Below are 111,957 nucleotides of genomic sequence, written 5' to 3' on the forward strand. Positions count from 1 at the left end.
GGCCGCGTCGCTGCTGCACCGGGCGCTGGGCGTGGCGCCGTCGCTGCTGGATCAGCCGGAGCTGGTGGTGGCCGAGGGCGCGCTCTACGCCACCGAGCCGCCCCCGGCACCGGTGCCGGCGCCGACCGTGGTGTTCCCGGCGGCTCGCACCGCCTCGGCACCGGCGAGCGGCCGGGGCCGGCGGATGCCGCTGATCGTCGCGAGCGTCGCCGTGGTGCTGGCGATCGCGGCCGCGGCCGCCAGCCCGATGCTGCTGCGCCCGGACACGCCGGTCGCCGATCCGACGGGCACGCCCACCGGGCGGCCCGCCACCGAGGGCGCGGAGACCGCCGCGCCGGGCGGCGCGCGCCCGACGGGGCGACCGGCCGATCCCTCGACCGGCGGGTCGTCCTGCCTGGTCGGCACCTGGACGAAGATCGAGCACCGGGAGGAGACCCTCTTCGGCGAGGACGAGGACGAGGTGGAGGCGATCGGGAAGGGCGGCGGCACCCTCGTGCTCCGGCCGGACGGCACCTATACACACAGCTTCCAGGGCAGCAAGCCGCTGGTCGTCGAGTACGGCGGTGACACCTGGGAGTACGTGTACGGCGGCGAGGTCACCGGGCGTTACGAGGCGCTGGACACCGGCGTCATGGCGATGACCGACGAGAAGGCGACGGGTGAGGTGATCACCCGGCGTGACGGCGCCACGGTGGAGACCGAGCCGATGCCGACCAGTGAGCGCGAGTACGACTACTACTGCGACGGGCCGGACGAACTGCAGCTCTACGGAGGCGAGATCACGTACCACCTCCGCCGCGCGTGAACCCGTACCCGGGCTCAGTCCTCGCCCAGCCACAGCCGGTCGCAGAGCGCCGACAGCCCGAGGGTGAGGTGGCGGCGGTAGGTGCTGAACGGCAGGCCCAACCGCCGTGCCGCCGCCTCCTGCGTCGGCGCCCCGCTCAGGAACGTGGTGGTCAGCACGCGGTGCTGCTTCACGGTCCGGGTCTGCCGGCCCAGCGCCTCCACCGCGGACGCCAGCGTGCGGCGCAGCGCCTCGACCGGGTCGGCCGCGTCCCGGACCAGGCCGGTGCGCAGCAGCGGGCTCTCCGTCAGCCGCTCCGGGCGGCGCCAGGCGCGCAGCGCGGACCGTACCTCCGCGTCGAACTCGGCCCTGGTGAGCACGGTCAGCCCGGGGTCCGGGCGGGGCGGCAGTTCCGCCACCGGGCGCACCGAGTTGCCGGCCAGCCACTGCGCCGGCGGTGCCGCGCGCCAGTCGTGCGCGAACAGGTGCCGCTCCCGGCCGCCGGTGGTCGCGGTCAGCCCGGTGCCCGGCATGTCGAAGTAGCGCAGCGCGCCGATCCACCGCGACGGCGCGTCCGTGGCCAGGAACGTCCATCCAGGACGGTCCCGGCGCACGATCCGGCCGAGCACCCGGTAGACCGCGAGGTCCTGCACGGCCGCGGCCCGGCGGCGCTCCATCGGGCCGGCCAGGCGCTCGCCGGCCGGGCGTTCCGCGGCCGGCGCGCCCGCGGACGGACGGGCCACGAAGCGCAGCACGTCCAGCTCCTCGCCGGCGGCCAGCGGCGCGGCCGTGTGCGTGTACGCCCAGGCGGCGGCCAGCACCGGGTCCCGCTCGCACTCGGCCGCGTCCTCCGCGCCGAGCCGCAGCAGCGCGGAGAAGCCGATCAGCTCGCCACGCGCGGCCCGCGGCTCCAGCGGGTGGAGCGGGCCGACGCGTGCGGTGTCCAGCAGCGGGATCGGCTCCTCGCGGCGGTACGCCCGGAACGCGGACGGCTGCCGCGCGAACCAGAACTCGACCAGCTCGGGCTCGTCGCTGAGCGCCAGCAGCGCGGGCAGTTCGGACGGGTCGACCGCGTCCTCGTACACGCCGCTGGTGGTCGGCATCGCGGCCGCGTCGTCCGGCGCGCCGCTCGGCATGCCGAGGATCGCGTCGTAGAACGCGGTGGCGCCGAACCGGCGGTGCAGGTAGCCGAGCATCACCATGGCCGGCATGATCGCGTCGCCGGCCGCGACCCGGGCGCGCTCGTACAGGTAGTCGCGGATGCGGTCGTGCAGTGCGCGGTGGCCGTCCGGGTCGCGGTGGGCGAAGTGCGCGTCCACCGAGTGCCGGATCGCGCCGTTCGGCACCAGGCCGAACGGGGAGGCGTGCATGAACGACTGGGTACGCAGCCACTCGAACATGGCGGAGGCCTCGTCGCCGACCACGGCGCGCAGCAGGTCCTCGGTGATCACCACCGAGTGCGCGGCGGCCCGCAGCGCGAGCCGGTGCGTGGCGGACGGCAGCGGGCCGGCCAGCGACTCGACCACGCGGTCCAGCAGTTCCGGCGTCGGTGACCAGCCCGCGCCGTCGCGGATCGTGGCCTGCGCGGTGCGGGCCGCGAGCGCGAGCGCGGACGGGTTGCCGCCGGAGAACGCGACCATCGCCTGGCGCAGGTGCGGCGCGACGCCGAAGCGGTGCAGCAGCGAGCCGGAGTCCGGCCGGCTCAGCGGGCCGAGCGGCAGCGGGCGGATCGCCTGGGACCAGCCGGGATCGGCGCTCCACCGGGTGATCGGCGACCGGCGCGCGGCCAGCACCACGCGCGCGTCCATCGGCAGCCGCGGCAGCAGCCGGTCGCACAGCCACGCCTCCAGCGCGGGGATGCGGTCCGCGTCGTCGATCAGCACCACGGGCGCGCCGGGCCCGGCCGCGTCCGCGCGCTCCTCGTCGCCGTCCCGGCCGTCCACCCGCAGCACGGTGCGGCCGGCCGTGCGTGCCTCGTCGGCGAACCGGGCCAGCAGCGCGGTCTTGCCGATGCCGGCCGGGCCCTCGACCACCAGCAGCGCGTGCGGACTGTCCGGCCGCAACAGCTCGTGGAACGCCGCCATCTCCGGCTGCCGGCCCAGGAACGTCTGCCGTTGGGACGCGCGCAGGCGGTCCGCGACGGATCGGATCGGCAGGGAGCTCAGCGATCTCACGGCACTCACGCGACACACCGTAGAGTGACGGGCCACGCGGTTCAATCTCCCGAAAGTCATACGGGGCGTGACAGAAACGCATACTTCGGCTACCCGTAGTCATAATCCCCGGTAGTGGCCGTCACGATATGTGCACCCGCCGGTCCGCGCGTCGGTCCAGAAGGGACGAAGACAACATCATGACAGGCCGTTTCGTGCACCTGGTCCGGCACGGCGAGGCGGCCGGCGGCGCGTTGACCGAGACCGGCCGCCGCCAGGCCGCGGCCGTCGGTGCCCGGATGGCCTCGCTGCCCATCGCGGCGCTGCACCACGGCCCGCTGCCGCGCGCGGCCGAGACGGCCCGGATCGTGGCGTCGCACCTGCCGGGCGTACCGGTGCGGGAGTCGGAGGTCTGTGGCGACTACATCCCGCCGGTCGGCGACCCGGCCGCGCTGCCGCGCGTCTTCCGGGACTTCCTGGCCGAGGTGACCGAGGAGGAGTACGCGCACGGCGCGGCGCTGGCCCGGGCGGCGCTGGCCACGTTCGCGCGGCCGTCGGAGACGGAGACGCACGACCTGATCGTCACGCACGCGTTCACGGTCGGCTGGTTCCTCCGGGACGCGCTGGGCGCGCCGGAGCCGCGCTGGCTCGGTCAGAACGCGTCCAACTGCGCGCTGACCACGATCCTCTACCGGCCCGGCCGGCCGCCCGCGCTGGTCGCGTTCAACGAGGCCAGCCATCTTGTGATCTAGCGCTCACCCGGATCGGCATCTTGACAAACGCGCGCAACGTCAGGTGTCGCCGGGGTGCCGTATCCTTCCGAGCCATGCAAGAGACAGCCCGCTTAGCTGGGTTCTTCGCAGCGCACGGCATCTGGAGCGTGTCCGCCGGCGACAAGCTCGTCCCGCTGATGGGTTACGAGCACGCCGACGGCGACCGCGCCATGGCCCGCTTCGCCGACGACGACCCGGGCATCTCGGCCCTGACCGGCCAGGAGGCGCTCGAGTCCAACGAGTTCGCGGCCACGCGTGCCGCGCTCGTCGTCGAGGGGTTCATCCACCTGGCCGCCACGCCGCGCATCGACGCGCTGATCGTGCGCGCCGTCTCCTACTTCCCGGAGCGGAGCGCCATGGCCGTGGCCGTCCCGTACCGTCCGAACACCGACAGTGACGGATTCGCCGTGCATCGCCCGAGATTCCTCGGCTTCGACAACGTCGAGCGTGAGGAGTTCCTCAAGATCGCGGATGCCTTCCACGAGGGCGTCAGCTCCCACGAGGAGGCCGCCGAGGTCTGGCACACGGCCCTCGACGAGTCGATCTGACAGGCAGATCATCCGGGGGTACGGCCGGGAGCATCGCGGCTCCGGGCCGTACCCCCGAACGGGTTCGATCGTGACTTACTTGGCGTCGAGCAGGTCGACGATCGCCGCGGAGGCGCGGAAGTACTTGTTCCGGCCGAGCTCGCCGATCGTGCGGATGCCCAGGGCGTCGCGCAGGAACTTCGCGCCGTTCTCGCTGATGCCGGCGAGGGCCGCGACCGGAGCGGCCGCGATCTCCTCCAGGCTCTTGTCCTGGTACTCCTTGTCGACGATCTTGCTCAGATCACCGGTGACAGCCATGGATCCTCCAGGTTCGCAGGCGTTCCACTATGGAAAACCGCGCGAAGGCTAGCAGACCGATCTTGACGGGTGGCGGGGACGATCGCGCCCCCGCCACCCGTGCTCCCTACCGGCGCATCAGCGCGAACATCGCCCAGCCGAGGTACGGCCGCTGCCAGCGCACGTGCTGCGATTGCGACCGGGTCAGCTCGGCCCGGATCTCCGGCGCCAGCTCGTCGTCCGGGTTCGCGTCCAGCCACCGCCGCATGCTGAGCCAGCTGGCCGCCACGTAGCGGTCCCAGCCGCGCTCGTCCGCCGCGACCAGCTCGACCACGTCGTACCCCAGCTCGTGGAACCGCTCCACGGCCCCCGGCAGCGACAGACAGTCGACGCCCCGCAGATCGCCGAAGATCGCCTCGACCGCCTCGCGCGGCGGATCCACCCGCCAGAAGACGTCGCCGACCAGCAGCATCCCGCCCGGCCGCACGCTGCGCTCCATCAGCCGCACCGTGCCCGGCGTGTCCCCGGCGATCCAGGTCGCGCCGACGCACGCCACCAGGTCCACCGGCTCGTCCGCGACGTACCGCCCGGCGTCGCCGTGCACGAACCCGACCCGGTCCGCGACACCCAGGTCGGCCGCCCGCGCGCGGGCGTCGGCCAGGAACGCGGTGCTGAGGTCCACGCCGGTGCCGGTCACGCCGTGGTCCCGCGCCCAGGTGCACAGCAGCTCACCCTTGCCGCAGGCCAGATCCAGGACCGTGCTGCCCGCCGGCAGCCGCAGCGCGTCCCCCAGCGTCGCCAACTGCGCCGGCTCGACCGGATTCAGAACCCGGTGACTACTCTCTCGAATGACGAAGTGCCTCGGTATATCCACAGTCGTGTGTCCTCACGTCTCGATTCCTGACAACCCTGTCGACTCCGGAACCGACGACGGTCATAGGTCACCACACTCCCACTTCGGCGTTCCGCGCAGGCTAACGACGTCCGCCCGTACCCGCGAGCGAGTTTTTATGGACCGCCGGCCTCCCATTCGCCGGGCGACACCCGGCCCCGGCGCGCGACCGCCGGACGAATCTCCGCACCGTAGCGTCGTGGACCACCGGGCCGGGCCAGGCCCGGAACGGTGGACCGCGCCGGCCGGGCTACTGTGGCCCGGATTCCGGGGGCATGGACGTGTCGTGGGACCGCGTATCGTGCCGGAGCCGTCGAGAGGGGACAGGGTCATGAGGCGTCCATTGCGGGGCATCGTGTCGGCCGCGGTGCTGTGTGCGGTCGCCGCGTGCACGTCGCCGTCGCCGGCACCGAGGGAGGCCCCGGCCGGGCCGGCCCCGGCCGAGTCGGCGGGCGGGACCGTGACCGGTGCGCCCGGTGACGCCTGCACCGGCGAGGACATCACGGCGGAGGCGACCGTGCAGAAGGCGGGGGTCGCGCTGCTCACGATCACGAACACCTCCGCGGCGCCGTGCCGGCTCACCGGCTGGCCCAAGCTCGGCCTGCTGGCGGCGGACGGCAGCGCGCTGACCGTGCCCGTGCGGGAGGTGCCGCAGCCCGGCCCGGCCACGCCGGCCGACGTCGCCCCGGGTCAGAGCGCGTACGCCGGCTTCAGGTGGACGAGCTGCGACAAGAGCGCCACGGACTGCGCGGTCGCGACCACGCTCACCGTCGCGCCGGAGGGCGGCGGTGCGCCGGTCACGGCCACGTTCACCGGGGTGGCGGGCGGCACGCAGACCGTCGACGAGCTGCCGTTGTCCGCGCTCACGGTCGGCACGCTCCAGCCCTCCCCGCAGGGGGTCGTCGCCTGGTGACCGCGCCGGAGCGGTGAGCGCCGCGTTCCCGGGCGCACCGGTCCACGGGCCGATGATCGCCTGAACGGGCCGGGCCGGTGGATGGTATCGATCTGCGTCGGTCGATATCCTGCCGGCATGGAGCAGGTGTCCCCGGAGCGGATCGTAGCGAACGTGCTGCACCTGATGACGCCGGAGCGGTGCGTGAGGCTGCTGGGCCGGCTGCGCGACGTCGTGCGGCCGGGCGGGCGGCTGCTGCTGGTCGACTGGTGGCGGGACCCGGTCTCGCCGCATCGGGACAGCGTCAATGGCGCCTCCGAGTTCCTGATGTTCAGCGGCGGCGACACGTACGAGGTGAGCGAGGTGGCCGAGTGGCTGACCGACACCGGCTGGCGGCTGCTGGAGGTGCGGGAGGTGCTGCCGCCGACCGGCCTGGTGATCGCGGAACCGGTCAGGTGACGGTGAGGCCGTGGGCGCGGAAGGCGTCGCGGGCCGCCTCGACCGCGTCGGGGGACGGCGGCAGGGTGTCGCGCAGCGGGAAATCCAGGCCGATCGCCTCGTACTTGTGCTGGCCGAGGCGGTGGAAGGGGAGCACCTCGACGCGTTCGACGGAGGGTAGCCCGGCGACGTAGCCGGCGATGCCGCGCACGTTGTCGATGTCGTCGGTGAGGCCGGGGACCAGCACGAAACGTACCCACACGGGTTTGCCGAGCGTGGCGAGCCGGCGGCCGAAGCGGAGCGTCGGCGCGATCTCGCCGGTGCCGGTGACCCGGCGGTAGGTGGCCGGGTCCCAGGACTTGATGTCCAGCAGCACCAGGTCGACCGCGTCCAGCAGGGTGTCCGGGGCGCGGTCGCCGAGGAAGCCGGAGGTGTCCAGCGCGGTGTGCAGGCCGCGGGCCTTGCAGGCGCGCAGGAACGCCTCCGCGAAGCGGGGCTGGTGCAGCGGCTCGCCGCCGCTGAGGGTGACGCCGCCACCGCTGATCTTGATGAACCGCTCGTAGCGGCTCACCTCGGCCATCAGCTCGTCGACGGTCATCGGCGTGCCGCTGCGCCGGTACCAGGTGTCGGGGGAGTGGCAGTAGCGGCAGCGGAGCGGGCATCCGGCCAGGAACGCCACGAAGCGGGTGCCCGGGCCGTCCACGCCGATCGACGTGTCGAACGAGTGGACGGCCCCCTGGAGCGTCACAGCGACTCGTGGAACGTGCGCGAGATGACGTCGCGCTGCTGCTCTCGCGTCAGCCGCACGAAGTTCACCGCGTACCCGGACACCCGCACGGTGAGCTGCGGGTACTTCTCCGGGTGCGCCATCGCGTCCTCCAGCGTGGCGCGGTCGAGCACGTTGACGTTCATGTGGAAGCCGCCGAGTTCGGTGTACCCGTCCAGCACGCCGGCCAGGTCGGTGATCCGGTCCTCGCGCGTGTGCCCGAGGCCGTCCGGCGTGACCGTGCAGGTCAGCGAGATGCCGTCGCGGGCCGAGGCGTAGGGCAGCTTCGCCACCGAGAGCGCGGCGGCCACCAGGCCGTGCCGGTCCCGGCCGTTCATCGGGTTGGCGCCCGGCGCGAACGGCTCACCGGCGCGGCGGCCGTCCGGCGTGTTGCCGGTGTGCTTGCCGTAGACCACGTTCGACGTGATGGTCAGCACGCTCATGGTCGGCTCCGCGCCCCGGTACGCCGGCTGCCGCCGGATCCGGGCCATGAACTCCTCCACCAGCCACGTCGCCATCGCGTCGACCCGGTCGTCGTTGTTGCCGAAGCTCGGATACTCACCGTCGATCTCGTAGTCGACGGCCAGGCCGGTCTCGTCGCGGATCACCCGGACCGTGGCGTACCGGATGGCGGAGAGGCTGTCCACGGCCACGCTCAGGCCGGCGATGCCGGTCGCCAGGAAGCGGTGCACGGGATAGTCGTGCAGCGCCATCTCCAGCCGCTCGTACGCGTACCGGTCGTGCATGGCGTGGATGACGTTGAGGGCGTCCACATAGGTCTCGGCCAGCCAATCCAGCGTCCGCTCGTACGCGGAGACCACCTCGCCGAACTCGAGCACGTCGCCGGTCAGCGGCGGGGACGCCGGCGCGACCTGGTCGCCGGTGATCTCGTCCCGGCCGCCGTTGATCGCGTAGAGCAGCGCCTTCGCCACGTTCGCCCGGGCGCCGAAGAACTGCATCTGCTTGCCGACCCGCATGCCGGAGACGCAGCAGGCGATCGCGGTGTCCTCGCCGTATTCGCGGCGCAGCGCGTCGTCGTTCTCGTACTGGATCGCGCTGGTGTCCAGCGACACCTGCGCGCAGAACCGCTTGAAGCCCTCGGGCAGCGCGCGGGACCAGAGCACGGTCAGGTTCGGCTCCGGCGCCGGGCCCAGGTTGTAGAGCGTCTGGAGGTAGCGGAAGCTGGTCCGGGTCACCAGCGGGCGCCCGTCCCCGCCGAGGCCGCCGAGGCTCTCCGTCACCCAGGTCGGGTCGCCGGAGAACAGCGCGTCATACTCCGGCGTGCGCAGGAACCGGATGATCCGCAGCTTGATCACGAAGTCGTCGACCAGTTCCTGCGCGTCCATCTCGGTGAGCGTGCCCTCGGTCAGGTCGCGCTGGAGGTAGACGTCGACGAACGTGGCGGTGCGGCCCAGCGACATCGCGGCGCCGTTCTGCTCCTTGGTCGCGGCCAGGTACGCGAAGTACAGCCACTGGATCGCCTCGCGGCCGTTCGTGGCCGGCCCCGAGACGTCGTAGCCGTACGAGGCGGCCATCTCCTTCAGCTCGCGCAGCGCGCGGATCTGCTCGGCCAGTTCCTCGCGGTCCCTGATCACGTGCTCGGTGGACCGGGCGTGGTCCAGCGAGCGCTTGACCCGCTGCCGGTCGTCGATCAGCCGGTCCACGCCGTAGAGCGCCACCCGCCGATAGTCGCCGATGATCCGGCCGCGGCCGTAGGCGTCCGGCAGGCCGGTGATGATGTGCGACCGCCGGGCCCTCAGGACCGCCTCCGGGTACGCGTCGAACACCGCGTCGTTGTGCGTCTTGCGGTACCTGCCGAACGTCTCCCGGACGGCCGGGTCCAGCACGTACCCGTAGGCCTGGAGCCCGTTCTCCACCATCCGCAGGCCGCCGTTCGGCATGATCGCCCGGCGCAGCGGCGCGTCCGTCTGCAACCCGACGATCAGCTCGGCGTCCCGGTCGATGTAGCCGGGCCGGTGACTCGTGATGGTGGACGGCGTGCTCGCGTCCACGTCGTAGATGCCGCGCTCGCGCTCCACCGGGAACATCGCCCGCAGCCGCGACCAGACGCCGATCGTGCGGACCGTCGGGCCGGCGAGGAAGTGGTGGTCACCCTCGTACGGCGTGTAGTTGTCCCGGATGAACGCGGCCACGTCGATCGCCCGGCGCCAGTCGCCGCCGGTGAAACCTCGCCAGGGCTCCGCCGCCCGCGGCCGTACCGCCACCTGTGCCGTCATCTCGCCGGCCTCCCTTCACCGTCACGACCAGCGTCGTCCCGGCGGCGCGCGGCGGACAGGGCCGGAGGTCCCGGGCGGTACGGCCGCTGTGCCTCAGGCGTCCCGGATCTTCTCCAGCACCGCGTCGAGCGTCAGGTCCGCGGCGCTGGACAGCAGCAGGTCCGCGGCGGTGAACCGGGCCGGGTCGGCGTGCGGGTTCGGCACGGCCACGCAGCGCAGCCCCGCGGCCCGGGCCGCCGCCACGCCGTGCGCGGTGTCCTCGAACGCCAGCGCCTCGCCCGGCGCTACGCGCAGCCGGTCCAGCGCCAGCCGGTAGACCGCGGGGTCGGGCTTGTGCGCGGCCACCTCGTCGCCGGTCGCCAGCACCTCGAAGCGGTCGCGCAGGCCGGCGCGACCGAGCAGCGCGCCCACGTGCGACACCGGCGAGCTGCTCGCCACCGCGAGCCGTAACCCCAGCTCACCTGCCCGGTCCAGCCAGCTCACCACGCCCGCGGCCGGGGCGAGCGCGTCGTTGAGCCGGCGCCGGTACTCCTGCCGCAGCCGGTGGCTGAGCGCGCGGTCGTAGCCGGCGCCGACCGCGGTGGCCAGCGTGGCGTAGCGCTCCTCGTTCGCGTCGCCGCCGTGGTCGGCGAAGAACCCGGCCGGGTCCAGCTCCAGGCCGTGCCGCCGCCACTCCCACCGCCAGCTCTCCAGCAGCGTGGTCTCGGTGTCCATCAGCAGGCCGTCGAAGTCGAGGATCAGCGCCCGGATCGTCACCGTCACAGTATCCCAGTTGCATGATCATGCGTCCGTCTGCATATAATTTCGACGTGTCCAAGGTGCTTACGTCATTGCCCGCCGGCGAACGCGTCGGTATCGCCTTCTCCGGTGGTCTCGACACCTCCGTAGCGGTCGCGTGGATGCGCGAGAGGGGTGCGGTGCCCTGCACGTACACCGCCGACATCGGTCAGTACGACGAGCCCGACATCGCGTCCGTGCCCGGCCGTGCCGGGCAGTACGGTGCGGAGATCGCCCGGCTGGTCGACTGCCGCGCCGCGCTGGTCGAGGAGGGCCTGGCCGCGCTCGCGTGCGGCGCGTTCCACATCCGCACCGGCGGCCGGGCGTACTTCAACACCACGCCGCTGGGCCGCGCCGTGACCGGCACCATGCTGGTCCGCGCCATGCTCGACGACGGCGTGCAGATCTGGGGCGACGGGTCGACGTTCAAGGGCAACGACATCGAGCGCTTCTACCGGTACGGGTTGCTGGCCAACCCGTCGCTGCGGATCTACAAGCCGTGGCTGGACGCGGCGTTCGTCGACGAGCTCGGCGGCCGGCACGAGATGTCCGAGTGGCTCCAGGCGCGCGACCTGCCGTACCGGCACAGCACCGAGAAGGCGTACTCCACCGACGCGAACATCTGGGGCGCCACGCACGAGGCCAAGTCGCTGGAGCACCTGGACGTCGGCCTGGAACTGGTCGAGCCGATCATGGGCGTCAAGTTCTGGGACCCGTCCGTGGAGATCCTGCCGGAGGACGTGACGGTCCGCTTCGAGCAGGGCCGGCCGGTCGCGATCAACGGCAAGACCTTCGCGAACGATGTGGACCTGGTGCTGGAGGCGAACGCGATCGGCGGTCGCCACGGGCTCGGCATGAGCGACCAGATCGAGAACCGGATCATCGAGGCGAAGAGCCGCGGCATCTACGAGGCGCCCGGCATGGCGCTGCTGCACATCGTCTACGAGCGGCTGGTCAACGCGATCCACAACGAGGACACGCTGGCCACGTACCACATCGAGGGCCGCAAGCTGGGCCGGCTGCTCTACGAGGGCCGCTGGCTGGACCCGCAGGCGCTGATGAGCCGCGAGTCGCTGCAGCGCTGGGTCGGCGCCGCGGTCACCGGCGAGGTCACGCTGCGGCTGCGGCGCGGCGAGGACTACTCGATCATCGACACGTCCGGTCCGGCGTTCAGCTACCACCCGGACAAGCTCTCCATGGAGCGCACCGAGAACGCCGCGTTCGGCCCGCTGGACCGCATCGGTCAGCTCACCATGCGCAACCTCGACATCGCGGACTCGCGCGCCCGGCTCGAGCAGTACGCGCGGATCGGCATCGTCGGCGGCACCCAGGCGATCGCGGCCCAGCCGTCCACCACCACGCTGATCGGCGCCATGCCGGCCGGCGGCGCCGAGGCGATCGCGGCCAGCCCGGTCCCGCCCGCCGAGGACCAGTTCCTCGACGCCGCGGCCATGGAGTCCGGCACCGACTGACGACCCCTCGGTGGACCGCGCCCCGGCGCGGTCCGCCGGCGGCGTCGCTACGGCTTGCGGAGCACCCCGCACCACTGGTCGACCTCGACCGGCAGGCCGCCGTCGGCCAGCGGCTCCGGCCGCCAGCGCGAGCACGACACCCAGCCCGGCTCGATCACCTCCAGGCCCGGGAAGAACGCCGCGATCCGTTCCGGCGTACGCAGTTTCAGCTTCGGCTGCGCGTCGATGTTCCAGACCCGTACCGCCTCCGCGGTCGTCGCGCCGTTGACCGCGGTGGTGGTGTTCGCGACCGCCACGTAGCTGCCGGACGGCACCGCCTCCAGCAGCCGGTCGATGATCCGCTGCAACTCGTCGTCGTCGCCGATGAAGTGCATGATGCCGAGCAGCATGATCGCCACCGGCCGGGCGAAGTCGAGCGTCTCCGCCGCCCGGCGCAGGATCGCGTCCGGATCGCGCAGGTCCGCGTGCAGGTAGGCGGTGGACCCCGCCGGCGAACTGGTCAGCAGGGCGCGCGCGTGCGCCAGCACCAGCGGGTCGTTGTCGACGTAGACGATCCGGCTCTCCGGGGCGAGCTGCTGGGCGACCTCGTGCGTGTTGTCCTGGGTCGGCAGCCCGGTGCCGATGTCCAGGAACTGGCGGATGCCCGCCTCGGCGGTCAGGTAGCGCACCGCCCTGCCGAGGAACTCCCGGTCCGCCCGCGCCAGCTCGATCACCACCGGGAAGATCTCCCGCACCCGATCGCCGACCTGCCGGTCCGCCGCGAAGTTGTCCTTGCCGCCGAGCCAGTAGTTCCAGATGCGCGCCGTGTGCGGCACGTCGGCGCGGACGTCGTCACCGTCCACGACGGGTTCGTCAGTCATGATCAACCTTCCCCGGCCTCGCTCGCAAAGCGACCACAGTGGAGCATCGATGCGGGCGATGGTATCGACAGTCGCCGAGAAGCGCGATCACCAGAGGACTCGTGGGCCGCAGCGACCCCGGCGGGGGCGGGGGCCGCTGCGGCCGGCGAGGAAGGGCGCCATCCGGGGGAGGATCGCGTGTCCTACTTGTACCCCGGCGTCCGCTTGGGAAACCACCCGCGCCGATCTCGAAGACGTGTGCGTCACCCGTCCTGGTGTTCGGCGCGAGCGATCTCGCCGAACGCCAGCGACAGGTACTCCGCGAACGGCCGCGCACCGAGCAGGCTGGCGATCAGCAGCGCGCCGTGCCGGGCCTGGGCCAGCGCCTTCGGCGGCGCGTCGTCGCCCTCCGGGTCGTAGACGCCCAGCGCGCCGGCCAGCAGCACCAGCACCACCTGCGGGTCCACGTCCGCCTGCCAGGTCATCGCCTCGCGCACGCAGCGCGCCAGCACCGCGCGCACGTCGTCGCTGTCCACGCCGTCCGCGTGCGACTCCTCCACCAGCATGCGCACCACCGCGCCGAGCACCCGGCCGACCCGCTCCTGGTCCAGCGCCGCCAGCGCCTCGGCCGCGGGGTCGAACGCCGCCGCATCCCGCGCCCGGGCCGCACCGACCGCGTCCGAGGCGGCGACGGCGATGGCACGGGCGGCGGGAGGCAGACTCATGCGCCGAGCGTAGTCGCTACGGTGTGTCTGGTGGATCTCGCCTCGGCTCGACGAGATCCACCAGACACGCCTAGACCAGGACCGTGGCGTCGCGCAGGTACAGCGGTGACCACTCCGGCGCGCCGTCCCGGCCGTGCCGCGGATCCACGCCGATGAACGGCATCCGCTTGATCACCGTGGTGGTGTGCCGTGCGGCCCAGTCCACCGTCGTACGGTGCCGCAGTCGGTCCCCGCAGCGCCACCGCCGGGTGCCGAAGTCCACGATCGAGTCGTGCCCGTGCACCTGCCCGAACGGCGGGAACACGGTCTCGGTCAGCCACCCGTGGTACAGGTCCGTCCCCGCCTCCGCCCACAGCGGCCCGCCGAGGTCGGCCAGCAGTGCCTCCGGCCGCGTGTTCAGCAGCTCGGCCGTGGTGCCCGCGGTCACCGGCTCACCCAGCTCCCGCCACGCCCGCACGGTCAGCCCCGCGTGCGTGACCAGCAACTCCTCGCCCTGCGCGGTTCGTACCGCCGCCGCCACCCGCATCCGGTCCCGCAGCCACCAGTCCCGCAGCCGCGCCGCGTCCGCCTCGTCCAGCGGCTCAGGCCAGAACGGCTCGCCGATCCCGGCGTACGGCGCCTCATGATTGCCGATCAATTGGATCCACCGGCCCGGCGCCTCGCGCAGCCGCTCCGCCACCAGCTTCAGCACGCCCGGACTGTCCGGCCCCCGATCCACCAGGTCCCCGGCCTGGATCACGGTGATCTCCGGATCCTCGGCCAGCGCGGGCAGCACGGCGGCCAGCCGATCCGCGCACCCGCCCACATCCCCGACGATCACCACGGTAGCCATCCGGTCCCTTTCGGTAGCGTCCGCCAAACGTACCCACGTCGTCCTTCGCCGGCGTGCCGGGCGGCGCTACCGGGGGACAGGTGGCAGCCCGCGCGGTCCTCCGCGGGGAGGACGATGGGCCGCGCGGCGCGGCGCGAAGAGCCGGAAGGGCTTGATCTTCCCGCTCCCGGCGTGGTGCGGCCCGCATGCTCCCGCGGGCCAACCTCCGGCTCCCCTCCGACTCCGCTGGCGCTCCGCTCCGGTCCGCCGTTCGAAAGCCGGTCCCGCCGCCGCTCCCGGAGAACCACGCGATCATCGGCGCGGCCGAGACCGCCGCCGCGCCGCCGCCGGCGCTCGCCGCGATCCGCCGGGAGCGGCGCCTGTCGCGATCGGCTAGGGAGCGCGGGTGTCGCGAGTCGCCGGGTCGTGCGAGACCTGGATATGCCGGAAGGCGCCAGACGCGCATATGGGGGTGCGGCGCCCCACCGCACCCCCATATCCCCCGTCCCCCCCCGGGAGTCACAACGGTCATCCTGCCGTGCGGATCGACGGTCGAGAATCCGGCTTCACCCGGGATTTCGGGTCTGCCGAGTGCGGGGAAAACCCCTAAGCCGTAGTACCAGGAGGCCCCCGATCCCGGGCACGAGCGAGGAGAGACGCGCGGCGCGGGTGAGGCCGGGGAGCCGGAACGCCGCGATGATCACGAAGAGGTAGGCGCAGCCGTGGATCGGGCCCATCAGCGAGGCGACGCCGTCGATGTGCACGGTGGCGAGGTTGGCGAGCAGCACGAGCAGTGACAGGGCCTCGACCGCGGCGGCGACGCGCAACAGGGTACGGATGTCGAAGCCCACGATCACGCGCCCGTGGTGGAGCCGGGGCGGACGATCATCAGTACGGTGACGATCGCCCACAGCAGGTTGAACAGGCCGGTGACCATCCCCAGCCGGGAGATGGCACGGCCGGTGGGCGCGGCCGGTCCGGGTGGCGTGTCCAGGCCGGCGGCGAGTGCGGCCTGACGGGGTAGCACGGCGAGGATCAGCAGGAGCGCGGCGATCGCGGTGAGGGCCATCGAGGTCAGTAGCCAGGCGTCGGTGAGTACGCCGAGGCTGCTGGCGGTGGCCAGGCCGAAGACCGGGACGGCGACGCCGACGACCGCGTAGACGCGGCAGATGCGGTGCAGCAGGCGGGCCCAGGACGCGGCCTGCGGGTCGGGCGGGTCGGCGAGCGCGCGCCGCAGCACGGCCGGGAACATGCTGGCCGCCACCGTGATCGGCCCGATGGCGATGATCGCGGCCAGCACGTGTACGGCGAGGAGGAACTTCGTCACCGCGCCGACGGTAGGCCAGCGGGAGGCGCACGGGGAGTGGCGAAAATGCCGTATACCAACGGATTCGAGCCAACAAGGAACAGCAGGTCAGTGGAGGAGAGCCGCACCCGCGCATGGTTGAATTCTCGCCATGCATACCGTGGCCGTGCTGGCCCTGGACGGCGTCGTGCCGTTCGATCTCGCGACGCCGCTGGAGGTGTTCGGGCGCACCCGCCTGCCGGACGGGCGCACGCCGTACCGCGTGCTGGTCTGTGCTGTGGGCGGCGAGGTCGAGACCGGCGCCTTCACGCTGCGGGCGCCGCACGGGCCGGCCGAGCTGGCCGCGGCGGACACGATCATCGTGCCGGGCGTCGCGGATGTGGACGCGCCGGTGCCGGAGGAGGCGCTGGCGGCGCTGCGGGCGGCGGCGGCGCGCGGCACCCGGATCGCGTCGATCTGCTCGGGCGCGCTGGTGCTGGCCCGGACCGGACTGCTGGACGGGCTGCGCGCCACCACCCACTGGCTGGCCGCCCCGGTGCTGGCCGCGCGGCATCCGGCGATCGAGGTCGACCCGGACGTGCTCTACGTGGACGAGGGGCAGTTCCTGACCTCCGCTGGTGCGGCCGCGGGGCTGGACCTGTGCCTGCACCTGATCCGCCGCGATCACGGCTCCGCGGTGGCGGCGGACGCGGCGCGGCTGTCCGTGATGCCGCTGGAGCGGGAGGGCGGCCAAGCGCAGTTCATCGTGGGACCGCTGCCGGCCACGCCGCGCGGCTCCGAACTGGAGCCGCTGCTGCGCTGGCTGGAGGAGCACGCGCACCGTGAGCTGACGCTGGACGACATGGCGCGCCGGGCCGGGATGAGCACGCGCACGCTGAACCGGCACTTCCGCGAGCAGTTGGGCAGCACGCCGTTGCAGTGGCTGTTGCGGGCCCGGATTCGGCGCGCGCAGCATCTGCTGGAGACCACCGGGCACCCGGTGGACCGGATCGCGGGGCAGGTCGGCTTCGGCTCGCCGACCGCGTTCCGCGAGCGGTTCCGGCGGACCGTGGGCACCAGCCCGGCCGCGTACCGCTCGGCGTTCCGGGACCATACCCGCTAGAGGCCGGGTTGGCGCGATTGTTGCGAATCCCGGCTCACCGGCGGTGATCGCCGCCCAGAATGCTGCTGTTCGCAGCCGTTCTCTGGGGGGTACCGGTGAAGGTCCGCTCGTTCGCCACCGCCGTCGTCACGGCCGTCCTGGTCGCCGTCGCGGCGCCGCCACCGGCGGCCGCGGCCGTCTCCGGGCCCTGCCGCGCGGGTACGCCGCCGGCCGCTGAGCCGACCGACGAGTTCTACGCGGACCGGGGCGAGCTGGGCCCGGAGCAACTGCCGTCGGAGGAGCCGGCCGGGTCGCTGATGACCGGGTACCGGCGGTTCGGCGGAATGAGCAAGGAGACGTTCACCGACCGGTACCGCGCCGCCGGCGGCTGGGTCCATCCGCCGGAGGACGGCTTCCTGATCCTGCGCGGCGTCGCGGTCCGCTACCAGCAGACGCTGGTCGAGGGCATGCGGGTGGACCGGTTCGGCTACCCGAGCGGGCGCTACCTGGCGCCGGTCGACACGCTCTATCTGCAACGCGCGCTGCCGCCGGAGCGGCTGAACACGCCGGTGGGCGCGCCGCAGGGCAACTACCACGTCTACTGCGTGCTGCGCGCGTTCACCGTGGAGGCCGGCCCGATCGCGCCCTGGTTCGGCCAGCCCGGCCTGGGCCTGCAGTACCGGCTGGACGACCGGTTCCTGCCCGCGGCCGGCGACCGCGTCTCGGTGGGCTGGCTGGTCGATCACGGCTACCTGGTCGAGGAGGATCCGGCTCGCTGACTTTTTCGGTCGATGAAATAAACAAGGCCGATTGCGGACCGTGGCGTTCACCGCGCGTAGCGTCACGAGACATGCGGGTCATCGGGGTCGGATTCGGACGGACCGGCACGGCGTCGCTGAGGGTCGCGCTGGAGCGCCTCGGCTATGGACCGTGCTACCACATGTTCTCCGTGCTGGCGGAGCCCGCGCGCGCCCGGGGCTGGCTGGCCGCGGCCAAGGCCGTGGAAGCCGCGGACGGCGCCGTCGACCCGCCGTGGGAGGAGATCTTCGACGGGTACGACAGCACGCTCGACTGGCCCGGCGTGGCGTTCTGGCGGGAGTTGGTCGAGGCGTACCCGGACGCGCGCGTGATCCTGACCGTGCGCGACCCGTACCGCTGGCACCAGAGCATGGACGAGACCATCCTCCGCGCGCTGCGCAACAGCCGCAGTCCGGTGCTCGGCCGGCTGATGCAGTTCGGCGCGCGGCTGCGGCCGGACCTGGGGGCGTTCTGGGAGATGATCGACCGGGTCGTGGTGCGGCGGTCGTTCGGCGGCGACGTCGGCGGTGGCCCGGAGCGATTCGTGCGGATGTTCGACGAGCACTCCGCCGAGGTGATCGCGGCGGTCCCGGCCGAGCGGCTGCTGGTCTTCGAGGTCGCGGACGGCTGGAAACCGCTCTGCGACTTCCTCGGCACGACCGCGCCGGACGAGCCGTTCCCGCACGTGAACGAGCGCGCGGAGTTCGCCCGGATCGCCGGCACGCAGCAGCGCAAGGTGGTGGTGCCGGCGCTCGCGGGCGTGGTCACCGCGCTGGCCGCGGCGGTGATCGCGACCCGGGCGCTGCGGCGCCGGCACTGACCCGTCAGTCGCGCGGCAGGCCGGCGCGGCGGCGGGAGACCTCCGCGACCGCGCCCCAGTCCAGGTCCGCGTCGCCGTGCGCGATCGCGTCCAGGAACTGATCGCGCAGCACCCCCGCGAACGGCATCGGCACCCGCGCGTCGAAGCCGGCGGTCAGGCCGAGCGTGACGTCCTTGAGCCCGAGCGGCAGCCGGAAGTTGGCCGGCTCGTACCGCCGGTCCCGGACCATCGCGCCGTACGTGCTGTAGACCACGCCGGGGAAGATGCTGTTGGTGAGCAGGTCGATCAGCGTGCCGGAGTCCACGCCGTACGCCTCGGTCAGCGCGGACGCCTCGCCCGTCGCCTCGATCGCCGACGCGATCATGAAGTTGGCCGCGATCTTCGTGATCACCGCCTGCTCCGGGCCGTCGCCGAGCGGCCAGGTCCGCTGCCCCATCGCGGCGAACAGCGGCTCCACCCGCTCCAGCAGCGCGGCCGGGCCGGACGCGAGGATGTTGAGCTTGCCGGCCGTGGCCACCTCGATGCGGCCGAGCACGGGCGCGGAGACGTACCCGATGCCGTGCGCGGCGTGCAGATCCGCGGCCTCGCGCGCCAGCGCCACCGAGACCGTGGCCATGTTGACGTGCACGGTCGCGTCCGCGCCGGCCAGCAGCGCCTCGTCGAGCAGCACCGCGCGCACGGACGCGTCGTCGGCCAGCATGGAGATCACCACGTCGGCCCGCCAGGCCTCGGCGACGGACCCGGCCTCGGTGGCGCCGTCCGCGACCGCGGCCCGCACCGGCTCCGGCGACCTGTTCCACACCCGCACCGTGTGACCGGCCCGGACCAGGTTGGCGACCATCGGCCGCCCCATCCCGCCGAGCCCGATGAAACCGACGTCCATGGGTTCCTCACTCTCGTGTCGCCGCAGACGTTACCCGTCATGATCCTCGGCGCCGGGCTGGGAACGCTCACACCGTACCCACAGGACCTTTTGCTCTTGGGTCTTCGCGGTCTACTGTGAGCGCTCACAGATACATCGACGTTCATCGTCATGAGGAGGCAGACCTCATGTCCCTGCGAACCGTCCTGGGCGCGCTCGTGGCCGTCACGCTCGGCGCCACGCCGCTGGTCGCGTCGCCCGCGCGGGCCAGCACGCTCTCCATGCGCGGCGCCGACGTGTCCACCCTCCAGCGCGCCACCGACCTCGGCGCGCGGTACTACACGGCCGCCGGCGCGCAGGCCGACCCGCTCGACATCCTGGCCGGCGCGGGCGTCAACTACGTCCGGCTGCGCGTGTGGGTGAACCCGGCCAGCGGCTACAACAACGCGGCGAAGGTGCTGGCGTACGCGCGGACCGTCAAGGCGAAGGGCTTCAAGCTGCTGATCGACTTCCACTACTCGGACACCTGGGCCGATCCGGGCGTGCAGACCAAGCCCGCGGCCTGGGCGAGTCACGGCCTGAGCCGGCTGGCCACGGACGTCTACGACCACACGTACGGGCTGTGCACCGCGCTGAAGGCGCAGGGCACCACGCCGGACAGCATGCAGATCGGCAACGAGATCAACGTCGGCATGCTGTGGAACGACGGGAAGATCGTGAACAACGACTTCCGGCCGCTCGCCACGCTGCTCACCTCCGGCTACAACGCGGTCAAGGCCTGTAACGGCGGCACCCAGGTGCTGATCCACACCGCGAACTCGGACAGTCTCGCGCACGCGCGCTGGTTCTACGACGGCATCCGCGCCGCCGGCGTGACCTGGGACGTCACCGCGCTGTCGTACTACTGCAACTGGCACGGCACGATGGCCAACCTGACCACGGTCATCAGGGACATGATCTCGCGGTACGGCAGGCCGGTGGTGCTCGCGGAGACGGCCACGCCGTTCACGCTGGACGACGCGGACGGCACCGGGAACAGCATCACCACCGCCTGCCCGGGCTACCCGGCGACCTGGGCCGGGCAGGGCGAGGCCTTCACCGCCGTGCAGAACGCGGCGAAGGCGGGCGGCGCGATCGGCGTCTTCTACTGGGAGCCCACCTGGTACGCGGTCCCCGGCAACGGCTGGGACCCGCGCGACATCCAGAACTCCGGCGACGGCTGGGACAACATGGCGGTCTTCAACTGGACCGGCGTCTTCAACGCGGCGGTCCGCTGGATCGGCTGACCGGATGGTCGCAGTGTCCACATGGCGTCATGTCGCCTTCACGGCAGCGGCTGCGGTGGGCGCCGCCGGGCTCGCGCTTACAGACTGTCGTCAAGAGGCAGTGACAGTCGGAGGTGAGCCCGGTGACCCCCTTCAGTGGCGACGAGTACGACCCGTGGACGCCGGGCGCGGGATCGCCGCCCGCCGACGCGGCGCCGCCACCTGCGCCGGTGTCGCGCCGCTCGTTCGCGCCGCGCCGGCCGTGGGCGTCCCGCACCTGGTACCGGCCGGCGCCCGGCACGCCCTGCTGCTGCGGGTGCCGTCCCAGACCGTAGGGTCGGACCGTGGCCCACGCCGTCTTCGCAGGTCTGTGCACGCTCGACGTCATCCAGTCGGTGGCGCGCGTCCCCGCCGAGGACGAGAAGGTGACCGCGCTGCGGCAGACCGTCGCGGCCGGCGGCCCGGCCACCAACGCGGCCGTCACGTTCGCCCACCTCGGCGGCGCGGCGACGCTGCTCACCGGCATCGGCCGGCATCCGCTGGCGGCCGGCGTCCGGGCCGACCTGGCGGCCCGCGGCGTGCGCGTGCGGGACCTGGCGCCCGAGCACGACGGCCCGCCGGCGGTGTCCAGCGTGCTGGTCACGGCCGGGACCGGCTCGCGCGCGGTGGCGTCGACGAACGCGGCCGGCGCTCACCTCGTACCGCCGGATGATCTGGACCTCGCCGGGGTGGCGGCGCTCGAGGTGGACGGGCATCACCCGGCGCTGGCGGAGGCGGCGCTGACCGAGGCACGGCGGCGCGGCATCCCGGCGATCCTGGACGCGGGCAGCTGGAAGGACGGCACCGCGCGACTGCTGCCGCTGCTGGACGTGGTCGCCGCCTCGGCCGACTTCCGGCCGCCCGGCGACGGCCCGGTCGAGAAGATCATCCGGGGGTACGGCGTGCCGTGGATCGCGATCACCGCGGGCGCGGCACCGATCCGGTGGTGGGGTCCCGGCGGCGTCTCCGGCGAGGTCACGGTGCCCGCGGTGTCCGTCGTGGACACGCTCGGCGCCGGCGACGTCTTCCACGGCGCGCTCACCCACGCGGTCGCGACCGGCGGCCGTCCCACGCCCGCCACGTTCCCCGGCATGCTCGACTTCGCGGCCCGGATCGCGGCCCGGGCGTGCGGCTCCTTCGGCACCCGGGCGTGGATGCACCATGCAGGCACATGATGACCGGGGCGGTATGACCGTAATGCGAGCGCCCTTCGTAGAGTGTGGTCATGGAGGACGGGGCGCTGCTGGATCCCGAGCACGACCGGGTCTACCGGGCGCTGATCAGGCTCGGCTCGGCCCGCGTCGGTGAGGTCGCCCGGCGCGCCGAACTGCGCGACGACGACGCGGCTAGCGCGCTGCGCGCCCTGCGGGACCAGGGACTCGCGGCCGAGCGCGCGGGCGACGCGACCGTCTACGTGGCACTCGCGCCGGACGTGGCGCTCGGCGACCGGCTGCTGCGCCGCCAGGCCGCGCTGGAGGAGGCACGCCGCGCGGTCGCCGCGCTGTCCGAGGAGTTCCGCGACACCGCCCGCCGCCGCGACGCGGACCGGCTGGTCGAGATCGTGCACGGCCGGGCCGCGCTGCGCAGCCGGCTGGCCACCGTGCAGGCCGAGGCGCGCGAGGAGATCCTCTGGTTCTGCCGCGCCAACCCGCTCGCCATGCCCGGCACGGAGAACACGGAGGAGCCGGGCGCGCTCGGCCGCGGCGTGCGGTACCGGGCGATCTACGAGCGCGGCCTGCTCACCGACCCCGGCGAGCTGACCGGCATCACGGACAGCGTCCGCCTCGGCGAGGAGGCCCGCACGCTGCCCGCGCTGCCGGTGCGCCTCGCGATAGCGGACCGGCGCACCGCGATCTGCCCGCTCGTCCCGGACGGCGAGCGCGGCTTCGTCGAGCCCACCGCCGCGCTGGTCCGCCGCAGCGAGCTGCTGGACGCGCTGCTCGCGCTCTTCGAGTCCCACTGGGAGCGCGCGACGCCGCTGCGCCTGGCCGGCGGCGTGATCGAGGAGGCCGAGGCGGATGCGTCGGAGAAGCACCTGCTGTCGCTGTTCGTGGCCGGGCTGCCGGACAAGTCGATCGCGTCCCAGCTCGGCGTGAGCCGCCGCACGGTGCAGCGCCGGCTGGACCGGCTGATGTCGATCGCGGGCGTCGACACCCGTACCGGCCTCGCCTTCCAGGCCGCGCGGCGCGGCTGGCTCTAGGTGTGCTGTCCCACCGTGGGCTGACCGGCCGGCGGCGGAACGAGGTGCGTCCCGGGACGCCCGCACCGCCCTCCGGGGCCAGGTGCGCCGGGCAGCGAGGAGCGCCGGTCGGGTCGCTGCACCGGCCCGCGCGTCAGCGAGTTCTCCGTCCCGGCCGCATCGAGCGGCCGCGGCGTTTCGAGGCGATTAGGGCGGGTATGCCCTAGCGCTGTCCACGGAACATCTCGGGGGGAAGGACGTGGCTCATGGACGCGGTTGAGGCGATCAAGCAGGACCATCAGCGGATGGAGGAGGTCTTCGCGCGGCTGGAGGCCGGGGACGGGGACCGGCGGGCGCTGCTCGAGGAGGTCGAGCGGCGGCTGGAGGCGCACTCGCGGGCGGAGGAGCAGGAGGTGTACCCGGCGATCACGAAGGCGGCGCCGGACGAGGCGGACGAGGTCGAGCACGGGTACGACGAGCACGCCGAGGCCGAGTCGCTGCTGCACCGGGCGCTGAGCCTGGTCGACTCGCCGGACTTCGACGACGCGCTCCAGGAGTTCCTGGAGGCGGTGCGGCACCACGTCAGCGAGGAGGAGAGCGAGATCCTGCCGGCGCTGGCGGACGCGGTGGACGAGGCCGAACTGGCGCGGCTCGGCGAGGCCTTCGAGCAACTGCGGCTGGCGGAGCTGGGCGAGTCCGCCCCCGACGCCGGGGGCGGCGGGGCCGCGGATCTGGATGAGATGACGCGCGCGGAGCTCTACGAGGAGGCGAAGCGCGCGGAGGTGCCGGGCCGGTCGCACATGAACAAGGACGAGCTCAAGGACGCGCTCCAGCACGCGTGATCAAGGGGTGCGGGCGCTCAGGTAGGCGTCCGTGATGAGCGCGGAGAGCGCCTCGGTGGCGGTGTCCCGGTGGACGCCGCCACCGCCCGTTCCGGCGAGGTAGGCGGCGGCCACCCGGGTGGCCTCGGCGACCTCGGTCTCGGTCGCCTCCACCAGCGGCTGTGCGAGCAGCCGGTCGGCGAGGTCCCGGACGGCGTCGGGCCGCGGCGTCCCACCGGAGCGATCCGAATGATCACCGGCCGTGCCCGAGCCGGCCGTGCCCGAGCCGGCCGTGCCCGAGCCGGCCGTGCCCGAGCCGGCGGAGGTCGCGGACCGTGCCCCGGCGGCGCGGGCCGCGTCGTCGGAGATGGCGGACAGGGAGAAGCGGGTCGCGGGCAGCGGCACCGGATCGAGCGGTTCCGGCTCGCCCGTGTCGTCCGGACCGGCGGCTGCGGCGGGCAGCGGGGCGCGAGCCGTGGACAACGCCCGCCCATACCCGGTGATCCGCAGCAGTGGCGCGGCGTCGCCGGCGGTCAGCGTGACCGCGTCGCCGGAGTGGGCGGTTCCGCCCGCCGAGTCCGGGGCGAGTGCCTCGCGGAGCTCGTCCGTCCTGGTCAGCAGCTCGCGGTAGGACTCGTGGGTGAGCACGTCGAGCGAGTCGACGGCGGCCACGCCGGTGCGTCGGCCGTACGGGAGCCGCAGGCCGCGGCCGAGGATCTGTTCGGTGAGCGTCTCCGAGGCGAGCGCGCGCAGCGCCAGGATCACGCCCACGTTCGGCACGTCCCAGCCGGCGCTGAGTTTGCCGACCGCGACCACCGCGCGTACCGGCGAATCGGCCTCGGACACGCGGGTCAGCGCGCGCAGCGCGTCGTCGCTGGAGCGGGACGTCACCAGCAGTGCGCGCCCGGCGCCGGGCAGCAGGCCGGCCAGCGCGTCCGCCACCTGCCCGGCGTCGTCGATCGCCCGGCACACCACGAAGATCAACGGCGTCACCGGGGGTACGCCGTGCGCGGCGGCCCACGCGTGCCAGGCGCTCTCCTTGGCCTCCCGCAGCCGGCACGCGTCCCGCAGCCGGCCCTCCCAGTCCGCCGAGCCGGTCCCCGAGCCGGTCCCCGAGCCGGTCCCCGAGCCGATCTCCGAGCCGATCTCCGAGCCGGAGTCCGAGCCGGAGTCCGTGCCGACCAGCACCGGCACCGACACCAGCCCGTCCGTGATCGCGGAGGCCAGGGGGTAGCGGAACACCACGCGGTCCCGGTCGGCCCGGTCCGGCGTGGCGGTGAAGCCGATCAGCGCGCGCGGCGCCAGGTCGCGCACGGCCGCCGCGAACGCGCGCGCCGCCTCCCGGTAGACGTGGTGCTCGTCCGCGATCACCACCAGGTCGTCCCTGGCCGCCAGGTGCTGATACAGGCCGGTGCCGAGCGACTCGTCGACGGACCGCAGCCGCCGGCTGACCGTGGCGCCGGGACGGATCAGCTGCTGCACCGTGAAGACGTAGACCGTCAGCGCGTCCGGTGGCGGCGCCGGGCCGCGCGCCCGGCCGGTCACGATCACGGGCGGGTGGTCCGCGCCCGGAACGTACCGTGGGTGGCCCGGGGTGAAGTTGCCGACCGTCTTCTCGTGGACCGCGGTGCCGGGCGTGACGATCAGGACGGTACGCACGCCGCGCGCGGCCAGGTAGTCGACCAGCGCGGCGCACACGTACGACTTGCCGACGCCGGTCGCCAGCTCGCAGACCGCCTCGCGTCCGTCGCCCGGCGCCACCGCGCGCGCCGCGGCCGCCAGCGCCGCCGCGTTCGGCGCGCGCAGGTCCATCGCGGCGGCGATCTGCGCGACCAGGTCGGCGTCGTACGGCAGCCAGTCGCTCACCGCACCACCCGCCGGTGCCGGAGCAGGTCGTCCGGCGCCTTCAGCACGCGCGAGCCGGGCCGCAGCGCGCGCAGCAGCGCGGGGGTGCCGGGCAGCACGGCCCGGCCGACGATCGTGACGGTCTCGTCCGCGCGCAGCGCCGCCACCGCGACGGCCGCCACCCGGTCGTCGACCACGCCGTCCGCGACCGCGAGCCGCACCCGGCCACGGACCCCGGCGAACGGGCCGCGCGGCGCGACGTGGAAGCCGAGCTGCGCCGCGACGAACTCGGGCGGCAGCGCGTCCAGCAGCACCCGGCCGCCGGCCAGCCGGTAGCGCGCGGGCGCGACCGCGAGCGTGCGGAACCCGCCGCCGCCACGCCACTCGCGCACCACCACGCGCCGCGACCGGGACGCGGCACCGAGCCGCCGGTGCAGCGTGCCGAGCGGGTCCGGACCGACGTCGTCCAGCAGCCCGCGCCCGGCGAGCGCGGCCACGGTACGCCGCGCGGCCGCCACCTCGGCCGGGGTGACGCCGTCCGGCAGCGGCTCGACCGGCGCGGCCACCTCCTCGCGGGTGACGCCGCCCGGGTCCGCGCCGTCGACCACCATCCGCAGCCGGGGACCCGTGAACGCGGCGATCGTGGCCGCGCTCCGCTCGATCGCGATCCAGCGGCGGCCGAGCTTGTGCGCCACGGCCGCGGTGGTGCCGGAGCCGGCGAACGCGTCCACGACCAGGTCGCCGGGGGAGGTGGCGATCTCGATGATCCGGCGCAGCAGCGGCTCCGGCTTCGGGGTGGCGAACGGTTCCGCACCGGGGAAGAGGCGGCGCAGGTGGTCGCGCTTGGCGTCCTGGTTGGTGCCGACCTCGTCGGCCGGCCACCAGGTGCGCGGGACCAGGCCCGGCTGCACCTCGTGCCGGTACCGCTTGATCACCGGGAGGCTGTCGCCGGTGCGGCCGAACCAGACGCGGCCCTCCGCGCGCGCCAGGTCGAGCGTGGCCGGGCTGAACCGCCAGTACGACCCGGCCGGCGGGCGGACCACGCGGCCGGACGGCAGCTCGACCGCGAACCGGTTGCGCTCGCCGCCGCTCTTGGCGGTGCCGTTGTCGCCCTGCAGCCAGGGGCCGCGCGGGTCGCCGTCCGGGTTGCGGTAGCGGCCGTCGACCGACGCGGTGCGCGGCAACAGGTTCCGCACGGTGCGCCAGCCCGGCCCGGACGGCGCGTAGACGTGGATGTAGTCGTGGGCGGAGGAGAGGTCGGTGTCGTTGCGCCGGCCGCGGTCCTTCTCCCACACCACGGTGCCGACGAATCCGGAGCGGCCGAAGATCTCGTCCAGCAGCACCTTGCAGTACGCGCTCTCGGCGTCGTCCAGATGCACCCAGAGCGAGCCGTCCGGTGCCAGCAGATCGCGGGCCAGCAGCAGCCGCTCGCGCATCATGGACAGCCAGATGGAATGGTCGAGGCCGTCGTCGTACTGCGCGAAGGTCTGGCCGGTGTTGAACGGCGGGTCGAGGTAGACGAGTTTCGCCGCGCCCCGGCACGCCGCGGCCCACTCCGGAACGCGGGTCAGCGCGCGCAGCGCGTCCCGGCAGTCGCCCTGGATGAGCAGATTGTCGCGCGGCCCGCCGGTGACCTCGCCGACCCGCCCGGTCTCGGTCAGCAGCCGCACCTCGGCCAGGCGCGGATCGTCCGCATCCGCCCAGGAATAGCCGCCATTTCCATCGCACAGCAGAGCGCGGTCCCGATGGACCCAGGAAAGGTGCAGGCGACCGCTCACAAATTGATTACCCTAGCCGTACCGGCCGCAGGTTTTTGCCCGGAAACGCGCAATCGCGCGTCACCTGAAAGCCGAGTCGGATTTCCGTCGGATGCGGGTAAAGGCGTTGACCATGGTCGATTCGGTGGGTATGCGGCGCAGACTCTTCGCCACCCGGTCCGTGGACTCGCTGGTGGCGGACACGAGCGTGGACGGGCAGGCGTTGAAACGCGCGGTCGGGCCGGTGCAGCTGACCGCGCTGGGCGTCGGCGCGGTGATCGGCACCGGCATCTTCGTGGTGATCGGCGAGGGGGCCGCGCTGGCCGGGCCCGGCGTGATCTTCGCGTTCGTGCTGGCCGGGCTGGCGTGCCTGTTCTCCGCGCTGTCCTACGCGGAGCTGGCGTCGTCGATGCCGGTCTCCGGCAGCGCCTACACGTACACCTACGCCACGCTGGGCGAGCTGGTCGCCTGGATCATCGGCTGGGACCTGATCCTGGAGTACGGCGTGGCCGTGGCCGCCATCGCGGTCGGCTGGGGCGGCAACGTCAACGCGTTCCTGGACGCCACGTTCGGCGTCACGTTGCCGGCCGCGATCTCGCAGTCCCCGCCGGACGGCACGGTCAACCTGCCGGCCGTGCTGGTCGTCCTGGTGATCACCGCGCTGCTCGCGCTCGGCGTGCGGGAGAGCGCGCGGGTCAACCTGGTGATGGTCGTGGTCAAGCTGGCCGTGCTGATCTTCTTCATCGTGGTGGCCTGCACCGCGATCCGCACCGGCAACTTCACGCCGCTGCTGCCGGAGGGCGGGGACGGCGTGGTCAGCGCCGCCGCGATCATCTTCTTCGCGTTCATCGGCTTCGACGCGGTCACCTGCGGCAGCGAGGAGGCGCGCAACCCGGCCAAGGACCTGCCGATCGCGATCATCGGTTCGCTGGTCATCTGCACGGTCTTCTACGTGCTGGTCTCGATCGGCGCGATCGGCATCGCGGGCGCGGGCACGCTCTCCGGCAGCGACGCGCCGCTGGCCGCCGCGCTCTCCGAGGGCGCCGGCATCACCTGGGCGGCCGCGATCCTGGCGTTCGGCGCGCTCGTCGCGATCACCAGCGTGGTGCTGGTCATCCTCTACGGCCAGACCCGGATCTTCTTCAGCATGTGCCGGGACGGGCTGCTGCCGCGCCGGCTGGCCACGCTGCACCCGCGCTTCGGCACGCCGGTGATGCTGACCGTGGGGCTGGGCCTGCTGATCTCGGTGCTGGCCGCGCTGGTGCCGCTGAGCGAGATCGTGCGGCTCACCAACATCGGCACGCTGTTCGCGTTCGTGCTGGTCAACGTGGGGGTGCTGGTGCTGCGCCGGACCCGGCCGGACATGCCCCGGCCGTACCGGGTGCCGTTCTCGCCGGTGCTGCCGCTGCTCGGGATCGGGTTCGCGATCTACCTGATGGCCGACCTGCCGGCCAGCACCTGGCTGCGGTTCGGGCTCTGGCTGCTGGCCGGCGTCGTGATCTACGCGCTGTACGGCTACCGGCACTCACGCCTGCGCTCCTGAGGCGCCGCGGGCCGGGACGGCGGCGGGGATCAGGGGGCGCGGCGGATCGCGGCGATCCGGGCCAGCACCTCGCGCTCCTTGATCTCGCGGCCGTCCTCGGCGAGTTGGACGCCGCGCAGCTGGATCCAGTCGCGGCGGGTGCCGTTGCCGATCGCGGTTATCCGCAGCGTGAGCGTGCCCAGGCCGTAGCAGTAGTCGGGCTCCGGGATCGAGACGGTGTCGCCGATGCGCAGTGGTGCCGATGGGCCGGTCACGGCAGCCAGCTCCTTCGAGGTACGGGGGAACCGCCGCGCGGGCGCGGCAGGCTGTCGGCGGGACGTGTGGATACAGCGCCAACGAGCCAGCCCGGCCCCGAGTGATCGGAGCAGGTGACACCTAATCGGGGGTCGATGGACGCAGCACGGTGGCGTGCTTGGTGTCCGCGTTCTCCAGCGCGCCGACCATCGGCACGTCGTACCCGGCGACCACGGTGAGCCGGTCGTGCGGCAGGTACGCCCGCCCCGGGTCCCCGGCCAGCACGTCCGTGCCGCGCGCGGCGGCCCGCTCCAGGAACGCCAGCATGCGCGTGGACATCTCTCGGCTGTAGAAGACGTCGCCGGCGAGGAGCACGTCCACGTCCGGGCTCAGCGGAGAGGCCAGCAGATCCTCGCCGTTCGGCGCCACCGTTCCATGTACCGCGTTCGCCCGTGCGTTGAGCCCGATCGCGGCCACCGCGTACGGGTCGATGTCGTTGGCGATCACATGGCGCGCGCCGGCCAGCGCGGCCGCGATCGCCACCAGCCCGGACCCGGACGCCAGGTCCAGGACGACCTTGCCGCGGACCAGCTCGGGGGTGTCCAGCACGTACCGCGCCACCGCCTGGCCGCCGGCCCACGCGAACGCCCAGAACGGCGGCGGCTGGGACTCGCCGGTGTGCGACTCCGTGTCCTCCCACAGCCCGATCGCGTCCTGCGCCAGGTGCAGGCGCACCTCGGGGACGAACGGGACGGGCGCCGGCCGGGTGTGCGCCAGCACGAACTCGGTCGTGGACACGCGCGTGGATCCTCCTCGCCGAGCGCGGGAACCGAGCGGGCTCCCGATGAACCGGGTAGGAAGAAGGAAACCACGCGGGAGGTGGGCATGACGCAGCGGGCGGGAATCAGCCTCGGGCTGGCACTGACGGTGGCGCTGGCGGCGGGCTGCGGCGGGGACGAGGAACCCCCGGCGCCGGCCGCCACGTCCGGCCCACCGGCGGTGACGTCCGCGCCGGCACCGGCGGCGTCCTCCGCGTCGCCGCGCCCGGCCGGGCCGCCCGACCTGGGCGCGGACCCGCAGGCCGTGGCGACCGGGCTGGAGGTGCCGTGGGGCCTGGCGTTCCTGCCGGACGGCTCCGCGTTCGTGGCGGAGCGGGAGAGCGCCAGGATCAGGCTCGTGCCGGCCGGCGGCGGCGAGGCGACCGAGATCTACGAGGTCCCCGGCGTGGAGCCGGGCGGCGAGGGCGGCCTGCTCGGGCTCGCGGTCGGCCCGGACTTCGCCACCGACCGCTGGCTGTACGCGTACTTCACGGCCGCGGACGACAACCGGATCGTGCGGGTGAGGGTGAACGCGGACAACCGGGGCGTCGACGGTGACCCGGAGGAGGTGTTCACCGGCATCGCCAAGGCGAACATCCACAACGGCGGCCGGATCGCGTTCGGCCCGGACGGCATGCTCTACGCCGGCACCGGCGACGCGAACGTGAAGCCGCGCTCCCAGGACCCGCGCAGCCCGAACGGCAAGATCCTGCGGCTGACGCCGGACGGCGACGCCGCGCCCGGCAACCCGACCGAGGGCTCGCCGGTCTACTCGCTCGGCCACCGCAACGTGCAGGGCCTGGCCTGGGACGCGGACGGCAAGCTGTGGGCCACCGAGTTCGGCCAGAACCGGCTGGACGAGGTCAACCAGATCGAGCCGGGCCGCAACTACGGCTGGCCGGACGTGGAGGGCGAGGCGGACACGGCCGGCGGGAAGTACACGAATCCGAAGGTCACCTGGGGCACCTCGGAGGCGTCGCCGTCCGGGATGGCGATCGCCGGCGACACCATCTTCGTGGCCGCGCTGCGCGGCGAGCGGCTGTGGACCATCCCGCTGAACGGCCAGGACACCGGCGAGCCGCGCGCGGAGTTCAGCGGCGAGTACGGCCGGATCCGCACGGTCGAGGTGGCACCGGACGGCGCGCTCTGGATGAGCACGTCCAACACGGACGGCCGCGGCGACCCCCGCGATGACGACGACCGCATCCTGCGCTTCCCGGCCTCCTGAGAAAGGCGTCGCGGGGGTACGCCGTACCCCCGCGACGCGCCCGGTCAGCGGCAGAACGCGGTGTCCACCGCGTCGATCACGTGCTGGTGCTGCTCCACCCGGTCCGGCGTGCTGGTCAGCGCGATCGCCACCGCGCGGCCGTCCTCGGTGGCGCCGCCGCGCGTCTCGAAGCCGGGGATGTCGCCGCCGTGTCCCCAGTAGAGGCCGCCGCAGCTCAGCGGCGTGCTCGCCAGGCCGAGACCGTATCGGGCGCCGGGCCACATCCCCTCGGACGCGTCGACCGTGCGGCGCATCTCGGCGAGTTCGGCCGGGCGCAGCAGCCGGCCGCCGAGCAGCGCGCGGAAGAACGCGTTCAGGTCACTGGGCGTGGCGATCATCTGGCCGGCCGCCCAGCCCCACGACGGGTCCTGCTCGGTGACGTCGACGCGGTCCGCGCCGAGGTAGCCGCGCGGATGCGGCGTGCGGATCGCCTCGTCGCCGACGCCGGGGAAGTACGTCTCGCGCAGCCCGGCCCGATCGATCACCCGCTCGGTGATCTGCTCGGCCAGCGGCCGGCCGGTGACCCGCTGGACGAGCAGGCCCAGCACCACGTACCCGGTGTTGCTGTACCTCCAGCCGGCGCCGGGCGCGAAGTCCGGCGCGTGCGCGAACGCGATGTCCAGCAGCTCGCGCGGCTCCCGGTAGCGGTGCCGGCCCTCGGTGAACTCCTCGTCCCCCAGGTGATCGGTGTAGTTGGCCAGCCCGCTGGTGTGCTGCAACAGCTGCCGGACCGTGATGTGCTCGCCGTCCGGCACCAGGCCCGGCAGGTAGGTCTCGACCGGCCGGTCCAGCCCGACCCGGCCCTCGCCGACCAGCTGGAGCACCACCACGGCGGTGAACGTCTTGGTGTTGCTGCCGATCCGGACGTATCCGTCGGCCGGCGGGCGCTTGCCGGTGCGCAGGTCGCCGACGCCCGCCGTGAGGTCGCGGGTACGGCCGGCGCGGTCCCGGACCGCGGCCAGCGCGCCGGGGAAGCCGTCCGTGCGCACCAGCGCGTCCAGCGCCCGCTGCGCCTCGCCGCCGGTCCGGGCCGACGCCGGCGCGGGCGCCGTGATCAGGGTGAGGCCGGTGAGCAGCGCCAGCGCGGCGGCGGTGCGTCTGAGGTTCGTCATGGCATCAGCCTCGCCGGGCCGGCGCGCGAAGACGATGGGCGTGGCCCCCGTTCCCGGGGTAGGGGTGGCCCTACCCACGGGTCTCGATCTCCGGGTAAGGTCGCCGCGACCGCGATGCCGAGGGAGGCCACCGTGCGGGCACCGGAGGGTGTGGACCTGGAGCGGCCCAACGCGGCCCGGGTGTACGACTACTACCTGGGCGGCGCGCACAACTGGGCGGCCGACCGGCGGATGGGCGACGAGGCGATGGCGGCCTGGCCCGAGCTGCCGATGATCATGCGGGCCAACCGGGCGTTCCTGCGCCGCGCCGTGCGCTTCCTGGTCGGTGCGGGCATCCGGCAGTTCCTGGACCTGGGCTCCGGCATCCCGACCGCGGGCAACGTGCACGAGGTGGCCGGCCCGTCCTGCCGGGTCGCCTATGTGGACGTGGACCCGGTCGCGGTGGCGCACGGCCGGGAGCTGCTGCGCGACGTGCCGGGCGCGGTCGCGGTGCGCGCCGACCTGCGCGAGCCGGAGACCGTGCTGTCCCATCCGGACGTGCTCTCGGTGATCGACCTGTCCCAGCCGGTGGCCGTGCTGATGATCGCGGTGCTGCACTTCGTGCCGGAGGCCGACGACCCGGCCCGGATCGTCGCCGCCTACCGAGACGCCTCCGCGCCCGGCAGCTACCTGGCGCTCTGCCACGCCACCCAGGGCGAGCGCGGCGAGCGGGCCGCCGGGCACCGCGCGCTCTACGACCGGACCGCCACGCCGATGACCATGCGGTCCCGGGAGCGGGTCGCGGAGCTGCTGGACGGGTACGACCTGGTCGAGCCCGGGCTGGTCTGGATGGCGTCGTGGCGGCCGGACGAGGGCGAGCCGGCCCGGCCCGAGGTCTTCCCCGGTCTCGCGGCCGTGGGCCGGATCGCGGGCTGACGGCACGCCGCGATGGCGCGCCGGCCGGTCCGGGGTGAGGATGGGGACATGACGGTTCCCACGGCCTCCCTTCCGCTGCCGGACGGCTCCACCGCCGCGATGCCGATGATCGGCTTCGGCACCTGGCGGATGCGGGGTCAGCAGGCGTACGAGGCGACCCGCGCCGCGCTCGAGGTCGGCTACCGGCACATCGACACCGCCACCATGTACGGCAACGAGGCCGAGGTCGGCCGCGCGCTGCGGGACAGCGGCGTCGCGCGCGAGGACGTCTTCATCACCACGAAGCTGCTGTCCGAGGACGCCGGCCGGGAGAAGCGGGCGCTCGCCGACAGCCTGCGCAACCTGGGCGTGCAGCAGGTCGACCTGTGGCTGATCCACTGGCCGCCCGGCGGGATGGCCGCGCCCGAGGTGTGGCGCGAGCTGATCAGCGCGCAGGACACCGGGTTCGTGCGCGCGATCGGCGTCAGCAACTACTCGCCGGAGCAGATCGACGAGCTGGTCCGGGCCACCGGGCGGGCGCCGGTGGTGGACCAGATCCCGTGGAGCCCGGCCCGGCACGACGCGGCGCTGCTGGCCGACCTGCGCTCGCGGAACGTGGTGGTCGAGGGCTACAGCCCGATCAAGCGGACGCCGATGGACTCGCCGGTGCTGGCCGAGATCGCCGGCCGGCACGGCCGGACGCCCGCGCAGGTGGTGCTGCGCTGGCACCTCCAGCACGACATCGTGATCATCCCGAAGTCGGCGCACGCGGACCGCATCGCGGAGAACTTCGACCTGTTCGGCTTCACGCTCACCGATGACGAGATGCGCGCGCTCGACTACTGGAAGTGATCCTCCGCCAGCCGGCGTCGCCGCTCGTCGCGCAGCCCGGCCAGGTACGCGCGCGGCCCGGACAGCAGGCCCTCCCGCGTCGCGCCGTGCAGCTCGGCCGGTGCGTCGCCGGGCACGGCCAGCGCGCGCAGCATGGCCCGGACCTGGCCGAGCAGCGGCACGATCAGCATCGGCTCGGCCATCACGATCGCGGTGCAGACCGCGGCCAGGCCGGTGCTGTGGCCGACCAGGTGCGCGCGCAGGCCGGCCAGGTCGCGCCGGTGCACGCGCCGGACCAGCACGGACGGCTCGTACGCGATGGTGCCGCCGTGCAGCCGCACCTGCGTGAACGCCAGCGTCTCCTCCGCGCGCCGGGCCGGCGTGCCCGCGCCGAGCGCCACGTCCCAGCCGCCGATCCGCTCGATCACGCCGGGCCGGAACACCATGTTCGTGCCGGAGCCGGCCGGCGGGACCGCGGCCAGCGGGTGCCGCAGCCGCTCGGTCGCCGGCCCGAACCGCTCCGGCGTGAAGGACGGCTCGCTCAGCCGCTGGCTCCACAGTTGCGCGTCCGTCTCCAGCTCCGCGGGGACGACCGCGCCGGTGATCACGTCCGCGTCCGGGTGCCGTGCGAGCGCCCGGGCGATCTCGGCCAGCCAGTGCACGTCCGGCACCGCGTCGTCGTCGATCCAGGCCAGCGTCTCGCCCGGCGCCGCGGCCACGGCCCGGTTCCGCGCGTGCGACCGGCCCGGCGGGTCCGCCCGCAGGTAGTCGACCCTGATCCGGCCCGGCGACGCGGCGGCCCGCGCGGCGTCCAGCACCACCTCGGCGGTCTCGCCCGTGTCCGGCGCGCTGTCCACGACCAGGATTCGGAAGCGCGGGTACTGCTGCGCGAGCAGCCCGTCCAGGCAGCGCGCGAGCTGGTCCGGCCGGCCGTGCGCGCAGACCACGACGGTCAGCTCCGGCGCGTCCGCCAGCACCGCGACCCGTTCGGACAGATACGGCGGTACGGCGTGCGGCACCGCGCCGTCGAGCGGCAGCGGGCCGGTGCCGTCGATGCCGGCCGCGGCCAGCCGGCTCCGGACCGCGTCGCCGAGCCGCGCGTCGATCGCGTCCGCGACCGCCTCCGGCGTCAGCCCACCGTCCGGCACCTCCAGCAGCAGCGCGCCGACCGGCTCGGTGAACGCGCGGACCAGCAGCCAGGCGTGCGCGACCCGGCGGCCGTCGGCGTCGATCGCCGGGATGTGCGGGAGCGGGTCGTACAGCTCGACGTCGCGGACCAGCGCGGGCCGGGTGAGCCGGACCGGGCGCAGGATCTCGCGGATCGCGTGTTCCATGCCGGCCAGGCTCATCGCCGTACCCCCGCGGTGATCTTCGGGGCCGGCCGGGCCGGGACCGGCAGCGGCGTGGGCTGCCGCGTGGTCAGCTCCAGCAGGCCGCCGGCCGCGGCGGCGGTCGCGCCGGCGGCGACCGCACCGGCCCGGCGCAGCGCGCCGGAGCCGCCGCCGGTCATCGCCCGGCGCAGGTGCCGGGTCAGCGCGCCGGGCAGCGCCAGCCGCAGGTGGCCGCCGCCGGAGACGGCGACGAGCTGGCCCTCGCGGAAGCAGCGGCGCAGGAAGTGGCGGAACGTCATCCGGTCCGCGCCCACCGGGTGGTGGACGCGCGCGCCCGGCACGAACATCCAGGTGCCGCCCTGCTCGGCCATCCGCCGGCACAGCTCGGCGTCGCGGGCCAGCACCCGGTCGGTGACCCGGCCGTAGGTCTCCCGGAAACCGCCGACGGCCAGGAACGACTCGCGGCGTACGGCCATGCCGGCGCACCAGACCTCCGGTGCGGGCGCGGTTTCGGCCGGCATCCGGGTGTGGCTGGCGCCGACCGTCCAGAGGAACTCGTCCGGGAACCACGCCGGGCGGCCGTCGCCGCTCCACGCGGGCAGGACCGCGCCGCCGGTGCCGACCACGGTCCGGTCCGCGAACGGCGCGAGCAGGCCGGCCAGCCAGCCGGCGTGGGCGCGGGCGTCGTCGTCGAGGAACGCGACCAGCGGCGTGATCGCGTGGAACGCGCCGGTGTTGCGGGTGCCGGCCACGCCGCGGCGGAACCGGTTCGCCAGCACGGTCACGCCGTCCAGCTCGTGCGCGGCCTTGTCGTACAGGCGCGCGTTGTGGTCGACCACCACCACGATCTCGGACGGCGCCGGGTCCTGCGCCTTGGCGGACTCGACGGCGCGGACCAGCGAGGCCCAGCGGCGCTCGGTGTGGCACGGGATGACCACGGTGACCGGGGAGACGGCGTCAGAGTTCACCGAGGGTGACATGCGGGTCCCTTCAGCTTGCGGCGGCGCCGGTGGGGGAGTGGCGCGCGGTTAGAAACCTAGCCGCCGATCACGAAGAGTCAACCGCCCGCGATCCCGGCCCGGCGGACCGAGCGTCACGGTCCTGGTCGCATCGCGTCTCACCAGCTTTTATATGGCGTCACACGGGCCACTTCGGTAACGCTTTACGCCGTTACGGAATGTGCGCGCCGATGCCGTGGCCGGCGCGTTCCGGGTGGCCGGGGAAGGCGGCGGCAGGCGCGCCCAAATCGGGCAAATTGCCGTCACTGATCGTAATTTTGTGCGTTGGGTCACAACATCTCAGAACTACTGAGAGTGATCGGCGGGTTGCGGTTGAGCTGCGGTCGTGCTGGATACAGTGCTCATGTGCAGGTCAGGGCATGCGTCTGCGGGCATCCCAGGGACGCCCACGAGCACTTCCGGCGCGGGTCGGACTGCGCCAGGTGCGGCCCCGAGACGTGTCCGCGCTACCGCCGGCGCCGATGGTGGCGACGGTCGTAGCCGGTTGACCCGTCGCGGCCGACCGGGCATCATCCGGGCGTGGAGCCACAGACGATCTCCGCCGGGCCGTACACGCTGCGGCCGTTCCGCCGGGCCGATGTCGAGTGGGTCTACCAGGTGTCCACCGACCCGGAGACGCGGCACTGGGTGCACCTGCCGATCCCGTACCGGATGGAGCACGCGGAGTACTTCGTCGACCAGATCGCGACCGCCGGGTGGCGGCGCGGGCGGCGCGCGGAGTTCCTGGTCGAGGACTCGGTCACCGGCGAGCCGCTGGGCCGGGTCGGGCTCGGGCTGGCGCCGGAGGACGCGGCCACGGTCGGGTTCTGGGTCGATCCGCGGGCGCGCGGGCGCGGCGTGGCGACCGCCTCGGTCCGTACCGTGTGCGACTGGGGTTTCCGCACGCTGGGCCTCGGGCTGATCGAGTGGCGCGCCGAGGTCGGCAACGCGGCCTCCCGCCGGGTCGCGGAGAAGGCCGGGTTCCTGGTCGAGGGCGTGCTGCGCAGCCGGCTGGTGCACCGCGGCGAGCGGGTCGACGCGTGGGTCGGCTCGCTGCTGCCCACCGATCCGCATTGACGGCTATGGACTTGGCCGGCCCGGGCGGTCAGAGTGGTGAGTCATGGGCATCGATTCCGGTGGCGTCGGCCGCCGCACCGTGTTGACCGCCGCGGCCACCGCTCCGCTCGCCGCGACCGCCGTGCCGTCCCCCGCGTCCGCCGTGCCTGCCCCCGCGTCGGCCGTGCAGACCGGTCCCGGGCGGCCCGTCGTGCCGCAGCAGCCGGACGCGGAGTTGCGCCGCGCGCTGCGCGAGGTCTCACCGGCCCGGATCGAGGCCATCGTCCGTAAGCTCGCGTCGTTCGGCACCCGGCACACGCTCTCCGTGCAGGACGACCCGGTGCGCGGCATCGGCGCGGCGCGCGACTGGATCTTCGAGGAGCTCTCCCGGTACGCGGCGGCCTCCGGCGGCCGGATGACCGTGCAGAAGCAGTCCTACACGCAGCAGCCGGCGAACCGCATCCCGGTGCCGACCGTCATCACGAACGTGCTGGCCACGCTGCGCGGCGACGACGAGCCCGGTCGCGTCTACGTGGTCTCCGGCCACTACGACTCGCGCGTCACCGACGTCATGAACGCCACCGCCGACGCGCCCGGCGCGGACGACGACGCCTCCGGCGTCGCGGTCGCCATGGAACTGGCCCGGATCTTCGCGACCCGGCGCGTCAAGGCCACGATCGTCTTCGCCGCCGTGGCCGGCGAGGAGCAGGGCCTCTACGGCGCCGCCCATCTGGCCGCGCAGCTCAAGGCCGCGGGCGCGGACGTGCAGGGCATGTTCACCGACGACATCGTGGGCGCGCCGAACGAGCCGGGCGGCGCGCACACCGTGCGGCTGTTCGCCGAGGGCGTGCCCTCGTCCGAGACGCCCGCGCAGGCCGCCACCCGCCAGTCCGTCGGCGGCGAGAACGACTCGCCGGCCCGCCAGCTCGCCCGCTTCGCGGTCGGCACCGGTGCGAACGCGGCCACCGGCATGTCCATCCGGGTCATCTACCGCCGGGACCGCTACCTGCGCGGCGGCGACCAGATCCCGTTCCTCCAGCAGGGCTTCCCGGCCGCCCGCTTCACCGAGCCGCGCGAGGACTTCGCCCACCAGCACCAGGACGTCCGCGTCGAGGACGGCGTGCAGTACGGCGACCTGCCCGAGTTCTGCGACTTCCCGTACATCGCGCGCGTCGCCCGGGTGAACGGCGCGGTGCTCTGGTCGCTGGCCCAGGGCCCCGGCACGCCCAAGGGCGCCACGATCGTCACGTCGAACCTGACCAACGACACCACGCTGCGCTGGGAGCCGGGCGCGGCCGGCTACGAGGTCGTCTGGCGCGAGACCACCGCGCCGGACTGGACCCACGCCATCCCGGTCGGCGCCGCCACCACGGCCACCATCCGCCTCTCCAAGGACAACGTCTTCTTCGGCGTCCGCGCGATCGACGCGGCCGGCCGCCGCAGCCCGGTCGCGTTCCCCATCCCCGGTTCATAAGCTCTGTGCCCGCTTCCGGCGGCTCGTTCTCCGCATGCTCCCGCGGGCAACGGTCGTCGCTGGCGCTCCTCCCTGCACGATCCGAGGCCGCACGACCCGCGGTCCCGTCTTCCGCGCCGTCCGGCCGGTCGGGTCAGGTGGTGGGGCAGTAGGTCCAGATGTCCGGGTAGGTGGTGGGGTCGTCGCGGGCGGCCTCGTCGGTGCAGGAGAGGAAACCGGAGTCGAGGCTGTGCCAGGTGGTGAGCGTGCCGGTGATCGGCGTCGGATCGGCGCTGCCGCAGGAGACGCGGAACGGCGCCTCGACGATCGTGGTGCCGGTGTAGCCGAGCACCCAGCCGGGCGTGGTGGAACCCTCCAGCATGGTGTGCAGCTCGGCCAGCTCGTCGGCCGGTGAGGCGGTCTCGCCCAGGTTGAGATTCCGCAGCTCGCCGAGGGAGCGGGCGAGCGGGGGAATCCAGGTGGGGTCCGTCTCGTCGCCGGTGACCTCGGGGGTGAACGGCCGGTCCAGCAGGTCACGCCAGGTGGTGATGGACTCGTCCCGGAACCGGGCCACCACGTGCAGCAACGACGGCGTGGACCGCGGCTCGCTCCAGTCCACCGTGCCGCCCTCCGGCGTGCAGACCGGTGGCGCCGCCGACGCGGACGGCTCCGGCGCCGGCTCCCCACCGCACCCGGCCGGGCCGATCCCGAGCACGGCCACGACCGCCGCGGCCAGCCACCGGCCTCCGGTGCCGCGATGCCGCGGGAGTGTCGCGGCGGCCCGCCGGAACGCCATGCCGCGATGGTGCGGGAGCGTCGCGGCGGCCCGGCCGAACGCCGTGCCGCGATGGTGCGGGAGTGCTGCGGCGATCCACCGGGACGCCGTGCCGCGACGACCCGGACGTGCCGCGGTGCTTTCCGGCGCTGGCGGGTGCGGAGGGGTGGGCGGGGGCGTCGTGGGGCCGAGCGCGGTCGCGTGGCGGGCGACGTACCGGCTCGGGGTATTCATCTGACCAGGATAAGGCGAAATATCCGACTAAGAGGGCACGAATCAGGGGCATCGACGTGAGTGGATGAGATCGGCTACGCTGCCGGGGTCGGCCGGGCGACACAGGGCATCCCCAGCGCCGTGGCATTCCGAGCCGTGGCGCGCAGTCTGACGGAGGATACTCATGCGCTGGACCAGCGGCCTGCTGGTGGGAGCGGCCACGGTGGTCCTGGCGACCGCCCTGCCCGCCTGCGGCACCGCCCCGGACGCGCCCGGTGGCGGGCCCGCGGCCCCGGCCACGGCGGCGGCCGTGCCCAAGAGCGCGAACGTGGCGGACGCGCTCGAGGTGGTCGACGCCCAGTTCAAGTCGATCAACGCGGCCGACTGGTCCGCGGCCTGGGACGCGTGGACGGACGCGGCCAAGGCCGAGATCGCCAAGGACGTCTATGTGAAGACCAACGAGGCGTGCCCCGCGCCGGCGAAGTCCGTGTTCGAGCTGGAGCGCGTCACGCCGGTCGACGACAGCACGGTCGACGTCGGCTGGCGGCGCGACGGGATCAGTGAGCACGGCACGTCCCGCCTGACCGGGACGGAGTGGCGATTCGACCCGGGCAGCACGCTGGTGGAGTACGCGGGCGGTGCCGACGCGGCCATCGCCAAGCGCAAGGAGGCCGGGGCGTGCACCAGGGCCTGAGAGCCGGGATCGACGTGCGACGCCGGGCCGCGGCGCGGCCCGGCCGCCGCCTGGCCGCACGTCGCGGAACCCCACAGACAACACCGGTGTGCGGACTTCCGCGCCGCACACCCGACCTCGCCTCGGTCCGGCCCTCACGTCGATACTCGCTCTAGCCGGCGCGCGCGGCGGGGGTCAGCTCCCGCCGCGCAGCACCCGCAGCACCGTGCCGGGGCGGAGCAGGTCGGCCGCGGGCCGCAGCAGGTGCTGGACCTCCAGCCAGACGCGCCGGACCTCCGGCACCGTGGACGCGGCCAGCGTCAGCCGGGTGAAGTAGGGCGTGAGCAGCGCGCCCCCGCGCGGGCGTCGGCCGGTGGTCTCCGGATACGCCAGATCCGCGCCGGTGGCGAAGCGCCACGGCGTAGCGTTGATCCGCGCCAGTTCCGCGTAGAACTCGCGCGCGAACCCGGACGTCGGCGCGGGATGCCCGTCGAGCAGCCGGCCGAGCGCCAGCGCGTGCATCGCCGCGCACGCCATGCCCTGGCCGTAGACCGGGTTGAAGCTGCAGAACGCGTCGCCCGCGGTCACGTACCCCGAAGGCGGTTTTCGCAGTTTGTCGAAGCGGCGGCGACGGCTCGCCGGATACCGGTACGACGTCGTGCCGCTCAGCGGCTCTGACCGGGCGGTCAGGTCGGCGAGCAGCGAGACCGGCAGCTTGCCGAGGCTGTCCTCATAGGAACCGAGGGAGTTGTGCACGCCAGCGACGGAGATGATCCACCGGTCGCCCTCCAGCGGCCACGCGATGCCGGCCACCTTCTCGTCCGGCGGGAGCGGCGAGATCAGCACGGCCTTGGCGCCGTCGAAATCGCCGGGGGAGCGCGGGTAGACGCGGGTGGCGTACTCCGTGTCGATCGTGACCTCCTCCCGCTCCGGCGCGGGGAAGCCCAGCTCCGCGAGCCAGCGGTCGGACCGGGTGCTCCGGCCGGTGCAGTCCACGACCAGCTCGGCCGGCACCTGCTCGCCGGAGTCCAGCCGCACGCCACCGGCGCCGCCGGCCGCGGGCAGCAGGCCGGCGACCGCGGTCTCGTCGCGCACACGCACGGTCGCCAGCGCGAGCACCCGCCGCCGGATCGCGCACTCCAGCAGCGGGCGGCTGGCCGACAGGATGTCCAGCCCGATCGGGAAGCGCGGCCAGAACCGTCCCGCGCGGTGGATCAGCATGTCCCCGGCCGAGTCGAGCGGCACCGCGCCCGCGGCGATCAACTCGTCGTCCAGCCCGGGGAACAGCTCCTCCAGCGCGCGCCGGCCGGAGATGAGCAGGCCGTGCGCGTGCGCGGCCTGCGGCGTGCCGCGCCGGGCCGAGGCGTCGGCCGGCAGGCGGTCCCGGTCGAGGACGACCACCTCCGCGAACCGGTCGGCGAGCGCGCGTGCCGCGCAGAGGCCGGCGATCCCGGCGCCGATGACGATGGCTCTCGCCGGTCTGGACACGGTCAGCTCCCTCGCGTTCGCCCTCGGGCATCCACGTCCATTATTGAGCGTCTATCCGGATCATGAGGTGCCCGCTGTGAGACGGCTTCGAGGATTCGCTGGCAGGGTGCACGTCATGCCACGGATTCCGGTCCCGTTCGCCATGCTCACGGCCATCGCGGTGGCGGCGGTGGTGGGCGCGATCTTCACGGTGCCGGAGGTCTCCGGCGACGACGGCGGGCGCGGGGGCGCGGCGCCCGCGACGAGCGCGCCCGATCCGCTGGCGGAGGCTCGGCGCGCGTGGCAGGTGCGGTCCGACGCGCTGTCCGCGGCGCTGGCGGGGTACGCGGCGGGGAACCCGGAGTTCGGCGTCGGGCTGATCGACAACCGCACCGGCTTCACGTACGGCTACCTCGGTGACCGTGCGTTCGAGACGGCCAGCGTGGCGAAGGTGGACATCCTGGCGGCAGTGCTGCTGACCGCGCAGGACGAGGGGCGCGAGCTGACCGCGCGCGAGTCGCGGCTGGCCGGACTGATGATCGGCGTCAGCGACAACGCGGCGGCCAGCTCGCTCTACGACCAGATCGGCGGCGCGGACGGGCTGCGGGCGGCGAACGCGCGGCTGGGCCTGACCGGCACCGTGCCGGACGACAGCTGGGGCCTGACCCGCACCACGCCGTCCGACGCGGCCCGGCTGATCAGCGCGCTGCTGGTGCCGGACGGCGCGGAGGGGCCGTTCAGCGACTACTCCCGGCAGACCGCGGAGTCGCTGATGACCTCGGTCGACGCGGACCAGGCCTGGGGGATCAGCGCGGCGGCGAAGGAGGGCGAGCGGGCCGCGCTGAAGAACGGCTGGCTGAGCCGGGACACCGAGGACGACACCTGGATCGTGAACAGCGCCGGCCGGATCACCGGCGGCGACGTGGACCTGACGCTGGTGGTGCTGTCGCACGGGAACAAGGGATTCGGCAGTGGCGTGGACCATGTGCGGAAGGTCGCCACGATGACCCGGGAGCGGATCGGCCTCTAACGGGTACGCTGGACGCACTAACGTGCGTATGGCGAACAGTGCGGAGGTCGGATCATGGCGGAGGCGTACATCGTCGGCGGCGTGCGTACCCCGATCGGACGGTACGCCGGGGCGCTCGCCGCGGTCCGCCCGGACGACCTCGCCGCGCACGTCATCCGCGAGCTGCTGCACCGGCACCCCGGCGCCGACCCGGAGGCGATCGACGACGTGGTGTTCGGCTGCGCCAACCAGGCCGGCGAGGACAACCGCAACGTGGCCCGGATGGGTGCGCTGCTGGCCGGGCTGCCGGTCGGCGTGCCCGGCACCACGGTCAACCGGCTCTGCGGCTCCGGCCTGGACGCGGTCTCCTACGCCGCGCGCGCGATCCGCTCCGGCGAGGCCGACCTGCTGGTCGCGGGCGGCGTGGAGAGCATGAGCCGCGCGCCGTTCGTGCTGCCCAAGGCGGAGACGCCGTTCGCCCGTACCGCCGAGGTCGCGGACACCACGCTCGGCTGGCGCCTGGTCAACCCGCTGATGGAGGCGCAGTACGGCATCGACTCGATGGGCGGCACCGCGGAGAACGTGGCCGAGGACTACCAGGTGTCCCGTGAGGACCAGGACGCGTTCGCGCTCCGCTCCCAGCAGCGGGCCGCGGCCGCGCAGGCGAGCGGCCGGCTGGCCGAGGAGATCGCGCCGGTCACGGTGCCGGTCCGGCGCGGCGAGCCGATCGTGGTCGCCCGCGACGAACACCCGCGCGAGACCAGCCCGGAGAAGCTGGCGAAGCTGCCCACGCCGTTCCGTCCCGGCGGCACGGTCACGGCCGGCAACGCCGCCGGCGTCAACGACGGCGCCGCCGCGCTGCTGGTGGCGAGCGGCGCGGCCGTGCAGCGGCACGGACTCACGCCGCTGGCCCGCGTCACCGGCGCCGCGACCGCGGGCGTACCGCCGAGGATCATGGGTGTCGGCCCGGTCCCGGCCACCCGCAAGCTGCTCGGCCGGGTGGGTCTGGAAGTCGGTGACCTCGACCTGGTGGAATTGAACGAGGCGTTCGCCGCGCAGGCGCTGGCGGTGCTGCGCGAACTCGGGCTGCCGGACGACGCCGCGCACGTCAACCCCAACGGCGGCGCGATCGCGCTCGGGCATCCGCTCGGCATGAGCGGGGCGCGGCTGGCGCTGACGGCGGCCCTGGAACTGTCCCGGCGGGACGCGCGACGCGCGCTGGTCACGATGTGCATCGGGGTCGGCCAGGGAATCAGCGTGCTGCTGGAACGGCCGTAGGGCGGTTCGACACCCGTAGGGCTGTTCCCCGCCGGTTCGGCCGCGACCGGGTGAAGCCGGCTCGCGCGGTCTGTCGCCATTCCGGTCTCCGCTGGTTCGGCTGCGACGACGTGACGGTGGCTCGCGCGATTGCGGCCCCGCGCGATTCATCCGCATTTCGGTGATCGCGGGATTTTTGATCTTGCTGGGATCGTGGCTGATCCCCACTTTGTGAGCCTCAGGCACGTTATTCGGCGTGAATTACGTGCCTGAGGCTCACAAAGTGGGGACGGAGATCGGCTGCCGCCGTCAATATGCGGAAATTTCGGGCGCGGAGCGCCCGTCCGCAGCCAGGGTCAAGGGCCAACCGCGAGGCCGTGCGTGGTTGTACTGTCGCGAGCGGGTCCGAACCTGACCGCACGCTGGACCGGTGCGGAAACTGGTCATCGCTGACGCTTTTCTACCGGTGCCGTTGGTCGCCGAGCCGAGCCGTGCGGCTTTCGTTGCACCGGAAGGAAGTCGCGGCTTCCGCGATGAGTCGTGATGGCTGCGGAAAGTCGCGCGGCTTTCGTGGTGAGTCGTGATGGTCGGAGAGCCGCGCGGCTTTCGCGGTTAGTCGTGATGGCTGAGGAGACGCGCGGCTTTTGTCGGTCACGTTGTACCTCCGGAAGGCCGGGCGGCTTTCGCAGCGGGTTGCGACAGCCGCGTGGCGGGGCTCGGCGGCATGCTTCGGAACGTGGCTGGGAGCCGTGAGCTGCGGGAACGCTCGCTTTCGCCATCGGCGGCGGCTGCCGGGCGAGATATCCGCCGCTGCGGCGGGAAGTGCGGCGAGGCCGGGTCGTTAGACGGCGCGGAGGGCGGGGGAGTTGCCGGTGACGCGGAGGTCGGCCTCGATGCGGGCGGCGGCGGCCAGCAGCGGGGGGAGCAGGTCGCGGCGCAGGGCGTCGACGGACGTGCGGCTGGCGTGGACGGAGACGTTGACGGCGGCGATCACGCCGCCGTTGCGGTCGCGTACCGGGACGGCCATCGACCGCAGGCCCTCCTCCAGTTCCTGGTCCACGATGGCGTAGCCCTGGGCGCGGACCCGGGCCAGTTCGGCGCGGAGCGCGGTCTCGCCGGTGGTGGTGCGCGGCGTCAGTTTCCGCAGCTCGACGCGGGAGAGGTAGTCGTCGAGCGCGGCCTCGGGGACGGCGGCGAGCAGCACCCGGCCCATCGACGTGACGTAGGCGGGGAACCGCGTACCCACGTTGATCGAGACCGTCATGATGCGGCTGGTGGGTACGCGGGCCACGTAGACCACGTCGTCGCCGTCGAGCACGGAGACGGAGGACGACTCGCGCACCTCGGCGACCAGGCGTTCCAGGTGGGGCTCGGCGACCTCGGGCAGCGAGATGCTGGACAGGTACGCATATCCCAGCTCCAGCACGCGCGGGCTCAGCCGGAACAGCCGGCCGTCGGTGTGCACGTAACCGAGATCGGCGAGCGTCAGCAGGAACCGCCGCGCGGCCGCCCGGGTGAGGTCGCAGATGCGCGCCACCTCACTGAGCGTCAACTCCGGATGCGCGGCGTCGAACGCCCGGATCACGGCCAGCCCGCGTTCCAGCGACTGGACGAAGTGTCCCTCCCGAGCGCTTTCCGTCACGGTGGGCAACCTTACTCTTCCTCGGCGAGCACGCGGCGGGCGACGGCCAGCGCCGCGTTGCTCGCCGGCACGCCCGCGTAGATCGCGGTGTGCAGCAGCACCTCGCCGATCTCCGCCTGGGTCAGGCCGTTGCGGCGGGCCGCGCGCACGTGCATGGCCAGTTCGTCGTGGCAGTGCAGCGCGGTCAGCACGGCGAGCGTGACGCAGCTGCGGGTGCGGCGGTCCAGCGTGTCCCGGGCCCAGACGCCGCCCCAGGCGTACCGCGTGATCAGGTCCTGGAACGGCGCGGTCAGCGGCGTGGTGCCGGCCACCGCGCGGTCCACGTGTGCGTCGCCGAGCACCTGGCGGCGCACGATCATGCCGGCATCCTCGGCGGCCCGGTCCTCCAGGTGGTCCAGGAGCAGCGCGGTGACCGCGTCGGCGCGTTCGACGCTGGCCAGGTGCGCGGCCTCGGGCAACACCTCCAGGCGCGCGCCGGGAATCCCGTCCGCGATGAGCCGCGCGTGTGCCGGCGGCGTGGCCGGGTCGTCGCGGCCGGCGATCACCAGCGTCGGTGCGGCGATCCGGGCGAGGTCGGCGCGCTGGTCCATGTGCTCGATCGCGGCGCAGGCTCCGGCGTACCCCTCGGCCGGGGTCTTGATGATCATGTCTTTGAGTCGTCGCACCAGGTCGGGGTGGGTCTCCGCGAAGGCCGGCGTCAGCCAGCGGCCGGTCACCGCGTCCGCGACCGCGCCGGTGCCGTGTGCCCGCACGGTGCGGGCCCGTTCCGCCCAGCCCTGGGGCGGGCCGAGTCGCGCGGACGTGCAGCACAGCACCAGGCGCCGGACCCGCTCGGGCGCGTGCGCGGCCAGCCACATCCCGACCATCCCGCCGAGCGAGAGTCCCACCAGGTGCGCGGACGCGACCCCGAGCCGGTCCAGCAGCGCCAGCGCGTCCCGGCCCAGATCGTCGAGGGCATAGTCCCCCGGCGGTACGGGTGACAGCCCGTGCCCCCGGGTGTCGCATCGGATCACCCGGAACCGCCGGCTCAACGCGGGCAGTTGCGGCTCCCACATGCTCAGATCGCTTCCCAGCGAGTTGAGCAGCAACAGCGGCGGCGCATCCACCGGCCCGTCCACCACGTGATGCAACGCCACGGCACTCATGGGAATCCCTTCATTCGCGCGGAAGCATGCCGGAATCGCGTGCCATCGGTGCCTCGGGACGAGCGGCCAGGGCCCGGTCGACCAGCGTGCCCGCGCTGCCCAGGTAGTCCGCCGGGTCCAGGAGCGCGGCGACGGTGGCGGGGTCGAGGTGGGCGGTGACGCGCGGGTCGCCGGTGAGCGGGCGGCCGTCGCGGACGACGTCGGCGATCAGATCGTGGGCGGCGTCCTTGCCGAGCGCCGGCGCGAGCGCGGCGGCGAGCCGTTCGGCGAGGAGCACGCCGCCGGTCAGGTCCAGGTTGGCGCGCATGCGGGCCGGGCCGATCTCCAGGTGGGCGAGGCAGTCGCGGAGCCAGTGGGCCGCCGAGCCGACGGCGCGCAGCAGGTCGGTGAGCGGCAGCCACTCCGCGTGCCACGATCCGGCGGCGCGCTGATGCTCGTGCGCCATGGCCGCGAACAGCGTGGCCGCCAGCCCGGGCGCCCGGGCGGCGGAGGCGGCGGCGGAGATCGCGGCGATCGGGTTCGACTTGTGCGGCATCGTGGAGGAGCCGCCGCGTTCGCCGCCCTCGCGGACCTCGCCCACCTCGGTCTGCGCCAGCAGCGTCACATCCCGGGCGATCTTGGCGATCGTGCCGGCCGCGCCCGCGAGCACACCGGCCAGCTCCGCCACCCGGCCACGATCGGTGTGCCACGGCAGAACCGGCTCGGCCAGCCCGACCTCCTCCGCGAACGCCCCCATCAACGCCGGCCCGATCCAGCCGCGACCGCCGCCGGAGCCGCCGCGGCCGTGGCCGCCGGCGCCGGCTCCGTCCCCAGCGGCCGGCGCGGAGGTGGGGGGAGAGGCGGAGACCGAGGCGGAAGCGGAAGGTGAGGGCGCGTCGGCGGCCGGCGCGGAGGTGATGGGAGAGGGCGAACCAGCGGTCGGCGCGCCCGCGGGGGAGAAGGCAGAAGCCGAGGAGGGGGACGGCGAGACGGAGGCGGCGAGGGTGCCGACCGCGCCGCCGAGCTGGGCGGCGAGCGCATGGCGGCGGGTGAAGGCCAGTCGGGTGGCCGAGGCGTCCAGCGCCGTCGTCCAGCCCGCCGCGATCAGGCCGAACGTGGTGGGGAGTGCCTGCTGGAGCAGCGTGCGGCCGGCGATGGGCGTGTCGCGGTGCGCGGCCGCCAGCGCCGCCGCGTGGTCCGCCGCGGCGGTGAGGTCCGCGAGCAGTGGTCCGGCGGCCCGGTGGGCGATCAGCATCGCCGCCGTGTCGAGGATGTCCTGGCTGGTGGCGCCCGCGTGCGCGACCCGGGCCACGTCCGGCGGCAACTGGGCGCGCAGGGCCCGTACCAATGGGACCACGGGGTTTCCGGCGGAGGACGCGTCGCGCGCCAGCGCGGCCGGGTCGAAACGGGAGGCGTGGCAGGCGTCCGTGATCGCGGCGGCGGCCTCGGGGGAGGCGAGGCCGAGCCGGGCCTGGGCGCGGGCCAGCGCGGCCTCCGCGTCCAGCATGGCCTGGAGCCAGGCGGTGTCGTCGACGAGGCCGTGCACCGGGCCGGCCGACAGTACGGCGTCGAAGAGCCCGGTCCGGTCAGAGCGCGAAGAAGACGGTCTCATCATCCCCCTGCAACCGGATGTCGAACCGGTAGCCGTCGCGTTCGGGCGTCGCGAGCAGCGTGGACCGGCGGGCGGGCGGCACGGTCGCCAGCACGGGATCGGCCGCGTTCGCCTCCGCCTCGTCGGCGAAGTAGATGCGCGTCACCACGCGGTGCAGCAGGCCGCGGGCCAGGACCGAGACGTCCAGGTGCGGCGCCTGCGGCCGCCCCTCGCGGTCCGGGACGATGCCCGGCTTCAGCGTGAGTATCGCCCAGTCGCCGGCGTCGTCGGTGGGACACCGGCCGAAACCGCGGAAGCCGGTCGGCCGGCCGCGCGGGTCGTCCGGGTGCGCGAAGCCGCCGTCCGGGTCGGCCTGCCACGTCTCGATCAGCGCGTCCGGTACCACCGCGCCGGTGCCGTCGTACACGGTGCCGGCGATCCGGATCGCGCCCGGCGTGCCCTCCTCGACCACCGACGGGCCGTCCGGCCACGGCAGGCCGATCGAGAGGTACGGACCGACCGTCTGCGACGGCGTCAGCCCGTCGAACCCGGCGTCGCCCGCGTAGTCGGACCGGAACTCAGTCGTCATGCGGCTCCTCCATCGGGGTCCCGTCCGTACCGCAGAGCACGATGTCGAACCGGAAGCCGAGCGCCCACGAGTCCACGGTCGCGGCCAGGTCGAACCGGGAGACCAGCCGCGCCCGCGCCCGTTCGTCCCGGACCGAGTTGAAGATCGGGTCGTAGGCGAACAGCGGATCGTCCGGGAAGTACATCTGCGTCACCAGGCGCTGCGTGAAAGCGCGCCCGAGCAGCGAGAAGTGGATGTGCGCGGGCCGCCACGCGTTCTCGTGGTTGCCCCACGGATACGCACCCGGCTTGATCGTCACGAACCGGTAGTGGCCGGAGTCGTCGGTCAGGCACCGGCCCACGCCGGTGAAGTGCGGGTCGAGCGGCGCGTGGTGCTGGTCCCACCGGTGCTGGTAGCGGCCGGCCGCGTTCGCCTGCCACACCTCGACCAGCGTGTGCGGGACGGGCCGCCCGTCCGCGTCCCGCACCTGCCCGTGCACGATGATCCGCTGGCCCTGCGCCTCGCCGCCGGGCGCGAGCGTGAGGTCCGCGTCCGAGTCGCGCACCCGGCCCTCGCCCAGCATCGGGCCGGTGACCTCGGTGAGCGTGTGCGGCAGCAGCACCAGCTGCTCGCGCGGCGCACGCAGCACCGTGGACCTGTAGCCGGGGGAGAGCAACGGCGGGTGCGTCGTACCGTCGTCGCGCCGGTAGCTGGGCAGCATGGAGCCCTCCTAACTCTCGAGCGCGCGCAGCACGCGCAGCTCGGTGTCGGTCGGCGCCTCGGTGACGCGCAGGTCCGGCGAGACGCGCAGCTCCCAGCCGGTGGCGGCGCGCACCTCGTCGAGCGTGACGCCGGGGTGCAGCCGGGTGAGGGTCAGCTCGCGGGTCTGCGGGTCCGGCGCGAGCATGCCGAGGTCCGTGACCACCAGCCGCGGCCCCCCGCCGCGCAGCCCGTGCCGCTCGCGGTCGCCCGGCCCGGTGCCGAAGCCGACCGACGTCACGAAGTCCACGCGCTCCACGAACGTCCGGCGGCTGTGCGTCACGATCACGATGACCTCGCGGCAGGACGCCGCGATCTCCGGCGCGCCGCCGGCGCCGGGCAGCCGCACCTTCGGACGCGCGTAGTCCTCGCCGATCACGGTGGTGTTGATGTTGCCGAACCGGTCGAGCTGCGCGGCGCCCAGGAAGCCCACGTCGATCCGGCCGGGCTGCAGCCAGTAGTTGAAGATCTCCGGCACCGAGACCACCGCGTCCGCGGTCTCGGCCAGCACGCCGTCGCCGATGGACAGTGGCAGCCGGTCCGGCTTCGCGCCGATCGTGCCGGACTCGTAGACCAGCACCAGGTGCGGCGCGTGCGTGCGGCGGGCCAGGTTCGCCGCGGTGCTGGGCTTGCCGATGCCGACGAAGCAGCGGTCGCCGTCGGTCAGCGCCCGCGCCGCCGCCACGGTCATCATCTCGCCGGGGGTGTGCGTCACAGGACCTCCCGCTGGAGCCAGTCGGTGAAGGCGTCGCGGTCGCGGGAGATCGCGTCCCAGGACTTGTAGTAGTCGTTGTCCCGGTCGTAGTAGCCCATCGCGTACGACGGCCGAGCGCCGCCCGGCACCTCGGCGACGCAGGTGACGGTCCAGGACGGCAGCACCAGCGCGCCCGGCCTCGGCTCCAGTTCGTCGACGATCTCCTCGACCGTGACCAGCGAGGTGCGGGCGGCCAGCACGACCTCCTTGTGCACGCCGGTGATCCCCCAGAGCTGCACGTTGCCGTCGCGGTCCGCGCGCTGCGCGTGCACGATCGCCACGTCCGGGTTGAGCGCGGGGACCGCGGTCAGCACCTCGCCGGTGAACGGGCAGGTGATCGGCGCGATGGTGGCGGTGCGCGCGGGCAGGTCCGTGCCGGTGTAGCCGCGCAGCACCGCGAACGGCAGCCCGGCCGCGCCGGCCACGTACCGGTTCGCCATGCCGGCGTGGCTGTGCTCCTCGATCTCCAGCGGCACCGGCCAGCCGTGCTGCGCCGCGTCCCGGAACCGGTGCAGCGAGCCCACGCCCGGGTTGCCGGCCCAGGAGAAGACCAGCTTTCGCGCGCAGCCGGCGCCGATCAGCTGGTCGTAGACGATGTCCGGCGTCATCCGGACCAGCGTGAGATCGCGGCGGCGCTGCCGGATGATCTCGTGGCCGGCGGCGACCGGGATCAGGTGGGTGAACCCCTCCAGCGCCACCGTGTCACCGTCGTGCACGAGCCGGGCGACCGCGTCGGCCAGCGTGGTGATCTCCCCCATGGCGCTCCCGGGTCCGCGAGTGTGTGCGTTTTGCGCACAGGAGTTCGTCCAACGAACGTAACGCCGGGCTCGGGGCGGCGTCAACGCGGATCGGCAGGTAAGAATATCGATGCGCGGGATTGACGTGGTCCGCGTCACGCCTTTACGTTCTTCTAGAGAACGACTGTTCGGATAGCGAACAGTCCGCGGGCACAACGGCACACCGAATCGACCCGGGAGACCCCATATGCGCCGCTTCCTCGCCGCCGTGCTCAGTGCCGCGGCGCTCGCCGCCGTCGCCGCATGCGGCGGCACGTCCTCGGAGGAGCCGGGCACCACCGAGTCCGGCCCGCGCAAGGTCACGGTCGGGGTCATCCCGATCGTCGACGTGGCCCCGATCTACCTCGGCAAGGAGAAGGGCTTCTTCTCCGCCCGCGGCATCGATCTGGAGCTGGTCACCGCGCAGGGCGGCGCCGCGATCGTGCCGGGCGTGCTCAGCGGCGACTTCCAGTTCGGCTTCAGCAACATCACCTCGCTGATGATCGCGCAGACCAAGAACGTACCGGTGAAGATCGTGGCGAACGGTGCCGCGTCAACCGGCGTGCCCGGCAAGGACTTCGGCGGCGTCGTGGTCGGGAAGGACAGCCCGATCGCCACCGCCGCCGCGCTGGCCGGTCGGAAGGTCGCGGTGAACACGCTGAAGAACATCGGCGACACCACGGTCCGCGAGTCGGTCCGCAAGGCCGGCGGCGACCCCGGCGGCATCCAGTTCGTCGAGATTCCCTTCCCGGACATGCCGGCCGCGCTGGAGAGCGGCCAGGTCGACGCGGCCTGGGTGGTCGAGCCGCAGCTCTCCGCGGTGAAGGCCGCGGGCGGCACCGTGATCGCCTCCAACTTCACGGACACCGCGCCGAACCTGACGATCGCGGCCTACTTCGCCGGTACGAAGCTGATCGCCGACGACCCGGACCTGGTCGGGCGCTTCACCGAGGCGATCGAGGAGTCGCTGGCGTACGCGGACGCCCACCCGGACGAGGTGCGCGCCGTGCTGAGCAGCTACACGAAGATCAGCGAGGAGGTCCGCGCCGCGCTGATCCTGCCGAAGTGGCCCACCGAGGTCGACCGGGCCTCGCTGGAGCGGCTGTCCGAGCTCGGCCGGGCCGACGGCATCTTCGGCGACGCCACGCCCGACCTGGCCGCGCTGCTGCCGTGAGCCGCACCTGGTCGTACGGGCTGGCCGGCCTTGCCGGGTTCGTCGCGCTCCTGGAGGTGATCCCACGCGCCGGCCTGGTCCCGGCGGGCTACCTGCCACCGGCCGCGGAGATCGCGGTGGCGCTCGGCGGCGAGCTGACCGACGTCGCGTTCTGGGTCGCGCTGCGCGACACGCTCCAGGGCTGGGTGCTCGGCCTGCTGCTCGCGGCGTCGGCCGGCATCGCGCTCGGCCTGCTGATCGGCGCCGTGCCGGTGCTGCGCGAGCTGACCGCGTCCACCATCGAGTTCCTCCGGCCGATCCCGTCCGTGGCGCTGATCCCGCTGGTCGTGGTGCTCTACGGCGCGAGCCTGCAGTCCAAGCTGGTCCTGGTGGTCTACGCCGCGTTCTGGCAGATGCTGGTGCAGGTGCTCTACGGCGTGCGCGACGTCGACCCGGTGGCGGACGAGACCGCGCGCGCCTACGGGCTCGGCCGCGGCGCCCGGATCGTGCACGTGCTCTGGCCGACCGCGCTGCCGTACGTGATGACCGGCCTGCGCCTGGCCGCCGCCGTCGCGCTGATCCTCTGCGTCACCGGCGAACTGGTCATCGGCGTGCCCGGGCTCGGCGCGCGGATCGCGGTCGCGCAGTCCTCCGGCGCGGTCCCGGACCTGTACGCGCTGATCGTGGTCACCGGCCTGCTCGGCGTCGCGATCAACGTGGGCGCCCGCGCGGTCGAGCGGCACGCGCTGCGCTGGCACCAGTCCGTCCGCGGCGAGGTGGCGGTATGAGGCTCGTCTACTGGCTGACGCTCCCGGTCGTACTCGTGGCGGCCTGGTGGGTGGCGACCGCGGGCAGCGAGGACTTCTACGTACCGCCGCTGCGGACCATCCTGGAGACCGCGCCGGACGTGTGGACGCCCACCCGGCTGCGGACCGACGTGCTGCCCAGCCTGCTCCGGCTGCTGGCCGGCTTCGGGCTGGCGCTGCTGCTCGGCGTGGCGGTCGGCGTGCTGATCGGCGGCAGCCCGCGGGTGCGCGCCACGGTGGAGCCGGTGCTGGAGTTCGTCCGCGCGGTGCCGCCGCCCGTGCTGGTCCCGGTGATCATGCTGTTCGCCGGCATCGGGGACGGCATGAAGATCCTGGTCATCGTGTCCGGCTGCGTCTGGCCGATCCTGCTCAACACGGTGGAGGGTGTGCGCGCGGTCGACGGCGTGCTCGCCGAGACCGCCCGCTCCTACGGGCTCACCGGCCCGGCCCGGCTGTGGCGGCTGGTGCTGCCGGCCGCCGGCCCGCAGATCGTGGCCGGTGCCCGCCAGGCCCTGTCCCTCGCGATCATCCTCATGGTGATCAGCGAGATGTTCGCCGCCAGTTCCGGGCTCGGCTACACGATCGTCGAGTTCCAGCGCAGCTTCGCCATCCCGGAGATGTGGACCGGCATCATCCTCCTCGGCCTGCTCGGCGTCGTGCTCTCCGGCCTGTTCCGGCTGGCCGAGAACGTGCTCCTGGGCTGGTACCACGGCCTGCGCCGCGCGCAGAAGGGTTGACATGCTCGACGTCAAAGGCCTCAAGAAGACCTACACCGGCGACGGCCGTACCGTCGAGGCCGTCCGCGACCTCACGTTCACCGTCGCCGACGGCGACCTGACCTGCCTGGTCGGCCCGTCCGGCTGCGGCAAGACCACGCTGCTCAAGTGCATCGCCGGCCTGCTCCCGCCGTCCGGCGGCACGGTCACGGTGGACGGCACCCCGGTCACCGGGCCGCCGCCCGGCATGGCCGTCGTCTTCCAGGAGTACGGCCGCAGCCTCTTCCCCTGGATGCGCGTGGCGGCCAACGTGGAGCTGCCGCTGCGCCAGAAGGGCCTGCCCCGGGAGCGCCGCCGCGAACTGGTCGCCGAGTCGCTCGCCGCAGTCGGCCTCGCGGACGCGCACGGTGCGTACCCGTGGCAGCTCTCCGGCGGCATGCAGCAGCGCGTGGCGATCGCGCGGGCGATCGCGTACGAGCCGCGGGTGCTGCTGATGGACGAGCCGTTCGCGGCCGTGGACGCGCAGACCCGGGCCGACCTGGAGGACCTGATCCGCGGCCTGTGGCAGCGCCTCGGCGTCACCGTCCTGTTCGTCACGCACGACATCGACGAGGCCGTCTACCTGGGGCAGCGCGTGCTGATCCTGTCCGCGTCGCCGACCGTGGTCCGCGAGGACCTGCCGATCGACCTGCCGGCCGAGCGCGACCAGCTGCACACCCGCGCCGCGCCCCGCTTCACGGAACTCCGCACGCACGTCTACGAGCAGATCCAGGCGGCCAAGCGGTCGATCGCCGCGAGCTGACCGGGATCGGCGTCACCGCCGTGGCACCGGGATCTCCGGCAGCGCCCGCTCGGTCTCCGCGACCCGGGTCAGCTTCGCCGCGAGCGGCGCGAACAGCCGGGACGTGAGCACCCGGTCGGCCAGCGCGCGCACGGCCAGGCCGACCCGGGTCCGCGGATAGGCGAACAGCTCCAACCCGGGCGGCAGGCTCTGCACGTCGTCGACGAGCGGCCGCATCCACCGCTCGTACCCGGCCAGCGCCGCCTCCAGGTCGCCGTTCTCCTGCGCGAGCCGGGCGGCGAGCACGTAACCGCCGGTCAGTGCCAGGGACGCGCCTCCGCCGCCCAACGGGGTGACGCACCAGGCGGCGTCACCGGCCAGCACCACCCGCCCGCGGTGCCAGGTGCTCATCCGAATCTGCGTGAGGTGGTCGATGTAGACGTCGTCGGCGGTGTCGAACGCGTCCAGGACTCGCGGTGCCTCCCAGCCGGCGCCGGCGTACCGCTCCCGCACCCGGGCCAGCGCGTCGGCCCGGTCCAGGCCGGTGAGGTCCGCGGAGCGCGCGTAGGAGAGGATCGCCCGGGTGGTGCCGTGATTGTCCGGCCGGAGGTGCACCTGACGCCCGCCGACCGCGTTGTACCACCGCCAGCGGTCGTCGTCGTGCGGCGTGCGCGGAATGGTGCCGAAGACCATGGTGATCCCCAGCTTCCGCCGCCCGACCGCGTCACCGAAGACCCGGTCCCGGGTCGACGATCCCACACCCTCCGCCACGACCAGCAGATCCGCGCGCAGCGACCGGCCGCCCGCGGTGGTGATGCCGACGTGCTCCGGCCCGTCCGTCACGTCCTCGATCGTGTCTCCATAGTGGAACGTAACGCCGTCCGGCAGGTGGTCGAGGATCGTGCGGGCCAGGTCACCGCGCAGCACCTCCAGCTCCGCCGTGGCGCCGTCCGGCCCGTCGGACGGCAGCTCCGCCCGCACCCGGCCGTCCGCGTTCACCAGGACCGTCCCGGTCTCCGTGGTGTTCCGCGCCTTGACCGCGTCGAACAGCCCCATCCGCGTGATCACCTCGCGGGCGACGCCGCGCACGTCGACGTTCTGCCCACCGTCCCGGAACCGTGGGGCGCGCTCGATCACGGTCACCTCCCAGCCGCTCCGCCGCAGCCAGAAGGCGGCGGACAGCCCGGCGATGCTCGCTCCCGAGACCACCGCACGTCCAGAGGTCATGTCGCTCCGCTTCGCTCGCGCCGCATCGATGTTCCGCGAACAGATCTTCCCGCTCCCGGCGTGATCGAGTTCCCAGTGCTCCCGCGGGCAAACCTCGCGGCGCCTCCGCCGCCGCTCCGGCCCCGCATCGCAGCCGGTCCCGCCGCTGGTCACCGAAACCCCGCCGGCCACCCACCACACCGCTCCCGGCCGCCCTCCCGCCACGCGGCGCGGCCGGGCCGGGCGCGCAGGGCGCGGCTCACGCCGGCGGCTCGGGGTGCGGCTCACGCGGGCCGGTCGGGGTGTGGCTTACGTTGGCCGGTCGCGGGACCGCTCAAGGCGGTCGATCGGGCGTGGATCGAGGCAGCCGGTCCAGCGTGAGCCGCCGGTCAGAACGGGAAGTGCTTCGGCCGCTGCTGGAGCGTGATCCAGCGCAGGTCGGTGAACGCGTCGACGCCCGCGCGCCCGCCGAACCGGCCGTAGCCGGAGCCCTTGACGCCGCCGAACGGCGCGATCGGCTCGTCGTCGACGGACTGGTCGTTGACGTGCACGATGCCGGTCTGCAGGCGCCGCGCGATGTCCAGGCCACGGGAGAGGTCCGCGGTGAGGACGCCCGCGGTCAGGCCGTACGGGCTGTCGTTCGCGATCGCCACGGCCTGGTCCGCGTCGTCGACCGTGAGCACGGTGCAGACCGGCCCGAAGATCTCCTCCGAGTAGATCCGCATGTGCGGCTCCACGCCGGACAGCACGGTGGCCGGGTAGAGCGCACGGTCCGGCGTGCCGCCGCCCACGGCGATCTTCGCGCCCTGACCGACCGCCTCGTCCACCAGCCCGGCCACCCGCCGCGCCGCGTCCTCGCTGATCAGCGGCCCGACCACGGTGGCCGGATCGGCCGGGTCGCCGGCCGGCAGCGTCGCGGCCTTGGCGGCGAGCAGCGCGGTGAACTCGTCCGCGACCGCGCGGTGCACCAGAATCCGGTCCGCGGACATGCAGATCTGGCCCGCGTTCAGGTACGCGCCGAACGCCACCGCGTTCACCGCGTACTCCAGGTCGGCGTCGTCCAGCACCAGCACCGCGTTCTTCCCGCCGAGCTCCAGCACGGCCGGGGTGAGGTGGCGCGCGGCCAACTCGCCGATGCGCCGGCCGACGCCGGTGGAGCCGGTGAAGTTGACCCGGCGCACCCGCTCGTCCGCGATCAGCGTCTCCGCGATCACGGCCGCGTCCGCGCGGTCGTTGGTGATCACGTTGAGCACGCCCGGCGGCAGCCCGGCCTCGCGCAGCAGGTCCGCCAGGTAGTGCGCGGCGACCAGCGGCGCGTCCTCACTGGCCTTGACCACCACGGTGTTGCCGACCGCGAGCGGGGTGGCGATCGCGCGGGTGCCCAGGATGATCGGCGCGTTCCACGGCGCGAACGCGCCCACCACGCCGACCGGCTGGCGCAGGCCGAGCGCGAGCGCGTCCGGGTTGTCGGTGGCGAGCACCTCGCCGAGCGGCGCGGTGACCAGCGCGGCGGCCTCGCGCAGCATGCCGGTGGCCAGGCCGACGTTGAACATGGCCCAGCCGAACGGGCCACCGGTCTCCGCACCCATCAGCGTGGCGGCCTCGCGCGCGTGCTCCTCCAGCAGGTCGGCGGCCCGGTTCAGGATCTTCCGGCGGGCGGTCGGCGGCGTGGCGGCCCAGGCGGGGAACGCGGCGTGGGCCGCGTCGACCGCGCGCGTGACGTCCTCCGGCGCGGCGGCCGCGACCAGCGCCAGCGGCGTGCCCGTCCAGGGGTTGAGGTCCTCGGTCGTGCGACCGCCGGACGCGGGCACGTGTTCGCCGTTTATCAGTAGGTTGCGAATGTCGGTCATCGGCGGGCCCTCCGATTGTTCGCATGGCGCACATCAGTTAGCCATAAGAACGCTAGGGGTGGCCCACGTAACAGTCAAGAAACGCGGGAAACCCCGCCGATCGCGGGCCGATCGCTGCAGGGGAGGCAGCAGCGATCGGTCCGCGACCGGCGGGGCTCCCGATGGCGCACCGGCCACCTCCGGGGCCACCGGAGAGTGAAGCCTGAGAGCCTGGTGCGCGCGCCCGTACCGGATGGATCAGAGCGTGATGATCTTGATGTTGTTCAGCGTCACGTCGCCGCCCTTGCCCTCGGCCGAGCAGATGTTGATCTGCTTGACCTTGCCCGAGCCGTCCGTGGAGTTGAAGCAGAGCACGTAGTTGTTGGCGTCGCCGCCGCGGACCTCGATGTTGATGTTCTTGCGGAGGCCCTCGCCGTTGAAGCCCTTGACGTCCACGCCCTTCAGGCCCCACAGCGCGCCGCCGCCGAACGTGGTGCAGTCGTCGCGCTGGTCGAGCTTGTGCGAGACCACGTTCCAGCACTTGGCGGACGCGCCGCCGTCGGTGCCCTTCGGCGCTCCGGCCCGGTCGATGACCGCGGACGCGATGGTCCGCGCCACGCCGCCGTTCTGCACGGTCACGTTGTTCAGGTAGACCTTGCCGCCCTTGGCGGTGGCCCAGCACTTGGTCATCTGACCGGTGCCCTTGGGGCGGTGGTTCTCGCACTTGTCGGCCGCGATGCTGAGGCCGGCGGCCGCCCGGTGCAGCGAGGCGAGCGCGGACGCGTTCGACTTCGCGGCGGACTGCGACACGAAGATCTCAAGGTTGCTGAGCCCCACCGAGCCGCCGGCCGCGTTCGCCTTGCAGTTGTTCAACTGCAGCTTGTAGCCGTTCTTCTTGGCCAGGCTCAGCGCCGCCGCGACGTTGCCGCAGACCACGGTGGAGTCGCCGTCGCCGCCCTTGATGTTGATGTCGACGTCCGCGGCCGAGGCCGGGGCGACGGACACCGCCAGCGTCAGTGCCAGCACGCCGGTGGCGACCGCGCCGAGGCGCGTCAGGTGTTGCAGTCTCATGGTGTGATCCCTGTGTTGGAGGAGGTCGCGGGCCCGGCGAGCGTCTGCACGGCGCCGGTGGCGAGGTCCTGCACGGTGACGGAGAACGTGCGGCTGAGCGTGGGACGGCAGTCCAGTCCGGTGATCACCGGCGCCTGCACGGAGAGGCCGATGACCTGCTCGCCGGTGCGCACGCCGGAGCCGTCGGCCCGGTGCTCGGAGACGACCTCGGTCTGGGCGGAGGCCTGCGAGCTGAGCGAGATGCCGCCGCCCACGCAGGTCACGTCCACGTTCCCGGTGGCCCGGATCGACACCAGGCCGGTCGACCACGGCTTCGTCCCGGTCTCCCGGAACTCGACCTTCAGCAGCGTGCCGTCCCAGACCGCGGTGGTCCGGCCCGCCGTGAAGGCGGGCTTCGCCGCGGCGGCCAGGGCCGGCGCCGGCATCCCGGCCGTCGTGGCCACGCCGCCGGCCAGCAGGCCGATCAAGATCGAGGTCATCGGCGGTACGGTGTGAGCGCGCCCCATGTCAGCCGCCCGTGACGTACTTGCGCTCGCAGCCGGCGAACCAGGCGTTCTTCGCCGGGCCGAGGCACCGGTCGCCGCCGGATCCGCCGTCCACCTTGCCGCCGCCGCGTCCGGCCATCAGCCGGTCGTCGTCCGCACCGCCGTAGAGCGTGTCCCAGCCGGGGCCGCCGACCAGCGTGTCGTCGCCGGCGCCGCCGATCAGGATGTCGTCGCCGGCCAGCCCGACGAGGACGTCCTCGCCGCCGAAGCCGCAGATGACGTCCCGGCCGTTCGTGCCGATCAGTCTGTCGTCACCGGAGGTGCCGTTGATGGTGCAGGCCGGCCACGGCTTGGGCGCGGCCGGCGTCGCCGCCAGTGCCGCGCCGGGCGCGAGCGAGGCGGCCAGGAACAGTGGGAGTGAGGCGCCCGCCAGGAGGGCGCCCCGGGTCGGACTGGTCATCTGCCATTCCTTCCAGGACTGCGGGCACGAGGGGCGCGGCGTGCGCTGAGAGCCCGTGCACGCACTTGCCGAGTCGAGGTAACCGGCGGTGCCTCCTCGCCACGCGGACGGCGCCGGCGTGCCGCCGATGCCGCCCGCGCGGCGGGGGAGGACCGCATGGGTACGCCGGACCGGCGAACCGGTCCGGCGTACGGTGGATCAGCTGGTCTGGATGACCGTGAGGTCGACCTTGGTCAGCTTCACGTCGCCGCCCTTGGCCTCCGAGATCGCGGCGCAGTCCTGGTAGTTCTGGGAGGACGCGCTGCCGCTCAGCACGTTCGCGCAGGCCGCGTAGCCGGTCGCGTCGCCGCCGGCGATCTTGATGTCGGCGTCGTTGAGCTTCTTGCCCCGGGCACCGGACGAGTCCTGGATGACCGTGATGTCGACGTCCTTGAGCACCACGCCGCCGCCCTGGGCGGAGGAGATGTTGCTGCAGGACTGGATCTTCGGCGGGGTCTTCTTCAGCTTGGCGTAGGTCTTCGCCACGTTGAAGCAGGCGCCGACGGCCTTGGCGTCGCCGCCCACGATGGCGATGTCGGCCTTGTTGACGCCGGTGGAACCCCAGTTGGCGGCGGCCGGGGCGGCGGCCACGGCGACGCCGAACGCGGCGGTGGCGACCATCAGGGAGATACGGCCGGCGTTGGCCATGGTGATCTTCATGGTGAGAGCTCCTGAAGTACACGTGCCGGAATCGGTCCGACGCCGACCCGAGGCCTTGCAGTCACCGGAGGTAACTGCGTGATCACTCAGGCACGCCAAACACTATGTAGCTCGGCGGCAAAGAGCCCGTATTTTCGCCATGTGGAGGCTGTCGCGTAATTTACACTACGATTTCGTTAAAAATCCGGCATGTCGGATACAGGGAACTAGAATGGATCGTTTCCCGGGTGTAGTGACGCGACGCCGTGGCGGACGAGCGGTAATACCCGCTACTCGCGGATCAAACCCTTCTGCGGCAACGATTCCGGCGCTCCACCCAGCCGGTCCGCGACGCCGTCGTTGAAGCGCTCCAACAGCTCGGCGAACCGCTCCCGGTCCACCGCCGGCCACTCCCCGGTCAACTCGCGCAGCAGCGCCCGGCGCGCCGCGCGCATGCCGAGCAGCACCTCCGTGCCGTGCTCGGTGATCGAGATCAGCGTGGCCCGCCGGTCGCCCGGGTCCGCGGAGCGGCTGATCAGGCCCTCGGTCCGCAGCGCCTGCACCTGGCGGCTGACCGTGGAGACGTCCAGCGTGAACAGCGTGGCGAGCGTGGTCAGCCGCGCCGGGCCGTCGTCGTGGAGGCGGCCGAGGATGCTGTAGGCGGAGCGCTCCACGTGCCGCACCACGCCGGGCAGCCGCAGATGGATGCGCTGGGTGCGCCGCACCAGCAGGGTCAGCTCTCGCTCGATGCGGTCCTGCGCGTCGGTCATCGCCCATCCTTCGTACCGGTGCGGAAGCCCAGTGTGGCGGGCGCGCGCCCGCGCGACAACGTGTGCCCCCGGTCACCATCGGCCGGACCGCTCGCGCGTGCGACGGACCCGCGAGCGCACCTGTGCCAGAGTGCAGGAATGGCCCAGCCACCCGATCTTCCCGGGGCCGAACCCGGCCGCCTCCAGCTGGGCCTGCGCGTGTTGCGCGACTGGCGGCCGACCGTACCGCGATTCCGCGCGCTGGTGCGCTCGACCGCCACCTCGTTCGTGGTGCTCGCGGCCACGCTCTGGCTGCTGCCCGGCGTCGACGCCAGCGGCCTGATGGCGCTGCTCTGGCTGGTCGCGCTGGTCACCGGCGTCGGCGCGCTGCTGCGGCCGCTGCTGCTGATGCTGGCCACCGCGCTGGGCGGGCTCGGCGCGCTGCTGCTCGGCGTGCTGGTGCAGACGATCATCATGTACGTCGCGCTGCACCTCAACCCGGCCACCCGGGTCGTCGGGTTCGAGATCGCGTTCGCCGCCTCGTGGATCGCGCTGGCGTTGGCCGCGCTGGTCAACTGGGTCATCGACGCCGGCACCGACGACACGTTCACGGTCGAGACGATGCGCCTGATGTCCCGCGTCCGGCGCAGCCACCCGCGCCCGGCCGACCGCGACCGGGACGGGATGATCATCATCCAGCTGGACGGCGTCTCCGCGCCGCTGCTGCGCTGGGCGGTCCGCGCCGGCAACCTGCCGAACCTGGGCCGCTGGCTGCGCGACGGCACGCACCGGCTGGCCACGTTCCACACCGGAGTGCCGGCCACCACGCCCGCCATGCAGGCCGGCATCCTCTACGGCGACGCGCGTCAGGTGCCCGCGTTCCGCTGGTACGAGAAGGCGGACCGGCGCCTGATGGTGACCAACCGCCCGAGCGACGCCGCCGAGCTGGAGCGACGGCTCTCCACCGGGCGCGGCCTGCTCCGCGACGGCGGCGTCAGCATCGGCAACGTCTTCCCCGGCGACGCCGAGACCTGCCTGCTCACCGTCTCCCGCGCCGCGCTGCCCGGCCCGTCATCCGCCGGGTACGCCGCGTTCATGACGTTCGGCCTGGCCCGCGCGATCGTGCTGGGCTTCGGCGAGATCATGAAGGAGCTCTGGCAGAGCCGGCAGCAGCGCCGCCGCGACGTGCAGCCGAGAATCGTCCGGGGCGGCTTCTACCTGCTGCTCCGCCCGGCCACGAACGTGCTGCTCCGCGATCTGAACGTGTCGCTGATCGCGGAGCAACTGGCCAAGGGCGCGCCGGTCGTCTACTGCGACTTCGTGGACTACGACGAGGTGGCCCACCACGCCGGGCCGGCCCGGCACGAGGCGCTGCACTCGCTGGAAGGCCTGGACCGGGTGCTCGGCGTGCTGCGCCGGCTGGCCGCGGACGCGCCGCGCGACTACCACCTGGTGGTGCTCTCCGACCACGGGCAGGCGCAGGGCGCCACGTTCCGGCAGCGGTACGGCGAGCGCGTCGAGGACGTGGTGCAGCGCCTGGTCCGCCCGGCCGGCCCGGCCCGCTCGTCGACCGCGCCGGTCGAGCAGTGGGGCCCGGTGAACGCGCTGCTCACCGAGGCCGCGAACCGCTCCGGCGCGACCGCGGCCGCGACCCGCGCGGCGACCCGCAAGCGCTCCGACGGCGGCGAGGTCACGCTCGGCCCGGCCGGCGGCGAGCGGGGCGGGGCGGAGGCGGAGGAGCCGGAGTCCGTGGTGGTCGCCTCCGGCAACCTGGCCATGGTCTACCTGCCCCGGCTGCCCGGCAAGGCCACCCGCGAGCGGCTGGACGCGGCGTACCCCGGGCTGGTCGCGGGCCTGACCACCCATCCGGGCGTGGGCGTGCTGGTGGTGGGCACGGACGGCGGCCCGGTGGCGCTCGGGGCCCGTGGCGCGCACCACCTCGCGGACGGCACGGTGGAGGGTGCGGATCCGCTGCTGCCGTACGGCCCGCGCGCCCGCGCCGACCTGCTGCGCCACCAGGGCATGGACCACGTCGGCGACCTGGTGCTGATCAGCCCGGTCGATCCCGCCACCGAGGACGTGGCCGCGTACGAGGAACTGGTCGGCTCGCACGGCGGGCTGGGCGGCTGGCAGACCGAGGCGATGGTGGTGCACCCGGCCGAGTGGGCGCGCGACGCGGAGGAGTTCGACGGCCCGGACGCGGTGCACCGTCAGCTGGTCGCCTGGCTGGAGAAGCTGGGCGTGCGCGCCCCCGCCACCGACGACGAGGTCACGCCGATGCTTCCCGCCGCCGGTGCACCCAGCCGGCCACCTGCGTGACCACCACGACCAGCACGATCGCGGCCACCACACCCTCCCACGGGCGCGGGAAGACCGTGCCGCCGAGCAGCCCGACGCCGGTGTAGACCGCGGACCAGAGCGCGCAGGCCGGCGCGTTCGCGTAGAGGAACGTCCGCCAGGTCACGCCGATCACGCTGGCGGCCAGCAGCATCGGTATCCGGCCGCCGGGCAGCAGCCGGGACACCAGCAGCACCGGCACCTCGCGGCTCTTGAGTTCGGCGCCGAGCCGGTCCAGCCGCTCGTTGCCGCGCAGCCAGCGCATCCGGCGGGCCAGCGCCTCGCCGCCCCACCGGCAGGCCGCGTAGGTGACGAGATCGCCCAGGTACGCACCGAGCGCGCCGGTCAGCACCACGAACAGCACCATGACCGGGTTGCCGTGCGCGGCCAGCGCGGCCGCGCCGCCCACCGCCGCGCCGGTCGGCACGATCGGCAGCACCGCACCGAACGCGACCGCGCAGAACAGCGAGGCGAGCCCGCCGAGCCCGAGGGTCACGGCGCCGGCACGCCCGCGGTCTCGCCCGGCGCGAGCAGGTGCGCGCGGACGCCCGGCAGCAGCTCGCCGGCCAGCCGCGCGAACTCGGTGCCGGGCGTGTGGAACAGGTGCGGGCGGACGCGGCCCATCCCGACCGGCCAGAACGTGCCGTAGTGGATCGGGATCGCGTCGGACGCGCCGACCCGGCGGACCGCCTCGGCGCCGTCGGCCGGGCCGAGGTGCTGGGACGGGTGCAGGCTCGGGCCCCAGCCGCCGACCGGGACCAGTGCCAGGTCGACCGGGCCGAGCAGCGACATGCCGTCGAACAGGCCGGTGTCGCCGGCGAACCAGGTGCGCACCGAGCCCTCGATCAGGAAGCCGAGCGCCTCGCCGCGCAGCCGCGACCAGGGGCCGCGCCCGCCGTCGTGGGCGGCGGGCACCGCGCGTACCCGCACGTCCTTGATCGTGGTCTCGTCGCCCGGGCCCAGCTCGACGCAGTTGCCGGAGTAGTGACCGCCGAGGCGGCGGTGGATCAGCCCGGCCGCGCCGCGCGGCACCACGAACACGGTGTCCGGCGGGATTCGGCGCAGCGACGGGATGTCCAGGTGGTCGGCGTGCAGGTGGGAGACCAGCACCGCGTCCGGCGCGCCGGGCAGCACCGGCCGCGGGCCGCGCACCCGCCGCAGGTGGGCGAGCCGGTCGCCGAGCAGCGGGTCGGTGAGCAGCCGTACCCCCGAGTCCTCCAGCCAGACCGTGGCGTGCCCCCACCACGTGGCCCTCACCGCCGTGCCGTCCACCTGCCCACCGTACGGGACGATCATTCACCGGGTGCGCGGAGCGTGAGCTCGCGCAGCGCGCCGGCCAGCGTGTCGCGCGCCACCGGCGGCGGCATCCGGTCCGGGAACATCAGCGCCTGCAACGACAGCCCGTCCACGATCACGTGCAGCCGGGCCGCGCGCGCCTCCCGCTCCGGGTCGGCCAGCGGCGCGGTGAGCTCGTCCGGCCCGGGGAACCCGGTGAGCCCGGCCACGGCGAGCCGGCACAGGTGGCGGGTGCCGTGCCAGGCCGCGTCGCGCGCCTCGTCCAGGCCGGGCGCGCGCAGCGTGCGATCCGAGACGGCCACGAAGACCAGCACCTCGATCCGGCGCTCCTCGTCCAGCGGCAGCAACTCCTCCAGCACGGCCAGCACCCGGGCGAACGGCGTCAGTGACGGGTCGGCCAGGTGCTCCCGGATGCGCGCCGGCACCCGCTCCATCATCAGGTGCGCCGCGAAGGTCAGCAGCTCCGCCTGCGTCGAGAAGTAGTGCCGGATCGCGCCGGTGGACCAGCCGGACTCGGCCGCGATCGCGCGCACCGACACCGCGCCGGTGCCCTCCCGGCCGATCACCCGCCACAGGGCCGCGGCGAGCTCACGTCTGCGCTGGTCATGGTCGACGATCCGGGGCACCCCTCTTTTTAGCACGGCCGTGTTACCTTGTTTTTCACACGACCGTGCTAAATAACATGGGGGAGGACGCTCGTGGATGTCCTGACGCTCGTCGGCCTGGCCGGGCTGGCGCTCATCGACAGCACCAGCATCGGCACGCTGGTGATCCCGATCTGGATGCTGCTCGCGCCGCGGGTGCGGGCATCCCGGTTCCTGATCTACCTGGCCACCGTGGCGATCTTCTACGCGATCGTCGGTGTGATCCTGGTGCTCGGCGCGGAGGCCGCGACCGCCGCGCTCTCCGGGCTGTCGAACGCGCGCTGGGTCCTCTGGGCGCAACTCGTGGTGGGCGTGGGCCTGTTCGCGCTCAGCTTCCGCTTCGACGGCAAGCGCGCGAGGGCCGGCTCCGGCCGCGCGGACCGCTGGCGCGCGCGGCTGACCGGCGACGGCGCCACGATCCCGGCGATGATCGGCCTCGGCCTGGGCGCGGCCACGCTGGAGGTCGCCACCATGCTGCCGTACCTGGCCGCGGTTGGCCTGATCACGTCCGCCGGGCTGCCGGCCGCCGGATGGCTGTCCGTGCTCGGCGGCTACGTGCTGGTGATGATCCTGCCCGCGCTGGTCCTCGGCGGCGTGCGGGTGCTGGCCCACCACCGGGTCGAGCCGCTGCTCACCCGCCTGGGTGCCTGGCTGGCGAAACACGCGGACGGCGCGCTCGGCTGGGCCCTCGCCATCGTCGGCTTCCTGCTCGCCCGGGACGCGGCCGTCCGCCTGCTCCCCCTGGAACGGTGGCTGGGGAACTGAACCGCGCGTTGACGACCCGCCGAGCCACCCCATAGCATCGATCCTCATCGGTGGCTCGGCGGGCAACACGCGCCGCGGAGCGCCCCGGCCGGGAGCCCGGGGCGCCGTGCCGCGCCACCGCCGGCATGCGGGCACATGCCGGGGCCGACGCTCTTCCGCCTTCGTGTGAAAGGTTGCCCACTATGCGCGCGACATGGACGCGCCTCGCTCCCGTCATCGCCGCCGGACTCGTGGCGGCCGCGCTCGTGCCGCTGGCGCAGGCGCGCGCGGAGGAGCCGATCACGGTCGTCAACAGCACCTTCGAGGACGGTACGACCGGCGGGTGGGCCCCGCGCGGCGCCGAGGTCGTCGAGGCGGCCACCGACGTCGCGCACGGCGGCACCGGCAGCCTCGCGGTCCGCGGCCGCACCCAAACCTGGGAGGGCCCGGTCCTGGACGTGCGCGGCACGTTCGACAAGGGCGTGCAGTACACGGTCTCCGCCTGGGTGCGGCCGGCCGCCGGCGCGGACACCGCGCGGATCAGCGTCGAGCGGCGCACCGGCGGCGTCGCCTCCTACGACCAGGTGGTGGGCGACACGCCGCTGCCGGCCGGCACCTGGGTGCACCTGACCGGCCGCTACACGCTCGCCGCCGACGTCGAGTTCCTCACGCTGTACGTGGAGACCGCGAACGCGACCGGCGAGTTCCACGTCGACGACGTCACGGTCACGTACGTGCCGGCCACGCCGATCCAGGAGGACATCCCGTCGATCAAGGACGTGGTCACGGAGTTCCCGGTCGGCGCCGCGATCACCCCGGTCGCGCTGATCGGCGAGCACGGCCGGCTGCTGACCAAGCACTTCGATTCGGTCACCCCCGGCAACGCGCTGAAGTGGGACGCGACCGAGCCGGCCGAGGGCGACTTCCGGTTCACCGACGCGGACACCATGGTCAACTTCGCGGAGGCGAACGGCATGGCCGTGCGCGGGCACACGCTGGTCTGGCACAACCAGACGCCGGCCTGGGTGTTCCAGGACGCGAACGGCGAGGCGCTGACCTCGGCCCCGGAGGACAAGGCGCTGCTGCTGGCCCGGCTGGAGACGCACATCCGCGCGGTGGCCGGCCGTTACGGCACCCGCATCGGCGACTGGGACGTGGTCAACGAGGTGATCGACGAGTCGCAGCCGGACGGGTACCGCCGCAGCCCGTGGTTCGAGATCGCCGGGCTGGACTACATCCGCACCGCGTTCCGGGTGGCCCGCGAGGCGGCGCCGGAGGCGACGCTGTTCATCAACGACTACAACACCAACGTGCCGGCCAAGCGCGACCGGCTGTACGACCTGGTCGCGCTGCTGCGCGCCGAGGGCGTGCCGATCGACGGCGTCGGGCACCAGATGCACGTCAACGTGGACTGGCCGGCCGTCGCCGAGGTCGAGACGATGATCCAGACGTTCGTGCCGCTCGGCGTGGAGCAGCAGATCACCGAGATGGACGTGTCGATCTACACGAACAGCGGCGAGTCGTTCCCCACCCCGCCCGCGGACCGGCTGCTGAAGGTCGCGTACCAGTACCGGGACCTGTTCGCGCTCTACCGCCGGTACGCCGGGGAGATCACCTCGGTCACGGTGTGGGGGCTCGCGGACGACGACACCTGGCTGGACACGTTCCCGGTGACCCGCAAGGACGCGCCGCTGCTGTTCGACACGCGCCTCCAGGCGAAGGACGCCTACTGGGGCGTGGTCGACCCGTCGCGGATCGGCACCGTGCCGCCCACGCCCTGAGGGACCGGGCCCGGATCGGGTATGAACACGGCATGACCTGCTACGTGCTGTTGCCCAGCCCGTTCCTCGGCCCGGCCGCGTGGGAGCCGGTCGCGGCGCTGCTCGGCCCGGACGTGGTCGTGCCGACGGTGCGCGGCGACACGCCGGAGGAGATCGCCGGTGCGCTCGAGCGGCAGGTTCCGTACCGTGCGGATCTGGTCCTGGTCCCGCACAGCAACGCCGGGCTCTACGTGCCCGCGCTGGCGGTCTCCCGGGACGCGCGCCGCCTGGTGTTCGCCGACGCGGTCCTGCCGCCGCCGCGCGGGCGTACCCCGGTGGCCCCCGAGGGGTTCCGCGCGACGCTGCGGGACCTGACCGGCGAGGACGGCCGGCTGCCGCCGTGGACCGCCTGGTGGCCGCCGGACGCGGTCGAGCCGCTCTTCCCGGACGCCGCGACCAGGGCGACCGTCGAGCGGGAGCAGCCGCGGATGCCGTTCGCCTACCTCACCGGGAGCGTGGACGCGCCCGCGGGGTGGGACGACCGTCCCACGATGTACCTCGCGTTCGGCGACGCCTACGCGGACGAGCGCGCGGACGCCGCCCGCCGCGGCTGGCCCACGCGCACGCTCGCCGGCCACCACCTGCACATGCTCATCGACCCCGCCGCCGTGGCCGCCGCGATCGCCGAATCGTCCGGGTGACTGTGGCGTACGCCCGATGGGTCGCCCACCGCGCCGCGGTGTTGCACACTGTCGGCCGTGATGGAAGACAGCGGGCAGCCCCACGCGCTCCTGCGGGCGGCCGTGCCCCGGCCGGTGCGGACGGCCGTGGTGGTCAACCCGGCGAAGGTCGCCGACCTCGCCGAGCACCGGCGGCTGATCTGCGAAGGGCTGGAGCCGGCCGGCTGGCCCGAGCCGCTCTGGCTGGAGACCACGCCGGAGGACCCCGGCCTCGGCCAGGCGCGGGCCGCGGTCGCGGCCGGCGCGGAGGTGGTCTTCGTCTCCGGCGGCGACGGCACGGTCCGCGCCGCGATCAGCGGGCTGGCCGGGACCGGCGTGGCGATGGCCGTGCTGCCGTCCGGCACCGGCAACCTGCTGGCCGCGAACCTGGGCCTGGAGGGGCACGTGGCCGCGGCCGTGCGCGTGGTGCTGGACGGCGGCCGGCGGCTGATCGACGTGGGCGAGGTCGACGAGACCGGCGACTGCTTCGCGGTGATGGCCGGCATGGGCTTCGACGCGCAGATGCTGGCCGGCACGTCCGAGCGGGCGAAGAAGCGGATCGGCTGGTTCGCGTACCTGTTCGGCGCGGCCCGGCACATCCGGGACCGGCCGATGCGGGTGCGGATCAAACTGGACGGCAACCGAATCCTGGACCGGCGCGCCCGTACCGTGCTGATCGGGAACGTGGGCCGGCTCCAGGGCGGCGTGCGCCTGCTGGCCGACGCGGAACCGGACGACGGCCAGTTCAACGTGGCGGTGGTGACCGCGCGCAGCCTGGGCCAGTGGGCGGTGCTCAGCCTGGGCGTGCTCTACCGGTGGCGCCGCGTGCCGCGGATGGAGCTGTACACCGCATCCGAGGTGGAGGTGCGCAGCAACCGGGCACAGCCGCGCCAGCTGGACGGCGACCTGATCGCGCCGGCCGAGGTGCTGCGCGTCCGCCTCCACCCGAAGGCGCTGGTGCTGTGCGTACCCCGGCCCGAACGCGCCCGCGACCTGGCCGAGGGCGCCGACCGGGTGAAAGAGAAAGCATGAGCGAATCATCGGCTCAGCGCCGACCACGCCGTCACCGCAGCCAGGTGGGTGGTCCGGCATGAGCGAGCTTGCGAGTGAATCATCGGCTCAGCGCCGACCACGCCGTCACCGCAGCCAGGTGGGTGGTCCGGCATGAGCGAGCTTGCGAGTGAATCATCGGCTCAGCGCCGACCACGCCGTCACCGCAGCCAGGTGGGTGGTCCGGCATGAGCGAGCTTGCGAGTGAATCATCGGCTCAGCGCCGACCACGCCGTCACCGCAGCCTGGTGGGTGGTCCGGCATGAGTTCCACCAATCAGGTTCCCGAGACGCGACTGATGTCCGGGGACGAGCTCTCCGCCGACGACGCGTGGCACGCGCTGCGCGTGTACGGCCGCTGGCACCTGTTCCACGACGCGTTCGTGCGGTTCCGCTACGGCGACGGCTTCAGCCACTCGCGCGCGCTGGCGCTGCAGCTCTGCCTCGCGGTGGTGCCGTTCCTGATCGCGCTCGCCGGTCTCGCCACCGACCTCGGCGTGGAGGAGGGCGGCCTGGTGGTGGCGGACACCATCCTCGCGCTCACCCCCGGCGCCAGCCACGACATCGTCGCCGACCTGCTCACCGACGACCAGCGCACCGAGGAGGCCGGTGAGCTGGCGCTGGCGCTCGGCCTGATCACCGGCATGGTGTCGCTGACCCAGACCATGGCGCAGATCGAGCGCGGCGCGAACCGGATATACGGCGTCGAGCGCGACCGCCCGGCGCTGCTCAAATACGTCCGCGCCGCCGTACTCGCGGTGCTGGCCGGCGTGCCCGCGCTGTTCGGCTTCCTCACGCTGGTCGCCAGCCGCCCGTTCGGCGACTCGATCGCGCGCCGCTACCCGGTCTGGGGCGACGAGTTCGCCGCGGTCTGGAACGTGGTGCGCTGGCCGGCCAGCCTCGCGCTGGTCGTCTTCGCGGTCGGCGTGATCTTCCGGTACGCGCCGCGCCGCCGCCAGCCCGGCCTGTCCTGGCTGTTGTTCGGCGCCGCGCTGGCCACCGTGCTGTGGTGGGCGACCAGCCTGCTCCTCGCCGGCTACGTGCGCTTCTCCGGGGGCTTCGGCGACACGTACGGCCCGCTGACCGGCATCATCGCGTTGCTGATCTGGGCCAACCTGACCGGCATCGCGCTCTTCCTCGGGCTCGCGTTCGCGGCCCAGCTGGAGGCCGCGCGGGTCGGCGCGCCGGAGCCGGCCGAGCCGGACCGCTGGCGTCCCACGCCGGCCGACGACCGTCCACACGCGCCACACCTGCCCTCGGCCCGGTCGTCGAAGAACCGCAAGAGCGTCAAGGCCGCGCGGGTACGGTCGTTCGGCGCCGGCTTCGCGGTCGGCCCGGACGGCACGCACCGCCGGGTCCGCCCGCACAAGCCGCCGCCGGAGTAGGGAGTCGCGGTGCCGCTCACGGTCATGACCTACAACATCCTCAACGGTGGCGGATCGCGCCTCGACGACCTCCTCGGGATCGTCGACGCGCGGCGGCCGGACCTGCTCGCGCTCCAGGAGCTGCGCGGCTGGGACCGCGCCGGCGCCCGGGTGACCACGCGCGTCGCCGCCGCGCTCGGCATGACCGCGCACCTGGCCCGGGCCACGCTCGGCATGCCGGTCGCGGTGCTGGTCCGGCCGCCCGGCCGGGTGTTGCGGCACCGCGTGATCCGCCTGCCGCTGCACCACGCCGCGTCCATCGTGGAGGTGGCCACCGACCGCGGGCCGCTCACCGTGACCAGCGCGCACCTCAACCCGTTCTCCGGCTCCCGCCGCCGGCACGAGGCGGCCCGGCTGGTGCGCGACACCCGGCCGGCGGACGGGATGGCGCTGCTGATGGGCGACCTCAACGCGCTCGACCCGGGCACCGACCACACCGCGCGGCTGGGCGGGATGCACCACCTCTACCGCTCCCGCCACGTGCGCCGCCACCTGCCCGGCAAGGCCGACACGCGCGCGATCGAGACGTTGCTCGCCGCCGGGTACCGCGACCTCTGGACGGCCGCGGGCGGGCGCGGCCGGCCGTTCACCGCGCCCACCACGGAGGGCGGCGGCCGCGAGTTCGCCCACGACGGCATGCGCATCGACTACATCCTCGGCAGCGGCCCGCTCGCCGGCCTCTGCACCAGCTGCGAGACCCTCACCGGCGGCACCACCGAGTCCGCCTCCGACCACTACCCGGTGGTGGCCACGCTCGACCTCTCCTGGCCATCCTGATCTGCGGCCGGCGACGGGCGGACGGACGCGGCCCGGGCCGGGCGACGGGGAGGATGTGGCCTCCCTCGGCAGCGGCCGGCACCGGTCCGGCGGTCGCGGCCTCGGCCGGGCGCCCGGCGCGAGGTGCCGGGCGCTGTCTGTCCGAGCTGCCCTGATCGGCGGCCGGCGCCAGGTGGTGGCCGCGGCTTCCGGTCGGCTGGGAGGGAGGTGGCCGCGCCTGTCGCGGTCGTCCCGATCAGTGGCCGGTGCGCGTCGGCGTCAGGCAGATCGACGCGGCCTCGGCCAGCGTGATGGCGTGGGGCCAGCCGGGCCCGGCCGGGATGAGGGTGACCGCCGGGTGGCGTGCCTGGAGCGCGGCTGCCTCCGTGGCCGGCCGCACCCCGGCGGACCAGACCACCAGCCGGGCCGGCCCGGCCCGGTCGACGGCGGCGGAGAGCGCGGCCCACGGCAGGTCGGCGCCGAGGCGCCAGCTCTCCACGCCGTGTTCGAGCAGGATGGCGGCGAGCGCGGACGGTGGCAGGTCGCCGGGCTCGCCCGGGGCGCTGGCGAGCATGACCGTGGGGCGGCGGCCGGGCCGGGCCAGCCGGACCAGGCGGTCGTCGAGCGCCTGCCGGATGCCGGCGGCCAGCGCCAGCGCGCTCGCGGTGGGCGGGCCGGCGGTGGCGGCCAGCGCGGGCGCGCAGAGGCGCTGCCAGGTCGGCAGCGTGCCGTCCACCTCCAGCGCGTCGCCGATCAGGCGGGCCACCGCAAGGTCGTCGACCCGGGCGGCGGCCGCGAGCATGCCCCGCACGTCCGAATCGAATCCGGAGGCGGTGGGTAAGGGGGCGGGGTCACGGAGGAACGGCGTGGATGTCACGGGGCGGGCCTCCGGCGCGGCTGAGTGCTGTGCAAAGTTGATGCGGTACGGCGCAGTCCTACGATGGTTCTAAAACCGTTCGATTCTAATTTCGTACCATCTTGGCGAGGAGGTGGCAACCGGTGGCGGACAGCCGTGCGGTGATCGTGGCGCTGGAGCGGATGAAGCAGTCGCATCTGACGCTGCACCACGCGGTGGCGCGCCGCCTGAAGATCAACTCGACGGACGCGGAGGCGATCGCGCATCTGATCGAGGACGAGCCGCTCAGCCAGGAGGCGCTGCGGGTGCGCCTGCTGATCAGCAAGAGCGCGATGACCGCGCTGGTGGACCGGCTGGAGCGGAGCGGGTTCCTGGTCCGGCACGCGAATCCGGCGGACCGGCGCTCGACGCTGCTGACCGTGTCGGAGAGCGCACGGCAGGGATGGGAGACCGGGATGCAGCGGGTCTTCGACACGATCGACCCGGTGGCGGCGGCGCTCGGGCCGGACGCCGCCGCCGTGGTGGCCGAGTTCCTCGACCGCGTCGCCGACCTGCAGCTCAAGCTGGCGGACGACGTGATGCGCTACCGGTCAGAACCGGGGGAGTAGCTCCTTCTGCGCCCACTCCAGGAACGCCTCCTGGTTGTCGCCGCCGACCTGCACCACGGCGACGTGGCTGAACCCGGCGTCGACGAACTTCTGGATCGAGGCGACGTGCTTCTCCACGTCCGGGCCGCAGCTCACGGCCTCGGCCACGTCCTCCTCGCGCACGGTCTGGGTGGCGGCCGCGAACGACTCCGGCTCGGGCAGCTCCGCGTTGACCTTCCAGGTGAGGCCGGACCAGCGCCACTGGTCGTGCACGATCTTGCGGCAGGCCTCCTCGTCCGGGCCCCAGCAGATCGGCACCTGGCCGTAGCGGTTTCCGGCGCCGCCCGCCTCGCGGTACGCGCCCAGCAGGTCCGCGTCCGGCTCGATCGCCACCACCGCGTCGCCGTACTCCGCGGCGAGCGCGGCCGAGGATCGGCCGGAGATCGCGATCGCCATCGGGACGTGCTGCTCGGGCCGGTCCCAGATACGGGCCTCGGGCACGTCGAAGTACGTGCCGGAGTACGTCAGGCGCTCGCCGGCCAGCAGCGGCCGAATGATCTGGAGCGCCTCCTCGAACATGTCGTGCCGGTCCTGCACGTGCGGCCAGGGGCCCACCACGTGCTCGTTCAGGTTCTCGCCGGAGCCGAGCCCGAGCGTGAACCGGCCCTCGGACAGCACGCCGACCGTCGACGCCTTCTGCGCGACGACGGCCGGGTGGTAGCGGCGGATGGGACAGGTGACGTACGACAGCATCTCCACGCGCGACGTGGCGTGCGCGACCGCGCCGAGCACGGACCACGCGTAGGGCGAGTGCCCCTGCGACTCCAGCCACGGGTTGTAGTGATCGGACATCACCAGATGCCCGAACCCCGCGGCCTCGGCGCGGATCGCGTAATCCACCAGCTCGCGGGGGCCGGACTGCTCACTCATCAACGTGTAGCCAATGGACACCATGGGCGGACCTCCTTCGACGGGTACGCCTTACCCGCGCGAGAGCCGGTGAACCGCCCGCGGCCGGTCACAGGCGCGGCAGCACCGTGGTGGCCACCTGCCTGGCCACCTTCAGGTTCGCGGCGTCCTCGCCACCGCGGGCGTACACGTCGACCTGGACGTCGCCGGCGAGCACGTACAGGTGGCCGCCCTGGGTGAACACGGCGTCGCCGACGCCGGTCACCGGCGTGCCGTTCTTCGCCTGGAGCCCGAACTCCGTCTCGGTGGTGTGGCTGACGAAGACGGCGAGCTGACCGCCGTCGAGCTGCCACTGGCAGAACCGCACGGCCGTGTCCTCGTCCGCGCCGTCCGCGTCGGTCCGCGTGACCTGGCGCCCGGTCAGCGCGATCACCTCGACCTTGTTCAGCAGCTCGCACGGGTCCTCGATGGTCTTTCCGGAGGCCGGCTTCCGGCTGCCGGGCAGGCTCGGCATCGCGGTCGGCAGCCCGGTCGCGGGCGCCTTGCCGGCCGGCGCGCCGGCCGTGGTCGGGACCGGCGCCGGCGGGTCGTAGTCGGGGTTCTCCGTGCTGATCAGGATGCAGCCGGAGAGCGCGGGGACGGTGAGGACGGCGGCGGCGAGCAGGGGGAGGACGCGGCGGCGGATCATCTCGAACGCTCCGGAGGCAGTCAGGTCGTGGACAGTCAGAGCGTGTGACATCCGCGCAGGCCAGGGCGGGCGCGGCCGGGATCGCGGCACATTTTCGGGAGTGCGCGGCGGTCTCATCGCGGCTCGGTAACGCCGAGGAAATCTCGGAGTCACTCCATTGACATGACGTACGTCTCAGTCGTAGCTTTCCAGTCGAAGCGTTTCGACTAACCGCTTCGATGTCGCTGACCTGCGGTTTTGCATGGCTGGACGTGGAGGTGGGGATGATGGCGTCGATGGCCGACGTGGCCCGCCGCGCGAACGTCGCGGTCTCCACCGTCTCCTACGCGCTGAACGGCACGCGGCCGGTCGCGAAGGCGACGGCGGAGCGCATCCACCGGGCCATGGAGGAGCTCGGCTACCGGCCGAACGCCCTGGCCCGTGGCCTGGCCAGCAAGCGCAGCCGGAACATCGCGCTGATCTTCCCGATGCTGGAGCGCGGCCTCGGCCTGACCGAGATGGAGTTCGTCAGCGCCGCCGCGGAGACCGCCGGTGAGCTGGGATACCACCTGGTGCTCTGGTCCACGCCGCTCGGCGACACCGACCTGCTCACCCGGCTGACCCGGCAGGGCCTGGTCGACGGCGTGGTGATCATGGAGGTGCACCTCGACGACGCGCGGATCGAGATGCTGCGCCGCACCGGAGTGCCGTTCTGCATGATCGGCCGGACCGGCGAGAACCGCGAGGACCCGTTCGCGGACATCGACTTCGAGAGCACGATCCGGGACGCGGTGGCGCACCTGGCCGGGCTCGGCCACCGTACGGTCGGCTTCATCAACCACTCGCGCGCCTCGTTCGACGCGGGTTACGGCCCGTCCGTGCGCGCGGCGCGCGCGTTCGAGGAGGCGGCGCGCGACAGCGGCCTGCGCCACTTCAGCCGGTTCTGCGACGACTCGCCGACGGCCGGCCGGGAGATGTGGCCGGAGATCGTCGCGGCCCAACCCGGCGTGACCGGCGTGATCGTGATGAACGAGCGCGCCGGTGCCGGCGTGCTCGCCGCGATCCTGCGGTCGGGGGCGCGCGTCCCCGAGGATTTTTCGGTACTTTCGGTCGCTTCCTCCGAGCGGGTCGCCGAGATGACCTACCCGCCGCTGACCACGTTCCACCCGCCCGCGGCGGAACTGGGCCGGCTGGGCGTGCAGGTGCTCATCGACCGCCTGGAGGGAGGCGAGGTACCCCTCGTTCAGCAGCTCATCCCCTGCCGTCTGGTGCTGCGCGACAGCACCGGGCCGGCGACGCGACAACCGGGGGCCGGGATCTGAATTTCCCGGTTCCGCACCGAAGAGGCACGGCTTTCTTATCCACTCGAAGAGGCACCAACCGCTCCACCAGGAGGACGGCATGTTCCGTACCAGGAAGATAGGGGTTGTCGCGGCCGCACTGGCCGTGACGGCGTCCCTCGGACTCGCGGCCTGCGGCGGCGACGACTCCGGCGACTCCGGCGACGGCAAGACCCTGAGGCTGTGGCACTACGAGGGGCCGAACAGCGCGATGGGCATCGCCTGGGCCAAGGCGATCGAGGACTTCAAGGCGTCCCACCCGGGCGTCGAGGTCGTCTACGAGGAGAAGGGCTTCGAGCAGATCCGGCAGAACGCCGGCATGATCCTGAACTCGAACGAGGCCCCGGACCTCATGGAGTACAACAAGGGCAACGCCAGCGCCGGTCTGCTGTCCAAGCAGGGTCTCCTGACGGACATGACCGAGGAGGTCACCAAGCGCGGCTGGGACAAGAAGATCCCGGCGAGCATCGCGACCACGTCCAAGTACGACCAGAACGGCGTCATGGGCGGCGACAAGTGGTACGGCGTCACGAACTACGGCGAGTACGTGATGGTCTACTACAACAAGGACGAGTTCAAGCGGCTCAACCTGCAGGTGCCGACCACGCTGGCCGAGTTCGAGACGGTCATGCAGAAGTTCAAGGACGACGGTAAGACCCCGCTCGCGGTCGGCGGCGCGGAGTACCCGGCGCAGCAGATCTTCTACCAGCTCGCGCTCTCCCAGGCGACGAACACGTTCGTCGACGACTTCCAGCTCTACAAGAACAAGGTCAACTTCCAGGGCCCGGAGATGACGTACGGCGCGACCAAGTTCGCCGAGTGGGTCAGCAAGGGCTACATCGCGAAGGACTCGGCCGGCGTCAAGGCCGAGGACATGGGCGTCAACTTCATCCAGGGCAAGTCGCCCATCCTGATCTCCGGCTCCTGGTGGTACGGCCGCTTCAGCGACGAGATCAAGTACGACTGGGGCACGTTCCTGTTCCCGGGCAACACGCTGCAGGCCGGCTCCGGCGGCAACCTCTGGGTCATCCCGACCAGCGCGAAGAACAAGTCGCTGGCGTACGACTTCATCGAGATCACGATGAAGCCGGAGATCCAGGCGCTGCTCGGCAACTCCGGCGGCGTCCCGATCGGTGCCGACGCGTCCGCGATCACGGACGCGAAGAACAAGGAGCTGATCGAGAACTTCAACAAGATCAATGCTGCGAACGGCCTCGCGTTCTACCCGGACTGGCCGGCGCCCGGCTACTACGACGTGCTGGTGGCGGGCATGCAGAACCTGATCAACGGTTCCAAGACCCCGCAGGCGGTCCTCGACGAGATCGCCACGCCGTACAACGACAACCTCGCCAGCATCGGCAAGTAGCAGCACCGGCACCGCGCCGGCGGCCTCGGATCGGGCCGCCGGCGTGGGGCCGTCACTGAAAGGCTCCCCCCTCACCATGGCCAATACCCGGTCCCGGCGGGGTGGCAAGGGCGGTTACCTGCTCTTCCTGCTCCCCGGCGTGCTGCTCTTCACCGCCGTCATCGTCATTCCGCTGATCATGAATATCGGGATCAGCTTCACCCGCTGGCAGGGCATCGGCACCCCGCAGTGGATCGGACTGGACAACTACGACCGGCTCATCCACGACGCCAACTTCTGGGCGTCCTTCCGGAACATCATCTTCATCATCGTGGCGATGGTGGTCATCCCCACGCTGCTCGGACTCTTCCTCGCCGCGGTCCTCTTCGACTACGTCGGCAAGCGGATCGGCCCGGGTACGGCCAGCGTCTTCCGCTCCGGCCTGTACCTGCCTCAGGTGCTGCCGGTCGCGGTCACCGGCATCGTCTGGGGCTGGTTCCTCAACTCCAGCACCGGTGTGTTCAACTCCATTCTGGACAGCATCGGGCTCGGCTTCCTCGCGCAGAACTGGCTCGGCGACCCGAAGTGGGCGCTCTGGTCGGTGATGTTCGTGATGGTGTGGGTCCAGCTCGGCTACCCGGTCGTGATGTTCATGTCCGGTCTGCAGCGCGTCGACCCGGAGCTCTACGAGGCCGCGGACCTGGACGGCGCGGGCTGGTGGCAGAAGTTCACCCGGATCGCGGTCCACCTGATCAAGCCGGAGATCTATGTCGTGCTGGTCACGACCACCATCTCGGCCCTCAAGATCTTCGGTCAGATCTTCGTGCTGACCCGCGGCGGGCCGGGCAACTCCACGCTGGTCCCGTCCTACTTCGCCTGGCAGAACTTCTTCGAGAAGTTCAACGCGGGGTACGGCGCCGCGATCTCCACGGTGCTGACGCTGATCATCATCGTGCTGACCTACGTCTTCCTGCGGATCCAGACCGCCGACGAGCGGCGGGGAGCCTGATATGTCGACTGACACCGTGACGAAAGCGGCCGGCGAGCCGGTCAAGCCCGTCAAACCCGCCAAGCCCGGCGGGCTCGCCACCAAGACGCTCGTCCTGGCCGGCCTGACCGTCTTCACCGGCCTCGTGCTCGCACCGTTCCTGGTCGTGCTGATCAACGCGTTCAAGTCCTCGGAGGACTACAGCCAGGGCGGGCCGCTCGCGCTGCCGTCCAGCATCTACCTCCAGGGCATGATCGATTTCTGGAACCGGGTCGAGTTCGGCGAGAAGCTCTGGAACAGCTTCGTCATCGCGGCCTCGGTCGCGGTGCTCGCCGTGATCATCAGCGTGCTCAACGCCTACGCGATCGGCATCGGCCGGCTGCGCGGGCGTACCGCGTTCCTGATGTTCTTCCTGCTGGCCAACCTGCTGCCGCAGGAGGCGCTGGTCTACCCGCTGTACTACCTGTCGAAGCAGTTCGACCTCTACAACACGCGGCTCATGGTGATCATCATCTTGACCGCGATCCAGGCCGCGTTCGGCACCTACCTGCTCTCCAGCGTGTTCCGGGACTTCCCGCCGTCGCTGCTGGAGGCCGCGGCGCTGGACGGCGCCGGCAAGCTGCGCACGCTGATCCGGGTGGTCGTGCCGACCAGCTGGCCGACGCTCTCCGTGCTGTTCACGTTCTTCTTCATCTGGACGTGGAACGAGTTCTTCCTCCCGCTGATCTTCCTGATCGACAACGACCTCCAGACCGTGCCGCTGGCGCTGGCCGTGCTCCAGGGACAGCGCGAGGTCGACATCACCACCACGGCCGCGTCCGCGCTGCTCGGCATCGTGCCCGCGGTGCTGTTCTTCCTCATCTTCCAGCGCACGCTGACCCGCGGGGTCATGTCGGGCGCGGTCAAGTGACACATCCCGGAAGGACCCGGAAATGAAGTTCAGCAACGGCTACTGGCGGATGCGGGACGGGGTGACCCCCATGTACCCGATGGAGGTGCGCGACGTCCAGGTCACCGGGGACGCGCTGACCGTCTACGCGCCGACCAAGCGGATTCTCACCCGGGGAGACACGCTCAACCTGCCGCTGCTGACCGTGCGCGCGTCCTCGCCGGCGCCGGGCGTCATCTCGATCAGGACGACGCACTTCGCGGGGCGGCGTCCCCGCACCCCCTCCTTCCAGCTCGCCGATGGCGGCGCCGACGTGCGGATCGCGGACGGCGAACAGTTCGCGTCGCTGACCAGCGGGGAGCTGACCGTCCGGTTCCACAAGGGCGACCAGTGGAGGCTGGACTTCCTGGCCGAGGGGCGGGTGCTCACGTCCAGCGGCTACAAGAACCTGGCCGCGCTGGACGTCGAGGGCGAGGGCTCGTACGTGCGGGAGCAACTGCTGCTCGGCGTCGGCGACACGGTCTACGGGCTGGGCGAGCGGTTCGGGCCGTTCGTGAAGAACGGGCAGGTCGTCGACATCTGGCAGGAGGACGGCGGCACCAGCAGCGAGCAGGCGTACAAGAACGTCCCGTTCTACCTGACCAACGCGGGGTACGGCGTCTTCGTCAACCACCCCGGCGGCGTCTCGTTCGAGGTGGCGTCCGAGTCGGTGTCCCGGGTCGGCTTCTCCGTGCCCGGCCAGGAGCTGGAATATCTCGTCATCTACGGCCCGACGCCGAAGGACGTCCTCCGGCGCTACACCTCGCTGACCGGGAAGCCCGCGCTGCCGCCGGCCTGGTCGTTCGGGCTGTGGCTGTCCACCTCGTTCACCACGGACTACGACGAGGAGACGGTCAACAAGTTCGTCTCCGGGATGGCCGACCGCGACCTGCCGCTGTCCGTCTTCCACTTCGACTGCTTCTGGATGCGCGAGTTCCACTGGACCGACTTCGAGTGGGACCCGAAGGTCTTCCCGGACCCGGTCGGCATGCTCAAGCGGCTCAAGGACCGCGGACTGCGCATCTGCGTGTGGCTCAACCCGTACATCGCGCAGCGGTCCGTGCTGTTCGAGGAGGGCGCGGCCAACGGCTACCTGCTGAAGACCACCGACGGCGACGTCTGGCAGTGGGACCTGTGGCAGGCCGGCATGGCGCTGGTCGACTTCACCAACCCCGAGGCCCGCGCCTGGTACGCGTCGAAGCTGCGCGGCCTGCTGGAGATGGGCGTGGACGCGTTCAAGACCGACTTCGGCGAGCGCATCCCGGTCCGCGACGTGGTCTGGCACGACGGCTCCGACCCCGAGCGGATGCACAACTACTACACGCACCTTTACAACCAGGTCGTGTTCGACGTGCTCCGGGAGGTGCGCGGCGAGGGTGAGGCCGTGCTGTTCGCGCGCTCCGCCACCGCGGGCGGCCAGCAGTTCCCGGTGCACTGGGGCGGCGACTGCGAGTCCACGTTCGAGGCGATGGCGGAGAGCCTGCGCGGCGGGCTGTCGCTGTCCGCGTCCGGCTTCGGGTTCTGGAGCCACGACATGGGCGGCTTCGAGGGCAAGCCGCACCCGGCCGTGTTCAAGCGGTGGATCCCGTTCGGCCTGCTCAGCTCGCACAGCCGGTTGCACGGCAGCCAGTCGTACCGGGTGCCCTGGGAGTTCGACGAGGAGGCGGTGGACGTGCTGCGCACGTTCACGAAGCTGAAGGCGCGGATCATGCCCTACCTCTTCGGGCAGGCGGTGCAGGCCCACGAGCAGGGCGTACCGGTGATGCGCCCGATGATCGTGGAGTTCCCGGACGACCTCGCGGTCACGCACGTCGAGCGGCAGTACATGCTCGGCGACGCGCTGCTGGTCGCGCCGGTGTTCAGCGAGGGCGGCGAGACCACGTTCTACACGCCGGCCGGTTCGTGGACGCATCTGCAGACCGGGGAGACGTTCACCGGCCCGGCCTGGCACCGGCGCACGGTCGGCTTCGGCGAGGTGCCGGTGCTGGTCAGGCCCGGCACCGTGCTCGCGCTCGGCGCCGTCGACGACCGGCCCGACTACGACTACGCGCGCGGCGTGACGCTGGCCCTCTACGAGCTGCCGGACGGCGCGGACGTCACGGTCTCGATCCCGGCGGTCGACGGCACCGAGGCGGCCCGGTTCACGGCCGTGCGGACCGGCGACGCGATCACGGTGACCCGGGTGTCCGGCGAGCCGCTGCCCTGGCGGGTCCGGCTCGGCCACGCGGGCACCCCGGTGGAGCTCTCCGCGGAGACCACCGGCCACGTCGTGACGCTCTAGATCAACCAAAACACGGCGGGGGTACGGCATGCGCCGTACCCCCGCCGCTTTGTGGATCTTTACTTGAGCGTGCCACCGAGGTAGGCGAAGGAGCCGTACGGGCTGCCCGGCGCCCACTGCGACTTCGCGTAGAGCGCGTTGTCGGTGCCGCGCACGAAGACCGCGATCCGCCAGTCGTGGTTGGCGGACGCCTCGATCTCGTTGGTCAGCACGCCACCCTGGTTGGACCAGTCGGTCCAGCCGGCGCTACCGCTGTTGTGCTGCACGCGGGTGTAGAGCGCGTTGTCCGTGCCCCGCACGAAGACCTGCAGCTTGCCGCTCTTGTTGATGATCGCGGACGGGTTGCTGGTCAGGACGCCGCCCAGGCTGGCCCAGTTGGTCCAGTTGCCGCTGTTCGGCGACATCTGGCGGCGCGTCCACAGCGCGTTGTCGGTGCCCTTGACGAAGACCTGGATGCGGCCCTTGCCGTCCACCACCGGGGTGGTGTCGCTGGTCAGGCCGCCGCCGAGGGACTTCCACGGCGTCCAGTTGCCGCTGTTCGCGTAGGACTGGCGGCGGGTCCACAGCGCGTTGTCCGTGCCGCGGGCGAAGATGGTCAGCCGCTGGTCCTTGTCGAACGACACCGACGTCTCGCTGGTGATCTTGCCACCCAGCGACTGCCAGCTGGTCCAGGACGAGCTGTTGCGGTCCTTCTGGCGCTTGGTCCAGACCGCGCCGTCCGTGCCCTCACCGAAGACGGTCAGGCGGCGACCCTGGTCCGCGGTGACGGTCGGGTCGCTGTTCAGCACGCCGCCCAGGCTGGTCCACGAGGTCCAGCTGGAGCTGTTCGCCGAGGTCTGGCGCTTGGTCCAGATCGCGTTGTCGGTGCCCCGCGCGAACACCTGGATCCGCCGGGCCTCGTCCACGCCGACGCGCGGTGCGCCGGTGATGACGCCGCCGAGGCTGACCCAGTTCGTCCAGGAGCTGGAGCCGCGCTTGATCTGCGTCTTCACGTAGACCGCGTCGTTGGTGCCGCGGACGAACGCCGACAGGCGGCCGTCGCGGTTGAGCGCGGTGTCGACCGACGGCGTGCCGGCCGGGGAGGCGCTGCGCGCGGTGGCCGGCGTGGCCTCCGCGATCGGCGCCGCCTGGGCGGGCGCCGAGACGAGACCGCCGCCGAGCAGGGTCAGCGCGGTCGCCGCGACGATCGCGCTCCGTACACGTCGGGTTGCGAGTGCACCCTCCATGACGATTCTCCTTCCGGTTCAGGTGGTACGCCGGGCCGGACCGTCCTCGGCGGACGGCTGGTGGAGGCCCGGAAGCCCGTACCCCTGGTGCTGGCTGGTGATGGTCGAGCCCGAAACGCGCACAATGCCCGTTCTGACCGACCACAACGGAGCGTAATTTGCCGGTGGCCTTTCCGTGGCGAGTTCATCCCGTCGCCACGCCGCCGTGCCTGTCGCGTAAGTGACACTTAAAGTAAATTGGACGAAATAACGGCATATTAACGGGCGATTAGGCCGGACGACCGGATGATTTACGGCGAATCGGACCGGTGTCCACGGTGGGCCGTGATACCGCGGGCTTTAGCATGTGTCGATGCGGTGGATCTTGTCGCTTCCGGCCATTGTGGGCGCGGCCTGCGTCGCGGTCGCGGGCGCGATGGCGGCCTCGCCGGGGATCGCGGGCGGGGCTGCGCTCGCCGTGTCGGTGCTGCTCATCGCGCATCCGGCGGTCGCGCGCGTGCCGGACGCGGCGAGCCGGGTGCTGCTGCGCGGCGTGGCCGGGTTCGTGGGCGCGGCGGTCGTGCTGCGGGTGTCGGAGTGGTGGCGGTGGCGATCCCCGGACCGGGCGCCGGAGGACCTGGGGCCGCACCGGGCGGAGTACGCGGCCGACCTGCTCACGGTGGGCTGCCTGGCGGTGGCGGTGGTCTGCGCGGGCGTGGTGATCGGGCGGTCCTGGCGCGGGCGGCGAGTGCCGGTCGCGGTCGCGATGGCGGGCGTGTTCCTGCTGGCCGGGGCCGCGTGGCGGGCGGTGGTGGCGGCGCGGGTCAGCGGGGAACTGCTCCGGGCCCGCGAGTCGGCGGCGGAACTGGCCAGGGGCGGCGCCTTCGTCCAGGAGGGGCTGCGGTACTCGCGGACCGCGATGGTCGCGATCGAGGTGTGGCCGGCCGTGCTGGTCGGCGCGATGCTGCTCGGTGCGGTCCTGGCCGTGGCCGCCGGCGCCCGTCTCGCCGCGGCGGAACGGCGCTGACCGTGGGCCTGACCCGGCCACCGCGGGTCCGGCAGGGAGGCCGCCCGCGGCCGGCCGGTGCCCGCGGGAGCACTGGGACATCGGCCACGCCGGACGTGGGAAGACGGCTTTCACGATTGTGATGGCCGTGGGTCCGCCACGCGAACGGGACGCGGGTCTCTACAGCGTCATCATCTTCGCGGCCAGCGCGACCGGCGTCAGGTCGCCGTTGCGCAGTTCCTCGGCCGCGGTGGCCTCACCGATCGTGTCCAGGTGCTCGGCCGCGGTGCGCAGCGCGCGTTCGTCGCCGCTGAGCAGCTTGCGGGCGATGTGCGTCTGGGCGGCCGTCAGCTTCGCGAACGCGCACGCGTCGAGCGCGGTGATCACGCCCTCGTTCAGCGTGCCGTCCATCGCCCGGCGCGCGCCGATCTCCAGCAGCCACTTCGGCCACCAGGCGTAGCGGCCGACCAGCCCGCCGTACCGGATGGCCTCCTCGGGGGAACGGCCGGCCGCCAGCAGGTTGACGGCCAGCTCGGTGTCGAAGCGCTCCAGGCGCAGCGCGGTCATCGCGAGCAGCAGCGTGGGCTGCGCGCCGAGCAGCGGCTCGGCCCCGGCGGCCGCGCCCGGGTAGTCGCCGCCGACCGCCGCGTTGATCACCCATGCCTCGGTCAGGCGGGTGCTGTCCGCGTCCACCCGGTCGAGCGTGTTACGCAGGCGCTGCCGGGCGGCCTGGGCGTCGTCGGCGAGATACTCGTCGAGCGGGCGGAGCAGGTGGCGGTTCACGGTCGCGGCGGCCAGCTCGATCTCGCGGCGGACCAGCGGATTCGTGATCCTGGGGGCGAGCGCGGTGGTCAGTTCCTCGACGAAGTAGGGCGCGTCGAACTGCGCGGACGCGGCGAGCAGCTCCGCCCACCACTCCACCGGATGCGCCGCCCCTTCCTCCATTTGTACGACTATATGGCGAAAAATCGGGCCTTATGTGGGGAAAGGCTTAGGCGCGGTTACTGGGGTCGTGGCTTGGGTCACGTAACGTATCGCCCGGCGGTAACGTACGGAAAACTCCGACGAAACGACGGTTTCCCCGCCTGGGACGCCGTCTCCTGGCGCGACGTGTGAGGAGGGGACGATGACCACGTTCAAGCCCGGTCTCGAAGGTGTGATCGCATTCGAGACGGACATCGCGGAGCCCGATCGCGAGGGCGGCTCGCTGCGCTATCGCGGCGTGGACATCGAGGACCTCATCGGCCAGGTCTCGTTCGGCAACGTGTGGGCGCTGCTGGTCGACGGCGAGTTCGGCCCCGGCCTGCCGCCCGCGGAGCCGTTCCCGGTCCCGGTCCATTCGGGCGACATCCGCGTCGACGTGCAGTCCGCGGTCGCGATGCTCGCGCCGTACTGGGGGCTGCCGCAACTGCTCGACGCCTCTGACGAGCAGGCCCGCGCCGACCTCGCCCGCGTCTCCGTCACCGCGCTCTCGTTCGTCGCCCAGTCCGCGCGCGGGCTCGGGCTCCCCGCGGTGCCGCAGAAGGAGATCGACAAGGCGGACACCGTGGTCGAGCGCTTCATGCGGCGCTGGCGCGGCGACCCCGACCCACGGCACATCAAGGCCGTCGACGCGTACTTCATCTCCGCCGCCGAGCACGGCATGAACGCCTCCACGTTCACCGCCCGCGTCGCCGCCTCCACCGGCGCCGACGTCGCCGCCTGCATCTCCGCCGCGATCGGCTCGCTCTCCGGCCCGCTGCACGGCGCCGCCCCCACCCGCGTACTGCAGATGCTGGAGGCCGTCGAGTACTCCGGCGACCCCGCCGGATACGTCCGCGGCGTCCTCGACCGCGGCGAGCGCCTGATGGGCTTCGGCCACCGCGTCTACCGCGCCGAGGACCCGCGCGCCCGCGTCCTCCGCCGCACCGCCAAGGAACTGGGCGCCCCCCGCTACGAGATCGCCGAGGCCCTGGAGAAGGCCGCCCTGGAGGAACTCGCGAACCGCCGCCCCGACCGGGTCCTCCCGACCAACGTCGAGTTCTGGGCCGCCGTCGTGCTCGACTTCGCCGAGGTCCCCGCCCACATGTTCACGTCCGTCTTCACCTGCGCCCGGGTCGCCGGCTGGAGCGCCCACATCCTCGAACAGAAGAAGCTCGGCCGCCTCGTCCGCCCCTCCGCCCGCTACACCGGCCCCGAGCCCCGCAAGCCCTCCGCCGTCCCCGGCTGGGACTCCCTCTAACCCATTTTCCCGCTTCCGGCGCGGTCGCTCCCCGCATGCTCCCGCGGGCACCGGTCGTCGCTGGCGCTCCTCCCTGCCAGTCCCGCACCCACCCGGCCGACCGCCCCGGCCGTCCTCGGCCCACCCCGCGCCCCCGCCGCCTGCGCCGCTCGCGGCGCGCCGTCCCGTTCCCGGCCGGCACGCCAGGTGCCCGGCGCGGCTCGTTGCCGTGGGTGGCGTGCTGCGGGCCGCGTTTCGTTTCCTGGCTGGGACGCCGCCGTGTCCGGCGTGGTTCGTGCTGCGGACGCTGTGCTGCGGGCCGTGTCTCGTCCGCGGGCTGGGGCGCCGCCGTCTCCGGCGTGGTTCGTGCCGCGCTGTGCTGCGGGCCGTGTCTCGTCCGCGGGCTGGGGCGCCGCCGTCTCCGGCGTGGCCTGTGCCGGGGGCACGTGCGCCGCTTCCGTTCGGGCCCGGAGGCCAGCACGTCAGGCACGGCGGGTGGTGGGGGCGGCCGTCGTCGTTGCCGATGTGGAGTTGATGCGCGCCGGGTGACGCGGGCAGCGGCGGTGATCGCGTGCTCTGTCCCGGCCACCCACTCCACCGGCTCCGACGCCGCGAGCGGAGCGGAGCGCCAGCGGAGTCGGAGCCCGCGGCGAGGTTTGCCCGCGGGAGCATGCGCGGCTGGTCCACGCCGGAAGCGGGAAAATCCGGGTCTGAGTTGTTCTTCACGCGACGTGGCCGGCCGGGATGGGTGTAGCCGTGCATCAGTGCGGTCGGCGCCGGCGGCGGAGGGCGGCGGTGATGGCGCGGATGGTGTCGGCGGGGGTGCGGAGGACGTCGTCGGCGGTGAAGCGGAGGACGAGCCAGCCGGCCTCCTCGAGGCGTCGCTGACGGGCGATGTCGTGGCGGAATACGGACCGTTGGCGGTGGTGGTCGCCCTCGTATTCGATCGCGATACGCAGGGTGGGGTAGGCGAGGTCGACACGGAGCGGCGCTGCTCCGCGGGATATCAAGATCTTGTGTTGGGCGACCGGGCGGGGGAGGCCCGCGTCCGTGATCAACAGACGCAACAGGGTTTCCATGGGGGACTCGGTGAGCGGCTCGGCCTCGGCCAGGCGGGTGGTGAAGAGTGCGACGCCGCGCCAGCCGTGGCGTGCCGTGGCGAGGGCGGTGAGCTGCTCGATGGTGACGAGCCTCCGGTGCAGCAGAGCGTCCAGCGCCATGATCGCCCGGCGGCGGTCGGGGAGGCGGCCGGCGTCGAACGCGGTCCGCCCAGGGCTGGTCACCGGGAGTCCGCTGATCGAATCGAGGTCTTCGGGAAGCAGTTTTCCGCGGGAGACCTTCAATCCTCTCTGGACCCTCAGGCTGCATGACGGCGGAATGGTGACGGTGACGGCCGATCCGCGGGGTGGTGATCCGGCGCCCCAGAGGAATACCGCGCTCGGTCCGCTGATCACGCCGCCGGCGGGAAGCGTGAGGGCGGCCGCGGCACACCACATCCGGTGATCGTCAGGGGTGTATTCGGAGGCTCGGACGTAGATGTCGTGAAACAGCCGATGCCACCGGGGTGACTGGAGCTGGCGGCGCGTGACCAGGTCGGCCGCGGTCGCGTGGCTGCCGCGGAAGGGGGCGAGTCCGAGCCGGTGCGGCGCTGATGACGTTCGAGTCACGGGCTCATTCTGGTGCGGCCCTCCGACAATTCGATATTGCATTATCGATCGACTGGTGAGAGATACGTAGAGCACGTTATGAGGGCCTCGTAACGTGCTCTACGTATCTGTAATCGGTTCAACTGGCGGGCCGGGCGGAGATGGGCCGGGACGCGCTGGGGCCGGCCCGGCCGGAGTCGGGAGTGGCCTGCCGGGCGGGCGCGGGCGGCGGGGTCAGGGGGTGATGGTGACGAGGGCCGGGAAGGGGGTGCCGGAGCGGAGCGACGTGATGAGGGTGGAGAGGGCGGGTGGGCCGCCGGAGGTGGCGAGCCAGTGGCTGACCAGGCAGGCGGCCTCGGCGTAAGAGTCGTCGTGAGCGGCGGAGCGCAGGTTCCAGGGGCGGGTGGTGAGGGGGAGGGCGTCGGTGAGTGGCATCAGGCAGCGGGCGGACGGGGCGGGGGACGCGGCGGGGGCCAGGTAGCGGGGGTCGTCGGAGATGACGACGGCGAGGCCCTCGTCGAACCACTGGGGTACCGAGGCGGACCCGAGGCGGGTGTGCAGTTCGACGTGGGCGAGTTCGTGGGTGGCGATGACCGGGTTGATGCCGGCGGGGGAGAGCATCAGGCCGCGGTTGAGGATGGCGATGCCCTTGCTGCCGCCGCCGCGCAGGCGCTGGTAGCAGGCGTCCGTGACGCAGGCGAGGACGCGCGGGGTGCTGAGGCGGTCGCCGTAGAAGGCGCGGATGGTGGCGTCGGCGGCGGAGAGGGCGGAGTCGACGGCGGCGCGCTGGGCGTCGGTGGCGCCGCGTTCCACGTACACGCCGGGCTGGGTTTCGGAGAGGTTGTAGCAGCGCGGGCAGGCGAGCGCGGTGACGGACGGGTAGACCACGGCCAGCGCGGCGATCGAGATGACGATCAGCAGCGGCGGGATCGACCCGAGGACGACGAACAGCCGGCGGCGCGTCATGCCGAGACAGTCTAGGGCTTGACGCATGGGTGTTTACTGTTCTCAACAGAGAGCACTGCTCTCTAACTGGAGCGGGGAGGGAACACGTGCGACTCGTCGAGGCCGAGGGTGGGAGCAAGGCGTTCAACGACATCGCGAAGTGGCTGACCGCGCGCGGGGTCAGCCTGCTGGGCAGCCGGGTGCTGGCGGTCCGGGGGCGCGGCAGCGGGCGGACGCGCACGGTGGTGGTCAATCTGTTCACGTACGAGGGTGAGCGCTATCTGCTCGCGCCGCGCGGGCACACCCAGTGGGTACGGAACCTGCGCGCGGCCGGGGAGGGGGAGTTGCGGCTCGGCGCGCGCGTGGAGCGGTTCACGGCGGTCGAGGTCGCCGACCCGGACAAGCCGCCGCTGATCCGCCGCTACCTGCGGAAGTGGGCGTGGGAGGTAGGCAGGTTCTTCGACGGGCTGGACAAGGACTCGCCGGAGGAGGAACTGCGCGCGGCGGCACCCGGTTTCCCGGTGTTCCGGATCGTGCCGCGCGGGCGGTAGACTCGCGGCAGGCCGAGAGGCGCTGCGACGGACCTCTGTGAGTCCGCCACGCTCGGCCTGTGGATCACACGTAAGGGCGCCTCCGTACCGTGGAGGCGCCCTTCGGCTTCTCCCGGTATCGCCGCGTGGCCTGACGAGGCCGCGCGGACTCGCACACCGTCCGCTCAGGGCGAGCGGACGCGGGAGAGGAGAGGGAAACGTGACTGCTCAGGACTACAGGATCGCGGATCTCGGGCTGGCCGAGGCCGGGCGGCACCAGATCCGGCTGGCCGAGCACGAGATGCCGGGCCTGATGGCGCTGCGCCGGGAGTACGCGGAGTCCCAGCCGCTGCGCGGCGCGCGGATCGCCGGCTCGCTGCACATGACCGTGCAGACCGCGGTGCTGATCGAGACGCTGGTCGCGCTCGGTGCCGAGGTCCGCTGGGTCTCCTGCAACATCTTCTCGACGCAGGACGAGGCGGCCGCGGCCGTGGTCGCGGCCGGCACGCCGGTCTTCGCCTGGAAGGGCGAGACGCTCGAGGAGTACTGGTGGTGCACCATGCGCCTGTTCGACTTCGGCGGCGGGCAGGGGCCGAACCTGATCGTCGACGACGGCGGGGACGTGACGCTGCTGGTGCACAAGGGCGTCGAGTACGAGCGCGCGGGTGCGGTCCCGCAGCCGGCCGAGGGTGACCACGAGGAGCAGCGGGTCATCCTGGACACGCTGCGGGCGAGCCTGGCCGAGGACCCGCGCCGCTTCACCCGGATCGCGGAGGGGCTGCGCGGCGTCAGCGAGGAGACGTCGACCGGCGTGGCCCGGCTCTACCGGATGGAGGCGGAGGGCTCGCTGCTCATCCCGGCGATCAACGTCAACGACTCGGTGACCAAGAGCAAGTTCGACAACAAGTACGGCATCCGCCACTCGCTCGCGGACGGGCTCAACCGGGCCACCGACGTCATGCTCGGCGGCAAGCTGGCCGTGGTCTGCGGGTACGGCGACGTGGGCAAGGGCGCGTCGGCCGCGCTGCGCGGGCAGGGCGCCCGCGTGGTGGTCACCGAGATCGACCCGATCTGCGCGCTCCAGGCCGCGATGGACGGCTTCCAGGTCACCACGGTCGACGACGTCGTGGAGCGGGGCGACATCTTCATCACCACGACCGGCGGCACGGACATCATCACCGCGGCGCACATGGCGCGGATGAAGCACAACGCCATCGTCGGCAACGTCGGGCACTTCGACACCGAGATCGACATGGCCGGGCTCGCGGCGTACCCCGGGGTCGAGAAGATCGAGGTCAAGCCGCAGGTGCACGAGTGGCGCTTCCCGGACGGGCACTCGATCCTGGTGCTCTCCGAGGGGCGGCTGATGAACCTGGGCAACGCCACCGGGCACCCCAGCTTCGTCATGTCGAACTCGTTCGCCAACCAGGTGATCGCGCAGATCGAGCTGTGGACCGGCTCGTACGACGTCGCGGTGTACCGGCTGCCGAAGCACCTGGACGAGAAGGTGGCGCGGCTGCACCTGGACGCGCTCGGCGTGCGGCTGACCACGCTCACCAAGGCGCAGGCGGAGTACCTCGGCGTGGACGTCGAGGGGCCGTACAAGCCGGAGCACTACCGGTACTGACGCGGATGGGGCGCCCCGAGCGGGGCGCCCCATCGACGGTGGTGTCCGATCGGTCAGTCGTTCGCGGCGACCTCGTACAGCTTCTCCGGCGCGACCAGGCCTCCGTAGACCTTGCCGTCGTCGGTGAAGAGCACGCTGAACAGGTTGCCGGAGAGCAGCCGGCCCTTGCCCCAGGCACCGCTCACCTCGGGGAACTGCGCGGACAGCGCCTCCAACTGGGCGGCCGGCAGCTCGTCCGGCGCGCCCTCCGGCGCGTTCTCCGGCTTCACCGCGTCCGCCGGGACGGCCCGCTCGGCGGCGGCCAGGTCGGCCGTGAAGACCGTGGTCCAGCCCTCGCCGATCGTCTTCGGCTTCGCGGCCTCGGCCAGCTTGTCGATCTCGGCCTGCTCCTCGGGCGTCGGCTCGGCGTCGTGCTCCTCCGCGGACAGCGCCTTGGAGTTGCCCTCGGTGACCGTGCCGCCGGGCGGCGGGTTGAACGCGAACTGCGCCGCGTCCGGCCGGCCGAAGTCGACCTGCGTGAACGCGACCTTGAACGCGGAGACGTTGTCCTTCTTCGCGATGATCTCGGCGCGCAGCGGGATCTTGTGCTCCGCGTCGATCGCCAGCCGGACCTCGCCGACCAGCGACGTCGTGTCGCGCGGGCGCAGGATCAGCTCGTACGCGTCACGGCCCGCGACCTTCGCGGACCGGCCGACCACGACCTCGGTGGTCGGGTCGACGGCGGCCAGCGCCTGGTCGGCCGCCTCCTGCGGGGTGGACGGCAGCCCGGACGCCATCGGCGCCGGAGCCTCGTCCGCCTGGCCCGCCGGGACAGTCCAGTGCTGCGCGGTGTTGCCCGCGCTCTGCCAGATCCACACGTCGGTGCCGTTGCGGATCACGTCGGTCTGGCCGAGCGTGCCGACCAGCGCGACGCGGGACTTGTCCGGCTCCGAGTGCCAGACCCGCAGCGTGTTCTCGCCGGAGATCAGCGAGCCGAGGCTGCCGGTCTCGCCGCCGACGTCCGCGGCCAGCTTCGCGATGCCGGGCAGGCCGAGGTCGGCGGTCTGCACGACGGTGCCGGACAGGCCGTCGACCTTCGCGTTCTGCAGGTCGACCAGGAGCTCGGCCGCGCTGCGCTGCGGGAGCACCGGGTCAGCGCCCGCGGCGAGCGCGCCCACCGCGGCGCCTCCGCCGATGACGGCGACCGCGGCGGCGGCCGGGATCAACCAGCGCCGGGCCGTCTGAGACTTCATCAGTGACATGGGTGTCGCACCTCCTGCACACCATGATGGGTCGGCGTGCCTGTGACGAAGCTGAGCCGCGACAGGCGCGGCTGAGAGCGCTCGTGGCACTGTAACTCTCATGCGACTGCTGGTGGTCGAGGACGAGGCGCGGATGGCGCGGGCGCTGCAGCGCGGGCTGCAGGCCGAGGGGTTCGCGGTGGACGTGGCCGCGGACGGGCCGGGCGGGCTGGAGATGGCCCGGCACGGCGGCTACGACGCGATGATTCTGGACGTGATGCTGCCCGGCCTGTCCGGCTACCGCGTGGTGCGCCAGCTGCGCGCGGAGGACGTGTGGCTGCCGGTGCTGATGCTCAGCGCGAAGGACGGCGAGTACGACCAGGCGGACGGCCTGGACTGCGGCGCCGACGACTACCTGACCAAGCCGTTCTCCTTCGTGGTGCTGCTGGCCCGGCTGCGCGCGCTGCTGCGCCGTGGCGCGCCACAGCGACCGGCCGTGCTCACGGTCGGCGACCTGACGCTCGACCCGGCCCAGCGCCGGGTCAGCCGCGCCGGCACCGACATCACGCTCACCGCGCGGGAGTTCGCGCTGCTGGAGTACCTGATGCGCCGGGAGGGCGCGGTCGTCTCCAAGACCGAGCTGCTCGACCACGTCTGGGACGCCGCCATGGAGACCGCGCCGAACGCGGTGGAGGTCTACATCGGCTACCTCCGCCGCAAGATCGGCCGGGACCTGCTGGAGACCGTGCGCGGCGCCGGCTACCGTCTCTCGGCCGCCCGATGACCAACCCCGCGCCGGTACGCCGTGAGCGCTCCCTTCGTACCCGCATCGTGCTCCTGTGGGTGTTCGGGCTGGCCGTGGGCCTGGCGCTGGGCGGCACCACGCTGCTCGGGTCGCTCGGCATCGCGCTGAACCGCACCGCGGAGGCGGAGGCGGCCAAGACCGTGGAGGGCGTGGCGAGGCTGCTCGAGGAGGACGAGCTGCGAAACCCGGTGCCGGTCGCCGGTACGGACGTGCGCGTGCAGGTGGTCGACGCGCAGAGCCGGGTGCGGTTCTCCTCGATCGGCGCGGACCGGCTCGTCCCGATGCTGCACGGCGACGAACTCGCGCGCGCGACCGGCGGCGCGAGCGTCCTGATCGACGGCGTGCGCCTGGGCATCGAGGGGCCGGTGCTGGTGGTGGCCGGCCCGGCCGACGCCGGCGACGAGCGGCTCACCGTGCTGGTCGCCAAGTCGATGCGGGACCTCTACCAGAGCGCCCGGTTCATCCGTAACGCACTGCTGGTCGCGTTCCCACTGCTGGTGGCGGTGCTGGCGCTGGTCGCCTGGCGCGTGATCGGTGCCACGCTCCGCCCGGTCGAGCAACTGCGGCGCGGTGCCGAGGAGATCACCGGCGGCGGGCGGGCCGGGCGGCTGCCCGTCCCCGCGTCCCGCGACGAGATCCACCGGCTCGCGGTCACGCTCAACGACATGCTCTCCCGGCTGGACGCGGCCCGCGCCCGGCAGCGCGCGTTCGTCGCGGACGCGGCCCACGAACTGCGCAGCCCGCTGGCCAGCATGCGGGTGCAGCTGGAGGTGGCGCAGCGGCTGCCCGGCGACACCGACTGGCCGGGCTTCGTCGACGACCTGATGCTGGACGCGGACCGGCTCTCCCGGCTCGTCGACGACCTGCTGCTGCTGGCCCGCGCGGACGACGCGACCGAGGCCGCCCGGCGTACCGCGCCGGTGGAGCTGGGCGAGCTGCTCACCGACCTGGCCGCGCGCTACCCGTCCGTGGCGTTCACGCCGCCGGCCGAGCAGTTCTGGACCGACGGGGACGCGGACGCGCTGCGCCGCGCGGTCGCGAACCTGCTGGACAACGCGGGCCGGCACGCGCGCTCCACGGTCGCGCTGGCGCTGGCGAGGGAGGGCGACCACCACCTGATCACGGTCACCGACGACGGCCCCGGCATCCCGGCCGCGGACCGGGAACGCGTCTTCGACCGGTTCACCCGGCTGGACGACGCGCGCGCCCGCGACGCCGGCGGCAGCGGGCTCGGCCTCGCCATCGTGCGCGAGGTGGTCCGGCTGCACCACGGCGCGATCACGCTCACCGACGCGCCGCCGCCGGCCGGGTCCGGGCTGCGCGCGGAGATCCGGCTGCCCGCCGGGGACTGACCGTCAGCGGCTGGTGCAGACCTCCGGGGACTTCTCGACCGCGCTGGTGGAGTAGACGACCGCGACCGTGAAGCAGTAGTCCGCGTCCGGGTTCAGGTTGTAGACCGGGTACTGCTCGGTGCCGGCCGGCAGCTCCTTGATCGGCACGGAGTTGCCGCGCCGGCCACCGGCGATGAGCACCGGGCCCTCCGCGTCGTCCGGGTACGCCCAGGTCAGCGTCACCTGCGTGCGTGAGTCCTGGATGCGTACGCCGGTGGGCGGGCCGGCCGCGGCGCGCACCGGGGCCTGCGCGGGCGGGGGCGTGGCCACGTCGGACGGCGCGCCGGCGGACGCGGTCGGCTGCGGGGGTGCCGGCTGGCGGGTGTCGCGCTCGGTGAGCAGGAAGCCGCCGATCACCACGATCGTGCCCAGCCCGACCGCGACCAGCGCGGCGATGATCTTTCCGGTGGGGCGCTCGGGGTACCGCTCCGGCGCCAGACCGGCCGGGCGCCGCGTGGGCACCAGCATGCCGGGCGGTTGCCGCCGCGCCGCCGGGCCCGCGGTGAGGGAGCGGTCTCCCTGGGTACGGCGGTGCGCCTTGATCTGCGGCTGGCCCGGCTGGCCGTAGCCGGGCGCCAGCGGCGAGTAGCGGCCGCCGGGGGGTGGCGTCCGGACGCCGCGGGCCTGGCTGCGCCACGGCTGGTCCTGGCGGGCCTGGCGCTGGGCGTACCCACGCGGGACCCGGTCCTCGGCCGGTGGCCGCTGCTGCTGTGGCTGCTGCTCGGCCGGCTGGCGGGGCTGGGCGACCGCCGGCGGGGCGGCCTGGTGCGGGCCGTGGGTGGAGAGGTCGTCGAAGACGGCCGGCGGAAGCGGAGCGGCGGCGCCGTCGTCGGTCCACCGCTGCTCGTCCGGGCGGTCGTCGTAGGGGACCGGGGTGGGTGGCGTCGCGAACCGGCCCTGGCGGGACTGCGGCGGGACCGCGGCCGGCTGGTCCCCCTGGTCCGGCGTGGCCGGGGGCGCCGACGACCAGGCGCCGGTGGGGTCCGGTGGCTGCCAGGCGGGGGGCTGATCCAGCGGCCAGTCGCCGAACGGCTCCTCCTCCGGGGCCGTCCCGGCCGGTGGCGGTGTGGGGACCGGCGCGGGGTGGGCCGCGGCGCCGGCGACCCAGGGTGTCGACTTGGGGATGCCGGAGGCGGGCCAGCGCGGGGTGGGGGGTGGTGTGCGCTCGGGCGGGGTCCACGGGGTGGCACCGCTGTCGCTGCCGCGGGGCCAGGGCTCGGAGGGGCCGCGCTCCGCGGGCGGCTGCCACGCCTCCGGCCGGTCGGGGTCGGCGGTGGGCCGCCACGCGGCGGCGGTGTCCTGGGGCGCCCGCCGGCCGGCGGGCGCCGCGGGCTCATCGGCCGGTGGCCGTGCCGGGGTGTCGTCCTCGCCCGGCCGGGGGCCGACGTAGAAGCTCACGGCCCGCCACGGCTCGACGTCGTCGCCGGTCTGGAGCGGCGGGTGCCACGGGCCGATGACCGGCTCACGGTCGTCCACGGAGGACGCCGCGCCGAGGTCGTGCATCGGTGGGTGCCACGCCGCTTCCGGTGCGGTGGTGGCGGCCTCCGCCGGCGGCGTGGCGAGATCCTGTTCCGGCGGGTTCTGTCGCGGGGCGGCGCGCTCGGCCGGACCGTCGGCGCCGGGACGCTCCTCCACATCGGACAGCGACCGGGCCGGTGAGGCGCCGGGCCGCATGTCGTCGGCGCCGATCTCGTCCGGTTCGTCATCCTCTCGCCGTTGCGAGGGATCAGCGACAGCCGTCTGCCCGATCACCGGCTCCGGTGTCGCGGCGACGTTCGGGACGCCGCTTTCCGGGGCGGGTGTGTCCCGGGGCTGGGCGGCGGGTGGCGGATCGTGGATCAGCTCGGGCGCGACCGGCTCTCTGTCGATCGAGGCATCGGAGGGACCGTGGTGATCGTGATCGGGGTCGACGGCCGGATCGGGATCGGGTGTGTCGTGGTGGGGAGCCGCGCCGTGCGTGCCCCGGGGCGGCCAGTCGATGTCCGGCGCGCTGAGGTCGTCCACATCGGGCGGGAAATCGTCGAAGCCGGCGTCCGCGGTGAGGCTCGGGTAGGCCGGTGCGGGGTCGGCCCACGGCGCCGGCGGCGGGCCGGCGGCCTCCGTGGGTGGCGCCGGGTCGGCCCGCGGCGCCGGGGGCGGGCCGGCGGCCTCCGTGGGTGGCGCCGGGTCGGCCCGCGGCGCCGGGGGCGGGCCGGCGGCCCCCGTGGGTGGCGCCGGGTCGGCCCACGGTGCCGGCGGCGGTGGCGGAGTGGTGGACTCCGCGGCCGGCGCCACCGGCCTGGGGGATCGCTGCGGAGCCGTGCCCCACGGCGTGCCGGCCGTGCCGCCGGGAGCGTCCGCGGCGCCGGGCGTCGTGGCGGTGGGGCTGCCACCGTCCGGAGTGGACGGGGCGTCCGTCGTACCGGTGGGGATGGGGAGGTCTGGGGGGTCGGCGGAGATGTCGTCGTCGGCGGGGTGGAGGTTGCGGCAGACGTGGTCGGGGTCGGCGCCGGCCCGGGCGAGCGCGGCGATCTGCGCGGCCATCGGGTGGTCGGCGGGGAGATATTCGCGGCAGAGGTCGCGGGCGCCGCTGAAGCGCTGGTGGGCCTCGCCGAAGTTGCCGCAGTCGCGCTCCATGGTGCCGAGCCGGGCCAGCATCTTGATGCCGGCGGGATGGCCCTCGCCGTAGGTCTCGCGGTGCCGTCGGTACGCGTCCGCGAGCAGCCGGCGGGCGGTCTCGCACTCGCCGCGCGCGTGTTCGACCGTGGCGAGGTCGGCCTGGGCGGCCAGCACGCGCGTGGAGCCGGGGCCGTCGACCAGCGTGAGCCGGGCGACCACGTCGCGGTAGAGGTGGGCGGCGCCGGCGTAGGCGCCGACGCGGTGCAGCACGGCGGCGAGCGTGGCGGCCGCGACCACGGTGTGCTCGTCGGCGGGGCCGCGCAGCCGCCGCTGGGCGGTGTGCGCGAACGTGGCCCAGGCGCGGGCGGAGTGCGGCTCGCCGAGCGCGACCAGGATGCGGGCGAGCAGGCCCGCCGCGTCGGCCAGATCGGCCGACGCGCGCAGCGGATCGACGTCGACGGCGGCGAGCGCGTCGCTGAGCAGCGCCTGGGCCGACCCGAGGTCGCCCGCGCCGACCAGGTCCTTCGCGTGCGCTGTCAGTTCAGCCAATCCGTGGGACACGTGCCCCATAGTGCTCGTTCCGGAACGATGTGTTCAAGTGGGCGCTCTCGGCGGCGCCGTCCGGTCGCCGTATTACCGGGCGATTCCGGACTGTCGCGTAGCCGTCAGCGCAGCTCGTGGTCCGGATCCAGGTGGTCGAGCAGCCGGGTGCTGATCTCCCCGAGCTGGGTCAGTTGCTCCGGGGTGAGCTGGTCGAAGAGGTGCGCGCGGACGCCGTCGACGTGCCGGGGCGCGGCGGCGGCCAGCACCTCGTACCCCCGGTCGGTGAGCACGGCGAGCTGGCCGCGCCGGTCGGTGGGGCAGTCCTCGCGGCGTACCCACCCCTGCTCGGTGAGCCGGGTCACCGCGTGCGAGAGCCGGCTGCGGGACGACGCGAGCGAGGAGGCGAGGTCGCTCATCCGCATGCTGCGCTCGGGTGCCTCGGAGAGCCGGACCAGGATCTCGTAGTACGCGTGCGGCATGCCTGAGTCGTGCTGGAGTTCCCGGTCGAGCGTCTCCAGCAGGGCCCGGGAGGCGAAGAGGAACGCCCGCCAGGTGCGTTGCTCCTCGGCGTTCAGCCAGCGAGTCATGACCGTATGATAATCAACTAGTTGAAACCTCAACTATCAAGATGGCAGGGGGACCACCATGGGCGTCGTCAGGCTCAACCACGCCGTGCTCTACGTCAGTGACCTCGATCGAAGCGTGGCGTTCTACCGGGACGTGCTCGGGTTCCGGCAGGTGCCGATGACGCCGAACGGTTTCCGGGCCGCGTTCATGCAGGCCGCGGACTCGACGAACGATCACGACCTGGGACTCTTCGAGATCGGGCCGGCCGGGCCGTCGATGGCGGGGCGCGCCACGGTCGGGCTCTACCACCTCGCATGGGAGGTCGACACGCTGGAGACGCTGGAGCGGGTGATGGTGGCGCTGGCGAACGCGGACGCGCTGGTCGGCACGTCGGACCACGGCACCACCAAGAGCCTCTACGGGCGGGACCCGGACGGCCTGGAGTTCGAGGTGGTCTGGCTCATCCCGGCGGACCTGCTTGACGACGCGGCGCTGGCCGCGCGCAGGACCATCGGCCGGCTGGACATCTCCCGGGAGAAGCAGCGGTACGGCGGCCGGACGCGCGGCGGAGTGGGAGTCTCCGAGGGCGCCTGACCGCCGTACCGGCGAGAAGGCTCTTATGAGTTGCTCGTGGAACGGGACTTGTCCTGCTTCCAGGAGAACGGGCCGGGCAGGTCGACGCGGTGCGCGCGGGCCCGCGAGTTCCAGGACCAGCGGCCGATCTTGATGCTCCACGAGGAGAATCCGTTTTCCGTGAAGTTGAGGATCAGCGGTCCGAACTTCTTGCGCTTACGGAACATCAGGCCCATGGCGTGTTGCTCCCTTCGTCTGCATGGCTGCCGGGGTTGTCGAACATGTGCCCGAAACCCCGGCGGAGCAAACGTTCGGGTGAATTACCGCGGTTCCCAGGCGTCCGGGCGGGTGGTGAGCTTCTTGACGTGGTTGGGCAGCCGGCCGCTGACCACGTCCGCCAGGCTGGTCTCGTCGACGACCTCGCGCACCGCGCTGCGCACCGCGACCCAGAGCTTCGGCAGGTGCTCCGCGGCGCCGTCGTAACGCGTCTCCTCGGGCCGCATGCCGCGCACGCCGGCGAGCGGACCGTCGACCGCGCGCAGGATCGCGCCGATCATGATGTCGCGCGGGCTCTGCGCCAGCGTGTAACCGCCCTCGGCGCCGCGCTGGGCGCGGACGATGCCGGCCCGGCGGAGGTCGGCCAGCACCGCCTCCAGGAACTTCCGCGGCATGTCCTGCTCCTGCGCGATGGCCTGGGCGGACATCAGCGACGGCGAGACCGCGGCCAGGCTGAGGGCGGCTCGGACGGCGTACTCACCACGCGCGGAGATCTGCACCTCCACATTGTGACCCCGCGTACGGCTCTCACGTGCGCCGCCCCGGTTTGTCCTATTAAGTGAAACTACATCTCATGGAAAGCCGTGGTGCGCAGCCGGTGCGGGGCGGACTCGTGGGTGTCCAGCGGCGGGCCGGGCAGCGCGGCCCGGAACGCGCCGGGGGAGCGGCCGGTCTCCCGGTGGAAGAAGCGGCCGAAGTTGGTCGGCTCCGGGAAGCCCAGCGCCCGGCCGATGTCCGCGATCGGCGCATCCGTGCAGGCCAGCAGGCGCCGGGCCTGCAGCGCCACCCGGTCGTCGATCACCTGCTTGGCACTGCGGCCGGTCGCGGCCAGGCACGCCCGGGTCAGCGTGCGGACCGAGCAGCCGAGCTCGCGCGCGTACTCCTCGACGCGGCGGGTCCGGGTGTACCCCGCCTCGACCGCGTCGGTGAACTCCCGGAACGTGGTCCGCTCCGGGGCGCGCGCGGCACCGCCGCCGGCCAGCAGCGCGATGCGCAGCATCAGCACGGTGAGCTGGTGGCGCAGCAGGTCGTCGGCGAGCGGCGTGCCGGCGTGCCGCTCCCGGTCCACCACCAGCTGGCTGACCTCGCTGATCACCGCGTCCTCGTCCTCGCCGGCCAGCTGCCAGCCGCATCGCCCGTCCGGCCGCCAGTGGTCCGGCAGATCCTCGGGGTGCCAGGAGATGAGCACCGCGTCCAGCCCGGCCCGCCGGTTGAGCCGGATCGCCTGGCCGGGACGGGCCCACAGCAGCGTGCCGGGGCGGCAGTCGTGCCGGACGAAGTCGATCTCCTGCGCGCCCTGGCCGACGGTGACCAGCAGCAGCAGGTTGCGATCGAGGAGGTGCGGTCCGTCGCCGGGGAAGTCGCTGAGCGTAGTGGCGCCGATGCCCGTGGGGCGTGCGGGCTCGATGCCCTGTCGCGCCTGACCGATACCGACCATCCGACTCACGGTAACCGCCCCTGACCAGGGCCGCATCCCCCGGGCTCGCACTATTCCGTTTGTTGCATATTTATGGCAATTTCGCCGTTTTAATAGGTATATGACTGACCCGCGCGGACCGTTAACGGTACCGCGCGGGTCAAATGGTCGTTTTTGTCCCTTTATAAGCGTTTTGCTATCGTCCCGCCAGCAGCCGGTTCACGGCCGCGTCCACGTCCAGGTGATCGCCCTCGCGGCCCCGCGGCACCACTACGTACGTCCGGCGAAGGAACCGGACCAGTACGCTGCGTGGTACCTCGAAGAGGGCGTTCCCGTCCGGCGAGGACAGCGCCAGGGCGACGAAGTCACCCTTCGGGGTGGCCCACGGCCACACCCGGACGTCGCCGATCCCGGCCGGCTCATCGAGCCCGGTGACCAGCAGCTCCCGCGCGAACGACCAGCTCACGGCCTCGCCCCCGGCCGTCTCGGCGTGGAACAGGACGTGCACCGCGTACGGATCTGACGGGTCGTAGCGAAGGCTGGCGCGCACCGGCAACGCGGTAGCATCCGGTGCGACAAGCCGCAGCGACGTCTCGACCTCGACGGTCGTCGGTCGGATGACACTCATTGACGTTCTCCCCCCGGCACCGCTGCGGGGTGCTCACCCCGCGTATCCCATACTCAGCGGATACATCCGATTACGCTCCGTCATACGCTGATCTCACCCAGTAGTAGGAAGTCGGTACCGAACTGGTCTTCCAAAAGCGGATTTCTAGTAAGATCCCGGCGTCTTGCCTGCTCCTCGGCCCGCCCTCGCGGCGGTACCAACGTCGACTCACTCCGGTAACGTCGAGTTGTCCCTTTCAGTGACGGCCCTAGGGCTACCGGGAGTAGGTAATGACGGCAAATCCCTCCACGGCGTCTCCCTCCACGGCGTCCGATTCCACGGGTGATCATGAAAAGGCGGAAAGCCCCGAAGCGGTGAACCGACCCATTCCGGCATGGCGCCGCCGGATCACCACCACACTGGCCAACATCCGGGCGAATCCGACCGGCCGGATAGCCCTCAAGATCGGCGTCGGCCTGCTCGGCGCGATCGTGGTCGCCGTCGGTATCGTCGCCATCCCGCTCCCCGGGCCGGGCTGGGGCATCGTCATCGTCGGCCTGGCCATCTGGGCCATCGAATTCGCCTGGGCCCGGCACCTGCTCCACTTCACGCGCACATACGTACAGGCCTGGACCCGCTGGATCATGCGACAGCCGTGGCCGCTGCGATCGTTGCTGGGCCTGCTCTGCTTCGTCTTCGTCAGCGCCGTGGTGTGGCTCTCCATCCGCCTCACCACGGGCATCGACCTCATCCAGGTGGGCCTGGACATCCTCGACCGCTTCTGAACCGGCCGGCTGGGCGGCGTGACGAGTATCAGGAGCGTCAGAAGCCGATGTACCCGCTTCCGGCGGCGCGGGATCCGCATGCTCGTCGCTGGCGCTCCTCCCTGCCGGTCCCGTCGTGGTCCGGGCCGCTTGCGGTCGCGTCGTGGTCCGGCCGCTTGCGGCGGCCGGCGGCGCGGCGCATGGGAACGGCCGCGTGGCCGCGATCCCTCCGACGCGCCGGAGACCCCGATGTGCGCGGCGGGCGCGGCCTCCGGTACAGTTCTGTCTCGCAAGGGCGATTAGCTCAGTGGGAGAGCGCTCCGTTCACACCGGAGAGGTCACTGGTTCGAACCCAGTATCGCCCACCATCCCTTATCGGATGTTTCCGATCCTCTGAAGGCCAGCCGCGTGGGCTGGCCTTCCGTGTTTCCGTGCTGGTGCGAGCCCGCGGACCGCCGGAAGAGTGACCTGTCCATCGTTGTGGCTCGGCCGTGCGGCCGTCGAAGTCTTCCACGCAGCACATGGCCGTACAGCGTCAGCAAGCCGATCGAGGCGCCGCGGCTGCGGGTCATCCGCTGGACGCGCCGGATCACGGTAGTGAGTCGCCGGGAGGACGGGTCAGGGGAGGAGGCGTTCGGTGGCGTCCGCGGCGGCGGGGGTGCCGCCGGCGGTGGTGAGTTCGTCGCGCATCCAGGTTAGGCGGGTGCGGATGTGGTGGCTGGTGGTGACCTCGTCGATGGCGGTCCAGAGCGTATCGGCAGTGACCTGGGCCGGGGGGAGGGTGGTGCCGAGGCCCAGTTCGGCGATGCGGTCGGCGTTGGCGCGTTGTTCGGCCATCTGGGGGATGGCGACCATCGGGACCTGGAAGTGGAGGGCCTCCATGGTGCTGCCCATGCCGGCGTGGGTGACGAAGGCCCGGGCGTGGCGGAGCACGGCCAGCTGGGGTACGTGGCGGTGGATCTCCACGGTGGGTGGGACGGGACCCAGGGCGGCCGGGTCGACGTCGCCGATGGCCAGGACGACGTGCCAGGGGCGGGTCTCGGCGGAGCGCAGGACGGTGCGGTAGAAGTCGGGGCGGTCGTTGTAGGCGGTGCCGAGCGAGACCAGGACCACCGGGAGGTCGCCAGGCGGTGCCCAGTCGCCCTGGTAGGCGCGCTCGGAGAAGAGTGGGCCGACGAACTCGTACCGGTCGGTGAACGTGTCGCCGGCGTACTGGAAGGCGCGCGGCAGCGTCACCAGGCGGAGTGCGGCGCTGTCGCCGCGCATGAACGGCTCCATGGCGCCGGCGCCCCGCTGTTGCAGGAACCGGCTGATCCGGGCCGCCATGAGCAGGAAGCGCGGGCTCAGCGGGTTGAACGTGGTGTACGCCCGGGCCATCGACCAGTGCTCGTTGCTGACCAGGTTCGGCCAGGTCTCCACGGAGGGCAGCTGCCACCGGCGGGCCAGGATGCGGCCCCACCAGCACATCGGCCCGTCGTGGACCACCAGGTCGGGCCGCTCGGCGTCGGCCAGCTGAGCCAGCATCGAGCGGGTCTCGGTGAGTAGCAGGTTCATGGCGCGGGCCAGTTCGCGGCCGTGCATCTGCGGCGTCCGGACATCGCGGCGGCCCTCCCAGGTGGAGGTGACCGGGACGACCTCGGCGCCGGTCTCGGCGACGCGCTCCGCGTACGCGGGCGTGGTGGCGTAGGTGACGCGGTGTCCGCGCCGGACCAGCTCGGCGGCGAGGCCGAGCGTCGGGTTCACGTGCCCCGCGGCGGCGGGGGCGTAGAAGGCGACGGTAGCCATACGTGCATTTAAGTACGTCGAGTCGACCCGCGTTGCGAGGTGATCGTCGCACTTCTATATTCGCCGGTAGGTGCGGTGACAGGGGGACGACGATGGTCAGCCGAATCGTACGGCCGATGATCGCGGCCGGGCTCGTGGGCGTGCTCGCCGTGGGGTGCGGCGGCGTGGGCGGCGGTGGTGGCGGAGACGCGGTCACGCTGTCGATGATGGGCTTCGGGACCGGGGACGAGATCGCCAAGACGCGGTTCGACGAGGCCAACCGGAGCATCGCCCCGAGCGCGGCCGCGGCCGGCGAGGGCAGCTTCGACGCGCAGCAGTTCCTGGCCGCGGTGGCGTCCGGCGCGCCGCCGGACCTGGTGTACATGGAGCGGCGGCTGCTCGGGACGTACGCGGCGAAGAAGGCGCTGGTGCCGCTGGGAGACTGCGTGGCGCGCGAGGGGATCGACCTGGGGCAGTTCCGCCCGGCCGCGATCGCGGAGGCGACGCTCAACGGTGAGCTGTACGGGCTGCCGGAGTTCTACAACAACCGCATGCTGCTGATCAACGACGCGGTGCTGAGGGAGGCGGGGCTCGACCCGGCCGCGTTCGCCACCACCGACTGGGACGCGCTGGCGGAGGCGGCGGAGCGGCTGTCCGTCACGGACGCGGGGGCGCTGCGGCGGATCGGGTTCGACCCGAAGATCCCGGAGTTCCTGCCGATGTGGGCGCGGGCCAACGGGGCCGAACTGGTCAGCGTAGACGGGCGTACCGCGCGGCTGGACGACCCGAAGGTGGCCGAGGCGCTGGAGTTCACGGTCCGGCTGATCCGCGCGCAGGGCGGCTGGGCCGCGTTCAAGTCGTTCCGGGACACGTTCGACTTCTTCGGCGCGCGGAACCAGTTCGCGCAGGGCCAGCTCGGCGCGTTCGTGATGGAGGACTTCTACCTCAACGTGCTGGCGGAGCACTCGCCGCAGGCGACCGTGACGGTGGCGCCGTTCCGCGGCCGGGACGGTGCGCCGGTCGACTGGATCACCGGGAACGCGTGGGCGATCCCGGCCGGCAGCCCGCACGCGGAGCAGGCCTGCCGGTGGATCAAGACGATGACGGACAGTCCGACGTGGATCGCGGCGGCCAGGGAACGGGCGCGGGTGCGGGCGGAGGCGGGCAAGCCGTACGCCGGCACGTTCACCGGCAACGTCCGCGCGGACGAGGTGATCTTCCGGGACGTGGTGCAGCCGAGCCCGGCCGTACGTACCGTGCTGGAGACGCAGCCGTCCGGGTTCGCGCTGCCCGCGATGGCGGCCGGCGAGGAGTTCAAGGCCGCCTGGCAGGAGGCGGTCAACCGGGTGCTGGACGGCCGGCAGTCACCGGCCGAGGCGCTCGCCGAGGCGCAACGACAGGCCCAGGCGGCGCTGGACGAGGCGAACCGCGGATCGTGACATGGCGCGCCGCGAGACGTGGGCCGCGTACGGGTTCCTCTCCCCGTGGATCATCGGCTTCGCCGTGTTCATGGCCGGGCCGATGGTGGCCAGCCTGGTGCTGTCCTTCACCGACTACGACGTGCTGACCGACACCCGGTTCGTCGGCGCGGACAACTACCGGGCGATGCTGGCCGATTCGCGGGTACGCACCAGCCTGGCCAACACGCTGATCTACACGGCACTGCACGTACCGTTGACGATGGTGGTCTCGCTCGCGCTGGCCATGCTGCTGATCCGCGCCGGGCGCCGGTCGGCCGGGTTCTACCGGACCGTCTTCTACCTGCCCACGGTGACGCCCAAGGTGGCGGTCGGCGTGCTGTTCCTGCTGCTGTTCAACGGGCAGGACGGGCTGATCAACCGGGTGCTCGCGCTGGCCGGCGTGGACGGCCCGGACTGGACCGTGGACCCGGCGTGGATCAAGCCGGGCCTGGTGCTGATCGGCGCGTGGAGCCTCGGCAGCACCGTGATCATCTACCTGGCCGCGCTGCAGAACGTGCCGCGGGACCTGCACGAGGCGGCGGCGATGGACGGCGCGTCCGCGTGGGCGCGGTTCCGCGCGGTAACCGTGCCGTCGATCAGCGGCGCGCTGTTCTTCACGCTGATCATCAACACGATCGGCGGGCTGCAGACGTTCGACGAGGTCTACACCGCGTTCTACGGCAGCGCCAATCAGCAGACGTACGGCAGCGACGCCGCGCTGTTCTACGTCGTCTACCTGTTCCAGCAGGCGTTCCGGTTCCTTCATGTGGGGTACGCGTCCGCGCTCGCCTGGCTGCTCTTCCTGATCATCGTGGCGATCACGCTCGTCCAGGTGCGGCTGAGCCGCCGCTTCGTCTACTACGAGAGCGAGTGATGTCGGTGAAGGCACGTCGCTGGCTGATCTGGATCGGGCTCGCCGTGGCGGCCGTCGTGTTCACATACCCGTTCGCCTGGCTGGTCAGCGCGTCGCTGAAACCGCGGGCGGACGTGTTCGACAACGCGCTGATCCCGCGCGAGTGGGCGCCGGAGAACTACGTGACCATCTGGAGCGCCGCGCCGGTGCTCACCTGGCTCACGAACAGCGTCGTGGTGGCGCTGGCCGCCGCCACCACGGTGACGATCTCCAGCGCGATCGTGGCATTCGGCTTCGCGTACTTCCGCTTCCCCGGCCGCAATGCACTGTTCGGGCTGGTGGTCGGCACCATGATGCTGCCCGGCGCGGTCACGATGATCCCGACGTACCTGATCTGGAACGAACTCGGCCTGGCCGCCACGCAGGTGCCGCTCTGGGCGCAGAACCTGTTCGGCAGCGCGTTTTACATCTTTCTGATCCGGCAGTTCTTCCTCGGCGTGCCGCGCGAGCTGTTCGAGGCCGCCCGCGTCGACGGCGCCGGCTACTGGCGGCTGTTCTGGCGGATCGCGGTGCCGCTCTGCCGTCCCGCACTGATCGTGGCGTTCGTGTTCGAGCTGCGGGCGAGCTGGTCCGACCTGCTGCGGCCACTGATCTATCTGCGCGACCCGGCACTGTTCACCATGCCACGCGGCATGAAGGCGATCCTCGACCAGTTCGGCCAGGCGGGGGAGTCACGCTGGGAGGTGGTGCTGGCCGGCGCGGTGATCACCACGATTCCGATGATCGTGGCCTTCCTGCTCTGCCAGCGATATTTCCTGGAGGGCGTCGCGACCCAGGGCCGAAAGGGCTAGCTTTCGGCACGACTCGTTCACAGGCCGGGTCTCCCCGCGGCTCGCGCTTCTTTCCGCGTGACCTGTTCGCCGCGGTGGGGAGGGGTTGCTGGCCCGGCCATCTCCGTTCACGGTCGCGCTTGCTTGCCGTGGGGCTCGTCCTGCCGGGAGCGGTGGAGTTCGGGCGCTCCGTTCACGGTCGCGCTTGCTTGCCGTGGGGCTCGTCCTGCCGGAGGCGCTGAAGTTCGGGCGCTCCGTTCACGGTCGCGCTTGCTTGCCGCGGGGCTCGTCCTGCCGGAGGCGCTGAAGTTCGGGCGCTCCGTTCACGGTCGCGCTTGCTTGCCGCGGGGCTCGTCCTGCCGGAGGCGCTGAAGTTCGGGCGCTCCGTTCACGGTCGCGCTCGCTTGCCGCGGGGCTCGTCCTGCCGGAGGCGCTGAAGTTCGGGCGCTCCGTTCACGGTCGCGCTCGCTTGCCGCGGGGCTCGTCCTGCCGGAAGCGCTGAAGTTCGGGCGCCCTGCGCCCGAAATTTCGGCATATTGAGGACGGTATCGATCATCCATCGTGACTTTGTGAGCCTCAGGCACGTAATTCGCGCGGAATTACGTGCCTGAGGCTCACAAAGTGAGTGGTCACGGGAGTAGGAAAGATCGCGAGTCCTGGACCGCCGGCCTCCGGCTGCTCAGCCGGACTTGGCGGCCCCGGTAGCCGCAGCGGGCGCCCCGCCGCGAGGGTGCCGCGCGGCGAGGGTGCCGCGCTGCGAGGGTGCCGCGCCGTTCGTGACGTGAGCGGCGTCGAGGTCGCGTAGGTTCGGTCCGGCCACGCCGGGACCGGCTCCGTCGCCGCGAGCGGAGCGGAGCGCCAGCGGAGTCGGAGCTCGCGGCGAGGTTTGCCCGCGGGAGCATGCGGAGCTGAACCAGGCCGGGAGCGGGAAGATCGGTTCTGGGCTGGTTCGTGGGACCGCGTAGTGCCGCGACCATGCGGATCTGGACCGGGCCGGGAGCCGAAAGGTCGGGTCGACGGCAAGCCGCGCCGGCGGGCGGAGCGGCCGGCCGCCGAACGGTCCGGGGATGGGTCAGCGGGTGCCGGGGACCGTGGCGGCGGAGCGCGGTGTGGGCGGTGATCCGGACGTGGCGGGCCAGGGCGGGAACTCGACGCGGGCCCGGCCGGAGCGGTCGGTGGCGGCGGGGCGGTCAGCGTGGTGGCGGCCACGACCGCCACCACGACCGATGGCATCGACATGCCTGAATGATGGCTATTTCTCCGCGGCGGGCGCGAGTGCGGCGGTGGGGACGGGCGCGACCGGCTCGGTCAGGACGGTGACGGACGTGCCCTTGGCGCGGCGGCGGGCGAGCAGCCAGCGGGACAGCTCCATCAGCACGGTGAGCGTGATCGCGGTGCCCAGCGCGAAGGCCACGCCGGCCAGCCTGTTCTCCTCGAAGGCGGCGCCGCCGAGGAAACCGATCATGCCGCAGTAGATCGCCCATGAGCCGGCCGCGATGGCGTCGAAGAGGGCGAATCGGGCGCGCGGGTAGCCGCACGCGCCCATGGTGAGCGTGGCCGCGGTGCGACCACCGGGAATGTAGCGTGCCACCACCAGCAGCAGTCCGCCGCGCTTGTTCAGCGCGGCGGAGGCCCAGTCGAACGCGGCCCGGCGGCGGCCGGTGGGCGGTATTCGCCGGGCCAGGCCGGTGGACCGGCCGATCTGGTAGGAGATGTGGTCGCCGCAGAACGCGCCCACCGCGGCGACCACGATGACCAGCGCCAGGTTCGGCTCACCGGAGATCGCGAAGACGCCGGCGGTGATCACCATGGTCTCCGACGGCACGGCGGGGAAGAACGCGTCCAGCACCGCCAGCGCGAACAGGGCCAGGTAGACCCACGGCGACGTGACCGCGGACTCCAGCAGCTCGATCATGTCCTCGAACCTATTGACGGACGGGGTGCGTGACATCCCGCGAAAGTAAGATCTGACCCGGAGATTGCCTCAGGGATGTGTACAGGGGGTGAAGTCCGGCGGGCCGTCAAGGATCGCACGGGCGCGTTCCCTGGCCAGGTTGAGGTCCTGCCACCCGTCCGGGTGATCGGCCAGCCGCTCCGCCAGGTCGGACAGCAGGCAGCCGCGCAGTCCGGCCGGGGCCTTGGCCAGCTCCGGCACCGCGTCCGCGGAGAGCCGCCGCAGATAGTAGGTGTCGATCCGGTCCTGGGCCAGGTTGTGCCTCGCGATCAGCGCGTCCGGGTTCACCGCGACCAGCGCGAGCAGCGCCAGCGCGGCGGTGCCGAGCACGGCGCGGGGCAGCCACCGGGCGCGCAGCCGGACGCCCGCGGCCAGCACCATCAGGAAGACCGCGCCCAGCCAGAGTTCGCACGCGAAGACCAGCACGCGCAGCCGGGTCAGGCCGTAGACGTCCGCGTACAGCCACATCCGGGACAGCGCGGACGCCACGATCAGCAGCGTCAGGCCGGCGAGCACGCCGAGCAGGACCCGGACCACGGTACGGTCGGCCCGCGACGCGCGCGGCGCGGTGAGCACGGCCACGCCCAGCACCAGCAGCGTCAGGCCGGTCACCACCAGCAGCTGCCAGAAGCCGGACCGGGCGTACTCCGCGTAGGTCAGCCCGGCCGTGGCCAGCACGTGCCCGGCGCCGCCGAACAGCACCGCGGCCTGCACCAGCACGAACGCGCCGAACAGCAGGTCCAGCGCGACGAGCGGGACCAGCCATTCGGTACGGCGGACCGGCCGGCGCACCGGCTCGTCCAGGTCCCCGGTGGCGGGCGGCGCGGTGCGCAGGAACGCGGGCGCGCCGATCAGCAGCACGAGCACCGGGAACAGCACCAGTAGCCGGGACATGACGGTGCCGTCCGGCGCCGGCAGGGACGCGCTGACCAGCTCCGCGAACGCGGCGTCCGCGGACGCGAACAGCGCGCCGAACACGATCACCAGGATCACGGTGACCAGGATCGGCAGCGCCAGCCGCGGTCCCTCGGGGCCGCGCCGGCGCAGACCGCGGGCGCCGCGGGCCAGCCAGGGCACCGCGCGGACCGCGGCGGCCGGCATGATGCCCGCGACGTAGGACAGCGCCCGGACCGAGTGGCCGCCGGCGATCGCGAGCAGCGCGGTGAGTGCCGCGGTCGCCACGCAGAGCGCGAACAGCCAGCCGGCGGCGCGGATCGTGCCGGCGCCGAGCAGCAGCACCGTGACGGCGGCCCAGAGGTACCGGTCGGTGCGGCGGGGGGTGGGCGTGTCCCGGGGCGTGACGCGCGCGGGCGGCATGGTGGAGCGCACCCGGGCGCGGCCGGCGACCAGCAGCGCGGCTGCCGCGGCCAGCGCGGTGAGCAGCCAGCCGAGGCCGGGGCGGGCGGGGTTGAGGACGGCGGCGCCGATCGCGGCGGCCGCGATCACGGCGACGAACGCGACGGGCGCGGCGCCGGTGCCCGGGCCGGGCCAGCGATCGGGGAACGACGAGGGCCAGGGGCCGTGCAGCGGCGGTCCGGCGTACGGCCGCGGCGGGAACGGCTGCGGCGGGAACGGCTGCGGCCGAGGGGCGGCGGGCGATGCGCTGGTCATGGTGAGAGCTCCTGGGTGACGGTGTGCGGGCGCGCGCCATCGCCCGTCCGGGCCGGGTGCGCGCGGACGGTGCAGACGCGGCTTCTACTGAGGTGACGTGTTCGGGGCGGCCGTACGTACCGCTGGATGATCGTGGTTTTTCACGCGGTCCCGGCGGGCAGCCGGACCTGGACGTGCGCGCCGGTCATCGTGTCGCCCGGGCCCGGGTCGACGACCGCGATGCCGCCGTGGTGCAACTGCACCACCCAGCGGGCGATCGCCAACCCGAGCCCGGTCCCCCCACCGGTCGCCCGCTCGCCGCGGGTGAAGCGCTCGAAGACCCGCTCGCGCTCCTCGACCGGGATGCCGCTGCCCTGGTCGGCGACGGAGAAGAGGATGTCGTCGCCGTCCCGGGCGGCGCGGAGCCGGATGGTGCCGCCCGGCGGGCTGTGCCGGGCCGCGTTGTCCAGCAGGTTCGCGAAGAGCTGGTGCAGGCGCCCGGGGTCGCCGTCCAGCGTCAGCCCGTCCTCGGTCTCGAACGAGATCGGCACCGACGGGCTGTTCACCCGCGCCTCCGCGACCACGTCCGCGAGGAAGTCGCCGAGCGCGATCTCGGTGCGCTTCATCGGCACGATGCCGGCGTCCAGGCGGGACAGGTCGAGCAGCTCCGCGACCAGCGTGCCGAGGCGTTCGGTCTGCGCGAGCGCGGTGCGCATGGTCTCCGGCTCCGGCTCGGCGACGCCGTCGACGATGTTCTCCAGCACGCCGCGCAGCGCGGTGATCGGCGTGCGCAGTTCGTGCGAGACGTTCGCGATCAGCTCGCGGCGCTGCCGGTCGGCGGCGGCCAGGTCCGCGGCCATCACGTTGAACGCGGCGGCCAGCTCGCCGACCTCGTCACGGGAGTTCGTGTGGACGCGCCGGGTGTAGTCACCGCGCGCCATGTGCCGGGCCGCGTCGGTCATCTCGCGCAGCGGAACGGTCGCGCCGTGCGCCGCGATCTGCAGCGTGAGCAGCGCCAGCGCGACCGCGGACGCGATGAACGCCACGTTCAGCGGGATCCATTCGAGCGAGTACCAGAGCACCAGCAGGCCGACGCCGCCGGCCAGGCCGAGCGCCAGGGACAGCTTCGCCTTGATCGAGCGGACCGGGTCGAGCGGGCGGGGGAGGCGGCCGAGCACCTTCTCCACCGCGTCCATCAGCGGGCCGACCGGCGGGCGGGCGCGCACCCAGCCGCCGGCGCGGTAGACGCGGTCCAGCAGCATCGAGCCGAACCGGACGATCCACGGCAGGTCGTGCGCCGGCCGGCCGCGCAGCAGGCTCACCGGCCGACCTCGAGGGCATAACCCACGCCGTGCACGGTACGGATCAGGTCGGCGCCCAGCTTGCGGCGCAGGCCCTTGATGTGGCTGTCCACGGTGCGGGTGCCGGACGCGTCGGCCCAGCCCCAGACGTCCGCCAGCAGCCGCTCCCGGGGCAGCACCGCGCGCGGGCGCGCGGCCAGGTGCACCAGCAGGTCGAACTCGGTCGGCGTCAGGTGTGCCTCCACGCCGCCGCGGGTCACCCGCCGCTCGGCCCGGTTGATCTCCAGGTCGCCGAGCACGATCGGCGGCTCGCCGGCCGCGGCCTTGGTCATCCGGCGCAGCAGCGCGTGCACCCGCGCGGTCAGCTCGCGCATGGAGAACGGCTTGGTCAGGTAGTCGTCCGCACCGACCGCCAGCCCG

The 111,957-nt window shown here is 73.0% G+C and carries 107 protein-coding genes, 1 tRNA gene and 1 riboswitch (2 of these 109 only partly in view); of the genes, 51 read left to right on the plus strand and 57 right to left on the minus strand.

From position 1 onward, the window contains the following. Positions 1-805 carry the end of an Hsp70 family protein gene (locus J2S41_RS02295; protein ID WP_310362378.1) on the plus strand. It extends 950 nt beyond the left edge of the window, so the window shows 805 of its 1,755 coding nt (coding positions 951-1,755); its start codon lies off the left edge, out of view; it ends in the stop codon at positions 803-805. Positions 806-819: 14 nt separating this feature from the next. Here the strand turns inward: J2S41_RS02295 and J2S41_RS02300 are convergent, their stop codons facing one another. Then, positions 820-2,967 carry an ATP-binding protein gene (locus J2S41_RS02300; protein ID WP_310362380.1) on the minus strand — a complete coding sequence of 716 codons (2,148 nt, stop codon included), beginning with the start codon at positions 2,965-2,967 and terminating at the stop codon, positions 820-822. A 170-nt stretch (positions 2,968-3,137) separates the two neighbouring features. Between J2S41_RS02300 and J2S41_RS02305 the strand changes: the two genes are divergently transcribed. Next, positions 3,138-3,689 carry a histidine phosphatase family protein gene (locus J2S41_RS02305; RefSeq protein ID WP_310362381.1) on the plus strand — a complete coding sequence of 184 codons (552 nt, stop codon included), beginning with the start codon at positions 3,138-3,140 and terminating at the stop codon, positions 3,687-3,689. A 74-nt stretch (positions 3,690-3,763) separates the two neighbouring features. After that, entirely contained in the window at positions 3,764-4,258 is a 495-nt protein-coding gene (locus J2S41_RS02310) for a hypothetical protein (RefSeq protein WP_310362384.1), read from the plus strand. Between the two features lie 75 nt (positions 4,259-4,333). Here the strand turns inward: J2S41_RS02310 and J2S41_RS02315 are convergent, their stop codons facing one another. Together J2S41_RS02315 and J2S41_RS02320 are read right to left on the minus strand one after the other, a co-directional pair. Beyond that, positions 4,334-4,555: a hypothetical protein gene (locus J2S41_RS02315; protein ID WP_310362386.1), complete on the minus strand. Its 222-nt coding sequence runs from the start codon at positions 4,553-4,555 to the stop codon at positions 4,334-4,336. A 106-nt stretch (positions 4,556-4,661) separates the two neighbouring features. Further along, complete coding sequence (locus J2S41_RS02320) at positions 4,662-5,336, minus strand: SAM-dependent methyltransferase (RefSeq protein WP_310362389.1); 675 nt, start codon at positions 5,334-5,336, stop codon at positions 4,662-4,664. Between the two features lie 421 nt (positions 5,337-5,757). Here J2S41_RS02320 and J2S41_RS02325 point away from each other — a divergent pair, with 421 nt between their 5' ends. Beyond that, positions 5,758-6,339: a DUF4232 domain-containing protein gene (locus J2S41_RS02325; protein WP_310362391.1), complete on the plus strand. Its 582-nt coding sequence runs from the start codon at positions 5,758-5,760 to the stop codon at positions 6,337-6,339. Between the two features lie 117 nt (positions 6,340-6,456). Continuing rightward, a complete protein-coding gene (locus tag J2S41_RS02330) occupies positions 6,457-6,777 on the plus strand; it encodes a methyltransferase (protein ID WP_310362395.1) in 321 nt (106 codons plus the stop codon). On the opposite strand, the gene pflA is transcribed toward J2S41_RS02330, so the two are convergent. The 3 genes from pflA to J2S41_RS02345 form a co-directional block, all read right to left on the minus strand. Then, the gene (gene pflA, locus J2S41_RS02335) at positions 6,770-7,504 is read right to left on the minus strand and encodes a pyruvate formate-lyase-activating protein (RefSeq protein ID WP_310362397.1); all 735 of its coding nucleotides are present in this window, start codon (positions 7,502-7,504) and stop codon (positions 6,770-6,772) included. The two genes, J2S41_RS02330 and pflA, sit on opposite strands and share 8 nt — an antisense overlap. Next, complete coding sequence (gene pflB, locus J2S41_RS02340) at positions 7,501-9,759, minus strand: formate C-acetyltransferase (RefSeq protein WP_310362399.1); 2,259 nt, start codon at positions 9,757-9,759, stop codon at positions 7,501-7,503. The genes pflA and pflB overlap by 4 nt, the downstream gene beginning before the upstream one ends. Positions 9,760-9,852: 93 nt before the next feature. After that, positions 9,853-10,515: an HAD family hydrolase gene (locus J2S41_RS02345; RefSeq protein WP_310362402.1), complete on the minus strand. Its 663-nt coding sequence runs from the start codon at positions 10,513-10,515 to the stop codon at positions 9,853-9,855. A gap of 53 nt (positions 10,516-10,568) precedes the next feature. Here J2S41_RS02345 and argG point away from each other — a divergent pair, with 53 nt between their 5' ends. Further along, the gene (gene argG / locus J2S41_RS02350; protein ID WP_310362404.1) at positions 10,569-12,008 is read left to right on the plus strand and encodes an argininosuccinate synthase; all 1,440 of its coding nucleotides are present in this window, start codon (positions 10,569-10,571) and stop codon (positions 12,006-12,008) included. Positions 12,009-12,055: 47 nt separating this feature from the next. Here the strand turns inward: argG and J2S41_RS02355 are convergent, their stop codons facing one another. From J2S41_RS02355 to J2S41_RS02375, 5 genes are all read right to left on the minus strand, one after another. Beyond that, positions 12,056-12,868 (minus strand): SAM-dependent methyltransferase, encoded by an 813-nt coding sequence (locus J2S41_RS02355; RefSeq protein ID WP_310362406.1) that lies wholly within the window; start codon positions 12,866-12,868, stop codon positions 12,056-12,058. A 242-nt stretch (positions 12,869-13,110) separates the two neighbouring features. After that, complete coding sequence (locus J2S41_RS02360; protein WP_310362409.1) at positions 13,111-13,572, minus strand: hypothetical protein; 462 nt, start codon at positions 13,570-13,572, stop codon at positions 13,111-13,113. Positions 13,573-13,642: 70 nt separating this feature from the next. Beyond that, a complete protein-coding gene (locus J2S41_RS02365) occupies positions 13,643-14,404 on the minus strand; it encodes a metallophosphoesterase (protein WP_310362411.1) in 762 nt (253 codons plus the stop codon). Positions 14,405-14,949: 545 nt separating this feature from the next. Beyond that, positions 14,950-15,240, minus strand: a complete 291-nt coding sequence (locus J2S41_RS02370; RefSeq protein WP_310362414.1) for a DUF3817 domain-containing protein — start codon at positions 15,238-15,240, stop codon at positions 14,950-14,952. Beyond that, positions 15,237-15,710, minus strand: coding sequence for a hypothetical protein (locus J2S41_RS02375; protein WP_310362417.1), 474 nt, complete (start codon positions 15,708-15,710; stop codon positions 15,237-15,239). Before J2S41_RS02375 ends, J2S41_RS02370 begins: the two co-directional genes overlap by 4 nt. 130 nt (positions 15,711-15,840) lie before the next feature. Here J2S41_RS02375 and J2S41_RS02380 point away from each other — a divergent pair, with 130 nt between their 5' ends. The 3 genes from J2S41_RS02380 (at position 15,841) to J2S41_RS02390 (ending at position 18,388) form a co-directional block, all read left to right on the plus strand. Beyond that, positions 15,841-16,791: a GlxA family transcriptional regulator gene (locus tag J2S41_RS02380; RefSeq protein ID WP_310362419.1), complete on the plus strand. Its 951-nt coding sequence runs from the start codon at positions 15,841-15,843 to the stop codon at positions 16,789-16,791. Positions 16,792-16,850: 59 nt separating this feature from the next. Then, entirely contained in the window at positions 16,851-17,549 is a 699-nt protein-coding gene (locus J2S41_RS02385; protein ID WP_310362422.1) for a TNT domain-containing protein, read from the plus strand. Between the two features lie 71 nt (positions 17,550-17,620). After that, the gene (locus tag J2S41_RS02390; protein ID WP_310362425.1) at positions 17,621-18,388 is read left to right on the plus strand and encodes a sulfotransferase family protein; all 768 of its coding nucleotides are present in this window, start codon (positions 17,621-17,623) and stop codon (positions 18,386-18,388) included. 4 nt (positions 18,389-18,392) lie between these two features. Here J2S41_RS02390 and J2S41_RS02395 read toward each other — a convergent pair whose 3' ends face one another. Then, complete coding sequence (locus J2S41_RS02395) at positions 18,393-19,271, minus strand: NAD(P)-dependent oxidoreductase (protein WP_310362428.1); 879 nt, start codon at positions 19,269-19,271, stop codon at positions 18,393-18,395. A 167-nt stretch (positions 19,272-19,438) separates the two neighbouring features. Here J2S41_RS02395 and J2S41_RS02400 point away from each other — a divergent pair, with 167 nt between their 5' ends. From J2S41_RS02400 to J2S41_RS02415, 4 genes are all read left to right on the plus strand, one after another. Next, complete coding sequence (locus J2S41_RS02400) at positions 19,439-20,536, plus strand: glycoside hydrolase family 53 protein (protein ID WP_310362431.1); 1,098 nt, start codon at positions 19,439-19,441, stop codon at positions 20,534-20,536. 323 nt (positions 20,537-20,859) lie between these two features. Next, positions 20,860-21,729, plus strand: coding sequence for a PfkB family carbohydrate kinase (locus tag J2S41_RS02405; RefSeq protein ID WP_310362434.1), 870 nt, complete (start codon positions 20,860-20,862; stop codon positions 21,727-21,729). A 50-nt stretch (positions 21,730-21,779) separates the two neighbouring features. Next, complete coding sequence (locus J2S41_RS02410; RefSeq protein WP_310362437.1) at positions 21,780-22,754, plus strand: helix-turn-helix domain-containing protein; 975 nt, start codon at positions 21,780-21,782, stop codon at positions 22,752-22,754. A gap of 245 nt (positions 22,755-22,999) precedes the next feature. Further along, positions 23,000-23,575 carry a hemerythrin domain-containing protein gene (locus tag J2S41_RS02415; RefSeq protein ID WP_310362440.1) on the plus strand — a complete coding sequence of 192 codons (576 nt, stop codon included), beginning with the start codon at positions 23,000-23,002 and terminating at the stop codon, positions 23,573-23,575. Here J2S41_RS02415 and J2S41_RS02420 read toward each other — a convergent pair whose 3' ends face one another. Continuing rightward, positions 23,576-25,420, minus strand: coding sequence for a DEAD/DEAH box helicase (locus J2S41_RS02420; RefSeq protein WP_310362442.1), 1,845 nt, complete (start codon positions 25,418-25,420; stop codon positions 23,576-23,578). It lies immediately after the preceding gene. Then, entirely contained in the window at positions 25,417-27,069 is a 1,653-nt protein-coding gene (locus J2S41_RS02425) for a site-specific DNA-methyltransferase (RefSeq protein ID WP_310362444.1), read from the minus strand. The genes J2S41_RS02420 and J2S41_RS02425 overlap by 4 nt, the downstream gene beginning before the upstream one ends. 238 nt (positions 27,070-27,307) lie before the next feature. Between J2S41_RS02425 and J2S41_RS02430 the strand changes: the two genes are divergently transcribed. Next, positions 27,308-28,699: an amino acid permease gene (locus J2S41_RS02430; protein ID WP_310362446.1), complete on the plus strand. Its 1,392-nt coding sequence runs from the start codon at positions 27,308-27,310 to the stop codon at positions 28,697-28,699. A gap of 29 nt (positions 28,700-28,728) precedes the next feature. On the opposite strand, the gene J2S41_RS02435 is transcribed toward J2S41_RS02430, so the two are convergent. Together J2S41_RS02435 and J2S41_RS02440 are read right to left on the minus strand one after the other, a co-directional pair. Then, on the minus strand, positions 28,729-28,953 hold the full coding sequence (locus tag J2S41_RS02435; protein WP_310362448.1) for a hypothetical protein: 225 nt from the start codon (positions 28,951-28,953) through the stop codon (positions 28,729-28,731). A gap of 121 nt (positions 28,954-29,074) precedes the next feature. Beyond that, positions 29,075-29,731: a class I SAM-dependent methyltransferase gene (locus J2S41_RS02440; RefSeq protein WP_310362450.1), complete on the minus strand. Its 657-nt coding sequence runs from the start codon at positions 29,729-29,731 to the stop codon at positions 29,075-29,077. A gap of 87 nt (positions 29,732-29,818) precedes the next feature. On the opposite strand from J2S41_RS02440, the gene J2S41_RS02445 reads away from it, so the two are divergent. Then, positions 29,819-30,979, plus strand: a complete 1,161-nt coding sequence (locus J2S41_RS02445) for a PQQ-dependent sugar dehydrogenase (protein WP_310362452.1) — start codon at positions 29,819-29,821, stop codon at positions 30,977-30,979. A 44-nt stretch (positions 30,980-31,023) separates the two neighbouring features. On the opposite strand, the gene J2S41_RS02450 is transcribed toward J2S41_RS02445, so the two are convergent. Next, positions 31,024-32,130 carry a serine hydrolase domain-containing protein gene (locus J2S41_RS02450; protein ID WP_310362454.1) on the minus strand — a complete coding sequence of 369 codons (1,107 nt, stop codon included), beginning with the start codon at positions 32,128-32,130 and terminating at the stop codon, positions 31,024-31,026. 114 nt (positions 32,131-32,244) lie between these two features. Here J2S41_RS02450 and J2S41_RS02455 point away from each other — a divergent pair, with 114 nt between their 5' ends. Together J2S41_RS02455 and J2S41_RS02460 are read left to right on the plus strand one after the other, a co-directional pair. After that, a complete protein-coding gene (locus tag J2S41_RS02455) occupies positions 32,245-33,045 on the plus strand; it encodes an SAM-dependent methyltransferase (RefSeq protein ID WP_374728104.1) in 801 nt (266 codons plus the stop codon). A 48-nt stretch (positions 33,046-33,093) separates the two neighbouring features. Beyond that, the gene (locus J2S41_RS02460) at positions 33,094-33,876 is read left to right on the plus strand and encodes an aldo/keto reductase (RefSeq protein ID WP_310362458.1); all 783 of its coding nucleotides are present in this window, start codon (positions 33,094-33,096) and stop codon (positions 33,874-33,876) included. Here the strand turns inward: J2S41_RS02460 and J2S41_RS02465 are convergent. Both J2S41_RS02465 and J2S41_RS02470 read right to left on the minus strand, forming a co-directional pair. Beyond that, positions 33,864-35,189, minus strand: a complete 1,326-nt coding sequence (locus J2S41_RS02465) for a glycosyltransferase (protein WP_310362460.1) — start codon at positions 35,187-35,189, stop codon at positions 33,864-33,866. The genes J2S41_RS02460 and J2S41_RS02465 overlap by 13 nt on opposite strands. Before the next feature lie 11 nt (positions 35,190-35,200). Further along, a complete protein-coding gene (locus tag J2S41_RS02470; RefSeq protein WP_310362463.1) occupies positions 35,201-36,154 on the minus strand; it encodes a glycosyltransferase family 2 protein in 954 nt (317 codons plus the stop codon). Between the two features lie 570 nt (positions 36,155-36,724). Here J2S41_RS02470 and J2S41_RS02475 point away from each other — a divergent pair. Continuing rightward, positions 36,725-37,261 carry a GNAT family N-acetyltransferase gene (locus J2S41_RS02475; RefSeq protein ID WP_310362465.1) on the plus strand — a complete coding sequence of 179 codons (537 nt, stop codon included), beginning with the start codon at positions 36,725-36,727 and terminating at the stop codon, positions 37,259-37,261. A gap of 43 nt (positions 37,262-37,304) precedes the next feature. Continuing rightward, positions 37,305-38,714 carry a M20/M25/M40 family metallo-hydrolase gene (locus tag J2S41_RS02480; RefSeq protein WP_310362467.1) on the plus strand — a complete coding sequence of 470 codons (1,410 nt, stop codon included), beginning with the start codon at positions 37,305-37,307 and terminating at the stop codon, positions 38,712-38,714. A 133-nt stretch (positions 38,715-38,847) separates the two neighbouring features. Here the strand turns inward: J2S41_RS02480 and J2S41_RS02485 are convergent, their stop codons facing one another. Beyond that, the gene (locus J2S41_RS02485; RefSeq protein ID WP_310362469.1) at positions 38,848-39,489 is read right to left on the minus strand and encodes a hypothetical protein; all 642 of its coding nucleotides are present in this window, start codon (positions 39,487-39,489) and stop codon (positions 38,848-38,850) included. Positions 39,490-39,865: 376 nt separating this feature from the next. On the opposite strand from J2S41_RS02485, the gene J2S41_RS02490 reads away from it, so the two are divergent. Next, a complete protein-coding gene (locus J2S41_RS02490; protein WP_310362471.1) occupies positions 39,866-40,375 on the plus strand; it encodes a hypothetical protein in 510 nt (169 codons plus the stop codon). 174 nt (positions 40,376-40,549) lie between these two features. Here the strand turns inward: J2S41_RS02490 and J2S41_RS02495 are convergent, their stop codons facing one another. Further along, positions 40,550-41,842: an FAD-dependent oxidoreductase gene (locus J2S41_RS02495; protein ID WP_310362473.1), complete on the minus strand. Its 1,293-nt coding sequence runs from the start codon at positions 41,840-41,842 to the stop codon at positions 40,550-40,552. 115 nt (positions 41,843-41,957) lie between these two features. Here J2S41_RS02495 and J2S41_RS02500 point away from each other — a divergent pair, with 115 nt between their 5' ends. Both J2S41_RS02500 and pcaF read left to right on the plus strand, forming a co-directional pair. Then, entirely contained in the window at positions 41,958-42,851 is an 894-nt protein-coding gene (locus tag J2S41_RS02500) for a serine hydrolase (protein ID WP_310362475.1), read from the plus strand. 54 nt (positions 42,852-42,905) lie between these two features. Then, the gene (gene pcaF / locus J2S41_RS02505; RefSeq protein WP_310362477.1) at positions 42,906-44,108 is read left to right on the plus strand and encodes a 3-oxoadipyl-CoA thiolase; all 1,203 of its coding nucleotides are present in this window, start codon (positions 42,906-42,908) and stop codon (positions 44,106-44,108) included. A gap of 820 nt (positions 44,109-44,928) precedes the next feature. Here pcaF and J2S41_RS02510 read toward each other — a convergent pair. From J2S41_RS02510 to J2S41_RS02540, 7 genes are read right to left on the minus strand one after another with little or no spacing between them, the layout of a single operon-like run. Beyond that, a complete protein-coding gene (locus J2S41_RS02510) occupies positions 44,929-45,729 on the minus strand; it encodes an IclR family transcriptional regulator domain-containing protein (RefSeq protein ID WP_310362480.1) in 801 nt (266 codons plus the stop codon). 11 nt (positions 45,730-45,740) lie between these two features. Continuing rightward, entirely contained in the window at positions 45,741-46,874 is a 1,134-nt protein-coding gene (pcaDC, locus tag J2S41_RS02515; RefSeq protein WP_310362482.1) for a bifunctional 3-oxoadipate enol-lactonase/4-carboxymuconolactone decarboxylase PcaDC, read from the minus strand. A gap of 10 nt (positions 46,875-46,884) precedes the next feature. Continuing rightward, positions 46,885-48,399 carry a lyase family protein gene (locus J2S41_RS02520; protein WP_310362484.1) on the minus strand — a complete coding sequence of 505 codons (1,515 nt, stop codon included), beginning with the start codon at positions 48,397-48,399 and terminating at the stop codon, positions 46,885-46,887. Between the two features lie 40 nt (positions 48,400-48,439). Then, complete coding sequence (gene pcaG / locus J2S41_RS02525; protein WP_310362486.1) at positions 48,440-49,033, minus strand: protocatechuate 3,4-dioxygenase subunit alpha; 594 nt, start codon at positions 49,031-49,033, stop codon at positions 48,440-48,442. Beyond that, a complete protein-coding gene (pcaH, locus tag J2S41_RS02530) occupies positions 49,023-49,733 on the minus strand; it encodes a protocatechuate 3,4-dioxygenase subunit beta (RefSeq protein ID WP_310362488.1) in 711 nt (236 codons plus the stop codon). The genes pcaG and pcaH overlap by 11 nt, the downstream gene beginning before the upstream one ends. A gap of 9 nt (positions 49,734-49,742) precedes the next feature. Continuing rightward, positions 49,743-50,486: a CoA-transferase subunit beta gene (locus J2S41_RS02535; protein WP_310362490.1), complete on the minus strand. Its 744-nt coding sequence runs from the start codon at positions 50,484-50,486 to the stop codon at positions 49,743-49,745. Then, a complete protein-coding gene (locus J2S41_RS02540; RefSeq protein WP_310362492.1) occupies positions 50,483-51,283 on the minus strand; it encodes a CoA transferase subunit A in 801 nt (266 codons plus the stop codon). The genes J2S41_RS02535 and J2S41_RS02540 overlap by 4 nt, the downstream gene beginning before the upstream one ends. 226 nt (positions 51,284-51,509) lie before the next feature. On the opposite strand from J2S41_RS02540, the gene J2S41_RS02545 reads away from it, so the two are divergent. Genes J2S41_RS02545 through J2S41_RS02560 form a run of 4 tightly spaced genes read left to right on the plus strand, consistent with a single transcriptional unit; the run spans position 51,510 to position 54,778 of the window. After that, the gene (locus tag J2S41_RS02545; protein ID WP_310362494.1) at positions 51,510-52,475 is read left to right on the plus strand and encodes an ABC transporter substrate-binding protein; all 966 of its coding nucleotides are present in this window, start codon (positions 51,510-51,512) and stop codon (positions 52,473-52,475) included. After that, on the plus strand, positions 52,472-53,242 hold the full coding sequence (locus J2S41_RS02550) for an ABC transporter permease (protein ID WP_310362497.1): 771 nt from the start codon (positions 52,472-52,474) through the stop codon (positions 53,240-53,242). The genes J2S41_RS02545 and J2S41_RS02550 overlap by 4 nt, the downstream gene beginning before the upstream one ends. Continuing rightward, positions 53,239-53,997, plus strand: a complete 759-nt coding sequence (locus tag J2S41_RS02555; RefSeq protein ID WP_310362500.1) for an ABC transporter permease — start codon at positions 53,239-53,241, stop codon at positions 53,995-53,997. The genes J2S41_RS02550 and J2S41_RS02555 overlap by 4 nt, the downstream gene beginning before the upstream one ends. Before the next feature lies 1 nt (position 53,998). Beyond that, positions 53,999-54,778, plus strand: a complete 780-nt coding sequence (locus J2S41_RS02560) for an ABC transporter ATP-binding protein (RefSeq protein ID WP_310362502.1) — start codon at positions 53,999-54,001, stop codon at positions 54,776-54,778. 12 nt (positions 54,779-54,790) lie between these two features. Here J2S41_RS02560 and J2S41_RS02565 read toward each other — a convergent pair whose 3' ends face one another. From J2S41_RS02565 to J2S41_RS02595, 7 genes are all read right to left on the minus strand, one after another. Continuing rightward, on the minus strand, positions 54,791-55,984 hold the full coding sequence (locus J2S41_RS02565; RefSeq protein WP_310362507.1) for an FAD-dependent monooxygenase: 1,194 nt from the start codon (positions 55,982-55,984) through the stop codon (positions 54,791-54,793). 368 nt (positions 55,985-56,352) lie between these two features. Beyond that, positions 56,353-57,813 carry an aldehyde dehydrogenase family protein gene (locus J2S41_RS02570; RefSeq protein ID WP_310362510.1) on the minus strand — a complete coding sequence of 487 codons (1,461 nt, stop codon included), beginning with the start codon at positions 57,811-57,813 and terminating at the stop codon, positions 56,353-56,355. 237 nt (positions 57,814-58,050) lie between these two features. Further along, positions 58,051-58,863 (minus strand): hypothetical protein, encoded by an 813-nt coding sequence (locus J2S41_RS02575; protein ID WP_310362513.1) that lies wholly within the window; start codon positions 58,861-58,863, stop codon positions 58,051-58,053. Beyond that, positions 58,860-59,342: a hypothetical protein gene (locus J2S41_RS02580; protein ID WP_310362516.1), complete on the minus strand. Its 483-nt coding sequence runs from the start codon at positions 59,340-59,342 to the stop codon at positions 58,860-58,862. The genes J2S41_RS02575 and J2S41_RS02580 overlap by 4 nt, the downstream gene beginning before the upstream one ends. A 28-nt stretch (positions 59,343-59,370) precedes the next feature. Then, on the minus strand, positions 59,371-59,808 hold the full coding sequence (locus J2S41_RS02585; RefSeq protein WP_310362520.1) for a calcium-binding protein: 438 nt from the start codon (positions 59,806-59,808) through the stop codon (positions 59,371-59,373). Positions 59,809-60,006: 198 nt separating this feature from the next. Continuing rightward, positions 60,007-60,507 (minus strand): hypothetical protein, encoded by a 501-nt coding sequence (locus J2S41_RS02590; RefSeq protein WP_310362523.1) that lies wholly within the window; start codon positions 60,505-60,507, stop codon positions 60,007-60,009. 269 nt (positions 60,508-60,776) lie between these two features. After that, positions 60,777-61,256 carry a MarR family winged helix-turn-helix transcriptional regulator gene (locus tag J2S41_RS02595; RefSeq protein WP_310362526.1) on the minus strand — a complete coding sequence of 160 codons (480 nt, stop codon included), beginning with the start codon at positions 61,254-61,256 and terminating at the stop codon, positions 60,777-60,779. 138 nt (positions 61,257-61,394) lie between these two features. Here J2S41_RS02595 and J2S41_RS02600 point away from each other — a divergent pair, with 138 nt between their 5' ends. Continuing rightward, positions 61,395-63,554, plus strand: a complete 2,160-nt coding sequence (locus J2S41_RS02600) for an alkaline phosphatase family protein (protein ID WP_310362529.1) — start codon at positions 61,395-61,397, stop codon at positions 63,552-63,554. Here the strand turns inward: J2S41_RS02600 and J2S41_RS02605 are convergent. Genes J2S41_RS02605 through J2S41_RS02615 form a run of 3 tightly spaced genes read right to left on the minus strand, consistent with a single transcriptional unit; the run spans position 63,505 to position 65,494 of the window. Continuing rightward, entirely contained in the window at positions 63,505-64,068 is a 564-nt protein-coding gene (locus J2S41_RS02605) for a DedA family protein (RefSeq protein WP_310362533.1), read from the minus strand. The genes J2S41_RS02600 and J2S41_RS02605 overlap by 50 nt on opposite strands. Then, complete coding sequence (locus J2S41_RS02610; RefSeq protein ID WP_310362535.1) at positions 64,065-64,844, minus strand: MBL fold metallo-hydrolase; 780 nt, start codon at positions 64,842-64,844, stop codon at positions 64,065-64,067. Before J2S41_RS02610 ends, J2S41_RS02605 begins: the two co-directional genes overlap by 4 nt. 20 nt (positions 64,845-64,864) lie before the next feature. Continuing rightward, positions 64,865-65,494 carry a TetR/AcrR family transcriptional regulator gene (locus J2S41_RS02615; protein WP_310362536.1) on the minus strand — a complete coding sequence of 210 codons (630 nt, stop codon included), beginning with the start codon at positions 65,492-65,494 and terminating at the stop codon, positions 64,865-64,867. A 72-nt stretch (positions 65,495-65,566) separates the two neighbouring features. Here J2S41_RS02615 and J2S41_RS02620 point away from each other — a divergent pair, with 72 nt between their 5' ends. From J2S41_RS02620 to J2S41_RS02645, 6 genes are all read left to right on the plus strand, one after another. Continuing rightward, positions 65,567-66,277, plus strand: a complete 711-nt coding sequence (locus J2S41_RS02620; protein WP_310362539.1) for a GAP family protein — start codon at positions 65,567-65,569, stop codon at positions 66,275-66,277. Between the two features lie 182 nt (positions 66,278-66,459). Next, positions 66,460-68,037 carry an endo-1,4-beta-xylanase gene (locus tag J2S41_RS02625; RefSeq protein ID WP_310362542.1) on the plus strand — a complete coding sequence of 526 codons (1,578 nt, stop codon included), beginning with the start codon at positions 66,460-66,462 and terminating at the stop codon, positions 68,035-68,037. Between the two features lie 32 nt (positions 68,038-68,069). After that, the gene (locus J2S41_RS02630; RefSeq protein WP_310362545.1) at positions 68,070-68,717 is read left to right on the plus strand and encodes a hypothetical protein; all 648 of its coding nucleotides are present in this window, start codon (positions 68,070-68,072) and stop codon (positions 68,715-68,717) included. A gap of 60 nt (positions 68,718-68,777) precedes the next feature. Further along, positions 68,778-69,767 carry a diacylglycerol/lipid kinase family protein gene (locus tag J2S41_RS02635; RefSeq protein ID WP_310376245.1) on the plus strand — a complete coding sequence of 330 codons (990 nt, stop codon included), beginning with the start codon at positions 68,778-68,780 and terminating at the stop codon, positions 69,765-69,767. Between the two features lie 280 nt (positions 69,768-70,047). After that, complete coding sequence (locus J2S41_RS02640) at positions 70,048-71,169, plus strand: YihY/virulence factor BrkB family protein (protein WP_310362548.1); 1,122 nt, start codon at positions 70,048-70,050, stop codon at positions 71,167-71,169. A gap of 9 nt (positions 71,170-71,178) precedes the next feature. Next, entirely contained in the window at positions 71,179-71,985 is an 807-nt protein-coding gene (locus J2S41_RS02645) for an endonuclease/exonuclease/phosphatase family protein (protein ID WP_310362551.1), read from the plus strand. A 235-nt stretch (positions 71,986-72,220) separates the two neighbouring features. Here J2S41_RS02645 and J2S41_RS02650 read toward each other — a convergent pair whose 3' ends face one another. Beyond that, positions 72,221-72,775 carry a hypothetical protein gene (locus J2S41_RS02650; RefSeq protein ID WP_310362553.1) on the minus strand — a complete coding sequence of 185 codons (555 nt, stop codon included), beginning with the start codon at positions 72,773-72,775 and terminating at the stop codon, positions 72,221-72,223. Between the two features lie 188 nt (positions 72,776-72,963). Here J2S41_RS02650 and J2S41_RS02655 point away from each other — a divergent pair, with 188 nt between their 5' ends. Continuing rightward, a complete protein-coding gene (locus J2S41_RS02655; RefSeq protein ID WP_310362556.1) occupies positions 72,964-73,428 on the plus strand; it encodes a MarR family transcriptional regulator in 465 nt (154 codons plus the stop codon). Here the strand turns inward: J2S41_RS02655 and J2S41_RS02660 are convergent. Further along, the gene (locus J2S41_RS02660; protein WP_310362559.1) at positions 73,411-74,361 is read right to left on the minus strand and encodes a TIGR03557 family F420-dependent LLM class oxidoreductase; all 951 of its coding nucleotides are present in this window, start codon (positions 74,359-74,361) and stop codon (positions 73,411-73,413) included. The genes J2S41_RS02655 and J2S41_RS02660 overlap by 18 nt on opposite strands. Before the next feature lie 64 nt (positions 74,362-74,425). Then, positions 74,426-75,055, minus strand: a complete 630-nt coding sequence (locus J2S41_RS02665; RefSeq protein WP_310362562.1) for a hypothetical protein — start codon at positions 75,053-75,055, stop codon at positions 74,426-74,428. A gap of 167 nt (positions 75,056-75,222) precedes the next feature. Here J2S41_RS02665 and J2S41_RS02670 point away from each other — a divergent pair, with 167 nt between their 5' ends. The 5 genes from J2S41_RS02670 to yicI all read left to right on the plus strand — a co-directional run bounded on the left by J2S41_RS02670 (position 75,223) and on the right by yicI (position 81,865). Continuing rightward, complete coding sequence (locus tag J2S41_RS02670) at positions 75,223-76,305, plus strand: LacI family DNA-binding transcriptional regulator (RefSeq protein ID WP_310362565.1); 1,083 nt, start codon at positions 75,223-75,225, stop codon at positions 76,303-76,305. A 79-nt stretch (positions 76,306-76,384) separates the two neighbouring features. Continuing rightward, on the plus strand, positions 76,385-77,689 hold the full coding sequence (locus J2S41_RS02675) for an ABC transporter substrate-binding protein (RefSeq protein WP_310362569.1): 1,305 nt from the start codon (positions 76,385-76,387) through the stop codon (positions 77,687-77,689). Between the two features lie 76 nt (positions 77,690-77,765). Further along, entirely contained in the window at positions 77,766-78,677 is a 912-nt protein-coding gene (locus J2S41_RS02680) for a carbohydrate ABC transporter permease (protein WP_310362572.1), read from the plus strand. A gap of 1 nt (position 78,678) precedes the next feature. Then, positions 78,679-79,566, plus strand: coding sequence for a carbohydrate ABC transporter permease (locus J2S41_RS02685; RefSeq protein WP_310362576.1), 888 nt, complete (start codon positions 78,679-78,681; stop codon positions 79,564-79,566). A 22-nt stretch (positions 79,567-79,588) separates the two neighbouring features. Further along, entirely contained in the window at positions 79,589-81,865 is a 2,277-nt protein-coding gene (gene yicI, locus J2S41_RS02690; protein WP_310362579.1) for an alpha-xylosidase, read from the plus strand. A gap of 59 nt (positions 81,866-81,924) precedes the next feature. Here the strand turns inward: yicI and J2S41_RS02695 are convergent, their stop codons facing one another. After that, complete coding sequence (locus tag J2S41_RS02695; RefSeq protein ID WP_310362582.1) at positions 81,925-83,091, minus strand: PLL family lectin; 1,167 nt, start codon at positions 83,089-83,091, stop codon at positions 81,925-81,927. A 352-nt stretch (positions 83,092-83,443) separates the two neighbouring features. Between J2S41_RS02695 and J2S41_RS02700 the strand changes: the two genes are divergently transcribed. Beyond that, a complete protein-coding gene (locus tag J2S41_RS02700) occupies positions 83,444-84,097 on the plus strand; it encodes a hypothetical protein (protein WP_310362583.1) in 654 nt (217 codons plus the stop codon). Between the two features lie 159 nt (positions 84,098-84,256). On the opposite strand, the gene J2S41_RS02705 is transcribed toward J2S41_RS02700, so the two are convergent. Continuing rightward, a complete protein-coding gene (locus J2S41_RS02705) occupies positions 84,257-85,021 on the minus strand; it encodes a hypothetical protein (protein WP_310362586.1) in 765 nt (254 codons plus the stop codon). Positions 85,022-85,202: 181 nt separating this feature from the next. On the opposite strand from J2S41_RS02705, the gene J2S41_RS02710 reads away from it, so the two are divergent. Continuing rightward, positions 85,203-86,297 (plus strand): citrate synthase 2, encoded by a 1,095-nt coding sequence (locus J2S41_RS02710; protein ID WP_310362588.1) that lies wholly within the window; start codon positions 85,203-85,205, stop codon positions 86,295-86,297. A 740-nt stretch (positions 86,298-87,037) separates the two neighbouring features. Here J2S41_RS02710 and J2S41_RS02715 read toward each other — a convergent pair. Both J2S41_RS02715 and J2S41_RS02720 read right to left on the minus strand, forming a co-directional pair. Beyond that, positions 87,038-87,943 (minus strand): DUF559 domain-containing protein, encoded by a 906-nt coding sequence (locus J2S41_RS02715; RefSeq protein WP_310362590.1) that lies wholly within the window; start codon positions 87,941-87,943, stop codon positions 87,038-87,040. Positions 87,944-88,156: 213 nt separating this feature from the next. Next, positions 88,157-88,888 (minus strand): hypothetical protein, encoded by a 732-nt coding sequence (locus J2S41_RS02720; RefSeq protein ID WP_310362594.1) that lies wholly within the window; start codon positions 88,886-88,888, stop codon positions 88,157-88,159. Between the two features lie 86 nt (positions 88,889-88,974). On the opposite strand from J2S41_RS02720, the gene J2S41_RS02725 reads away from it, so the two are divergent. Both J2S41_RS02725 and ahcY read left to right on the plus strand, forming a co-directional pair. Continuing rightward, positions 88,975-89,418 (plus strand): nitroreductase/quinone reductase family protein, encoded by a 444-nt coding sequence (locus tag J2S41_RS02725; RefSeq protein WP_310362596.1) that lies wholly within the window; start codon positions 88,975-88,977, stop codon positions 89,416-89,418. A gap of 8 nt (positions 89,419-89,426) precedes the next feature. Continuing rightward, a riboswitch (S-adenosyl-L-homocysteine riboswitch) is annotated at positions 89,427-89,507 on the plus strand. Positions 89,508-89,617: 110 nt separating this feature from the next. Continuing rightward, entirely contained in the window at positions 89,618-91,024 is a 1,407-nt protein-coding gene (gene ahcY, locus J2S41_RS02730) for an adenosylhomocysteinase (protein WP_310362599.1), read from the plus strand. 53 nt (positions 91,025-91,077) lie between these two features. Here the strand turns inward: ahcY and J2S41_RS02735 are convergent, their stop codons facing one another. Further along, entirely contained in the window at positions 91,078-92,265 is a 1,188-nt protein-coding gene (locus J2S41_RS02735; RefSeq protein ID WP_310362603.1) for a LolA family protein, read from the minus strand. Between the two features lie 100 nt (positions 92,266-92,365). On the opposite strand from J2S41_RS02735, the gene J2S41_RS02740 reads away from it, so the two are divergent. Then, a complete protein-coding gene (locus tag J2S41_RS02740; protein WP_310362606.1) occupies positions 92,366-93,028 on the plus strand; it encodes a response regulator transcription factor in 663 nt (220 codons plus the stop codon). A gap of 47 nt (positions 93,029-93,075) precedes the next feature. Continuing rightward, on the plus strand, positions 93,076-94,401 hold the full coding sequence (locus tag J2S41_RS02745) for a sensor histidine kinase (protein WP_310376246.1): 1,326 nt from the start codon (positions 93,076-93,078) through the stop codon (positions 94,399-94,401). Positions 94,402-94,404: 3 nt separating this feature from the next. Here the strand turns inward: J2S41_RS02745 and J2S41_RS02750 are convergent, their stop codons facing one another. Both J2S41_RS02750 and J2S41_RS02755 read right to left on the minus strand, forming a co-directional pair. After that, entirely contained in the window at positions 94,405-97,599 is a 3,195-nt protein-coding gene (locus tag J2S41_RS02750; protein WP_310362609.1) for a tetratricopeptide repeat protein, read from the minus strand. A 104-nt stretch (positions 97,600-97,703) separates the two neighbouring features. Beyond that, a complete protein-coding gene (locus J2S41_RS02755) occupies positions 97,704-98,168 on the minus strand; it encodes a MarR family winged helix-turn-helix transcriptional regulator (RefSeq protein WP_310362612.1) in 465 nt (154 codons plus the stop codon). A 58-nt stretch (positions 98,169-98,226) separates the two neighbouring features. Here J2S41_RS02755 and J2S41_RS02760 point away from each other — a divergent pair, with 58 nt between their 5' ends. Further along, on the plus strand, positions 98,227-98,742 hold the full coding sequence (locus J2S41_RS02760) for a VOC family protein (RefSeq protein ID WP_310362615.1): 516 nt from the start codon (positions 98,227-98,229) through the stop codon (positions 98,740-98,742). 23 nt (positions 98,743-98,765) lie between these two features. On the opposite strand, the gene J2S41_RS02765 is transcribed toward J2S41_RS02760, so the two are convergent. From J2S41_RS02765 to J2S41_RS02780, 4 genes are all read right to left on the minus strand, one after another. Then, positions 98,766-98,957: a DUF4236 domain-containing protein gene (locus J2S41_RS02765; protein WP_310362619.1), complete on the minus strand. Its 192-nt coding sequence runs from the start codon at positions 98,955-98,957 to the stop codon at positions 98,766-98,768. Positions 98,958-99,041: 84 nt separating this feature from the next. Further along, entirely contained in the window at positions 99,042-99,497 is a 456-nt protein-coding gene (locus tag J2S41_RS02770) for an RrF2 family transcriptional regulator (protein ID WP_310362622.1), read from the minus strand. Between the two features lie 65 nt (positions 99,498-99,562). After that, on the minus strand, positions 99,563-100,435 hold the full coding sequence (locus J2S41_RS02775) for a helix-turn-helix domain-containing protein (protein WP_310362625.1): 873 nt from the start codon (positions 100,433-100,435) through the stop codon (positions 99,563-99,565). A gap of 175 nt (positions 100,436-100,610) precedes the next feature. Next, the gene (locus J2S41_RS02780; protein WP_306833366.1) at positions 100,611-101,042 is read right to left on the minus strand and encodes an SsgA family sporulation/cell division regulator; all 432 of its coding nucleotides are present in this window, start codon (positions 101,040-101,042) and stop codon (positions 100,611-100,613) included. 353 nt (positions 101,043-101,395) lie between these two features. On the opposite strand from J2S41_RS02780, the gene J2S41_RS02785 reads away from it, so the two are divergent. Both J2S41_RS02785 and J2S41_RS02790 read left to right on the plus strand, forming a co-directional pair. After that, positions 101,396-101,806: a TIGR02611 family protein gene (locus J2S41_RS02785; protein ID WP_310362635.1), complete on the plus strand. Its 411-nt coding sequence runs from the start codon at positions 101,396-101,398 to the stop codon at positions 101,804-101,806. A gap of 272 nt (positions 101,807-102,078) precedes the next feature. Next, positions 102,079-102,153, plus strand: a tRNA-Val gene (locus J2S41_RS02790). A gap of 250 nt (positions 102,154-102,403) precedes the next feature. Here the strand turns inward: J2S41_RS02790 and J2S41_RS02795 are convergent. Continuing rightward, complete coding sequence (locus J2S41_RS02795) at positions 102,404-103,570, minus strand: macrolide family glycosyltransferase (RefSeq protein WP_310362638.1); 1,167 nt, start codon at positions 103,568-103,570, stop codon at positions 102,404-102,406. A 92-nt stretch (positions 103,571-103,662) separates the two neighbouring features. Between J2S41_RS02795 and J2S41_RS02800 the strand changes: the two genes are divergently transcribed. From J2S41_RS02800 to J2S41_RS02810, 3 genes are read left to right on the plus strand one after another with little or no spacing between them, the layout of a single operon-like run. Then, the gene (locus J2S41_RS02800; protein ID WP_310362640.1) at positions 103,663-104,988 is read left to right on the plus strand and encodes an extracellular solute-binding protein; all 1,326 of its coding nucleotides are present in this window, start codon (positions 103,663-103,665) and stop codon (positions 104,986-104,988) included. A gap of 1 nt (position 104,989) precedes the next feature. Further along, positions 104,990-105,883 (plus strand): carbohydrate ABC transporter permease, encoded by an 894-nt coding sequence (locus tag J2S41_RS02805; RefSeq protein WP_310362643.1) that lies wholly within the window; start codon positions 104,990-104,992, stop codon positions 105,881-105,883. After that, positions 105,883-106,713: a carbohydrate ABC transporter permease gene (locus J2S41_RS02810; protein ID WP_310362647.1), complete on the plus strand. Its 831-nt coding sequence runs from the start codon at positions 105,883-105,885 to the stop codon at positions 106,711-106,713. Before J2S41_RS02805 ends, J2S41_RS02810 begins: the two co-directional genes overlap by 1 nt. A gap of 1,231 nt (positions 106,714-107,944) precedes the next feature. Here the strand turns inward: J2S41_RS02810 and J2S41_RS02815 are convergent. The 4 genes from J2S41_RS02815 to J2S41_RS02830 form a co-directional block, all read right to left on the minus strand. Then, positions 107,945-108,643 carry a DedA family protein gene (locus J2S41_RS02815; RefSeq protein ID WP_310362649.1) on the minus strand — a complete coding sequence of 233 codons (699 nt, stop codon included), beginning with the start codon at positions 108,641-108,643 and terminating at the stop codon, positions 107,945-107,947. A 33-nt stretch (positions 108,644-108,676) separates the two neighbouring features. After that, positions 108,677-110,257 carry a DUF4153 domain-containing protein gene (locus tag J2S41_RS02820; protein WP_310362653.1) on the minus strand — a complete coding sequence of 527 codons (1,581 nt, stop codon included), beginning with the start codon at positions 110,255-110,257 and terminating at the stop codon, positions 108,677-108,679. Between the two features lie 140 nt (positions 110,258-110,397). Continuing rightward, positions 110,398-111,558, minus strand: a complete 1,161-nt coding sequence (locus J2S41_RS02825) for a HAMP domain-containing sensor histidine kinase (RefSeq protein ID WP_445343915.1) — start codon at positions 111,556-111,558, stop codon at positions 110,398-110,400. Then, positions 111,555-111,957, minus strand: the 3' portion of a protein-coding gene (locus tag J2S41_RS02830) for a response regulator transcription factor (RefSeq protein WP_310362656.1). 275 nt of this gene lie beyond the right edge of the window; only the last 403 of its 678 coding nucleotides appear in the window; its start codon lies beyond the right edge, outside the window; the stop codon is at positions 111,555-111,557. Before J2S41_RS02830 ends, J2S41_RS02825 begins: the two co-directional genes overlap by 4 nt.

The organism is Catenuloplanes atrovinosus, from assembly GCF_031458235.1.
In the GTDB taxonomy this organism is placed as follows: Bacteria; Actinomycetota; Actinomycetes; order Mycobacteriales; family Micromonosporaceae; genus Catenuloplanes; species Catenuloplanes atrovinosus.

Coding starts and splice junctions, on each gene's coding strand:
- J2S41_RS02465 (WP_310362460.1), bottom strand. CDS start 35,189: ATGGAACACGCGATCCGCGAGATCCTGCGCCCGGTCCGGCTCACCCGG.
- J2S41_RS02585 (WP_310362520.1), bottom strand. CDS start 59,808: ATGACCAGTCCGACCCGGGGCGCCCTCCTGGCGGGCGCCTCACTCCCA.
- J2S41_RS02710 (WP_310362588.1), top strand. CDS start 85,203: ATGACCACGTTCAAGCCCGGTCTCGAAGGTGTGATCGCATTCGAGACG.
- J2S41_RS02680 (WP_310362572.1), top strand. CDS start 77,766: ATGGCCAATACCCGGTCCCGGCGGGGTGGCAAGGGCGGTTACCTGCTC.
- J2S41_RS02740 (WP_310362606.1), top strand. CDS start 92,366: ATGCGACTGCTGGTGGTCGAGGACGAGGCGCGGATGGCGCGGGCGCTG.
- J2S41_RS02590 (WP_310362523.1), bottom strand. CDS start 60,507: ATGAAGATCACCATGGCCAACGCCGGCCGTATCTCCCTGATGGTCGCC.
- J2S41_RS02325 (WP_310362391.1), top strand. CDS start 5,758: ATGAGGCGTCCATTGCGGGGCATCGTGTCGGCCGCGGTGCTGTGTGCG.
- J2S41_RS02555 (WP_310362500.1), top strand. CDS start 53,239: ATGAGGCTCGTCTACTGGCTGACGCTCCCGGTCGTACTCGTGGCGGCC.
- J2S41_RS02545 (WP_310362494.1), top strand. CDS start 51,510: ATGCGCCGCTTCCTCGCCGCCGTGCTCAGTGCCGCGGCGCTCGCCGCC.
- J2S41_RS02765 (WP_310362619.1), bottom strand. CDS start 98,957: ATGGGCCTGATGTTCCGTAAGCGCAAGAAGTTCGGACCGCTGATCCTC.
- J2S41_RS02460 (WP_310362458.1), top strand. CDS start 33,094: ATGACGGTTCCCACGGCCTCCCTTCCGCTGCCGGACGGCTCCACCGCC.
- J2S41_RS02540 (WP_310362492.1), bottom strand. CDS start 51,283: ATGGGGGAGATCACCACGCTGGCCGACGCGGTCGCCCGGCTCGTGCAC.
- J2S41_RS02490 (WP_310362471.1), top strand. CDS start 39,866: ATGCGCTGGACCAGCGGCCTGCTGGTGGGAGCGGCCACGGTGGTCCTG.
- J2S41_RS02395 (WP_310362428.1), bottom strand. CDS start 19,271: ATGGACGTCGGTTTCATCGGGCTCGGCGGGATGGGGCGGCCGATGGTC.
- yicI (WP_310362579.1), top strand. CDS start 79,589: ATGAAGTTCAGCAACGGCTACTGGCGGATGCGGGACGGGGTGACCCCC.
- J2S41_RS02315 (WP_310362386.1), bottom strand. CDS start 4,555: ATGGCTGTCACCGGTGATCTGAGCAAGATCGTCGACAAGGAGTACCAG.
- J2S41_RS02560 (WP_310362502.1), top strand. CDS start 53,999: ATGCTCGACGTCAAAGGCCTCAAGAAGACCTACACCGGCGACGGCCGT.
- J2S41_RS02675 (WP_310362569.1), top strand. CDS start 76,385: ATGTTCCGTACCAGGAAGATAGGGGTTGTCGCGGCCGCACTGGCCGTG.
- J2S41_RS02445 (WP_310362452.1), top strand. CDS start 29,819: ATGACGCAGCGGGCGGGAATCAGCCTCGGGCTGGCACTGACGGTGGCG.
- J2S41_RS02760 (WP_310362615.1), top strand. CDS start 98,227: ATGGGCGTCGTCAGGCTCAACCACGCCGTGCTCTACGTCAGTGACCTC.
- J2S41_RS02385 (WP_310362422.1), top strand. CDS start 16,851: ATGCTGCTGTTCGCAGCCGTTCTCTGGGGGGTACCGGTGAAGGTCCGC.
- J2S41_RS02330 (WP_310362395.1), top strand. CDS start 6,457: ATGGAGCAGGTGTCCCCGGAGCGGATCGTAGCGAACGTGCTGCACCTG.
- pcaDC (WP_310362482.1), bottom strand. CDS start 46,874: ATGAGTGCCGTGGCGTTGCATCACGTGGTGGACGGGCCGGTGGATGCG.
- J2S41_RS02575 (WP_310362513.1), bottom strand. CDS start 58,863: ATGAGACTGCAACACCTGACGCGCCTCGGCGCGGTCGCCACCGGCGTG.
- J2S41_RS02695 (WP_310362582.1), bottom strand. CDS start 83,091: ATGGAGGGTGCACTCGCAACCCGACGTGTACGGAGCGCGATCGTCGCG.
- J2S41_RS02570 (WP_310362510.1), bottom strand. CDS start 57,813: ATGACCGACATTCGCAACCTACTGATAAACGGCGAACACGTGCCCGCG.
- J2S41_RS02795 (WP_310362638.1), bottom strand. CDS start 103,570: ATGGCTACCGTCGCCTTCTACGCCCCCGCCGCCGCGGGGCACGTGAAC.
- J2S41_RS02705 (WP_310362586.1), bottom strand. CDS start 85,021: ATGGAGGAAGGGGCGGCGCATCCGGTGGAGTGGTGGGCGGAGCTGCTC.
- J2S41_RS02485 (WP_310362469.1), bottom strand. CDS start 39,489: ATGGCGTTCCGGCGGGCCGCCGCGACACTCCCGCGGCATCGCGGCACC.
- J2S41_RS02640 (WP_310362548.1), top strand. CDS start 70,048: ATGAGTTCCACCAATCAGGTTCCCGAGACGCGACTGATGTCCGGGGAC.
- J2S41_RS02630 (WP_310362545.1), top strand. CDS start 68,070: ATGACCTGCTACGTGCTGTTGCCCAGCCCGTTCCTCGGCCCGGCCGCG.
- J2S41_RS02450 (WP_310362454.1), bottom strand. CDS start 32,130: ATGACGAACCTCAGACGCACCGCCGCCGCGCTGGCGCTGCTCACCGGC.
- J2S41_RS02355 (WP_310362406.1), bottom strand. CDS start 12,868: ATGACTGACGAACCCGTCGTGGACGGTGACGACGTCCGCGCCGACGTG.
- J2S41_RS02565 (WP_310362507.1), bottom strand. CDS start 55,984: ATGACCTCTGGACGTGCGGTGGTCTCGGGAGCGAGCATCGCCGGGCTG.
- J2S41_RS02665 (WP_310362562.1), bottom strand. CDS start 75,055: ATGTCACACGCTCTGACTGTCCACGACCTGACTGCCTCCGGAGCGTTC.
- J2S41_RS02820 (WP_310362653.1), bottom strand. CDS start 110,257: ATGACCAGCGCATCGCCCGCCGCCCCTCGGCCGCAGCCGTTCCCGCCG.
- J2S41_RS02365 (WP_310362411.1), bottom strand. CDS start 14,404: ATGGCTACCGTGGTGATCGTCGGGGATGTGGGCGGGTGCGCGGATCGG.
- pcaH (WP_310362488.1), bottom strand. CDS start 49,733: ATGCTGCCCAGCTACCGGCGCGACGACGGTACGACGCACCCGCCGTTG.
- J2S41_RS02410 (WP_310362437.1), top strand. CDS start 21,780: ATGGAGGACGGGGCGCTGCTGGATCCCGAGCACGACCGGGTCTACCGG.
- J2S41_RS02455 (WP_374728104.1), top strand. CDS start 32,245: ATGCCGAGGGAGGCCACCGTGCGGGCACCGGAGGGTGTGGACCTGGAG.
- J2S41_RS02360 (WP_310362409.1), bottom strand. CDS start 13,572: ATGAGTCTGCCTCCCGCCGCCCGTGCCATCGCCGTCGCCGCCTCGGAC.
- J2S41_RS02430 (WP_310362446.1), top strand. CDS start 27,308: ATGCGGCGCAGACTCTTCGCCACCCGGTCCGTGGACTCGCTGGTGGCG.
- J2S41_RS02775 (WP_310362625.1), bottom strand. CDS start 100,435: ATGGTCGGTATCGGTCAGGCGCGACAGGGCATCGAGCCCGCACGCCCC.
- J2S41_RS02390 (WP_310362425.1), top strand. CDS start 17,621: ATGCGGGTCATCGGGGTCGGATTCGGACGGACCGGCACGGCGTCGCTG.
- J2S41_RS02660 (WP_310362559.1), bottom strand. CDS start 74,361: ATGGTGTCCATTGGCTACACGTTGATGAGTGAGCAGTCCGGCCCCCGC.
- J2S41_RS02735 (WP_310362603.1), bottom strand. CDS start 92,265: ATGTCACTGATGAAGTCTCAGACGGCCCGGCGCTGGTTGATCCCGGCC.
- J2S41_RS02720 (WP_310362594.1), bottom strand. CDS start 88,888: ATGACGCGCCGCCGGCTGTTCGTCGTCCTCGGGTCGATCCCGCCGCTG.
- pflB (WP_310362399.1), bottom strand. CDS start 9,759: ATGACGGCACAGGTGGCGGTACGGCCGCGGGCGGCGGAGCCCTGGCGA.
- J2S41_RS02595 (WP_310362526.1), bottom strand. CDS start 61,256: ATGACCGACGCGCAGGACCGCATCGAGCGAGAGCTGACCCTGCTGGTG.
- J2S41_RS02500 (WP_310362475.1), top strand. CDS start 41,958: ATGCCACGGATTCCGGTCCCGTTCGCCATGCTCACGGCCATCGCGGTG.
- J2S41_RS02810 (WP_310362647.1), top strand. CDS start 105,883: ATGTCGGTGAAGGCACGTCGCTGGCTGATCTGGATCGGGCTCGCCGTG.
- J2S41_RS02480 (WP_310362467.1), top strand. CDS start 37,305: ATGGGCATCGATTCCGGTGGCGTCGGCCGCCGCACCGTGTTGACCGCC.
- J2S41_RS02415 (WP_310362440.1), top strand. CDS start 23,000: ATGGACGCGGTTGAGGCGATCAAGCAGGACCATCAGCGGATGGAGGAG.
- J2S41_RS02805 (WP_310362643.1), top strand. CDS start 104,990: ATGGCGCGCCGCGAGACGTGGGCCGCGTACGGGTTCCTCTCCCCGTGG.
- J2S41_RS02580 (WP_310362516.1), bottom strand. CDS start 59,342: ATGACCTCGATCTTGATCGGCCTGCTGGCCGGCGGCGTGGCCACGACG.
- pcaG (WP_310362486.1), bottom strand. CDS start 49,033: ATGACGACTGAGTTCCGGTCCGACTACGCGGGCGACGCCGGGTTCGAC.
- J2S41_RS02635 (WP_310376245.1), top strand. CDS start 68,778: ATGGAAGACAGCGGGCAGCCCCACGCGCTCCTGCGGGCGGCCGTGCCC.
- J2S41_RS02380 (WP_310362419.1), top strand. CDS start 15,841: ATGCATACCGTGGCCGTGCTGGCCCTGGACGGCGTCGTGCCGTTCGAT.
- J2S41_RS02815 (WP_310362649.1), bottom strand. CDS start 108,643: ATGTCACGCACCCCGTCCGTCAATAGGTTCGAGGACATGATCGAGCTG.
- J2S41_RS02600 (WP_310362529.1), top strand. CDS start 61,395: ATGGCCCAGCCACCCGATCTTCCCGGGGCCGAACCCGGCCGCCTCCAG.
- J2S41_RS02305 (WP_310362381.1), top strand. CDS start 3,138: ATGACAGGCCGTTTCGTGCACCTGGTCCGGCACGGCGAGGCGGCCGGC.
- J2S41_RS02625 (WP_310362542.1), top strand. CDS start 66,460: ATGCGCGCGACATGGACGCGCCTCGCTCCCGTCATCGCCGCCGGACTC.
- J2S41_RS02670 (WP_310362565.1), top strand. CDS start 75,223: ATGTCGCTGACCTGCGGTTTTGCATGGCTGGACGTGGAGGTGGGGATG.
- J2S41_RS02755 (WP_310362612.1), bottom strand. CDS start 98,168: ATGACTCGCTGGCTGAACGCCGAGGAGCAACGCACCTGGCGGGCGTTC.
- J2S41_RS02800 (WP_310362640.1), top strand. CDS start 103,663: ATGGTCAGCCGAATCGTACGGCCGATGATCGCGGCCGGGCTCGTGGGC.
- J2S41_RS02700 (WP_310362583.1), top strand. CDS start 83,444: ATGCGGTGGATCTTGTCGCTTCCGGCCATTGTGGGCGCGGCCTGCGTC.
- J2S41_RS02685 (WP_310362576.1), top strand. CDS start 78,679: ATGTCGACTGACACCGTGACGAAAGCGGCCGGCGAGCCGGTCAAGCCC.
- pcaF (WP_310362477.1), top strand. CDS start 42,906: ATGGCGGAGGCGTACATCGTCGGCGGCGTGCGTACCCCGATCGGACGG.
- J2S41_RS02780 (WP_306833366.1), bottom strand. CDS start 101,042: ATGAGTGTCATCCGACCGACGACCGTCGAGGTCGAGACGTCGCTGCGG.
- J2S41_RS02310 (WP_310362384.1), top strand. CDS start 3,764: ATGCAAGAGACAGCCCGCTTAGCTGGGTTCTTCGCAGCGCACGGCATC.
- J2S41_RS02400 (WP_310362431.1), top strand. CDS start 19,439: ATGTCCCTGCGAACCGTCCTGGGCGCGCTCGTGGCCGTCACGCTCGGC.